The organism is Planktophila warneckei (SeqCode) (assembly GCF_965234675.1).
Taxonomy (GTDB): Bacteria; Actinomycetota; Actinomycetes; order Nanopelagicales; family Nanopelagicaceae; genus Planktophila; species Planktophila warneckei.
Map to the genome: position 1 here is coordinate 1,315,980 of NZ_OZ248350.1, position 94,005 is coordinate 1,409,984.

General features: G+C 44.5%; 89 protein-coding genes and 4 tRNA genes (1 of these 93 cut by a window edge). 25 read left to right on the plus strand and 68 right to left on the minus strand.

Going from position 1 to position 94,005, the window contains the following annotated elements; all coding sequences use genetic code 11:
- The 9 genes from AC8GFU_RS06815 to AC8GFU_RS06855 all read right to left on the minus strand — a co-directional run.
- Positions 1 to 255, minus strand: the 5' end (the start) of a protein-coding gene (locus AC8GFU_RS06815; RefSeq protein ID WP_506626389.1) for a beta strand repeat-containing protein. Its footprint begins 2,508 nt before the window's first position; 255 of the gene's 2,763 nt are visible here — the first part of the coding sequence; its start codon is at positions 253 to 255; its stop codon lies off the left edge, out of view.
- Between the two features lie 167 nt (positions 256 to 422).
- Positions 423 to 1,859 (minus strand): RNA polymerase sigma factor, encoded by a 1,437-nt coding sequence (locus AC8GFU_RS06820; RefSeq protein WP_506626390.1) that lies wholly within the window; start codon positions 1,857 to 1,859, stop codon positions 423 to 425.
- A 308-nt stretch (positions 1,860 to 2,167) separates the two neighbouring features.
- Complete coding sequence (locus AC8GFU_RS06825) at positions 2,168 to 2,863, minus strand: response regulator transcription factor (RefSeq protein ID WP_506626391.1); 696 nt, start codon at positions 2,861 to 2,863, stop codon at positions 2,168 to 2,170.
- A gap of 353 nt (positions 2,864 to 3,216) precedes the next feature.
- The gene (locus AC8GFU_RS06830) at positions 3,217 to 4,215 is read right to left on the minus strand and encodes a LacI family DNA-binding transcriptional regulator (protein ID WP_506626392.1); all 999 of its coding nucleotides are present in this window, start codon (positions 4,213 to 4,215) and stop codon (positions 3,217 to 3,219) included.
- 156 nt (positions 4,216 to 4,371) lie between these two features.
- Positions 4,372 to 6,144, minus strand: a complete 1,773-nt coding sequence (locus AC8GFU_RS06835; RefSeq protein WP_506626393.1) for a beta strand repeat-containing protein — start codon at positions 6,142 to 6,144, stop codon at positions 4,372 to 4,374.
- A 138-nt stretch (positions 6,145 to 6,282) separates the two neighbouring features.
- A complete protein-coding gene (locus AC8GFU_RS06840) occupies positions 6,283 to 7,629 on the minus strand; it encodes an RNA polymerase sigma factor (protein ID WP_506626394.1) in 1,347 nt (448 codons plus the stop codon).
- A gap of 273 nt (positions 7,630 to 7,902) precedes the next feature.
- Positions 7,903 to 7,975, minus strand: a tRNA-Lys gene (locus tag AC8GFU_RS06845).
- A gap of 109 nt (positions 7,976 to 8,084) precedes the next feature.
- Complete coding sequence (locus tag AC8GFU_RS06850) at positions 8,085 to 9,164, minus strand: glycosyltransferase family 4 protein (protein WP_506626395.1); 1,080 nt, start codon at positions 9,162 to 9,164, stop codon at positions 8,085 to 8,087.
- 17 nt (positions 9,165 to 9,181) lie between these two features.
- Positions 9,182 to 10,120, minus strand: coding sequence for an L-threonylcarbamoyladenylate synthase (locus AC8GFU_RS06855; RefSeq protein ID WP_506627179.1), 939 nt, complete (start codon positions 10,118 to 10,120; stop codon positions 9,182 to 9,184).
- A gap of 104 nt (positions 10,121 to 10,224) precedes the next feature.
- Between AC8GFU_RS06855 and AC8GFU_RS06860 the strand changes: the two genes are divergently transcribed.
- From AC8GFU_RS06860 to AC8GFU_RS06875, 4 genes are all read left to right on the plus strand, one after another.
- Positions 10,225 to 10,941: an SIMPL domain-containing protein gene (locus tag AC8GFU_RS06860; protein ID WP_506626396.1), complete on the plus strand. Its 717-nt coding sequence runs from the start codon at positions 10,225 to 10,227 to the stop codon at positions 10,939 to 10,941.
- 139 nt (positions 10,942 to 11,080) lie between these two features.
- Positions 11,081 to 11,153, plus strand: a tRNA-Glu gene (locus AC8GFU_RS06865).
- A gap of 74 nt (positions 11,154 to 11,227) precedes the next feature.
- Positions 11,228 to 11,301, plus strand: a tRNA-Asp gene (locus AC8GFU_RS06870).
- A gap of 50 nt (positions 11,302 to 11,351) precedes the next feature.
- Positions 11,352 to 11,425 (plus strand) — tRNA-Phe (locus tag AC8GFU_RS06875).
- Between the two features lie 9 nt (positions 11,426 to 11,434).
- Here AC8GFU_RS06875 and AC8GFU_RS06880 read toward each other — a convergent pair.
- From AC8GFU_RS06880 to rfbB, 5 genes are all read right to left on the minus strand, one after another.
- Positions 11,435 to 11,998 carry a dTDP-4-dehydrorhamnose 3,5-epimerase family protein gene (locus AC8GFU_RS06880; RefSeq protein WP_506626397.1) on the minus strand — a complete coding sequence of 188 codons (564 nt, stop codon included), beginning with the start codon at positions 11,996 to 11,998 and terminating at the stop codon, positions 11,435 to 11,437.
- The gene (locus AC8GFU_RS06885; RefSeq protein WP_506626398.1) at positions 11,995 to 12,723 is read right to left on the minus strand and encodes a hypothetical protein; all 729 of its coding nucleotides are present in this window, start codon (positions 12,721 to 12,723) and stop codon (positions 11,995 to 11,997) included. Before AC8GFU_RS06885 ends, AC8GFU_RS06880 begins: the two co-directional genes overlap by 4 nt.
- The gene (locus AC8GFU_RS06890; RefSeq protein WP_506626399.1) at positions 12,716 to 13,807 is read right to left on the minus strand and encodes a class I SAM-dependent methyltransferase; all 1,092 of its coding nucleotides are present in this window, start codon (positions 13,805 to 13,807) and stop codon (positions 12,716 to 12,718) included. The genes AC8GFU_RS06885 and AC8GFU_RS06890 overlap by 8 nt, the downstream gene beginning before the upstream one ends.
- A gap of 61 nt (positions 13,808 to 13,868) precedes the next feature.
- On the minus strand, positions 13,869 to 14,735 hold the full coding sequence (rfbD, locus tag AC8GFU_RS06895; protein WP_506626400.1) for a dTDP-4-dehydrorhamnose reductase: 867 nt from the start codon (positions 14,733 to 14,735) through the stop codon (positions 13,869 to 13,871).
- A gap of 7 nt (positions 14,736 to 14,742) precedes the next feature.
- Positions 14,743 to 15,714 carry a dTDP-glucose 4,6-dehydratase gene (gene rfbB, locus AC8GFU_RS06900; RefSeq protein WP_506626401.1) on the minus strand — a complete coding sequence of 324 codons (972 nt, stop codon included), beginning with the start codon at positions 15,712 to 15,714 and terminating at the stop codon, positions 14,743 to 14,745.
- A gap of 55 nt (positions 15,715 to 15,769) precedes the next feature.
- Here rfbB and rfbA point away from each other — a divergent pair, with 55 nt between their 5' ends.
- Positions 15,770 to 16,630, plus strand: a complete 861-nt coding sequence (gene rfbA / locus AC8GFU_RS06905; RefSeq protein WP_506626402.1) for a glucose-1-phosphate thymidylyltransferase RfbA — start codon at positions 15,770 to 15,772, stop codon at positions 16,628 to 16,630.
- A gap of 3 nt (positions 16,631 to 16,633) precedes the next feature.
- Here the strand turns inward: rfbA and AC8GFU_RS06910 are convergent, their stop codons facing one another.
- Genes AC8GFU_RS06910 through AC8GFU_RS06920 form a run of 3 tightly spaced genes read right to left on the minus strand, consistent with a single transcriptional unit; the run spans position 16,634 to position 20,769 of the window.
- Positions 16,634 to 17,515, minus strand: a complete 882-nt coding sequence (locus tag AC8GFU_RS06910) for a glycosyltransferase (protein ID WP_506626403.1) — start codon at positions 17,513 to 17,515, stop codon at positions 16,634 to 16,636.
- Between the two features lie 7 nt (positions 17,516 to 17,522).
- A complete protein-coding gene (locus AC8GFU_RS06915) occupies positions 17,523 to 19,760 on the minus strand; it encodes a glycosyltransferase (protein ID WP_506626404.1) in 2,238 nt (745 codons plus the stop codon).
- A 31-nt stretch (positions 19,761 to 19,791) separates the two neighbouring features.
- Positions 19,792 to 20,769, minus strand: coding sequence for a GDP-mannose 4,6-dehydratase (locus AC8GFU_RS06920; RefSeq protein ID WP_506626405.1), 978 nt, complete (start codon positions 20,767 to 20,769; stop codon positions 19,792 to 19,794).
- A 135-nt stretch (positions 20,770 to 20,904) separates the two neighbouring features.
- Here AC8GFU_RS06920 and AC8GFU_RS06925 point away from each other — a divergent pair, with 135 nt between their 5' ends.
- On the plus strand, positions 20,905 to 22,794 hold the full coding sequence (locus AC8GFU_RS06925; protein WP_506627180.1) for an acyltransferase family protein: 1,890 nt from the start codon (positions 20,905 to 20,907) through the stop codon (positions 22,792 to 22,794).
- On the opposite strand, the gene AC8GFU_RS06930 is transcribed toward AC8GFU_RS06925, so the two are convergent.
- Positions 22,791 to 24,491 (minus strand): hypothetical protein, encoded by a 1,701-nt coding sequence (locus AC8GFU_RS06930; protein WP_506626406.1) that lies wholly within the window; start codon positions 24,489 to 24,491, stop codon positions 22,791 to 22,793. The two genes, AC8GFU_RS06925 and AC8GFU_RS06930, sit on opposite strands and share 4 nt — an antisense overlap.
- 84 nt (positions 24,492 to 24,575) lie before the next feature.
- Here AC8GFU_RS06930 and AC8GFU_RS06935 point away from each other — a divergent pair, with 84 nt between their 5' ends.
- The 3 genes from AC8GFU_RS06935 to AC8GFU_RS06945 are packed head-to-tail and all read left to right on the plus strand — an operon-like array spanning position 24,576 to position 26,222.
- Complete coding sequence (locus AC8GFU_RS06935) at positions 24,576 to 25,145, plus strand: acyltransferase (RefSeq protein ID WP_506626407.1); 570 nt, start codon at positions 24,576 to 24,578, stop codon at positions 25,143 to 25,145.
- 2 nt (positions 25,146 to 25,147) lie between these two features.
- Positions 25,148 to 25,879: a glycosyltransferase family 2 protein gene (locus AC8GFU_RS06940; protein WP_506626408.1), complete on the plus strand. Its 732-nt coding sequence runs from the start codon at positions 25,148 to 25,150 to the stop codon at positions 25,877 to 25,879.
- Positions 25,872 to 26,222 (plus strand): DUF2304 domain-containing protein, encoded by a 351-nt coding sequence (locus AC8GFU_RS06945; protein WP_506626409.1) that lies wholly within the window; start codon positions 25,872 to 25,874, stop codon positions 26,220 to 26,222. Before AC8GFU_RS06940 ends, AC8GFU_RS06945 begins: the two co-directional genes overlap by 8 nt.
- Here the strand turns inward: AC8GFU_RS06945 and AC8GFU_RS06950 are convergent.
- From AC8GFU_RS06950 to AC8GFU_RS07070, 25 genes are all read right to left on the minus strand, one after another.
- Entirely contained in the window at positions 26,215 to 26,934 is a 720-nt protein-coding gene (locus AC8GFU_RS06950) for an NAD-dependent epimerase/dehydratase family protein (RefSeq protein ID WP_506626410.1), read from the minus strand. The two genes, AC8GFU_RS06945 and AC8GFU_RS06950, sit on opposite strands and share 8 nt — an antisense overlap.
- Positions 26,909 to 28,342, minus strand: a complete 1,434-nt coding sequence (locus AC8GFU_RS06955; RefSeq protein ID WP_506626411.1) for a 4Fe-4S binding protein — start codon at positions 28,340 to 28,342, stop codon at positions 26,909 to 26,911. Before AC8GFU_RS06955 ends, AC8GFU_RS06950 begins: the two co-directional genes overlap by 26 nt.
- 126 nt (positions 28,343 to 28,468) lie before the next feature.
- On the minus strand, positions 28,469 to 30,103 hold the full coding sequence (locus AC8GFU_RS06960) for a hypothetical protein (RefSeq protein ID WP_506626412.1): 1,635 nt from the start codon (positions 30,101 to 30,103) through the stop codon (positions 28,469 to 28,471).
- Between the two features lie 2 nt (positions 30,104 to 30,105).
- The gene (locus AC8GFU_RS06965; RefSeq protein ID WP_506626413.1) at positions 30,106 to 30,825 is read right to left on the minus strand and encodes a transaldolase; all 720 of its coding nucleotides are present in this window, start codon (positions 30,823 to 30,825) and stop codon (positions 30,106 to 30,108) included.
- Complete coding sequence (locus AC8GFU_RS06970; RefSeq protein WP_506626414.1) at positions 30,809 to 31,351, minus strand: D-glycero-alpha-D-manno-heptose-1,7-bisphosphate 7-phosphatase; 543 nt, start codon at positions 31,349 to 31,351, stop codon at positions 30,809 to 30,811. The genes AC8GFU_RS06965 and AC8GFU_RS06970 overlap by 17 nt, the downstream gene beginning before the upstream one ends.
- Positions 31,352 to 31,364: 13 nt before the next feature.
- Positions 31,365 to 31,949 (minus strand): SIS domain-containing protein, encoded by a 585-nt coding sequence (locus AC8GFU_RS06975; RefSeq protein WP_506626415.1) that lies wholly within the window; start codon positions 31,947 to 31,949, stop codon positions 31,365 to 31,367.
- Positions 31,939 to 32,637 (minus strand): sugar phosphate nucleotidyltransferase, encoded by a 699-nt coding sequence (locus AC8GFU_RS06980; RefSeq protein ID WP_506626416.1) that lies wholly within the window; start codon positions 32,635 to 32,637, stop codon positions 31,939 to 31,941. The genes AC8GFU_RS06975 and AC8GFU_RS06980 overlap by 11 nt, the downstream gene beginning before the upstream one ends.
- 11 nt (positions 32,638 to 32,648) lie before the next feature.
- Positions 32,649 to 33,626 carry a GHMP family kinase ATP-binding protein gene (locus tag AC8GFU_RS06985; protein ID WP_506626417.1) on the minus strand — a complete coding sequence of 326 codons (978 nt, stop codon included), beginning with the start codon at positions 33,624 to 33,626 and terminating at the stop codon, positions 32,649 to 32,651.
- Positions 33,623 to 34,600: a Gfo/Idh/MocA family protein gene (locus AC8GFU_RS06990; RefSeq protein ID WP_506626418.1), complete on the minus strand. Its 978-nt coding sequence runs from the start codon at positions 34,598 to 34,600 to the stop codon at positions 33,623 to 33,625. The genes AC8GFU_RS06985 and AC8GFU_RS06990 overlap by 4 nt, the downstream gene beginning before the upstream one ends.
- A complete protein-coding gene (locus tag AC8GFU_RS06995; protein WP_506626419.1) occupies positions 34,601 to 35,476 on the minus strand; it encodes an SDR family NAD(P)-dependent oxidoreductase in 876 nt (291 codons plus the stop codon).
- Positions 35,477 to 36,760: a nucleotide sugar dehydrogenase gene (locus tag AC8GFU_RS07000; RefSeq protein WP_506626420.1), complete on the minus strand. Its 1,284-nt coding sequence runs from the start codon at positions 36,758 to 36,760 to the stop codon at positions 35,477 to 35,479. It lies immediately after the preceding gene.
- Complete coding sequence (locus AC8GFU_RS07005) at positions 36,757 to 37,737, minus strand: NAD-dependent epimerase/dehydratase family protein (RefSeq protein WP_506626421.1); 981 nt, start codon at positions 37,735 to 37,737, stop codon at positions 36,757 to 36,759. The genes AC8GFU_RS07000 and AC8GFU_RS07005 overlap by 4 nt, the downstream gene beginning before the upstream one ends.
- Positions 37,730 to 38,638, minus strand: coding sequence for a glycosyltransferase family 2 protein (locus tag AC8GFU_RS07010; RefSeq protein WP_506626422.1), 909 nt, complete (start codon positions 38,636 to 38,638; stop codon positions 37,730 to 37,732). The genes AC8GFU_RS07005 and AC8GFU_RS07010 overlap by 8 nt, the downstream gene beginning before the upstream one ends.
- 189 nt (positions 38,639 to 38,827) lie before the next feature.
- On the minus strand, positions 38,828 to 39,595 hold the full coding sequence (locus tag AC8GFU_RS07015) for a class I SAM-dependent DNA methyltransferase (RefSeq protein WP_506626423.1): 768 nt from the start codon (positions 39,593 to 39,595) through the stop codon (positions 38,828 to 38,830).
- A 338-nt stretch (positions 39,596 to 39,933) separates the two neighbouring features.
- On the minus strand, positions 39,934 to 40,626 hold the full coding sequence (locus AC8GFU_RS07020) for a class I SAM-dependent methyltransferase (RefSeq protein ID WP_506626424.1): 693 nt from the start codon (positions 40,624 to 40,626) through the stop codon (positions 39,934 to 39,936).
- A 10-nt stretch (positions 40,627 to 40,636) separates the two neighbouring features.
- Entirely contained in the window at positions 40,637 to 41,281 is a 645-nt protein-coding gene (locus AC8GFU_RS07025) for a VOC family protein (protein WP_506626425.1), read from the minus strand.
- Between the two features lie 102 nt (positions 41,282 to 41,383).
- Entirely contained in the window at positions 41,384 to 42,535 is a 1,152-nt protein-coding gene (locus tag AC8GFU_RS07030) for a DNA polymerase III subunit delta' (protein WP_506626426.1), read from the minus strand.
- Positions 42,532 to 44,667, minus strand: coding sequence for a dTMP kinase (tmk, locus tag AC8GFU_RS07035; protein WP_506626427.1), 2,136 nt, complete (start codon positions 44,665 to 44,667; stop codon positions 42,532 to 42,534). The genes AC8GFU_RS07030 and tmk overlap by 4 nt, the downstream gene beginning before the upstream one ends.
- Positions 44,668 to 44,710: 43 nt before the next feature.
- The gene (gene topA, locus AC8GFU_RS07040) at positions 44,711 to 47,485 is read right to left on the minus strand and encodes a type I DNA topoisomerase (RefSeq protein ID WP_506626428.1); all 2,775 of its coding nucleotides are present in this window, start codon (positions 47,483 to 47,485) and stop codon (positions 44,711 to 44,713) included.
- 20 nt (positions 47,486 to 47,505) lie between these two features.
- Positions 47,506 to 49,788, minus strand: a complete 2,283-nt coding sequence (locus AC8GFU_RS07045; RefSeq protein ID WP_506626429.1) for a sodium-translocating pyrophosphatase — start codon at positions 49,786 to 49,788, stop codon at positions 47,506 to 47,508.
- 110 nt (positions 49,789 to 49,898) lie between these two features.
- Entirely contained in the window at positions 49,899 to 51,065 is a 1,167-nt protein-coding gene (locus AC8GFU_RS07050) for an MFS transporter (RefSeq protein WP_506626430.1), read from the minus strand.
- Between the two features lie 13 nt (positions 51,066 to 51,078).
- Positions 51,079 to 51,903, minus strand: a complete 825-nt coding sequence (locus AC8GFU_RS07055) for a carbohydrate ABC transporter permease (RefSeq protein WP_506626431.1) — start codon at positions 51,901 to 51,903, stop codon at positions 51,079 to 51,081.
- Positions 51,900 to 52,769, minus strand: coding sequence for a carbohydrate ABC transporter permease (locus tag AC8GFU_RS07060; RefSeq protein ID WP_506626432.1), 870 nt, complete (start codon positions 52,767 to 52,769; stop codon positions 51,900 to 51,902). Before AC8GFU_RS07060 ends, AC8GFU_RS07055 begins: the two co-directional genes overlap by 4 nt.
- Before the next feature lie 124 nt (positions 52,770 to 52,893).
- A complete protein-coding gene (locus AC8GFU_RS07065) occupies positions 52,894 to 54,231 on the minus strand; it encodes an ABC transporter substrate-binding protein (RefSeq protein ID WP_506626433.1) in 1,338 nt (445 codons plus the stop codon).
- Positions 54,232 to 54,409: 178 nt separating this feature from the next.
- On the minus strand, positions 54,410 to 55,597 hold the full coding sequence (locus AC8GFU_RS07070; RefSeq protein WP_506626434.1) for a glycoside hydrolase family 32 protein: 1,188 nt from the start codon (positions 55,595 to 55,597) through the stop codon (positions 54,410 to 54,412).
- Between the two features lie 28 nt (positions 55,598 to 55,625).
- Here AC8GFU_RS07070 and AC8GFU_RS07075 point away from each other — a divergent pair, with 28 nt between their 5' ends.
- Positions 55,626 to 56,264 (plus strand): DedA family protein, encoded by a 639-nt coding sequence (locus AC8GFU_RS07075; RefSeq protein WP_506626435.1) that lies wholly within the window; start codon positions 55,626 to 55,628, stop codon positions 56,262 to 56,264.
- Here the strand turns inward: AC8GFU_RS07075 and pyrE are convergent.
- Positions 56,261 to 56,794 carry an orotate phosphoribosyltransferase gene (pyrE, locus tag AC8GFU_RS07080; RefSeq protein WP_506626436.1) on the minus strand — a complete coding sequence of 178 codons (534 nt, stop codon included), beginning with the start codon at positions 56,792 to 56,794 and terminating at the stop codon, positions 56,261 to 56,263. The genes AC8GFU_RS07075 and pyrE overlap by 4 nt on opposite strands.
- Positions 56,795 to 56,838: 44 nt before the next feature.
- On the opposite strand from pyrE, the gene AC8GFU_RS07085 reads away from it, so the two are divergent.
- Together AC8GFU_RS07085 and AC8GFU_RS07090 are read left to right on the plus strand one after the other, a co-directional pair.
- Complete coding sequence (locus AC8GFU_RS07085; RefSeq protein ID WP_506626437.1) at positions 56,839 to 58,137, plus strand: DUF1800 domain-containing protein; 1,299 nt, start codon at positions 56,839 to 56,841, stop codon at positions 58,135 to 58,137.
- Between the two features lie 9 nt (positions 58,138 to 58,146).
- Positions 58,147 to 59,379: a DUF1501 domain-containing protein gene (locus tag AC8GFU_RS07090; RefSeq protein WP_506626438.1), complete on the plus strand. Its 1,233-nt coding sequence runs from the start codon at positions 58,147 to 58,149 to the stop codon at positions 59,377 to 59,379.
- Here AC8GFU_RS07090 and AC8GFU_RS07095 read toward each other — a convergent pair.
- Genes AC8GFU_RS07095 through dnaK form a run of 4 tightly spaced genes read right to left on the minus strand, consistent with a single transcriptional unit; the run spans position 59,376 to position 62,991 of the window.
- On the minus strand, positions 59,376 to 59,762 hold the full coding sequence (locus AC8GFU_RS07095; RefSeq protein ID WP_506626439.1) for a heat shock protein transcriptional repressor HspR: 387 nt from the start codon (positions 59,760 to 59,762) through the stop codon (positions 59,376 to 59,378). The genes AC8GFU_RS07090 and AC8GFU_RS07095 overlap by 4 nt on opposite strands.
- The gene (locus AC8GFU_RS07100) at positions 59,759 to 60,679 is read right to left on the minus strand and encodes a DnaJ C-terminal domain-containing protein (protein ID WP_506626440.1); all 921 of its coding nucleotides are present in this window, start codon (positions 60,677 to 60,679) and stop codon (positions 59,759 to 59,761) included. Before AC8GFU_RS07100 ends, AC8GFU_RS07095 begins: the two co-directional genes overlap by 4 nt.
- A 6-nt stretch (positions 60,680 to 60,685) precedes the next feature.
- Positions 60,686 to 61,162 (minus strand): nucleotide exchange factor GrpE, encoded by a 477-nt coding sequence (gene grpE / locus AC8GFU_RS07105; protein WP_506626441.1) that lies wholly within the window; start codon positions 61,160 to 61,162, stop codon positions 60,686 to 60,688.
- On the minus strand, positions 61,162 to 62,991 hold the full coding sequence (gene dnaK, locus AC8GFU_RS07110) for a molecular chaperone DnaK (RefSeq protein WP_506626442.1): 1,830 nt from the start codon (positions 62,989 to 62,991) through the stop codon (positions 61,162 to 61,164). The genes grpE and dnaK overlap by 1 nt, the downstream gene beginning before the upstream one ends.
- 163 nt (positions 62,992 to 63,154) lie before the next feature.
- Here dnaK and AC8GFU_RS07115 point away from each other — a divergent pair, with 163 nt between their 5' ends.
- Genes AC8GFU_RS07115 through AC8GFU_RS07125 form a run of 3 tightly spaced genes read left to right on the plus strand, consistent with a single transcriptional unit; the run spans position 63,155 to position 67,410 of the window.
- Positions 63,155 to 65,200, plus strand: coding sequence for a (Fe-S)-binding protein (locus AC8GFU_RS07115; RefSeq protein WP_506626443.1), 2,046 nt, complete (start codon positions 63,155 to 63,157; stop codon positions 65,198 to 65,200).
- A 56-nt stretch (positions 65,201 to 65,256) separates the two neighbouring features.
- Positions 65,257 to 65,970 carry a response regulator transcription factor gene (locus AC8GFU_RS07120; protein ID WP_506626444.1) on the plus strand — a complete coding sequence of 238 codons (714 nt, stop codon included), beginning with the start codon at positions 65,257 to 65,259 and terminating at the stop codon, positions 65,968 to 65,970.
- Positions 65,971 to 65,973: 3 nt separating this feature from the next.
- On the plus strand, positions 65,974 to 67,410 hold the full coding sequence (locus AC8GFU_RS07125; protein WP_506626445.1) for a sensor histidine kinase: 1,437 nt from the start codon (positions 65,974 to 65,976) through the stop codon (positions 67,408 to 67,410).
- Here the strand turns inward: AC8GFU_RS07125 and AC8GFU_RS07130 are convergent.
- The 3 genes from AC8GFU_RS07130 to dcd are packed head-to-tail and all read right to left on the minus strand — an operon-like array spanning position 67,407 to position 69,483.
- Complete coding sequence (locus tag AC8GFU_RS07130) at positions 67,407 to 68,306, minus strand: M48 family metalloprotease (protein WP_506626446.1); 900 nt, start codon at positions 68,304 to 68,306, stop codon at positions 67,407 to 67,409. The genes AC8GFU_RS07125 and AC8GFU_RS07130 overlap by 4 nt on opposite strands.
- A gap of 6 nt (positions 68,307 to 68,312) precedes the next feature.
- A complete protein-coding gene (locus tag AC8GFU_RS07135) occupies positions 68,313 to 68,864 on the minus strand; it encodes a LemA family protein (RefSeq protein ID WP_506626447.1) in 552 nt (183 codons plus the stop codon).
- Between the two features lie 40 nt (positions 68,865 to 68,904).
- Complete coding sequence (dcd, locus tag AC8GFU_RS07140; RefSeq protein ID WP_506626448.1) at positions 68,905 to 69,483, minus strand: dCTP deaminase; 579 nt, start codon at positions 69,481 to 69,483, stop codon at positions 68,905 to 68,907.
- Positions 69,484 to 69,576: 93 nt separating this feature from the next.
- On the opposite strand from dcd, the gene AC8GFU_RS07145 reads away from it, so the two are divergent.
- Together AC8GFU_RS07145 and AC8GFU_RS07150 are read left to right on the plus strand one after the other, a co-directional pair.
- Positions 69,577 to 71,400: an acyl-CoA dehydrogenase gene (locus AC8GFU_RS07145; RefSeq protein WP_506626449.1), complete on the plus strand. Its 1,824-nt coding sequence runs from the start codon at positions 69,577 to 69,579 to the stop codon at positions 71,398 to 71,400.
- Positions 71,401 to 71,417: 17 nt separating this feature from the next.
- Positions 71,418 to 72,338, plus strand: a complete 921-nt coding sequence (locus AC8GFU_RS07150; RefSeq protein ID WP_506626450.1) for a DMT family transporter — start codon at positions 71,418 to 71,420, stop codon at positions 72,336 to 72,338.
- On the opposite strand, the gene dnaB is transcribed toward AC8GFU_RS07150, so the two are convergent.
- The 8 genes from dnaB to AC8GFU_RS07190 form a co-directional block, all read right to left on the minus strand.
- Positions 72,335 to 73,786, minus strand: coding sequence for a replicative DNA helicase (gene dnaB / locus AC8GFU_RS07155; RefSeq protein ID WP_506626451.1), 1,452 nt, complete (start codon positions 73,784 to 73,786; stop codon positions 72,335 to 72,337). The two genes, AC8GFU_RS07150 and dnaB, sit on opposite strands and share 4 nt — an antisense overlap.
- A gap of 353 nt (positions 73,787 to 74,139) precedes the next feature.
- Entirely contained in the window at positions 74,140 to 74,589 is a 450-nt protein-coding gene (rplI, locus tag AC8GFU_RS07160) for a 50S ribosomal protein L9 (RefSeq protein WP_506626452.1), read from the minus strand.
- Between the two features lie 12 nt (positions 74,590 to 74,601).
- Complete coding sequence (gene rpsR / locus AC8GFU_RS07165; protein ID WP_445822043.1) at positions 74,602 to 74,889, minus strand: 30S ribosomal protein S18; 288 nt, start codon at positions 74,887 to 74,889, stop codon at positions 74,602 to 74,604.
- A gap of 82 nt (positions 74,890 to 74,971) precedes the next feature.
- Entirely contained in the window at positions 74,972 to 75,475 is a 504-nt protein-coding gene (locus tag AC8GFU_RS07170) for a single-stranded DNA-binding protein (RefSeq protein ID WP_506626453.1), read from the minus strand.
- Between the two features lie 55 nt (positions 75,476 to 75,530).
- Positions 75,531 to 75,818: a 30S ribosomal protein S6 gene (gene rpsF, locus AC8GFU_RS07175; RefSeq protein WP_445822045.1), complete on the minus strand. Its 288-nt coding sequence runs from the start codon at positions 75,816 to 75,818 to the stop codon at positions 75,531 to 75,533.
- A 101-nt stretch (positions 75,819 to 75,919) separates the two neighbouring features.
- Complete coding sequence (locus AC8GFU_RS07180) at positions 75,920 to 77,107, minus strand: glycosyltransferase family 87 protein (protein WP_506626454.1); 1,188 nt, start codon at positions 77,105 to 77,107, stop codon at positions 75,920 to 75,922.
- Entirely contained in the window at positions 77,107 to 79,011 is a 1,905-nt protein-coding gene (locus tag AC8GFU_RS07185; RefSeq protein WP_506626455.1) for a transglycosylase domain-containing protein, read from the minus strand. The genes AC8GFU_RS07180 and AC8GFU_RS07185 overlap by 1 nt, the downstream gene beginning before the upstream one ends.
- 9 nt (positions 79,012 to 79,020) lie before the next feature.
- Positions 79,021 to 79,434, minus strand: a complete 414-nt coding sequence (locus tag AC8GFU_RS07190) for a DUF5318 family protein (RefSeq protein ID WP_506626456.1) — start codon at positions 79,432 to 79,434, stop codon at positions 79,021 to 79,023.
- A 43-nt stretch (positions 79,435 to 79,477) separates the two neighbouring features.
- Between AC8GFU_RS07190 and AC8GFU_RS07195 the strand changes: the two genes are divergently transcribed.
- The gene (locus AC8GFU_RS07195) at positions 79,478 to 80,749 is read left to right on the plus strand and encodes an MFS transporter (RefSeq protein ID WP_506626457.1); all 1,272 of its coding nucleotides are present in this window, start codon (positions 79,478 to 79,480) and stop codon (positions 80,747 to 80,749) included.
- Here AC8GFU_RS07195 and AC8GFU_RS07200 read toward each other — a convergent pair.
- Positions 80,739 to 82,169, minus strand: coding sequence for a CCA tRNA nucleotidyltransferase (locus AC8GFU_RS07200; RefSeq protein ID WP_506626458.1), 1,431 nt, complete (start codon positions 82,167 to 82,169; stop codon positions 80,739 to 80,741). The genes AC8GFU_RS07195 and AC8GFU_RS07200 overlap by 11 nt on opposite strands.
- Before the next feature lie 32 nt (positions 82,170 to 82,201).
- Here AC8GFU_RS07200 and AC8GFU_RS07205 point away from each other — a divergent pair, with 32 nt between their 5' ends.
- Genes AC8GFU_RS07205 through AC8GFU_RS07235 form a run of 7 tightly spaced genes read left to right on the plus strand, consistent with a single transcriptional unit; the run spans position 82,202 to position 89,121 of the window.
- Positions 82,202 to 82,768 carry an NUDIX hydrolase gene (locus AC8GFU_RS07205; RefSeq protein ID WP_506626459.1) on the plus strand — a complete coding sequence of 189 codons (567 nt, stop codon included), beginning with the start codon at positions 82,202 to 82,204 and terminating at the stop codon, positions 82,766 to 82,768.
- Complete coding sequence (locus AC8GFU_RS07210) at positions 82,765 to 83,868, plus strand: DUF6049 family protein (RefSeq protein ID WP_506626460.1); 1,104 nt, start codon at positions 82,765 to 82,767, stop codon at positions 83,866 to 83,868. Before AC8GFU_RS07205 ends, AC8GFU_RS07210 begins: the two co-directional genes overlap by 4 nt.
- Positions 83,865 to 85,511, plus strand: coding sequence for a murein biosynthesis integral membrane protein MurJ (gene murJ / locus AC8GFU_RS07215; RefSeq protein WP_506626461.1), 1,647 nt, complete (start codon positions 83,865 to 83,867; stop codon positions 85,509 to 85,511). The genes AC8GFU_RS07210 and murJ overlap by 4 nt, the downstream gene beginning before the upstream one ends.
- A 22-nt stretch (positions 85,512 to 85,533) precedes the next feature.
- Positions 85,534 to 86,460 (plus strand): thioredoxin-disulfide reductase, encoded by a 927-nt coding sequence (gene trxB, locus AC8GFU_RS07220; RefSeq protein WP_506626462.1) that lies wholly within the window; start codon positions 85,534 to 85,536, stop codon positions 86,458 to 86,460.
- Between the two features lie 33 nt (positions 86,461 to 86,493).
- Positions 86,494 to 86,817: a thioredoxin gene (gene trxA / locus AC8GFU_RS07225; RefSeq protein ID WP_506626463.1), complete on the plus strand. Its 324-nt coding sequence runs from the start codon at positions 86,494 to 86,496 to the stop codon at positions 86,815 to 86,817.
- Between the two features lie 4 nt (positions 86,818 to 86,821).
- Positions 86,822 to 87,814 carry an N-acetylmuramoyl-L-alanine amidase gene (locus AC8GFU_RS07230; protein WP_506626464.1) on the plus strand — a complete coding sequence of 331 codons (993 nt, stop codon included), beginning with the start codon at positions 86,822 to 86,824 and terminating at the stop codon, positions 87,812 to 87,814.
- Between the two features lie 41 nt (positions 87,815 to 87,855).
- Positions 87,856 to 89,121 (plus strand): aminotransferase-like domain-containing protein, encoded by a 1,266-nt coding sequence (locus AC8GFU_RS07235; RefSeq protein ID WP_506626465.1) that lies wholly within the window; start codon positions 87,856 to 87,858, stop codon positions 89,119 to 89,121.
- On the opposite strand, the gene AC8GFU_RS07240 is transcribed toward AC8GFU_RS07235, so the two are convergent.
- Genes AC8GFU_RS07240 through rpmH form a run of 8 tightly spaced genes read right to left on the minus strand, consistent with a single transcriptional unit; the run spans position 89,118 to position 93,720 of the window.
- A complete protein-coding gene (locus tag AC8GFU_RS07240) occupies positions 89,118 to 89,981 on the minus strand; it encodes a ParB/RepB/Spo0J family partition protein (protein WP_506626466.1) in 864 nt (287 codons plus the stop codon). The genes AC8GFU_RS07235 and AC8GFU_RS07240 overlap by 4 nt on opposite strands.
- On the minus strand, positions 89,981 to 90,889 hold the full coding sequence (locus tag AC8GFU_RS07245; protein ID WP_506626467.1) for a ParA family protein: 909 nt from the start codon (positions 90,887 to 90,889) through the stop codon (positions 89,981 to 89,983). The genes AC8GFU_RS07240 and AC8GFU_RS07245 overlap by 1 nt, the downstream gene beginning before the upstream one ends.
- 8 nt (positions 90,890 to 90,897) lie before the next feature.
- Positions 90,898 to 91,476 carry a 16S rRNA (guanine(527)-N(7))-methyltransferase RsmG gene (rsmG, locus tag AC8GFU_RS07250; RefSeq protein ID WP_506626468.1) on the minus strand — a complete coding sequence of 193 codons (579 nt, stop codon included), beginning with the start codon at positions 91,474 to 91,476 and terminating at the stop codon, positions 90,898 to 90,900.
- A 17-nt stretch (positions 91,477 to 91,493) separates the two neighbouring features.
- Positions 91,494 to 92,024 (minus strand): Jag family protein, encoded by a 531-nt coding sequence (locus AC8GFU_RS07255; protein WP_506626469.1) that lies wholly within the window; start codon positions 92,022 to 92,024, stop codon positions 91,494 to 91,496.
- Between the two features lie 60 nt (positions 92,025 to 92,084).
- Positions 92,085 to 92,987, minus strand: coding sequence for a membrane protein insertase YidC (yidC, locus tag AC8GFU_RS07260; protein ID WP_506626470.1), 903 nt, complete (start codon positions 92,985 to 92,987; stop codon positions 92,085 to 92,087).
- On the minus strand, positions 92,980 to 93,213 hold the full coding sequence (gene yidD, locus AC8GFU_RS07265) for a membrane protein insertion efficiency factor YidD (protein ID WP_506626471.1): 234 nt from the start codon (positions 93,211 to 93,213) through the stop codon (positions 92,980 to 92,982). The genes yidC and yidD overlap by 8 nt, the downstream gene beginning before the upstream one ends.
- A complete protein-coding gene (gene rnpA / locus AC8GFU_RS07270) occupies positions 93,210 to 93,563 on the minus strand; it encodes a ribonuclease P protein component (RefSeq protein ID WP_506626472.1) in 354 nt (117 codons plus the stop codon). Before rnpA ends, yidD begins: the two co-directional genes overlap by 4 nt.
- Positions 93,564 to 93,582: 19 nt before the next feature.
- A complete protein-coding gene (rpmH, locus tag AC8GFU_RS07275) occupies positions 93,583 to 93,720 on the minus strand; it encodes a 50S ribosomal protein L34 (protein WP_445821280.1) in 138 nt (45 codons plus the stop codon).
- Positions 93,721 to 94,005: the final 285 nt, after the last annotated feature.

A 94,005-nucleotide genomic window follows, 5' to 3' on the forward strand; every position in this document is an offset into this window, starting at 1 on the left:
TGCAGAACCAGTAGGAGCTGAGGTGATCTTTACGTTCACTGTGAACGTGTCAACTGTGTCAGCGAATGGTGCTGCAACTGTGATTGGAGTGATGTTCGCTACGCCAACCTGAGCCACTGGAGTTGTACCCACAGTGATTGCAGTTGGAGTAATTGCACCAGTTGCACTTGCGGGCGCAACTGAAGTTAGAACACCAAATCCCAACGCAGCAACTGCTACAAGCGCTACGCGCTTGAAAGTTGTCTTTGTAGACATTTGTTTCCTTTCGATTAGTCGATCGAGGGAATTTCCCCCGGTCGGCTTTGGGTAATAAGTGCCTTCTCATATGTCATGAGAGGGTCTTTTTCACCCGATTCGATGAATCGCACGTGCTGATTCACCAAATTCCCCACCGTGTATCCGGACGCGGCGAGGAAACCTATTTATTTGTTTTTCACCTGCACTGCTTGCGCTAGTACCTGTGTCTTGCCAGAGTTCATAAGAACTCGAGTTGTGATTGAAGCTGGTGCATCGCCTAAGTCGTAGCCGCGTGAACCAGTTGGAACCACAAAATCTGATGTCTTGAGGTAACCGACATTTGATGTCGATGTAATCAAGTAGTTGCCATTTGCTAGGCGATCGATTGATGTATCAGTTGACTTGATTTCAACTGAACGCCAGTTACCACCGAAGCCAACGTTGATGTTGTTAACGGTGTAATTAGTACCTGTTCCATCAACTGTGATTAGCTGATCGATTAGAACGTTTGGACCAACTGAACCTGTGATGAACTGGTTGTTGATTAGAAGTCCTGATGTACCAACAGTTGTGATGCCCTTTGTTACGCGGCCAACACCAGCGATTGAGTTTTCATCAGTAACGCTGAATCCTGTTGGGATTCCGTCTTTATCAAGACCCAAGAATGAAAGTGCCGCGATCTTCGCGTACACAGCTGCTTGCTGAGCCTTCTTCGCAGCAGCTGTTGCTGCAGCTTGTGCCTTAGCAGTTGCTGTTGCAGAAGCTGTTGGAGTTGATGCAGCAGGTGCATCTGTTTCTACCTGGGCTACAACTGGAAGCATTGGAGATTCATTTCCAGTCATTGAGTTAAAGCCAAGGAAAGCTGTAATAACTAAAAGTAGTGAAAGCGCAGCCTTTGATGATTTCTGTGCGATTTCAACTGACTTCTTGAATGTTGTTGAAAGAGCATCAAGTGCTGTTAGGCCAGTCTTTTCATCAACGATCCATTCGCCAAGAACGCGAACCATTGACTTGCGAGCGCGCACAAGAATGTGGCGAACATTTGCTGGAGTTGTATTAAGAGCGGTTGCGATCTCTTCTGTTGTGCGGCCTTCCATTTCCCACATAACAAGCGCTGTGCGCTGATCTGGAGTTAGGCGTGAAAGAGCTTCGCGGATAATCGCGGCATCTTCTGCAGCAGTAATAGTTATATCAAGATCAATGTGGTTTTCAGATGCGATCTCGTTCAGGCGCTCCTGAGTTGTATCTGCATCGATTGCTACCAAGTTAGGGCGTGCACCACGTGCGCGGATTACGTTTAGCGCAAGGTTGTTAACTGATGTACGTAGGTATGCAATTGCACGATCAGCTGTGTCTAGGTCAGGGGCTGCAAGCATGAACTTCAAGAATGCTTCCTGTACGACCTCATTTGCTTCTGCCTCATCGCGGGTGATGCGGCGTGCTTGTGAGACTAGCTGTGTGCGGTGCTCGGTGTAGATCGCTGACAGTTGTGCGATAGACCAATCAGCGGTTGAGCCTGGAGTTGTTGTTGCTTCTAGAGCGTCTGCGGGATTTGCGCTCAGTAGGCGGGCGGCATCGGTCGCTGCAGCTGCTTTCGCCGCTTTCGACTTCAATAGTGCCATGTGTGTAACTCCCGCGAGTTTCATAATGAAGGCAACGTCTTGCCCTCTAATAGTTAAGACACCGCTGGGGGCCAAATGTTGTGCCCAAATGAAATATTTCTTTAGAAAGATTTCTAGCGGTATGGATTGAGCGTGTATTGGGAATAGAACGCAGGGCTTTCGCCGGTGGGCACGCTTAAATCAGCGTACAAATGGGGGAAGTGCAGGTAGATAGGGTCGCAAAATAAGGCCCTTGATTTACGGTCATAAGCGGTCACTGTCAGTCACCCTTTAAAGGGTTAGATCACACCGCGGGTCCAGCCTGATCGTTAGATCAGAGAAAGCATCAACGCTTTCTTGGCAGCTTCCTTACGATCGCTAACGGCCAACGCCTGGTAGATGCGCATGGTCTCGTGGCGGATCGTGGAAACTGAAAAGCCCATTTCAGTGGCTAATTCGTGGTTGGTCTTGCCCTCGACCATGCCGCGCAGGATCGATAGCTGGCGGGCAGAAAGCTGGCCAGCACCTGAATCACGGCTGTCATTGATCGCAGCGATTCCAGGAATATTGACTGAGGCTCCACGGCTTTGGAATGACAGGTACAAAGCGATTGGAACACACAGATCATCAATCGCATCTGCAATTTTTTGTTTTTCGGAATCACTTACGGGATTGGCAAATTCGACAATTAAATAACCTTGAATTACGCCGTGATCGCGCAGGCTATTTACATGCATCAAAGAGTTTGGAGTCCACTTTTCTTTTGATGCGCTCGCAATTAGTTTCACATCGGGTGAATCAACTGCGCGCCATTCAGCACTTGGGATTACACGATTGCGCCAAGCATCAGCGTCGGGATATCCGTACTGCCCTAAAACATGTATGGAATCATCACTATTGATACGTCCAAAGCGAATACCTTGGACTGAATAATCAGATAGGTAATCAGTTGCAAGAGCGCGTGCGATCTCTTCTGTTGATGGATGGAAACTCATCCACTCAATAAATTTTCTAATCTGACTCATGTCGATGTCGCTATTTGTTCATTGAACTGTTCAAATTCAATTCCAAATAACTTAGTAACCTTCCTGTCCAAAGGTTGCTACCGATCCCGCAGCTGTTCGGAGCGCGCGATCTTTTTGAATTGGGGATTCCCCCGCACAAAAAAGATCCGCCGGTTAGCGCCCCCCCCCCCTGATCTTCAGGAATTGAGGGACGAGATAAATCTCCAGCTGAACTTCTTACGCAGAAGGGTAAGAGGTAAGGGTGAGGTTTTGGAAGTGGTTTGTATAAATGACTGGTCACGGTTTAGATGGTCAGTTGCAGCGTATTTGCAGAAATGAACTCACAAAGTTGCAGAAGAAATGGGTACTGGTGGTCAGCGAGCTTTAGTTGAAGATCGCTCCACAATCTGTGGTTGGAAGACCACATGCTGGTGAAGATGGTTTTCATCAGCTGAAAGCTCGGCCAACATCTGCTCGCCCATCGTGTACCCCAGTTGATACGGGGTTTGAGAAACCGTAGACAGGGGCACAAGGGCAGATTCAGCGTACGCGACGTTGTCGTAGCCCAACACAGACACCTGATCAGGGACCTTAATTCCCTCCTTGAGCAAGAAGTTGATGATTCCCAAGGCCAAGGCGTCATTTCCCGCAAAGATCGCATCAGGCAGCTTGGGCAGGGCCAGGATCGATGGGGCAATTTGTTCGCCTGAAATGAAGTCCAGCGAAGGTGAGTTCATGACCTGCAGATTCACATCAAACTCTTGGGATGCCAAGGTGATGCCTACAAAGCGTTGATTGCTTTGGTGGTGGTGAGACGGGCCTGAAATCCACAAAATATCTTTATGCCCCAACTTATGTAAATACTCAAGGCCGATATAACCGCCACGAACTTGATCAATAGAAACTGAACATTGTTCTGGCTCTTCATCTGATTGAGAAATGTATCCAACGCGGATATTTTGATCGATGTACTTCTCAAACACCTGATTGCGTGGACCCACTGGGGTAACGATTACACCTTTAAAACCAGCGTCCACCATTGATGTTAAAAGGTGAAGTTCTATCGCTTCATCTTCGCGGCTGTAGCCCGTCAATACTCTTAAACCACCTTTAGCAACCGAGTCTTCAACCCCTTGTGCAAGTTCGGTGTAAAAAGGATTATCGCTTAGAGGCAAAATCAAGCCAATAACTTTTGGTTCGCGATTACTATTTTTCATTTGCGCATTTGGAACAAAGCCCAGCATGTCGATCGCTTCGCGAACACGTTGACGTGTTTCTTCAGAAACATGCGCAGGGCGGTTAAGAACATTTGAAACTGTTCCAACTGAAACCTTTGCTTGTTTCGCAACATCACGGACATTTGGCTTGTTCACTCTCACAATCTACTCTCGCTTTTTTCTTCTTTTTACCAATTTGATTTCGGATTAATAACAATTCTGAAGTTGATAATGAACTGAGAATTAGTAAAGCGGTGCACCCTCGTTATGAGAGTGCACCGCCCGTTAGAACCTGTTAAAGGTCGAGGCTAATTAAGCCTTTACCTTCTTCTGGATCTTGATTACTAGGTTAGTTAGAGCTGTGATCTGCTTCTTTAGAGCATCGATCATCGCTGCAACTGATACTGAAAGTGCTGCTACTGCATCAGCTGCATCCTGTGCTGCTGCTGTTGCTGCATCTGCTGCCTCTGCTGCAGCGTTTGCTGCATCAGTTGCTGCGTTTGCTGCATCGGTTGCTTCCGCTGCTGCATCTGCTGCTGCCTGAGCTGTATCTACAGCCTGACCGCCTTCAACTGCAACAGTCGCTGATGTTCCGGCGATCTGTGCTGCTACTGGAAGTCCTGTTCCACCTGTGTACTTCAACTGAAGTGAAGTTGCATATGAAGGAACGAATACTGTGTATGTAGCTGAACCTGTTGAAGTTGCTGCTACTACATCTGTACCTGAGATTGTTGCTGACGCTGAACCCAATGCGTAAGTAGGTGTTAATCCACCTGCTGCAAAGATATTTGCGTATGTAGCGTTTGGAACTGCAAGTCCTGATGCATCCAAAACAGTTACCTTAACAGTTGCAACTTCACCTGGAACGTATGAAGACTTGTCCCATGTAACAGAAACTGATGCAGGTGTTGATGAACCAACACGAACTGTTACAGGAGCTGAAGCAACGTTTGTTGTTGCAGTAGCTGATGATCCAGTTCCAACTGTAATTGTTGTTGTTCCAGCTGCTACTCCAACAAGTGTGAATGTTGCCTTACCTGAAGTGATTGCTGCTGATGTGTATGAGTTTGAAGCAACTGTTGCTACTGATGAAGTTGCGTATAGGTTACCTGCGCCTACAACTACGCCTGCTGCATCGTATGCAACTGCAGTAACTGCACCAACTGATGCACCTGTGTTTGACGCAGGAATTACTGAGTTAACAACTGTTGCTACAACTGAAGCTACATCACCGTAGAAAGTTACTGTCTCTGTTGCAAGTACTGTTGTACCAGCTGAGATAGTTACAGTTGCGACACCTGAAGTACCGTCTGAGAAAACACCAATTGTGTTCTGACCAGCTGTACCGGTGATTCCACGACCTGTTGAAACGATTGAAGCTACGTTCGCAGCTGTATCGATTCCAAGTGTTCCTGGACCCGTGATTGTTGCAGTCAAGATTGTTGAAGATGTTAGGTCAGTTGTTGCAGCGTTCTTTGAAGTTACAACAATTGAAGCCTTCTGCGCTGATGTATCAGTAGCGCGTGTAACTGAGACTGCTACATCTGCTGTTGCAGTTGTTGTCTCACCTAGGTTGATGAATGATGTTGAGTTAGCTGCTGTAACTGCACCAACTGCTGAAGCTGTAACTGTCCATAGAAGAGCAGGAGAGTTAGCTCCTGTAGCAGGAGTTACCTTTACAACGTAAGTTCCCGCAACATCTGCGTTGAGAGAAATTGTTCCGAAACCAGTTGAACGACCTGCGGCAGCTGAAGTAACAGTAACTGTTAGTCCTGATGCAGCTGAAGTTGCGTTAACAAGTGTTCCGCCAGCAGCAGTGACTGTTGGAAGAGCTGAGCTTGTTGCTGGTGAGCTCTGTAGTGACACTGTGAATGATGTTGTGTCGCCTGAAGCTGCAGCTACAGATGAGCTAGTAACAATGTTTGTTACTGCCGTTCCAACTGTTGCTGTTGACGTTGCTGATGCAGCAGTCAGAGTATCTGCCTGACCTGCTGCTGCTGAAGCTGAAACAGCTGAGAATGAACCCAGTGTCAAAGCAACAACTGCAACAAGCGCGATGCGCTTGAAAGTTGTCTTTGTAGACATTTGTTTCCTTTCGATAGTCGATCTAGAGAATTTCCCTAGTTCGGCTTGAATCAGATATCTCTGATTCGTTTCGATGAATCGCACGTGCTGATTCACCAAATCCTTCGTTCCATTCCGGTGGAAACGAAGGAATTCTTTTTACTTCTCCAATACCTGCGCTGCCTGCGCGATGATTTGGGTTTTTCCTGAGTTCAATAAAATTCGAGTTGTGATGCTCTTTGGTGCATCCGATATGTCATATCCACGAGCACCTGTAGCGATGCTGAAAGTCGTTGGATTTAGGTAACCAATATGGATAGTTGCTGTTACTAGGTATTGGCCATTAGCAAGTCGCTCTACAACTGAATCAATACTGTTGATTTCAACTGAGTTCCAGTTACCTGCAAAGCCCACATTCACAGTATTTGCTGTGTAGTTAGTGCCTGTTCCGTCAACTGTGATTTGCTGATCGATCAAGACATTTGGACCAACTGAACCGGTAATGAATTGATTTGCAACAATTAATCCGTTTGCATTAACAGTTGAGTAACCCTTTGTTACGCGTGCTTTACCAAATACATTGTTTGCATCTGTAACTGTGAAACCAGTTGGCACTCCTTGGTTATCTAGCCCAAAGAATGAAAGTGCTGCAGCTTTGATATTGATTGCGGCTTGCTGGGCTTTCTTTGCAGCAGCTTGTGCAGCCGCAGCCTTAGTGGCAGCAAGCGCTGCTGGTGTTTGCTTAGAAATAGATGACGGGGATGTTTCCGGTGTCGTAGATACGTCGACTACACCTGGAACCCGAACCCCCTCGTTCCCCGTCAAAGATGTGAATCCCAGGAATGCAGTGATTACCAAAAGTAATGACAGTGCCGCCTTAGATGATTTTTGTGCAAGCTCTGCAGCTTTCTTGTATGTAGTCGAAAGTGCATCGAGCGCAGTAAGACCGGTTTCTTCATTAATAACAAGTGTTGAAAGAACCTTGCGCAACGAAGCGCGAGCGCGTGAAACTGTGTGACGCACGGCAGATTCTTTGATTCCAAGTTCGGCCGCAATCTCCCCCGTTGAGCGGCCTTCCATTTCCCACATCACAAGTGCTGCGCGCTCTGCAGGAGAAAGAAGAGCGAGTGCCTGGCGAATAATTGCGGCATCTTCTGCAGCTGACATCGCAGCTGAGTGATCGCCATTGTTTTGCCAAGCAGCTTCAACTTCAGCTGTTGCATCATCGATTACAACCAAATTTGGGCGACGGCCTTCGGCACGGAAAAGATCAATGCAAAGATTTTCGATGGTCCGGTGCAGATAGGAGAGTGCGTGATCCTCTGATTCAAGCTCGGGGGCCGCGAGCATGAACTTGATCAAGGCATCCTGAGTGATTTCCTCAGCCTTGATTGAATCCTTGAGAACACGAGATGCATGGGCCATGAGCTCAGCGCGGTGCTGGGTGTAAAAAGCCCCCAGGTCGCCGACAGTCCACGCGTGTGGAGTCGAGCTCGTTGTTGCCATGAATAAATCCCCGTTCGTAGAAGCGTCCTTCTATCTGCTTCTACGCATTGACCGGTCATTTGTAGCGGAGAACGGACAAAACGGACATATCTCTAAGGTATTACGCTTAAATCAATGCTGCGAGCGTGGGGAAGGGGTTTACCAGTCGCGAAGATTACCCGAGTCAATGACCATAAATGACCATTTACACCTCTTTATTACATACATATTTGCAGGCAAGTCCCCTGCGCAACAAAAAACCCCGCACATAGGCGGGGTATCGAGAAAGAATTGTGGGCCCAGACGGGCTCGAACCGTCGACCCACGGATTAAAAGTCCGTTGCTCTACCGACTGAGCTATAGGCCCCACTGCACGCAGTTTCTACGGGTTTTACGCGTAAATCACTGCTGCGGGCGCAATCGTATCGGAGATTTAGAGCCTTGGCGCCATGCCCAAAATCAAAGCAGAGATGGATTTAGTCGTGAGATGGGGTGCGCAAAAACAGCACCAAAGCCAGCAACCAGCCAGCGCCGAATACACCTATTAATAAGGAACCCCAAGAATCTGGATACATATAAACCCCAACTGCAATTACCGCGCACACACCTGCAGATGCCCACAATGAAATAGCAGCCACAGGTCGGGTTAATCCACCGCGCACTAAACGATGAGACAGATGATCCTTGCCACCAGTCAGCGGTGACAATCCACGAGACAAACGCGAGAAAACAGCAACACATGTATCAAGCAATGGCACCGCTAACAACATCACCGGAATCGCCAAAGATTTCCACGTTGGAACAATCCCTGGATTTAATCGAATAGTTGCCACAGAAATAATGATTCCCAAAAACAGCGCGCCTGCATCGCCCATATAAATCTTTGCGGGGGATTTGTTCCACATTAAAAATCCGATAGTTGCACCAGCTGTAACAATTGAAAGCGCGCTTACCAATTCCTGCCCGCGATCAAACGCAATAACAAATACACCCAGCGCAGCGATGGCTACCGCACCCGATGCCGCCCCATCTAAATTGTCAAAGAAGTTAATACTGTTACAAATTCCAACGATCCACAAAATCGTGACCAATGTATTGATCCACGATCCAGAATCTGCCGAACTTCCAGAACCAAACGGTGTTCCTATCGTTCCGTTTTGAACAATTACAAACGCAACCGTTGTTCCAACAACTGTTTGTGCAATCAATCGTGGCCACGGTGATAGCGAGCGCAGATCATCAAACAAACCTATTGCACCAAGCACCAACGCCGGTAGCAAAACAGTAAAAGCTAAATCCTTAAGCTGGTCGCTGTTATCAGATGCATAATCACTTCCTCCAACAAAGACCGCAGCAAATGTCACAATCGAAATACCAAATGCAATCGCTACGCCACCCAAGTAAGGCACAGGTTCTGCCTGTGTTTTACGGGCTAAATTCGGCGCATCCATTGCACCTAAACGAATCGCTAAAGCCCTTACAGGCCAGGTTAATAAACCAGTTAACGCAAAAGCTGCTACACCTAAAATCGCAAACTGGCTAGCGCTAATGCTCATTGGAAAATCCTAATCACTTAATTCTGTGAACCAGAATGTGCGGCTCGCTTTAACCGGTCACGAATTGCAATCGCAATTCCATCGCCCTGTGGCTGTGCAACAACAACTGTCTCCAAACCTTTTTCATCGGCGGCGCGAAGTGCTGCATATAAAACCCGCGCAAACTCATCATGCGTTTTCGGCGCAGCCAATCGCACAACCCCTTCGGGTGTCACCACATCTGCCATGGCAATAAATCCTTGACCTACAACGGGGGAATGATCCAATACAACTGTTGCCACCGGCGCGTAGTGACTCTCTAATGAACCACTGACACGGATCTCTGCGCTTTCCACAGCCCCAACAACTTCTAGCCCTGTGGACTCTTCAATCATTGCAATAGTGACAGCCCCCGGACGCAAAATTCTTGGAACATCCCCAGTGCAATCAATAATCGTTGACTCAACACCCACATCGCACGCACCGCCATCAAGAATCTGATCCGCATCTGCCAAATACTCACCCAATTCATCTGCCACCGCTTGCGCCGTTGTTGGTGAAACGTTTCCAAATCGATTGGCACTTGGTGCAGCAACGCCCTTGCCACCCACCCGCGCAAAAGCTTCTAACAATCCCAATGCCACAGGATGCGCCGGCACACGAACCCCAACCGTCTCCTGCCCACCTGTTACAAAATCTCCGGCCAACTCACTTCGCTTCATAATCAAAGTCATCGGCCCTGGCCAAAAATCACGCGCCAACGCAATCGCATATCCAGACACTTCCGCCGCCCATTCACCCATCGCATCCATCGATGCAACATGCACAATTAATGGGTGATCTGCAGGCCTGCCTTTTACTGCATAAATCCGCGCAACCGCATCAGCATTTGTCGCATCGGCACCTAATCCATAAACAGTCTCTGTAGGAAATGCGACAAGGTTTCCAGCCAATAAGTTTTCAGCAGCACCCGACATCACATCTGCGCTGCACTTTGACATGAACTGGCTCACCCGCCGATTCTCTCACTATTCCCAGCATTAATTAACGCCCACCACAGAAAATAGGAGATACTTAGAACATGAAATCCAAAAAACTTCGCATCATCGCCATCCTTTCCGTAGCCATCGCCCTAATCGGAGGTGTCGGATTGTCGATGCCTGCAAATGCAGCTGAGGCAACTCGCTACATCACTGTTAGCGCAACAGGAACAACTACCGTTGTGCCTGACGCAGTACGCGTAAGCGCAACAGTTTCTGTTCTTGGCAAGACATCAAAGGAAGCGCTTGCAACAGCTGGAACAACTTCAACTGAAGTTCGTAAAGCACTTGTTGCAAACAAAATCTCAACTAAAGATGTTTCATCACAATCAATTTCTGTAAACCCTGAGTACACCTACCCAAACAATGGTGGTGCTGTACTAAGCGGATACCGCGCTACACAAACATTTAGTATCACTGTTCGCGCAGCTGCAACAGCTGGCGCAGTAGTAGATGCAATTGTTGCCGCAGGTGGCGACAATGTTCAGATCAACAACGCTTCACCATTTGTTTTGGATTCAGATAAGGCAACTGAGATCGCTCGCGAGTTCGCAGTAAAGCGCGCGAAGGCAAAGGCAACTTCATACGCGAAGTTGTTAGGCGTAAAGCTTGGCAAGGTTGTTTTCCTGAATGAAGATTCATCACCATCTGTTTACCCTGTCTACGTTGCTTCAGCTAAGGCAGAGGATGCATCAACTCAGATCGATCTTGGCGAGCAGAAGATCACAGTTTCAGTAACCGTTCGCTGGTCTCTATAAAAGTAATTCCCAAAAAGGTTGTCGGCCAAGGAAACTTGGCTGGCAACCTTTTTGTATGCTCGAAATTACCCCTTTCTGCGCTTAATAATCGGGTTTGGTCGCACGCTTAATCACGGGTAAGATTGCCAAGCCTTAGAACGTCCCCATCGTCTAGGGGCCTAGGACATCGCCCTTTCACGGCGGTAACACGGGTTCGAATCCCGTTGGGGGCACGCATTACCTGCAGTAAAAGTAGTAAAGGCTTTGAGAGTGACATAAGAGCCACTTATGTTTATCAATCACTTAAGGCCCGGTAGCGCAGTTGGTTAGCGCGCCGCCCTGTCACGGCGGAGGTCGCGGGTTCAAGTCCCGTCCGGGTCGCAAAGGTTTTGATGTCGTACTTATTTAAGGCCGATATCAGAACCTTGTTTGGCTTGGTAGCTCAGTTGGTACGAGCGAACGACTGAAAATCGTTAGGTCGCCGGTTCGATCCCGGCCCAAGCCACATTGCAAATTACTTCGGAAGTTTTCCTTCAGCTAATCGCTCAGCAAGAGTTGGCGCAATCTTGTCTTTTACTGAAATCTTTAGTGAACTCAAATCCATACCCCACTTGATTGCGATTTTTTCATCAAGTGGATTGATTTCGAATTCATCTGTTGGTGAAAAGGGAGTCGAGACCAAGTAAGCAACTGTGGTGTTATCTTCGAGTGCCAGGAAGCCGTGGCCCAAGCCCTCGCTAATCAAAACTGCTTTTCCCGAATCACCCTTTAACTCAACATCAATCCACTTGCCAAATGTTATGGATTCTGGGCGAATATCCACAATCACGTCTTGTATTGAACCCGATATGCATGTAATCCACTTTGCCTGCCCTCGTTGCGCGATGCTGTAGTGGATCCCTCGCAGAGTCCCCGCCGATGAAAGTGAAATATTTGATTGCTCAACCCTGAAGTCCATTCCCGTTGCTTTTTGCAATTCACCGAACTTAAACCACTCACGAAAATAGCCACGATCATCAGTTAAAATCGGCGAAGTGGCTATCCAAGTCCCTACGATTGCCAGGGGTTCAATAATCACAACGCGCTTCCTTTGAACTCAAATACCAACATTATTCTGTGTGGATGTCTTCCTCCAACATCATATTGAAAGCTTGACAGTTTAGAATATCTTTGCAGAGCTCGATCAAAACGACGAATCATCAGGTCTTGATATTCTGAAATAGATTCTAGGACAAAGTAGCGGGGTTGATATTTCTCCAACAAATATTCAAGCGAATCATCTTGGGTTTCACTTTCAACAAACGCCCCCCCTGTGCTCCATCCAAAAATACACAGCACGTCAACTTCCTCAATTGACTTAACGAAGATTTCGTCCGTTAACCTTTCTACATGCCGCGCTTGGGGATAGATGTCATTCCCACGATACCGAGTATTTTTTGGTAGATAAAAAATTAGATTCCCATGTCCGGCATTAACATCAACTATACTGAGTCCATCCACGTCAATCAGATTGACGAGATCTTCGTATCTTTGGTTCAAATTTTTCAAATACGGGTAAAGGTAAGTGGTTTGACCCCTTTTTCTCAAATAAGAGCTTGGAGTTCCATGTCTCAGAAAACTATATCTTGGATTTTCCTCTACAAATCTAGGCATATAAAAAACTCTTGAACATTCAAAAGTGTGCCAAGACTTCCTAAGTAAGTAAACTATATACAAAAGATGTGTGGGAATAAGAGATAAACCTCTTATTCCTGAACTCTGAATCAGAATTGACTTATCAAAGATTTTCTCTATTTTAGCCACGTGACACCTTTTTTGAACAAACATACAAAACAAGGGTTCCGTTTTCGACGATTAGCAGATTCTTCTCAAAATATACATTGAAGACATTTTCTAGGTTAAACCTGAAATCTGTTTTTGAAAAATACGTCTGCAAATTTACTTGATCGACAAGGTACTGGTCGCTAGTCCAGACGACTATAACAATCAGTGGATCAGAACTTGATACTCGTTCATATTCTCTTAGAGCTAATTTCGACTCTTCTAAACTTAAATGATCGATCGTGGAAAAATCTAAAATGCAATCAAACTCACCCCTACTAAAAGGCATTTGTGTAATCGTACTTTGCGTTATCTCGGTATTTTGAGGAGTTTTTGTATGCAACCTTGCTTCTGCAATAACATCGGCGTCTATCTCAATACAGTCAACTTTTTCGGCGAACTGAGAAATAATTGGGGTCAATGGGATACTAATCGAATATCGACCAGATTCATTGTGAGCATCAGTTTTCAATACTCTTCCCAAGGGACCTGAGTTTCCAATTGCAGAACAAATTCGCGAATAGTTTTCATAAGCACTTCGATAAGTTTTTCCCGGTGTGACGCATAAATCAATTTTAAATACTGTCTTTCTTCTTTGAGCAGAATCATGACGAGTTTTCCAAATAATTTTACAAATTGATTTAATTGTTAGAAACTTCTGATGTAAACTTTTTTCTAACCATTCATAAAGTTTACTTGTCGTTTTTTCTTGTAATACTTCAACTGGTGAATAGATGGAACCGAACCGAAGAGTTCGCACTTCTTCTAAACTAATCAATTCATTTGGAAGCCTATTTTCTTTGAAACCGGTATCGAGATAAGTTAAATACGGATGCTCAGTTGACTGACGTACTTCAGGATTTTGCATTAGGTACCATGAAGTGTTGAAATGCCTATTTGGAGAAATCTCTAAACGAGGATTTTGAATAAAGAAAGAAAAGTAATTTGATCGACTCAATCGATAAATCCCAATGCTTCGAAGTTGTTTCTTAAAAAAGTGGTAGTCGAGTGAGTTTTCAGCACGACTCTCTAAATCAGAACAATCATTAAAGTCTGCAGAATTCATGATACAGATTCTACTTGATAATCATTTAAGTTTTGCTTTTCTCAGTACTCTAATCGCCGATTCACTTTTCATTTTCTACGGCGAGTAGAATCTGATCAAAGCTTTCTACTAGCGCAATTCGCCAATCTCGCATTGGTGGTAAATCTATCCATGAATCATGTCCTAGTACAGAATATGAAGGCCGCCTTGCCATTTGGGTGTGAGTTGATGTCGAGACTGGAACTACCCTTGAAACAGAGATACCACTTAACTGAAAAATTTCTTTAGCTAAATCAAACCATGAACACTCACCACTATTTGTTGCATGATAAATTCCAAACGGTATTTCACTCAAGATTGAGTCAACAATCTGATTAGCTAAATCAATAGCAGAAGTTGGCTGTCCAAACTGGTCATCTACAACAGATATCTTGTCTTCTTCTAATGCTGTTTTAATGATAGTCTTCACAAAATTTCTACCCCACGGGCTGTATAGCCATGCGGTACGGAAAACGTACGTTCTATCAGAATACTCATTTAGTACAGCCACTTCGCCTGCAGCTTTGCTCTCGCCATACACAGAAATTGGCGCGCGCAAGTCATCTTCTTGCCAAGGTTGAGTTCGAATGCCTGAAAACACATAGTCTGTTGAGATGTGTGCAAAAACAGCCCCAAGTAACTTCGCAGCTCTTGCGAGATTCGCAGCTCCTTGTGCGTTTACTGCATGTGCACCAGCTGGGTCTAACTCTGCTCCATCCACATTAGTCCAAGCTGCGGCATTTATGATCACACTAGGTATGATTGAACACATCTTTGCAACCACATCATTTGAAATCGTTATGTCCAAATCTTTAGATCCCAAGCAAATATTGTTTATGCCTCGTTCATTAAGCACAAGTGACAGGGCTCGACCTAGCTGCCCATTTGCACCAGTGATCAACCAAGACATTTGTCCATCAACGATTCTTGAGTGGCTTCCACCACTCTTCATTGTCTCGGTACCACTGAATTGTTTCCCTTAAACCATCTTCAAACTTAACATGTGGCTCATATCCAAGTTCTCGGTTTATCTTAGTCCAATCAACACTGTAACGAAGATCGTGACCTTTCCGATCCTCAACATATTCAATTGAAGATTTATCAGCACCCATGGCTTCAAGGATCAGACCAGTAATCTCAATATTTGTTAACTCACGTCCACCACCGATGTTATAAACCTCACCGGAGCCACCATTCATTAAAACTGAATAAATTCCTCGGCAGTGGTCGTCGACATGAAGCCAATCCCGCACATTTTTACCACTACCGTAAACAGGAACTTTTTTTCCTTCTATTAAATTTGTTATAAACAGAGGTATCAATTTCTCTGGAAAATGATGTGTTCCGTAATTATTACTGCAACGAGTAATCACTACATCCATCCCGTGCGTTCTGTTATAGGAACGCGCCAATAGTTCACCACTTGCCTTACTGGCTGAATAGGGTGAGTTTGGTAGTAACGGGAATTCTTCACTCCATGAACCTGACTCGATAGAGCCATAAACTTCATCTGTGGATACCTGCAGAAACCTTATCTTTCGTTTTGAAGCTTTTATCGAATCTAATAAGACCTGAATGCCAACTATGTTTGTTTGTACGAAATCGGCTGCCCCTGAAATAGATCGATCTACATGAGATTCTGCGGCGAAGTTAACGACGGCGTCGACTTGATCCAAAAGACTCGCCACCAAATTGGAGTCACAAATATCACCTTCAAAAAACGAGTATTTTGCGAAGCTTTCGGCCTTCGTTAAATTCGCTTTGATCCCTGCATAGGTTAGTTTGTCCAAAACCACGACACTTGAGATGCCCTCGATTCGGCCATGAGCGATCATTCGCACGAAATTTGACCCGATGAACCCTGCGGCGCCAGTTACTAATAAACGCATTTCACCTCATTCGGAACGGATTCAATATATCCACTTTACCCGCTAGGCTTAATATATGAAAGGAATTGTCCTTGCAGGAGGTACCGGGTCGCGACTCTGGCCAATCACAAAAGGTGTGAGCAAACAACTTCTTCCTGTATACGACAAACCTCTCATTCACTACCCTCTCGGAACTCTTTTTCTCGCTGGAATCAGAGAAGTTCTGATTATTACTACTCCCGAAGACTTAGCCTCATTTCAAAGACTTTTGGGGGATGGATCGCAATATGGAGCGTCTTTTGAGTATGCAACACAAGATAAACCAAATGGTTTGGCTGAAGCATTCCTAATTGGCGAAGAATTCATCGGCGGCAAGAGTATTTCACTTATTTTGGGTGACAACATCTTTCATGGAGTTGGTCTTGGTCGTCAATTGGAGACCATAAACACAAATGAAGGTGCAACTATTTTTGCGTACAAAGTAGCCGATCCGGAAAGATACGGCGTTGTTGAGTTTGCAGAAACCGGCAAAGTTTTATCTATCGAAGAAAAACCCCTAGCTCCAAAGTCCAACTTTGCAGTTCCAGGACTCTATTTTTATGACTCTCAAGTAGTGGAGATCGCTAAAAATATTGAGCCGAGCAAACGTAGCGAGCTAGAGATTACTTCAATTAATGAGTTTTACTTAAATATGAACCAACTTAATACAATGATCCTTGAACGAGGGACTACCTGGCTAGACACCGGAACTATTCAAACTCTCCATGCTGCTTCCTCCTATGTACAGATTATTGAAGAACGACAAGGAAGCAAAATCTCCTGCCTTGAAGAAATTGCATGGTCCAATGGTTGGATCTCAGACTCAGATCTAGAAACTTTAGCTCAAGGGTACGGAACAAATCCATATGGCAGTTATCTGCTTGCATTAATCAAGTAATTTCTAGAATCTGGAACTCAAAACCAATACTAGAAGTGTCAACTTGATCCCGACCTGATCAATTCTGCGCTGGCGCTCTAAGGGGTACTTTAGAATTGAGATTACCTTCTTTATTTTACCTTTACACTCACTTATTAATCTCAATTCGGTAAGAGCGGAATTTTGGCCTTGCTTGAGATCTCTTTCGTTAATCTCGTTCAAAAACCTTATTTGGCTCAAATAGCTTTCAGCTGAATCTATAAACCGACCGACGTTGTACTTCCGTAGACCAACAAGATTTGTTTCGTGAATTCGATATCTTATCAACGGCTGATGAATGTATTCGACTTTTCCAACAAAAGTGAGTAGCAGATAAATCCAGGAGTCGTAATACTTTATGGGAGCGTCCTGATATCTGTTAATCGCATTTATAGCCTGATTGTTCAAGAGCAAGGTATTTCCTGGCGCAATATTTTCAAACATTGCATTTTCAAAACTTGGGCTTCTCCTCAATTTCTTTGAGACACCAATTATCCTGTTAGAGTTATCAATGAAAAGTCTCTGCGATGTGACACAGGCGGGCATACAGTTCGTAATCTTTAGTAACTGCATCGCTAATTTTTTTGGTTCCCAGATATCATCCTGATCGCAAAAGGCAACATACTCTGAATCTGAATGTTCTGAGAGCAATCTCAGGAAGGCTCCAGTACTGCCAACACCTTGAGACTTAGATATATCCTTTATTAATCCCTTTCTTTGCCATTTTTTCAAAATAGCTAATGTTTCATCGGTTGAACCATCATCATTAGCCCAGACCCTAACGGTCACACCTTCCTGACAAACTAAGGATTCTAGTTGCTCCTCTAAATACTTACCTCCATTGAATGTTGCCAGAAGGACATCCACGAAGGGTTTATTGGAAGATTTGTGCAATTTTCTTCACTTTCACAGAAAAGGAATTGCGAGAAAGTTTGGAATAGGCATAATTCAAAGCCGCTTGTGACATTTCCTTTCTCAATTCTTCGTCATGTAAAACCCTGTTTACTTGATGTGCGAAATCATCGGCATTATCAGCAAGAAGATATTCAACGCCATCCGTTAAGCTAAGCCCTTCTACGCCAAATGTCGTGGAGACAACAACCGATGAATGACTTAGTGCCTCGCAGGTCTTGCCTTTGATTCCTGCACCATATTGCAAAGGAATAACAACTACTTTGGCTGACTCATAAGCTGGTCCTAAGTCATCTACAAAACCAAGAAAGTTAACACCTTCGAAACTTAGGTTAGCGATTTCATTTGGACTTAATCCAGTTCCGATCACATTTAATATAAAATCATGGTTTATCGCACGTACTCTTGGAAGCACCTCTTTAATAAACCAAGTTACAGAAACTTTGTTTGGTGTGTGTCGAAAATTTCCCACAAATAAGCCAATATTTTCCAAGTTGTCTTTATACGTTGAATCTTTAACTGTTTCATATGACATCCATAAATTTTCGATCTTCGCTGAAGGGACTCGCGATTGTAATTGTCTTTTCTCTTCCTCAGAGACTGTCAACGTTATTGATGCATGGGATGTAAACTTATCTTCTAATCTAGTTGCCTCGCTCAATGTCATCTCTGATTGAATGCCTTCTAGATTTTCTTGCCGAACTCGACTTGACACTAAATCGATCGTGTCGAATATGATGGGAGCGTTTGGAAATTTCTTACGGATCAAATCAAAAAAAGAACTCGCGATGCTTATTCGCTGAATCCAGAATCCTCGGATACGATTCTCACGATTTGCTAGACTTGCAATTAACAAATCGTGATTTGTATGAATTTCAATTCCTTCATCACGAAACTGCAAAACATCAATTATAGATACCGATTGATCGGGTGAGAAATAAATTACATGAAATCCTTCATCTGACAGCTCCTTGGCAATTTGCACGGCACGCTGAGAACCGGCATCACGTAAGCCCTGTGGGATTTGAGAGTCGTAAATCAAGACAATACCTTTTGAATTCCGCTTAGATTCTAACCTCGGCCCAATATTAGAATCCCAATGTTGGACTAATTCATCCCTCCATTTCTCGATGAATTTTGACTTATTTACTACTTGGAATTGCTTAACTCCTTGATTTGTACTCGAGCCATGGCTCCCGCCTTCGATGTGAATCACAAAAGAGTCATGTACGGCGACAACTTTCAAGCCATTCTTGCGGGCTTGCATTGCTAAATCAACATCTTCATAGTACGCGGGAATATAGAGCTCATCAAAACCATTTGTCTTAGCGAGAAGATCTGATCGCACAAGTATGGCCGCGGCACTTACATAATCAACTTCTCTCGTGAATGAATGCTCCGGCGAAAAGTGGTCTGCGTACTTCCCTAAGTTCCATCCTGAACCGTCACTAAATATCTGACTACCCAATTCTTGCACTTGCATGTTTGGATAAAGGAGTTTCGCGCCGACGATTCCAATCTTTGAATTACTCTCGAGTTCGTTCACTAGACGATCAAGCCAACCACTAATTGGAATGGTGTCATTGTTTAGTAACGCTACATATTTTCCTCGTGTCGCCGAAATCCCTAGGTTAGTTGCACGAAGGTAACCAAGATTCTCCTGAACACTAAAGACTCGTATTCCTCTAATGTTTGAGAGTGCCGACGCTGTCCAATCACTTGAAGCATCATCAACTACAATGATTTCAAAAGGAGTAATGTCTGAATTACTCTGTAAAGCACGTAGACATTGGAGTGTTAGATGGTATTTGTTATGCACCGGAATAACCACCGATACCAATGGTGCATCCGATGTTCTAATTCCAAAACCGCGATCAATATTAAAGGAGGAAGAAATTGCAAATCTTTCTCGGGTATCAGATAACCAACCATTCTTCGCCAAGATTGTCAGTTTGAATGAGTTTGGGACGAATCTCCAGAACCTTCTTAAGAACTCACGCCGGCTGCTATTTCGTGGAGCAAATTTTAGTATCTCAGAAACAATGAAGTTTCTAATCTTCTTATTCTTTTGAGGCGTCCCAGTTGTGGGTCGCAAAAAATTAATGGCCATACTCTCCGTTTGGTGGACGGCCCTAATACGAGAGATTTCTACTAGATCAATGGGAAGCAATGGCTTGGCTTCGAAAATTTCAAAGGTCATTTTTTACTAGTGACTTCTCGGAGAAATAGCACTAAGACCTCTGACTTTCTAATTTCAGATCATTTTGAACCATAATGTCCACCAACTCGTCAAAGCTTGTAGATGGCTCCCATCCAAGAATGGTTTTTGCTTTAGTAGCATCTCCGATCAATAAATCTACTTCTGAAGGTCGCTTCATATTTTGGTCATAGTCGACGTACTGTTCAACATCACCCTTTAGATCAGCAGACGCTAAAGCCGCTTCAACAAAATCACGCACAGAATGCATTTTGCCAGTAGCAATTACGAAATCATCTGCGGTTGGATTTTGCAACATCCTCCACATTGACTCCACGTAGTCTCCCGCATAACCCCAGTCTCTTTGGGGATTCAAATCACCTAAAGAAAAACGAGACTGTTTGCCAAGCTTGATCCGAGCAATATTGGAGGTAATCTTCCTTGTCACAAATTCATAACCTCGGTGCTCACCTTCGTGATTAAAAAGAATTCCAGTCGCAATAAACATTGAATATGCTTCTCGATAATTAACGCTTGTGTAATGCGCAAATGTCTTTGCTACGCCGTATGGTGAGCGCGGGTGGAAAGGTGTCAATTCTGTCTGAGGAACTTCCCTAACTTTGCCGAACATTTCAGAAGAAGATGCTTGATAAAATTTTATAGAATTTTCCATATGTAACTGTCGGATGCTTTCAAGAAGTCTTAAACATCCAAGTCCCGTTACATCCGCAGTGAGCTCAGGCTGCAAAAAGCTAAGCCCGACGAAACTTATTGCACCTAAGTTATAAATCTCAACCGGACGGACTTTATCTAAGACGCGAATAAGGCTTGAGAGATCAGTTAGGTCGGCATGGTGGAGAATTACATCTGGAAACAGAGTTTGAAATGCAATATGCGGCGCATTCTTCTGCCCATTTATTACTCCATGGACAACATAACCCTTACTTAGCAATAATTTAGTCAGATGAGTACCATCTTGGCCAGTGATACCGGTAATAAGTGCAATGCTCAATTTATGACTCCTCTCTTTCACCCCTCTCATCATAACTAACTTGGATGTGAATAGGGTCGGTTATAGAAATATTGCTTGGGACATCTCTGGGATGACGCCTTGCAACACCGCGAGATGGATCTATTCTTGGAGATTATGGATGGTCAGAAAATAGCGTTTACCTACATTCCACATTTAGATGGATTGAGAGCGATTTCAGTTCTCGCAATTCTGGCTTTCCATTTACGCCCGGATTTGCTACCAGGGGGATTCCTCGGTGTAGATGTTTTCTTTATCGTCAGTGGCTTCCTGATTACGAGTTTGCTAATTGATGAGATTCAGAACGGTGGCCGCATAAATTTTTCGCATTTCTACCTCAGGAGATTTAAAAGGTTATTCCCTTCATTTATCCTGGTAATTCTCCTGACCATTATTTCTGCATATTTATTGTTCGATCAACAAAAATTTATTTCAGTGGCAAAAACCGCTTTAGTCAGTATTCTTGGTATTTCAAATCTATACTTTTACAAGACGTCAAGCTACTTCGACTTGAGCTCGATCGAAAAGCCTCTGCTACATATTTGGTCACTAAGTGTCGAGGAACAGTTCTATTTCATCTGGCCACTCCTGCTATTCACTACTTATAAATTTTTTCTTCGGAATTCAAAAACCTTTTTTATCATACTAGGTTTTCTATTTTTTTCATCAATTTATTTCAATTTGAATCACCCAGTAGCTACTTTCTATCTGCCATTATTTCGTTTCTATGAATTTCTAATCGGAGTAGGTTTGGCTCTATTTCCATGGAGGCAGGGGTTTTCTCTCAAACATTCACGAACCTACTTTTTTGCATCAATAATTGCCCTCCTAGGTGTTTTTCTAACCCTCGACGCTTCTTCATTGTTACCAGGTCCGATATCTCTTCTATTCATTCTTCCAATTGCCTACTTAATTTCTAATGGTGGAATGAAATCTAGATTAAACATTCTTGAAATGAGATTCTTTAAGTACATTGGAAAAAGAAGCTACACAATTTACCTAGTTCACTGGCCGATAATTGTATTCTATTTAGAAAGTAATAATAGACAACAGTTGAGTGCTTTTGAATGTATTATCTTGACGATGTTTATCTTTTTAACATCACATATTCTTCACCGATTTTACGAGCTTCCATTAAGGAATTCTCGTAGTGGTTCCAAATCACTTTGGACTTCGATGCTCACAATGTCACTAATTGTAGTAGCAGTTTGTGTACCAACTTTAATAATGAATAAGAAGCCCCTCACTAACCAAAGGAGTCTGATCTACACGCAATCTGACATTGATTCCGGTAAACAGTTGCGCTTTAGTACGCGTATTAAAATATGCGAAAGCAAAGGTTGGGAAAAGTGCGATATCCCACTAAGCGAGAAATTCAATGTCCTGATAATGGGAGACAGCCACGCTGTTGATGCCTTAAACGCCATGTATGCGGTCTATCCTGATTTTGATTACTCCATGTCAGAGCTTGGCGGTTGCCCCCCAACTAAACGTATGAACGAGCTCGTTCCGCGCACATTCCCAAACCTGGATAAGTGTGTGGATTTAAATAAAACGCGCTTCAACATTGAGTATTTGAAACAGTTCGATGCAATTGTTCTAAACGTTCTCTTTGGCTGGTATCCACCAGCGGAATTGAGTAGCTATGCGGCTTTTCTAAAGGAGTCAGGAATCAGCAAGGTAATCGTTTTTGGTGGATACATTGAAACTAATTCAGAATTACCGCTTTTGATTAATGAGTTTGGATTCGATAGAAGCGAGATTTTGAGGAGAATTGTTCCTGGCAGTGACTCTGATTCGATGCTTGAGAATCCTACGAGTAGTCTTGGCTATTTCTACATCAGCAAAATAAGGGCACTATGTAGCCTTTCAAATTGCACACTTTGGCATTCAAACATTCCGTTTACTTGGGACAGCCATCACCTGAGCTTTGAATTTGCAGAAAACCTCTTAGTGAAACAAAAGAATGAGGTGGATGCCTATTTACTCAATGGAAACGCTTACTAATAGGAGCATGCGCTTGTTTTTAACAGTTTAACTGGCAGTACCTCTACATCTGGATATTTCGCCTTAAAATTCGCAATAATTTCAGAGTGTATATTATTTGAACCCAATGGAATAGTTAGTTCAAGAACTAAGTCATCAATTCTTCCCTCAAGAGAATTCGACCACCTCGAAAGCAAATCGGCTTGCCATCCTGTTCCAGGAACGTAGTTCAGTCTCTTCTTGTCTTTATATCCGAAGTGGTTCGAACTGTTCGCACTCTGAAAAACTTGATCTAAGCAATTATTTCCGAATGGAGAAAAGTCGCCATTTTGGACTAGGCGCCATTCCCGCAGGATGTTTGAGGAATTCCCACCAAATGCAAACTTGTAGGTTTGACCCTGAATTAGATCGATAGACAAAATTACTATTAGTGCTAGTGCGCCAATTTTGGATGTGGTGAATTTGAATGACGTCCGTTGTGTTCCGTTAGTAACCAAGTAGATAATGAAACACAACATTAAAGTTAGGAATAAATAGAGCACCTTGACAGGGTAATACGCACCACGATCCGAAACTTTTCCGTAAATAACTAGTACCCCTCCAAAGAGTAGAACTGAATAGAGCAACAGCGACTCTCTAAAATGGAGTACTTTTGAAGTTTTGCGATTTAAGACCAAAAATACTAGAAGTGAAAGTAATCCGAAAAATAAAGTAGGTGAAGGAAATTGAATACCGCCAAGTGCGAACATATAGCTTTTAATTTTTATAGTTTGAAATAGAAAGACACTTGCAAGCGAAATCAAAAAAACTACTGCAATAAGATTTTCGCCGTAACGGCCTAGCGTGAACTTTTTGCGATCGCTTAAATGTAAAATTGCGGGTAAGATCAAAAATGGAAAAAAGAATATCTGGTAGGAATACAGTAAGACTACTAACCCAAGGCAAACAAATAGGAATCGACGGTTGGCGCTTACATCCTCCAGTAAAAAATACCTAAAAATGAAGGCAGAAACGACTATCCCCCAAATTGTTGGAGGAAATCCAGACCAGACAATTGATGAAAAAGTTCCCCCGATAAGGAAAATTATTACAGCAATCGAAGTGAGGATTTGAGTGCGTAAGTTTAAAATTCTAGCGAAAGAGGAAATAGCTAAGGCTAATATGATGATTGTCGTGAATAGCAACAAGATAAAAGAACCGACTAGTTCACCAGTTGATCCAATATTGAAACCTGCCAATTTGTTTATCGACGCCCAGGTTTCCATTTGCAAAGAAGGATAAGCATTAAATAAATTAGAGTAGGGAATCAAGTAGCCATCAGTGTCGCCAAGTCCATATTCAAATTTTCCGCTCACCCATGTTCTATATAAGAAAGCCAGGTGAGAGCTATTGTCATATCCGAGTGCAAGAACAAAAAAGAATTTCTTTACGTGAGCAAGAATTAACCAACCTAGAAGTGAAAAGGAAATTACAGTTGATATAAGACTAAAAACTTTAGTTCTTTTCCAAGAAACTTTTCTTATCAATTGAATGACAAGTATTAGGAAGATTACCCTCAAAATAGGAATGAGGTAAAAGTTATTAAAACCAATCCATCCAACAAAAATCATGGCCAACTGAAAACATAGAAACAATTCAATCTGTTTGCTTCTGGGCAACCCGTGACTAGCAAGCCAAATTAAAGTTCCCAATAGACCTGCGAGTAGGATCAAGTTCACCGGGTCCCCGCCATTTCTGTGCTTTTGTAGTAACTTACGTCCGTGAGAAACTATAGAGTTTTGATTGGGCGGTTTGGGGGATAAGTGGGACTTCTTCGTAATAAATTCCCAAAGGGTATTATCCGCGTAGCACTACGACAGGAAATCGAATCCTGGGTAATGTGGGTTCTGCGATGGATACCCGGCGGTATTGGATTCCTTTTGCGAACTGTCGCTTACAAAGTCTTATTCGCAAAACTTCGCGGATTATCATTTATTCAACATAATGTCACAATTATATATGCGAGTCGCATAAGAACCGGTATAAATTTTTCATGCAATTCTGGGACCTACATTAATGCTGTCGGTGATGTTGTAATAGGCGATAATGTTTTGGTAGGTGCAAATGTTGTAATCTCAACAGGTAAACATTATCTAGGAGCTGATTTTGGAAGCATTCTAGAGACGCCAGTACTAGAACTCCCAGTTACAATTGGATCTGGTGTTTGGATTGGTGCAAACGTAACAATATTGCCTGGCGTCATCATTGGTCCGGGATGCATCATTGGGGCAAATTCAGTTTTGCTAAAAAATACGGGGCCAGATGAAATATGGGCTGGGGTACCTGCTAAGTTCGTAAAAAAAGTCGAGTCTATTGACAGAGAAATAAATTAGTTATGGCCAAGAGAATTCTGATTGTTCTACCGATGTATAACGAGGAAAATTCAATTGTCTCAACTTTAAGGGGACTAATTCCGATTTGCGTAGATAATTCATACGATATCTTGATTGTAGATGATGGATCTAATGATGAATCATATAAGGTATCAAAAGATTTTATATCAACTAACAAACTCGCTAACATCTCGCTGATGCGATTGCCTTTCAATTGCGGAGTTGGTGGGGCTATGAGGTCTGGTTTCACTTGGGCACATAATGGCGGCTACTCCTCAGTAGTTCAATTTGATTCTGACGGTCAGCACGATCCGTTCTGGATTTCGAAATTGATTGAAGTATCAGAAGGTTTCGACATAGTAGTTGGATCACGATTTCAGTTATCGGAAAAATTCACGAGTGGGTTTCGACGATTTACCATGCACATATTGTCTGGAGCAATTAGGTTGAGAACTGGATTTAGGATTTCTGATCCAACTTCTGGATTTCGATTAACAAATTCGCGCGCTATCGAAGTATTTGCACATCAATACCCCACTGAGTACCTGGGCGATACTTTAAATTCTCTAGTTGTAGCTCATTCACACAAATTTAGGGTCGCCGAAACCCCAGTTAAAATGAATAAACGACGCGCGGGGGAACCTTCAACGGGTCTCGTTAAATCCGCTCTTTATTTGATTCGTTCAATTTCTTCTATTGTTATGTACCAAAGCCCAAGGAAAAAGAATGAATAGATTACAAATATCGCTGGTCCTGCTTTGCCTATTACTCTCATTTGTGTTTATTAGGCTTGTTAGTAAGCAAAAATTACGTGAAAAGTACATTGTGATTTGGGCTTTATCTCTTTGTTTTGCATTTTTTTGCACTATAAATACCGGCTTGCTGTCTGATATTTCCAACTTTCTCGGATTTGCATTACCTTCAAATTTTGTTTTGGTTTTACTCATCATTTTTACATTGATTCAAGATCTCCACCATAGTATGGAGCTAACAAAATCTGAAAAACGACTTGAAGCAGCAGCAATCAAGATAGCGCAACTAGAATTGAGGATAGAACTACTTGAGGATCCTAATTAAAGTCTTTTCTGGTTGCGATGGTTTTAAAACCGTCATAAATATCTGAAATACGATAGTCGAGTTTGCTCAAGAATCTCAGTGACAATCCAACAATTTTTTCAGAGATGGAGACCTTAAATTTGGAGTCAATTAAATTACTAAGGGCACAATAATCGTCAACTAATGTCACAGTGGCCTTATCGTTCATGCCCAAACCAGGACGGCTATTTATCCACTCAAGCAAAAATTTTGTAAATGAGTCAAATTCAGTAATTGGAATCAAATTCTTGAACCGTGGGTAGACGGTAAAGAACTTCTTTTTAGACCCTAGATAACGATTAGTTGTTCGCATAAGTCCCAGCCGTACGACTTGACCACCAACCTCAATGACACCATTTTCTGCTAAGAATTTTGACTCACCGTAGAGAGATTCACTATTCACGCCTATCGAGGAAATGAACAAAAATGGACATCCTAAATCCCTAGCTAGGCTGGCCAACTGAATTGTGCCACCAACGTTAGTATGAAAATTCATTTTTCGATCAGTTGTCCCCCAAGCAAGGTGCACAATTGCATCGATATCAACGAGTTGCGATGGATCTGGAAGAATCCCCAACTTCCAATAAGTGTCAGAATCACTTCGTCCTAACTTTATGAACTCGATATCAGAGGGCATCCTGGACAATAACTGGGCGCCGATATGCCCACTATGCCCCGTGATTGCTATTTTCATATTCACTCTTGATTATGGAACTAACAAGGGCCATTGATGTGAAAGTGTGGGCCCCGGCGGGAATTGACCTAAGAATTGAGACGTCACTGATTCGAATCCGAACATCACTCCTAAGTCGACCAAAATCATCTACGTGAGTTGATCCTAACGGTAATCCACCTCCACTATGAAACCCTAATCCTGGAAGAGGTTTAATAAAGATTCCTGGAATGACATGAAATCCCTTGACTGAAAGGTATTTACGTATCTGTTGTAAGGCAACCTTAACCCGCTTCCTCCCAGCTATGATAGGTCGGACGAAGATTTCTTTATCAATCTTTCTCACTTCAATTATTCCACTATTTCCTGAATCAAGAAACCCAATACCCAAGAATAACACTCGGTCGATGCAACTTGGAATAGGGATATCGAATTTCAACTTACTTTTCAATAGCTGTGAAATTCTTAGACGTGTCTCAATGTTGGATCGATAAAGCGAAGCCTTAAAATCTATCTTGTTAGTGTCAGTCGAGGAAAGCGTGACTTGTGATAAAGCAAACGATGGAGAATTTGTTTTCCTAAAAAACTTAAGACCAATAAAGTAGAAAGCTTGACTATCCAAGACTGTGATTTGTTGATCGCTAATCAAATTGGATTTCATTAGAATTAAAGGTGTCCCAATCGCGCCAGCACACAAATGAATTTCATCAAATAATTCATTGAACGATTCGCCATTTCTCAAATGGCCCCACACCATTAGGCCTTCTTGGTTTGAGGATATTCTCTCCACATAAACTTGCTTTCTACGCGACTTATGAGCAGAAAAATACTTATCAAAAGCATTCCCCGAATCAAAAATAGCTCCATAAGGACATCCAGTAAGACAGTTTCCACATCCAACGCACTTTAGGTTCGTGACAACATCAAGTGCTAGCGCCGTTTCGAATGAACAAACATTTTTAGAAACTGAGCCCACTATTTCACGGAAATCATTTGAATTGGGTGGCCGTGGAGTTTCTTTAACCATAAATTTCTCAGGGATATTTATGGTCCCTGAGTTTCCTGAATAAGGTAAATTGTCTAGTAGTTCCTTTGCCGCATCATAGATGTCATCGATATGACAATATTTCTCAAGCACTTTTGAATCCCAAAGCCTAATTCCAGCACCCCAAACAGTAGAAAAACCACCGTTTGCTAAAGAAAAATTACTTGGGTTAGAAAAGGTTATCCCTCCGCTGTTTCCAGCATACATATGTGAAGATCCCAGCTTTTTCTTTGACGCCAATGTTGGTGAGATGCTCGATGTCGATTCTCTGACTGCTGCATCTAATATTATGATCGTGCAACAACCTACGTGAAGTGATTCTAAAGTCTTGAACGCAGACCAAGCTGAGGGGCCACTTCCTACTACAGCTATCCTGCGAGTCATAGCGACATTGTAACGATAATCTGAACTTAACATGGATCGGAAAGCAGAGAAAAGGCATTTGGAAGCTAAATAACGGGCGAAACGGACCGTCCTACCTTTGCAAGTATTTTCGGCTAAATATTTGGATTACTCCTTCTTTAACTTATAGATAATCACTTTTGAACCCTGAGCCATGCCTTCTGACAAAAGATCATATTTAGTATTCAAAACCTTCTGTAACTCCCGCCCCCAAGGAATTCTGTGTGACTCCGGAGTAAGACCATAAATTGCGACGTCAGGGTAATCATTGCTTGTCGGAGTATATGGAGCGACTACATACTGGCTTATACCTACATCGACAGGAAAATAAGAGACTTTAGAAAACCCTAACGAAACAGCGGTTGGAAAAAGATACTCCGGCATACTGATTAATGCGTCCTTCGAGGTTATTCCTGTCAACAGATTCTGAAGATCTTTGGCCGTCTGTTCTCGTGTCAATCTTATATCGTTCGGCAATATCCCCAAGGCGTCAAATGACTTCGCAGCAATTTGATTTGATACAAATGAATTTAGAGATGTAAAAGGGCTCGAAAATTGCCAATAACTTAGAATCCAAATAGAAACGAAAGAGACAATGAAAGCATCAAACATGCGCTTAGATCCTGCCTTGAAAATAGTGGAGCATGACAAATTCACATAACCAAAAGCTGCGAGTGTAAAAATCAGCGGCGAATACCCAGTATGGTAATGAGTATAGAATCCAACAAGTTCCGCACCACCGATATTAAAAAAAATATTCGGCAAAATCAATGCTGCTGATAAAATTGACAAATAAATGTTCGTAGAAATTAATATCAAGAATGGTAAAAGAACAAGGAGTAACTCCGCAAGCAAAGGACTTCGGTTTCCAAACATGGCTGAGTTAAAATTTGAAATAATTCCCTCTAAACTTATGGCAGAGTAGTAATCACTTGTTGCAAAATGGATGTTCCAAAAAAGGAACCAGCAAAACCCGGACAGTCCTACAATAGCCAGTACTTGAACCTTGCGATCTGACTTTAGCTCACTAAATCTAAAGAAAACCAAAGATAAAATTATTGTAATTCCCAAATATAGAGCAGTTCTCTCTGAAATCAAGATAGTGATGAATGCAATCAGGGAATCTACTAATGTTAATCTCTTTTGGTCAAATATTCGTATTAAGATGTAAATAGCAGGACCGAAGAATAACCGGTCTATATAGGTTTGACCAAGAATGCTCTGAAAGAAGATGGGGTTCGTTATCAAGATGCCTACAAAAATGCAAGCTTGCGGGAAGCTCAGTTTAGAGGCCAAGTACTGAAAAATCAGTTTCAAACCCACCACAAAAGAGATGGACATCAAAACTACTGGGAAAAAAATCAAGCTTGGGAAGAATGAAAAATTGGAAACACCAAGTAAAGATAACAAGCCCGTTAAAACATACGCATGCCATGCAAAGTTACTTGTTCCTGCATTTGTGTTCGTCAAGAGTTGTTGAAAATCCTGACTCCCAGACTGTATAAACTGAAGCAGCGGCCAAACTGAAAGCGTCATATCACTTCGAAGAAAGTCATTAGGTTGTTTGAATGAAAAAAAATCTACATATGAGGCACTGTCACCATTCTGTAAAGGCCAGCGAGAAAGTATGCCCCCGGTTATCGAAATACAAAAAAATATGGGGATTAGAAGCGATGATGATTTTCTAAAACTATTTCCAATCGATAAGTCTTTCATGTTTAGGTATCGTGAAATTGAATTCATGACTAGATTTTAAAATTTGATAATCTTGCGTCTCGCTCAAACATTTGAACCGTTTCCAAGGAATAATCACTTAGGTCTTTGCCGAGCAGCGGTAACTTTGACAGGATGTCATTGGTCGCTGTAATTATCTGACAGCCAATCTCATCAGCTTGTATTATGTTCAATAATTCTCGTGGGCTAGCCCAAATTAACTCAGTCGATGCCGTATCACTTAAAATTTTAAGGCATTCGGTCATGATCGGGACTGGGTCACGCCCGGTGTCCGCAATACGTCCGGCAAAAACTGATACAAAGCTTGGATTCTCCGAATTCAAGGCACCAGCTACTTCCTTTACTTGCTCTACCGTCATTAAAGCTGTGACATTCAATTTAACATTCTGCTCATTCAAATGCTTGATCGTCGATAGGGTTGACTCACCTCGAGCGTTAGTAATGGGTATCTTTACAAAAACATTCTCCCCCCAAGAGGCTATCTTTTCACCTTGAATTTTCATCTCCTCAACATCATCGCTAAAGACTTCAAATGAAATTGGCTTATCCTTGATTTCCTTAAGCACGGATTTTGCAAAAGTGGCATAGTCATTGATACCTGCCTTTCGCATCAATGTCGGATTCGTAGTGAAACCTGAAATGAAAGGCTTAGTTGCCATCTCGAGCATTCCCGGTAAATCAGCCCCATCTGCAAACAATTTAACCTTAAGTCCACTAATTATTGAATCCATTACTGACTCCTAATCTGATGTAGACTGCTTCGAGTAGAGAGTTTACTCTTGTAAAAGGCAGTTTTGGCTGAGATTCGGGGTATGAATAGTCAATGAAAAATGAAGGCAACTTTACCGCTTGTCCGGCTTGAATATCTCTCCATCGATCGCCAACTAGGAAACTTTTTGAAAGGTCGATTCCTAATTCTTTTTCAGCTAACTGTATGAGCCCTGGCATTGGTTTTCTGCATTTGCATCCGTCTTCGTCGTCATGGGGACAAATATAGAAGTTTGAAAGACCAACTTCTGTTCCGATGTGTTCATTTATTTGTTTGATTTCGGAAATGGATTTACTCCCTCTGGCTATATCGGGTTGGTTTGTAATTACGATCGGCAAATAACCATTATGAATCAACAGCTCAACAGCGCTCCGCACCCCTGGGAGAATCTCAACTTCTGAAATGCTTCTGGGTGGGCAAGGTACACCTTCCAACATTATGCTGGCGTTAAGGACACCATCACGGTCCAGAAAAGCTGCTGCTTTCATGCGTAAAATTTACTTACCATTTTGTTGGATTGCTTTTAAGTTTAGGATGCGAGACCATCAAATGCCACACGACAGCTTGAAAGGATTCTGAGTGAGGCGTCACTGTATTAGCGTTGACTGTTGGAATTACTAGACAGACATCTGCTTTTTGCGCCGTATAACCTCCGTCACGACCAACAATCCCTGTTACTCGTGCACCAACTTCTTTTGCTAGATCAATGGCTTCAATCAAATTAGGGCTCACATTCTTCTCTTTATTACCACCACCTACGGATAAAATAAACAGACAGTCCTTGGAACCTAACTTACTAACTCGCAGCCACCCTGAAAAAACAGTTTGCCATCCTTCATCGTTGGTTCGTGCAGTTAATTCTGCAACATTATCTGTTGGAGCATAAGTTTCAATGCCTGCTAATTTTCTAAAATCATTAACGGCATGCCCAGCGTTTGCAGCGCTACCTCCAACACCTAATACGAACAATCGTCCGCCCGACGACTTAACGTCACAAAGTAAATCAACAATCTTTTCGATGATTTCTGGGTCGATTGCATTTGTAATCTCAACCGACTCATTGAGATGTTCTTTGCTATAGCTCATTGGAGACCTTTCCTAGATACTGGGCAATCTCTTCAATTCCCAAAATAGATCCTATTTCATAAAACCTGTCATGAACCTCAAATCCATCTAATTGCTTGTCCTTTGCCAGCTGGTGACAAACTTTTGAAAGATCGAAAGATGACTGGTTTGCCCATGGTTGAAACGCAGCCTCCCTAAAAAAGGTAAGGCCGTAGTCAATATGGTGCAAGTTCTGGTTATCTGTGTCTTTTTCGTAATTCAACAACTTGCCATCAACGAATTCAACATTGCTCTTATCAAATTGATTTTGATTTTTGTAAACTGTCATAAGTGCATAGGATTGATTGGCCAAAAAAAGCTGCTCTGCCTGCTGATAATTCATTGGTAAGTAAGAATCTCCGTAGAGAACACCAAATGCCGGCCCAAGCATTGAAAGTGCTTTTTTAATCGCGCCTCCAGTGCCTAATTGTGTTTCCCCATCTAATGAATACTGGATTCTTACGCCTCTCTCACTACCGTCACCTAAGTGGTTTTGGATCAAGTTCGATTTATAAGATAGACAAAAAATGAAATCCGAATAACCCTTGTCTATCAGTAAATCTAATTGCCAGTCAACGAATGGTCGCCCATTGATTTCAATCAAGCATTTTGGGGTGTCCCTTGTCAGAGGGCCTAAACGGGTTGCGTAACCTCCCGCAAGAATGGCCATTGGTAACATTATTAAAGAATTACCTTTGTCCCTTCGAAGTCAAACTGAAATCTCACTTCTTCCAATCCAAGTTCGAGCATTGTATTTCGAAGCTTCTCTTTATCGTTTGCGTAGAACATCAAAAATCCACCACCGCCTGCACCTACGAGCTTTCCACCCACAGCACCAGATTGAATAGCCTGTGTATATGCATTGTCGATAAAGTCACTCGTCATGCCACTGGATCTTGATTTCTTGTGTTCCCAATGTTCATGCATTAATTCACCAAACTCTTTGGTATTACCTTGTAAGAGTGCCTTTTTGCTTCTAAGCCCCAAGTCTTTTGTAAAATGTAAATTCTCTACCATTTTGGCATCACTCCTTTTTGACTTGTCAACCTGATCTTTGAGAATAGATCCTGCGGAACGCGATATTCCAGTAAAGAAAAGAAGTAAATTGTCTTCAAGATCGTGAACAGTAGGTACACTCAGATTTAGCGGTGAGGAAGAAACTGAACCATCTTTATGAAAGTTAAACTCTGTGATTCCGCCATAAGCCGCAATATATTGATCTTGCTTACCAATAGGCTCGCCTAGTTTCTCGATTTCAATCCGGCAAGCCAAATCCGCCAATTGCTCTGGGTGGATATTCTTTCTGTAATGAGCAAATAGTGCTTTGATTAAGGCGGTGGTAAAACTACCACTAGAGCCTAATCCGGTCCCAGACGGGATGTCAGCTAGCGTCGTAATCTCAATTTGTGGCGTTTTTAGATTAAGTTCCGCCAAAACTTCACGAATGATCGGATGCTTCACCTCTGTCACCTTGTTTATATGTTCAATTTCTGAGTATTTCAGAAAAATACCTTCAGTAAAGGGCCGCATCACAGTTACATACACGTATCTATCAATTGCGGCTGCTAACAAGAATCCCTCGTGCTCTTCATAGTACGAAGGGACATCAGTTCCGCCACCTCCGAGAGAAATCCGCAATGGGCTTCGTGCAATTATCATCTGCCTGTCCTCGAATAGATTTCACTTATCACTCGAAGAACTTCAAGTGATGAATCAAGGTTATCTGACCTACTTGCTCCAGTCTGGAGGTCGTTAAGAAACTCACCCATTTCTATCACCCAGGATTCGTCTGGCTCTGGAAAACTCCACGTTTCTGAAAGAGGTGGGCCCATTTCTGGGAGCATTTTATGAAAAGTCAAAGCTTCAACCCCGTAACTGCGTCCAAGACCAGAAATCTCAATTTTTCCTATTTTTCCATAAATTTCTAACGAGAACATATTTTTCCATTCGGTACATGAAGCTTGAAGAAAGGCAATACCGCCAGTTCTGTTTTTAAGTGACATAAACACATTATCTTCGACCGCCGTATCCCAAAAGTAATTAGGGGTGGCTGCATAGTCGACCTGGAGTACACCTAAGAACCCAATAGAAAGATCTATGAGGTGGGTGCCTTGATCAATGAGTTCACCCCCGCCTGATTTTGATTTATCCGCTCTCCACTCCCTTTCATATCCAAGTCTTCCTCCGTGACCATACCGGCCACGTAAAAACATAATTTCGCCAATCATTCCTTCGCCCGATAACTCAAATGCTTTCCTTAGAGCAGGGTGGTGGCGATGGTTATAGCCAACGTGAACCTTTAAATCTTTTTTGCGGGCTAATTCGCAGACTTTCTTAAACTCAAAATAATTGATTGCTCCAGGTTTTTCAATAAAAACATGTTTACCAGCATTTAAAGCTGCGATTGCCAAGGAATGCAATGAATCATGCCTGGTGGCAATAATGACAAAATTTAGATCTCGAATCTTAAGCAGTTCTCCAAGTGACGTGAAGTTAGTAGTCTTGAATTCTGTTGCAAAACTTTCTCCGACCAATGTATCTTCGTCAAAACAGCCCACTAATTCAACATACTCCGGAAATGCCTTTGCTCTTTTTCTGCCGATTAGCCCGCATCCAATAACTGCTGCTTTCACCTAGATATCCCCCCACTCTTGCCCACGATCTCGCCCTGTAATACGGCGGAGCGTGTAAACATCCGAATCTACAATTTCCTCAAGTTGGCTTGGCCACTTTATCCAGTTGTCCCACTCGGCACTAATTAACTTACCCGTGATACCGACGCTGTCTTCACTAGCCAGAAAATCAATCAATTTAATAGCTTGTGGCGATGTGTCGATAGAACCTTCTGCTTTTGCCAAAGATTTTGAAAAGAGGTTAGCACCTACTCGATCTGGTCCGGCATCCAACATCTGATCCAATAATTTAGTTTTTAGCATACCGGGTGCGACTGAATTGAATGAGACCCCTGAATCCTGATACTCCAATGCAAGAGTTTCAATAAATCTTACTGCAGCAGCCTTCGAAGCAGCATAACTAGACATTCCAAACAATGGTGCAGTAGCTCCTCCACCAGAAATATGGATGATCTTTCCCTTCTTTCGAGAAATCATTGAGGGTAGTACTTCCAGTACCAAATTCAAGGTGCCATAGAGATTAATGTTGAATGCATCTTCCCAATCTTTCTGATCATTATCTAGAAATTTATCTATAGGGCCAATCACTCCCGCGTTGCAAATTAAAACATCAATACAGATTTCTAATTCGTGTAATTTCGATATCATTTCTATTGTTGAACCACGATTAGAAACGTCGTTGCAAATTCCGGAGATCAATTGCTCTCTTGATGAAATATTCTTTAGAAGTTCGGTCGTAAACTTCACTGCTTCTTCACTGCGTCCACAGAAAATAACTGACTTACCAGAATTTACAAAGTGTTGAGCTATTTGAAGCCCTAAGCCAGAGGTGCCACCGCTTATGAAGACTACTTCTTTGGAATTATTCGACATCATTTACTTGCCTTTTCCGACAGTTAAATACTTTGGACTCTTCGCAATATCTTTGTTTAAGTCAATTAGAATTCGCGAAGGATCTAGTACCCAGATATTTTCTTGTTGTAATAGCGGTAAAACATCTGCGCCATTTCCAAGGTGCCTTAGCTTCTTGGACACAACAAGAATATCAGTATCTTTTAATGATCCCTCGATGCTATCTACACAAACTATTCTCGAATCCATCTCTTCTTTAATTATCAAATTTTCAACATAACTTACTTTTGCATTCTGCATAGCTAAATCTTTCATCAATTCATATATTACGGATCGACGCAAGGTATCTGTATTGTCAGTGTATGAAACACCCCAAAAGCAAATTTTTACCCCCTCCATTCTTGCAGAGATTGTCGCAAGACATCTAGAAATCCAATCGTTGTTGTGACGGTTCGAAATTAACAGAGAAGTAAAAATCGCTGGCTCGCTTCGAATACCGTTTTGTAGATTCGAGAGTTTACGTACATCCCTTGCAAGTGTTCCACCTGCGAAACCTAAGCCGGGACTTAAATATGCGCGGGTTCCAATTCTCGGGTCTGACTTAAGGCCAATTTCCACCTCCTTGGCGTCGGCTCCAACTAATTCGCATATCTCTGAGAGTTCTCCCATGAAGGTGACACTTGTTGCCAAGAAAGCATTTAATGCATGCTTCGTCACTTCTGCAGATCTTCTGTGCATCCAAATAATGGGGGCATCAATCCCACTAAATACAGCGATAACAGTTTGATCTGGTTTTCCGTCGATCGTTCCAGCTACAATTCTTTCTGGGCTAAAGAACGATTCCATTGCCTTTCCAAGGCGCAAATTCTCGGGTTGTACTGTCACGTTTGCTTTATGACCAGATTTTTCCACAATTTTCTCGATTAGATCACTCGACCCGACAGGAAGTTGTGAACTTACTAAGATATGTCCGACTGTGTTTAATTTACCTACAATGCGCGTGAATTCAGACAACACAAAGTCAACATCTGCGTTGTCCTCCATGTCTACTGGAGTGTCGTAAGCTAGGACTAGTACATCAGTGTTTTCTAAATCAACTTCTTGATTCGTAAACTTTAGATTTCCCGTTTTAACATTTCCAAGGAGCATCTCTCGCAGTTGAGGCTCAAAAACTAACAGTTCACCTTGATTCAGGTCTGAAATAGATTCAGGGTTAGGGTCATAGGCGACTACATCATGCCCAAGTTCTGCAAAACCTACTGCATACATAACGCCAAGATGCCAAAGACCGGCAATGCCAATCTTCATTTTTTGGTGCTACCTTCAAATATCCAATGATTTTCATCCATAAACGAAACAGTTTCTCGAACAGCCTCTTCAATTGAATACTGGGGGGTCCACCCAAGACTTTGAATCTTTCGAGTATCTAAATGTATAAGCGGATTATCTCCAATCCAACCTTTGGATTCTGTTCCAAAGGTTAGTTCTGGATCTAAACCCATTTCACTTGTGATCCAACCAATTGAATCTCGAACTTCACAGTATCCGTCGACACCTAAATTAAAGATATTTACACCGTTCGAAGACTTTCCAAGTGATGTGTGGATTGCTTCAATACAATCCGAAACGTGCAAATAAGATTTCTTTTGGTGGCCGTTTCCTAAGACAGTCAACTTGTCTGGATGTTGGATCAGCTGTTGATAAAAATCATAGACATGCCCATGGGTGTATCTAGGGCCTAGTATGGACACAAATCTAAAAATCCATGTTTGCATTCCAAATGATTCTGCATATGCAGCAATCAGCCCTTCGCAAGCAAGTTTTGATGCGCCGTATAACGACGTCTGAATTGGAAATGGTGCATCCTCTGGAGTTGGAACTACCTCGGCCTCACCATAGACAGATCCGGTTGAAGAAAATATGAATTTGTTTACTCCTGCTTGCCGTGCAGCCTCCAAAACTTTATGGGTAACTATTGTGTTCTGTTCTAAATCTCTCCTTGGATTATCCGCCCCAAATCTAACGTCTGCATTTGCTGCCAAGTGAAAAATTGCATCAGCACCATTAAACTCATCAACCAGTGAGGCTCCCAAATATAGGTCGCGCTTTATTAATTTGAATCCAGGGTTAATAAGTGCACCTTCGAGGAATTCAATTCTTCCGGTGCTTAAATTGTCGATTCCCACAACTTCTATGCCTTGTTTTAGAAATGAATCGACAAGGTTGCTCCCAATAAAGCCTGCAGCCCCTGTAATGACAACACGTTTAATCGGACTATTACTCATTAAAACCCGTAGTCTTTTCGATAATGTACATTGGGCGATTTTTCACTTCATCATAAATTCTCGAAACGTACTCACCCAATAAACCAAGAGAAAGTAATTGAATCCCAGCAAAAAAACTGATAAGGATCACGCTTGTCGACAACCCTGGGGTTAGATTTACGCCAAATATCTTTTGAATTGCGTACCATCCACCCAGAAGAAAACTAAATCCGGCTATCACGCCACCAAAGACTGACATAAAATTTAGGGGCTTAGCTGAAAAACCTACTAGCCCATTAATGCCTATTCGAAGCGATCCCAAGTAGCGATTGTAATTTCCGTTTCCTGAATAGCGAGAATCGCGGTCATAATAAACTCCTGTTTGGTTGAAACCCACATAAGCAACAAGACCACGCAAGAATCCATGTTTTTCATTCAAGGCACAAATTTGGTCAACGACTCTACGTGACATAATTCTGAAATCACCCGTATTTTTAGGTATTTGAACCTCGCTAAGACTATTAATTACCCTATAACCAAATTTTGCTAATATTTTTTTGACATATGTTTCGCCCTCGCGAGTTCGGCGAGTTGCGTAAACAACGTCAAAGCCTTCATCCATTTTGTAATTAAGTTCAAGAATGACTTCAGGGGGATCTTGAAGGTCAACATCAATCACAACCACGCGCTTTCCTGTCGAGTAGACAAGACCCGCCATGGTTGCCGCTGGTTGCCCGAAGCGGCGCGACATTTTAATAAGCTTAATGCCTGAGTTGGTTTTTGAACTCTCGATGATCACCTGTTCTGTGTTATCAGGACTAGGATCAAGAATAAAAATGACTTCAGAAGTTTTTGAAATTTTCTCTAATACCGGGATTAATCGATTCAAAAAGGGAAAGATGTTGGACTCTTCTTTAAACACCGGGATTACGATAGATAAGTCGACTTCCGTTGGCGAGGTCCTTGTCATTATTTAAGCCTACCAAAGGGTTTCGTATAATTATAGAAATGGCCTACAAAGGCTTTAACCCCTTCATTGCTAAGATCGGCCATTTGATGACTAAGCCAATAAAGCCCGAAGCTTAGAAATTTTGCTTTCGCTGTGATTCGATCATGGACTTGGCTTCACTGCAATTAAAATTAAGTTCTTCCCGATGATGTGTCTAAAGCCGATGAAATCTAATCTACGGCTAATTGGATATACAACTTTATCGTAAATTACAAGACTCTTCTTTGACCCTAAATTCGCACCATTTTTGTATCCAACGATTTTTACAAACAAGGACGCAAAAAACCCTATAAATTCATCATAAGTTAATGTCTGAATAACAAAACCTGCAGATTGCACTTTAATTTTAAGTTCAGAGCGTGTGTACCGACGAACATGACCAATTTCTTTGTCCATTGTCGAATACAAAATTGGGTGAGCAGGTACATATATGCCGATTACGCCACCAGGCTCCAATGCATGAAAAAGTTCCCTAAGGACTGAAGTGTCATCTTCAATATGTTCAAGTACGTTTGATGTGTAAATCGCAGAATAATCACGAGTGGTTTCACTTAGAAATTGAAAACAGTGAAATTTCTTTTCTCTTATCAGAGCAACAAGATTTGGATCCAGCTCCACGCAATCGGGAGTTATCTCAAATCGATTTCTAAATATTTCAGCAAGAAAGCCTGTTCCTGCTCCAAATTCAAGAAGGTTGCTGTTCTTTGTAACAATTCGATCTTGTAAATCCATCTTGGAGAAAAACTTATTGACTATTTCCGTGCTATACCCAATTAATCCGATCTCAGAATCTAGCAACTCTTGAGTGCCTGTATACCCTTGAGATTCTGAGTTTTGAATCGAGACTTTTGAGTTATTTTTCTTTCTCATGGGGTTCAATTTATACCAAGTTGCTTGACAAGACTAAGAAGTATGGCAATTTCCTCTAAGTTTTTAGTTTCTATGACTAATCATTCTAAAAACTTCGCCCAGCCTAACCGCATAACACCACTCGGGGTCATCAGATGCAACACAACAATCCCTGACTTGCCATCAACTTCACTAAGTTGAAACTATGCAACTTCAACCGCACTGCTAGTTACCTTCGGAGTCCCTATCAAATATAAGTTGATTCCTTCGCAATCTTAACTTTGACGGCCTTCGCAATTATTTTTCAATCAACTGTCTAGTGGACAAATAAGCGAACAGATCCGGAATGGCAGTTAGATTTAAGGGTGCTTAGGAAGAATTTTTCCAACTGTAAGTATTGCGTAGCCATTTAGATTCCAGCTTTCTAAGCCAAACGGATAATACTTCACTTCAAATTCTCGGTCCTGAAATACAAATTTCGCGATTTCCAGTAATGACGCAAAGTGATTTCTATGTTCTCGAGCAATCATCAGGTTGTAACCCTTAAACCCTTTTCTCTTTGCACTTCGAGCAGTGGAAATTTTTCTCAAAGTTCTAACTGCTAAACCAGGATCACAACTCAAGAAGATTGTACATACGCCAGTAGGTGAAAGCACTCTGCTGATCTCATTCAAGACTTTCTCTGGGTTATCAACATGATGCAATAAACATGTTGACACAACGCGATCAAATTCACCTGTGTTGAAGGGGATTGACTCTGCGTTCGCTTCTAATGCTTTAATTCGGCCATCCGAACTCCATTTTGCATTCAAAACAGTCTTCACCAAATCAAGCATCACATACTCATCAAAACCATGCTTTATAAAGTCTAGGTGCTCACCATTTCCCGAACCTATCTCCAGGACTTTCTTGAAATGTCCCCCCCATTGCCTTTCCATCGTCAAGTGAGTACGCCTAACTGCATTTGCACCGAAACCCTTGCCAAAAATTACTGAACCGTAAAAGCACTCATAGAAAATCTTGCGCGAACCATATTCGTTCTCTTTCGCCATTTTCTCCACTTTAGTCCAGTCTTACAACGCCACCCGGCGTCGTTAAATGCACCGCGACAATTCCGTACTCGCCATCATTTGCTGATGGATCGACAAACTCAACATCTGCACCGTTTAATCCACCAAGGATCTCTGTCTTAAACCAAGAGTCCGAAAGATGATCAGTATCAGCGATCGTAATCTTCTCAATTGAAGCAACAGCTTTTCCATCTTGTGAAGGGTGATCTGCAGTTAACCATTGAATAAAGAATGGAAGTTCGCGCGAGTCGGTGATTTCATTAACTCCGATTTGCTTCCACTTAAGATCGCTTCCATCTGGACGTGTGCGGTGACCCTCGATTGCGCTGCGTCCGAACTTCTCTTCAACCTTTGAAATATCTTCAGTTGCAAAAACCCAAGTGAGCCAGCCTCCGCCTTCTTGTGCTTTCTTGCTAACAGCTTTGCCCCAAGGGGTTTGCTCTGTTGCTGGGTGATCTAGTGGGCAGACAACTTCGATGTACTGGCCGTTTTGAAGAGGCAGTGTGAAGTTGCGAGTGCCAAAGCGTGGGTGGACTCCGCCATCTACGAAGGTGCTGCCAAGGCGTGAGCCAAGGCGTTGGACGGTGTCGGCTAGTTGATCATGGGAAGTTACATATGAGACATGGTCTAAGCGCATGGGGAAATCTTGCCCTATGAAAGGGGGTGGTGATTACCAAGTTTGGGGTGGGTGGCGGTCAGATTTGTGCGGGAAAAGGGGCGTGAAATGGGGTTTTGCGGGCTATCGGGCGAGGACGCACATAAGTGCTTCAACGGTCAGCAAAGGTGCTGCGTTATGGCCCAGGTTGGTGCGGGCTTCCATGATTGCGTTGATCTTTTTGATAGTGTTTTGCGGCTTGGTCTTGGCGGCCACGGCGTTGATTTCAGTTTCTAATTCTTTGTTGATCAATGCGTCGCTGCTACCGGCTTGAACCATCATGACATCGCGGTAATAGGTAGCGATATCAAGAAGTGCTGCATCTAAACCATCGCGGATCATGCGGGTTTGGCGGGTCTTTTGTTCTTTCTCTAACTCTTTAATTGCTTTGCTTCCGCCAGTTGCCATTCCGCGACCGGTTGCACCCTTGCCGTAGGCGAGAGCGAGGCCATCTGTTTCTTTTTCATTTCTTAATTCGGCTGCGTTAGTTGCTTGCTCTGTTGCAAGATCAACCAGTGTTTGTGCGGCAGCAAATGCGGATGAGATTCCTTGAAGGGTTAATGGCAACTTCATGATTGTGTTGCGGGTGTTTCGTACTGATTCATTGGTTGCTAAGTAACGTGCGCGACCAATGTGGCCCTGTGAAACTCGGGCTGCGAAATCCGCCATCACTGGTGAGATTCCATCTTTGTTTTGAAGCACTTGTGCAACGGCCTCTGTTGAAGGTGTGACGAGTTGCAGGTGGCGACAACGTGAGCGAATAGTTGGAAGAACATCATGCAGAGTTGGTGCGCAGAGAAGCCAGACTGTGCGGTTGCCGGGTTCTTCAATTGCTTTCAATAATGCGTTAGCTGCAGATTCAGTTAAGCGATCTGCATCTTCCATCACAACTACGCGCCAACCTCCCATGGATGGTGCCCAGGAAACACGTGTAAGAAGTTCGCGGACTTCATCAATCTTGATTGAAAGACCTTCGGTACGAATGATTTCAACATCGGGGTGTGCGCCGTTTGCTGCGGATCTGCATTCGTTGCATGTTCCGCAACCATCGTGTGAGCAGACAAGAGCTTGTGCGAATGCGATTGCAGCAGATGATCGACCTGATCCTGGTGGACCGGTAAATACCCAGGCGTGGGTCATTTCTTGTGATTCTTCGCCTGTGCGGGTGGCCTGTACTGCTTTTTGAAGAACTTCAACGACGTGGGCTTGGCCAACAAGGTCGGTGTAAACGCTCACTTTTTAGCTGGCTTCTTTGTTGTTGTCTTCGCCTTTGCTTTCACAGCTGTTGCGCTTTTCTTAACAGATTTATTAACTGCGCGGATTGGGCGAAGTAAAAGGTTGCCCTTGTCTTCAGTTGCGTTGCGCTTAAGGGCAGGGATTTCGCTAACGCGAGAAATGATTGAGGTGTGGATCGCTTCGATCGGTTGGTTGCCATCGACGATGTAGTAACGCTCAGGGTCAAGCAGTGCAAGCTGTAGGAACTCTTGGCGCACACGCTCGTGGAAATCAATTGGTTGTGATTCAAGACGGTCTTTGCTCTTGATGCGGCCAAGTCCGATTTCGGCAGGAAGATCGATGATGATTGTTAGCGTTGGGAATAGTGATTCAGTTGCCCAACGTGAAATTCGTGCAACTTCACCGGGTTCCAGAACGCGGCCTGCGCCTTGGTATGCAATGGATGAATCAAAGTAGCGATCTGAAATTACAACATCACCATTTGCAAGCGCGGGGCGAATAACAGAGAAAACATGGTGCGCACGATCTGCGGCGTACAGCAGAGCTTCTGCGCGAGGTGAGATTTCACCGGTGGAATGGGAAAGAAGAATTCGGCGGATTTCAATTCCGAGATCTGTTCCACCGGGTTCGCGAGAAAGAACTACTGTTTCACCTTCTTGTTCCAGCCATTGCTTTAGGAGTTGCGACTGAGTTGATTTTCCAATTCCTTCGCCGCCTTCAAAGGCGATGAAAATTCCTTTAGTTGGTGCGCCGGTAATTCCACCGAGTTCACCTTTGAATGCGTTAACAATGTCAGACCACAGTGAAACATTGGGGCGGTCCTTCATTTGTTTGTATGAGATAAATCCGATCAGTGATGCGAATAGGCCGGCGAGAAGAATTGTTACTGCGGCGCCGTTGTAGCTTAGTTGTGTGTTTTGGAAGTTGAAGGTGTGCTGGCCAACGGCTGCGGCGATCAGTGGGGCGACGGCTAGAACGCCGACTAAAACCACCCGGATCAGGCTTTGCACGAAGGCGAAGGTACGGCCGCGGACATCATCCTGGACCTCCATGCCCAGCATGGTGAAGCCGGTGACCCAGGTGATTCCGCTGAATGCACCAAGGATTACAACGATAAAGACGGCAAGGACAAGGTTTGGAATTGCGGCAAGGGCCACAAGGAATGCGCCGCTGATTGTGAGCGATGCACCGAAAAGTCGGCGGCGAGAAAATTGTGCGAAGACCTTTGGGCCCAATGCGATTCCAGACGCAAGGCCGGTGAAGACTGCGCCGAACAGCACGCCGTATGCGGCTTCTCCGCCGCCTAAGTCGCCAACAAATGTTCGGGCTAAGCCAATGACTGCGCCGGCTGCAACAAATGCGCCGACCATTCCAACGATTAGTCCGCGAATTAATTTGCTGGTTGAAACAGCTTTCCAACCTTCATGCAGGGATTTAAGAATTCCGGTTTCGGCGGCGTGCTTTGCGGCTGCGCCTTTAGGGATTTCGCGCAATCCCCAAATTGTGTATGCAGCGAAGGCAAATGACAGTGCATTTACATACAGTGCTAAATCAACTGCGGTTGAGGTAATTCCGAATGCTGCGTTGATCGCTGATGTGAAAAGTGAAAGGAAGGTAAACAACAGCGCTGCGATTGGTGCGGTGCCGTATGCGGCCAGTAATGAAACTTGGTTTGCGTTCTCTAACTTTTCGCGGGGAACAAGGTTGGGGACTGATGCCTCTTTTGCGGGGGACCAGAAGAGCGTTATGCACTCAACCAAAATTGTTGCGGTGTAGAGCCACAGGTAGTTGTGAAAGATTGGAATAGAGATGTACAGCGCGGTGCGCAAGATGTCGCAGGTAACCATTAACTTTCGGCGATCTAATTTGTCGGCGATTACTCCTGCGATTGGGCCGAGGAAAACTGCGGGTAGCAAACGAGCGATGAACACACCTGCGATTGCGTAGTTAGCTTTTGCGTAATCTCCGCCAGATAGTTGTTGCGCCATCGCGGTTGTGGCTAGAAGTCCGAGCCAATCACCAAGGGAGGAGAAGAGCATCGAGTTCCACAGTTTGCGGAAAGGTCGGATCGCCAGAACTCCGCGGGTTACTTCCTGCGCCGGGGCGGCAGGGGTAGGGAGCGTCTTAGCCATGGCGGCAGTCTATCGGTGAGCGTGAATAGGCCTAAAAGAGGCTTTATTCAGCCTTCTTCTTCGCTTTGCCGGTTGCTGCTTTCTTCGCAGCCTTTTTAGTGGCAGCCTTTTTAACTACATTCTTGGTCAAAGTTGGTGCGGTGTCGCCCTTTTTAGGTTTGGCTGCAGCCTTCTTACGTGACTTCTTTGGTGATGGTCCGTTTTCAGCTTCCCAGGCACGACGTCCTGCAAGCAGCTCTAATCCGCGCTCAAGTGTCATTCCTTCAGCGGTATCACCACGACGCAAAGTTGCATTTGTTTCGCCATCGGTAACGTACATACCGAAGCGGCCGTCCTTGATGATCAAAGGTTTTTGTGTTTCTGGATCCATGCCGAGTTCTTTAACAGGTGGCTTTGCTACTCCGCGACGGCGTTCCTTTGGCTTTGAGTAAATTTCTAGTGCTTCATCTAAAGTCATTGTGAACAATTGTTCTTCAGATGTAAGTGTGCGTGAATCTGCACCAGCCTTTAGGTATGGACCGTAGCGACCATTTTGCACAGTGATGTCATCGCCTGCGCTGTTTGTACCAAGTGTGCGAGGTAGTGAAAGAAGTTTTAACGCATCTTCATATGTAACGGTATCTAAGGTCATTGTTGAAAGAAGTGAAGCGGTCTTTGCCTTTGGAGCATCAGCCTTCTTCTTTTTCTTCTTTCCAGATGCGGTTAGCTCAACTGGCTCTTCTGGCAAAACTTCCGTGATGTAAGGACCAAAGCGTCCTGATTTTGCAATGATCGGCAGGTTAGTTGCTGGATCAATTCCAAGTTCGCGTTCACCTGAAGGTGCTTCTAATAGTTCAATTGCCTTCGCAAGTGTTAACTCATCAGGTGCAAGTGATTCAGGAATGTTTGCAAGCTTGCGATCTTCGCCTTCGATGTTTTGTTGCAGGTATGCACCGTAACGACCAACGCGAATTTCGATCTCAGGGGATAGGTTCATGGTGTTGGTGGCACGAGCGTCGATAACGCCTAAATCCGCTGATAATTCATTAAGTCCAGGCTGGCCATCTACGCCATAGAAGAAGTCCGTTAGCCAATCAACGCGGCCCGCTTCTCCCGCTGCGATCTTGTCGAGATCCTCTTCCATTGATGCGGTGAACTCGTAATCAACTAACTTTGTGAAATGTGTTTCTAGCAAACCTGTTACAGAAAATGCCAAGAAGGTCGGAACAAGTGCGCGGCCGCGCTTGTACACATATCCGCGATCTTGAATTGTTTGAATAATTGATGCAAATGTAGATGGACGACCAATACCTAATTCTTCTAACTTCTTAACAAGTGTTGGTTCTGTGTAACGGGCAGGAGGCTTTGTCTCGTGGCCTTCGCAGGTGTATTCATCAACCTTAACGGTTTGTCCAACGGACATCGCAGGTAAACGCTTATCTGCTGACTCTTCATCCTTGTTATCTTCGGTAACGATGTCATCGTATGCAGCAAGAAAGCCAGGGAAGGTAATAACAGAACCGTTTGCACGGAAGATTGTTTTCTTGTTGTCATTTGTTGTTGCATCAAAGTCAACGCGCATCTGCATCTTCTTGGCATCTGCCATTTGTGAAGCAACGGTGCGCTTCCAAATTAAGTCATACAGTGCGAATTCGTCACGTGAAAGTTCTGGTGCTAACTCGCCAGGAGTCTTAAAGGTGTCTCCTGCTGGTCGAATCGCTTCGTGCGCTTCTTGTGCGTTCTTAGATTTACCTTGGTACACACGTGGTGCATCGGCAACATGGTCTGCGCCGTATAGAGCTTTAGCTGCGTTGCGTGCTGCGGTGATCGCTTGTTGTGACAGGTTGATGCTGTCGGTACGCATGTAGGTGATGTAACCGTTTTCGTACAGACGTTGTGCAACGCGCATCGTGATCTGTGCGCCCCAACCAAGTCGGCTACCTGCATCTTGCTGCATAGTTGAAGTTGTAAATGGTGGCTTTGGACGTTCAGTACGTGGAGATTCCTCCATCGACTTAACTGTTAAATCACTTGATTTAAGGCTATCTACAAGGCCTTTGGCCCCTGCTTCATCTAGCAAGAGAATGTTTGCAAGAGACTTTTCTTTAACCGCGCCATCTGCACCAAAATCTGATGTTGCTGCAACTTTCTTACCATCTACTTCTAGTAAACGTGCATTAAATCCAAGTGCGGTTACTGCGGCTAGATCCCACCATGCGCTTGAGATAAATGCCATGCGTTCACGTTCTTTTTCAACAATAAGTCTGGTTGCAACAGATTGCACACGTCCTGCTGAAATACGAGGCATAACTTTCTTCCACAACACAGGTGAAAGACGGTATCCATACAGGCGATCTAATACACGACGAGTTTCTTGCGCATCGATTAAGTGGTAATCCAAATCGCGAGTGTCTTCTACAGCAGCTTGAATTGCTTCCTTTGTAATTTCATTGAAAACCATTCGCTTAATAGGAATCTTTGGTTCAAGAACCTCTACTAAGTGCCACGCGATAGCTTCGCCTTCGCGGTCCTCGTCCGTTGCCAGAATTAATTCTTCGGCGTTTTTCATCAAGGCTTTAAGTTCAGCAACCTTGGCTTTTTTATCTGGGTTAATTACATACAACGGTGCGAAATCATTTTCGATATCTACGCCCTCTTTAGCCCACGCAATCTTTTTATATTCCTTAGGAATATCAGCTGCGCGCTGAGGTAGATCGCGGATATGACCGACAGATGCCTCGACGACGTATCCGTCGCCGAGGTATCCACCAATTTTTCTGGCCTTCGCTGGTGATTCAACGATCACCAGCTTGATCAGGTCGGTCTTTGCTTTCGCCATAAGGGGGAAGTTCCTATGGATTAAACAGTAATTGAGGTTGCTTGACGACGGTTACGGATTAACGCACCGATGATCACTGCAACTGCAAGTAATGAGATCAATGTGCTCTTGCCTGAGTTTCCACCAAGTGCAAGAGAAACAATTGCAGGTGTAATCAACAAACCAACAAGGTTCATAACCTTGATAAGTGGGTTAATTGCAGGGCCTGCAGTGTCCTTAAATGGATCTCCAACAGTGTCACCCACGATTGTTGCTGCGTGAGCTTCTGAGTTCTTTCCACCGTGATGGCCATCTTCAACCATCTTCTTAGCGTTATCCCAAGCACCGCCTGAGTTAGAAAGGAATACAGCCATAAGTGTTCCGGTACCAATCGCACCAGCGAGGTATGCACCAAGTGCACCAACACCAAGACCGAAACCAACAGCGATTGGTGCCATAACAGCAAGCAATCCTGGAGTTACAAGTTCACGAAGTGAATCGCGAGTACAGATATCAACAACGCGTGCGTAATCTGGCTTCTCTGTTCCCTTCATGATTCCTGGGTGTAGGCGGAACTGTTCGCGAACTTCAACAACAACTGCACCCGCTGCGCGAGATACAGCGTTAACTGCAAGTCCTGAGAACAAGAACACAACCGCTGCACCGATGATCAGACCAACCAAGTTACGTGGATCTGCAACATCGAGAACACCTTGGAACTGAAGTGCAACATCTGCTGATGCCTTACCTGCCTTGATGACAGCTTCCTTGATTGCATCTGTGAATGCACCAAACAATGCTGTTGCTGCAAGTACTGCAGTAGCGATTGCAATTCCCTTAGTGATCGCCTTAGTTGTGTTACCAACGGCATCAAGACTTGTAAGGATTGCTGCACCATCACCAGTTACATCGCCTGACATTTCAGCAACGCCTTGTGCGTTATCTGAGATCGGACCGAATGTATCCATCGCAACGATTACACCAACAGTTGTTAGCAAACCTGTTCCAGCAAGTGCGATTGCTAGAAGTGAAAGAACAATGCTTCCACCACCAAGCAAGAATGCACCGAATACCGCTGCTGCGATTAGTAGTGCTGAGTAAACAGCTGACTCGAAACCAACTGAGATACCAGCCAAGATAACTGTTGCTGCACCTGTTTCAGATGAAGCTGCTACATCGTTTACTGGACGCTTTCCTGTCTCAGTGAAATAGCCTGTTAATAGCTGAATTGCTGCTGCAAGTGCGATACCGATTAATACTGCGCCAATAGCTAGTACGCGTGGGTTTGTGTTTCCTGCTGCTGCAACCGCTTCTGGTGACAAGCCTGTTAGTAGCTTGAAATCAGATGGCAGGTAAGTAAATGTTGCGAGCGCAGTTAGACCTGCAGAAATAATTGCTGACAAGAAGAATGAGCGGTTAATCGCTGTCATTGCTGACTTATCTGTGCTGCGAAGCTTTGTTAGGAAGATTCCGATAACTGCAGTGATTGTTCCGATTGCTGGAACGATCAATGGGTAGATCAGACCTGCATCACCAAATGCAGCCTTTCCAAGAATTAGCGCTGCAACAAGTGTTACTGCGTATGACTCGAACAAGTCTGCAGCCATTCCGGCACAGTCACCAACGTTGTCACCAACGTTGTCAGCGATTGTTGCTGCGTTACGTGGGTCATCTTCTGGAATGTGCTTTTCAACCTTACCTACAAGGTCAGCACCAACATCTGCTGCCTTAGTAAAGATTCCGCCACCAACGCGCATGAACATCGCGAGCATCGCTGCACCGAAGCCGAAGCCTTCAAGCACTGCAGGTGCGTTTTCGCGGTAGATGATCACAACAAGTGATGCACCAATTAGTCCAAGACCAACAGTTGTCATACCAACGACGCCACCTGTACGGAATGCGATCTGTACAGCCTTTTCGCCATCCTTGTTACGAGCAGCATCTGCAACGCGAACATTTGCGCGCACTGCAAGCCACATACCGTTGTATCCAACTAGTGCAGAAAATGCTGCGCCTAGTAAGAAGAAGATTGAACGGCCGATGCGGATTTCAGCATCGCCGGGAAGTGCAAACAAAAGGAAAAATACGATTACAACAAAGTATGAAAGTGTGCGGAACTGGCGAGCTAAGAATGCAGCTGCACCTTCCTGAATCGCTTCTGCGATTTCACGCATCTTTGCTGTGCCATCACTTGCTGCCAACACCTGTGCGCGTAATCCGTACGCGATGGCGAGGGCGGCTAGGGAAATTCCTAGAACGATGTAGGCATATGTCAGATTGGATCCAGTTACTTGGACCAGGGATACGGTGCTCTCAGCACTCATAGGTTCTCCTCCGTTGGAGTTTGTGGCGCCTTATTCGAGAGTCGGGCGCGAGACTGGTGAAGTGTAAGCGAGGGAGCCCCCGAACGGGCAAATTACACCTATCTATTACGTTACTTAGAGCCAAGGATTGGGCGTGAGCCCAGCGCCATGATGAGGGCTAATCCGGCTGGAACCAGCATGGCCCAGCGAAGGCCGATGGTGTCTCCAAGGAAGCCCAGGGTTGGGGGGCCGACCAAGAAGCCGAAGTAGGCGATGCCGGAAACCATGGCCACCCCTTCAGATGCTGCGAATTGGCCGGCGAACTTTGTCTTAGCGATCTCACCAGCTTGGCTAAACAACATTGGAATCACAGTTGCAAGGCCCATGCCCAGAGTTAACCAACCAAAGATCACTCCGCCGATTCCACCAACTAATAATCCTGAGCCAAGCCCGATACCTGCGATTAATCCGCCGCCCACGATTAACTTCATTGGACCGTACTTTGATGCAAGGCGATCTCCAAATAGTCGACCGATCACCATTGTTGCTGAGAAACAGATAAATGGAAGTGTTGAAACAAATGGTGTGGCATCAAAAGTGTCACGAGCAAGGATTGCTCCCCAGTCACCAGCTGAGCCTTCACCGATTGCAGCACAGGTTCCAAGTAAACCAACTATTAGAAAGAGCATTGGCCGCTTAATCTTCTTTTTGTTTTCAGCTGCGTGCTTGTCTAGCTCCGCCGGTAGGAACCAGTTACGAACAAAAAAGTTGGCTAAGAAAATTAGCATCGCAACAAATGCACATTGCCACATGATCGATTTGTTCTGTTGAGCGATGAAGCCACCAATCGCACCACCACTGAGTGCACCTAATGAAAACATCGCATGGAATGTGCTCATATATCGCTTATCTGCTTCATGCTCTAAAACAATTGCGTGTGAATTCATCGCCACATCCTGTGTTGATAAACAAAATCCAAAAACAATAAAGGACAAACACAGTGTTAGATAATTAATTACAGGTCCGACTACAAGTAAGGCTACGCCAAGTGCGTATGTTGCGTAATGAACTATCGGTGCACTTCCGTACTGTGCTGCCTTCTTTCCCGAAAACCCAAGTCCAAGCAAAACTCCAATAGCAACACACAAAAGAGCGGTACCTAGTGCGCTGTTTGAAACATTGAGTGTCTTTTTGAAATCAGGGACTCGCGCATAGAAAGCACCAACGGTAAAGCCGTTGATAATAAATGCGGTAGTTACTGCTATCCGGGCACGGGAAAAGCGTTGTAAATCGCTCACTTTTGCAGGCTAGTTACTTAACAGCGCCTTGTGAAATGCCTGAAATAAACTGCTTTTGTAGGATCAGGTAGAAGATCACAATAGGAATAACGGCAAGAACAAGTCCGGCCATCACTTGACCGTACTCAACTGTGTACTGACCGTAGAACAGGTAGGTAGACAGTGGCAAAGTTTGAGTTTCATTTGTTAGCACTAGGCGTGGCAACAAGAAGTCATTCCAAATCCACAAAGCATTAATAATCGCAACTGTTGCGGTAATTGGTCGCATCATTGGGAAGATAATTCGCCAAAATGCAACCATGTCAGATGCGCCATCAATTGAGGCCGCTTCATCGATCTCGGTTGGAATATTTGAAATAAAGCCGTGATACAGGAATGTCGAAAGCGCTGTACCGAAACCAATATAGAAAAAGATCAATGCGCCGCGGTTGTTCCAGGAAACAAACTGGGCGAAGCGAGCCATAAATGGAATCATCAACGCTTGGAATGGAACAATCATTGAAGTTACCAGAATCAAAAAGATGTACTTAGAAAGTTTGTTCTTTGTACGAGCTAAGTAGTACGCAAGCATTGATGAGAAAACAATCAACATCGAAACGCTTAATACCGTAATAATGATTGAGTTAGTCAGAGATCTGAAGAAGTTCATCTTCGTCAACGCCTGACTGAAGTTGTCCCAGGTAATGTGCGAAGGCAGTGCAAGCGGGTTCGCAAGAATATCTGGCTTTAACTTCAATGAGTTAACAAATACTAAGAAAAATGGAAATATGTAGGCAAAGGCCAAAATCACGCCAACGATAAAGGTGACTTTTTTTCCTACGCTGCGCTTAACACTCATCGTTGGACCTCATATCTCTTCGAGATAGTGACTTGGGCTAAAGCTGCGAGAGCAACAATTAAGAACATCACAACCGCCTTTGATTGGCCGGTTCCAAAGTTTCCATTGGCAAAGGCATCCTGAAAGATATGCAGTGAGATCAATTCTGTGGTGCGGAATGGCCCACCGCCGGTTAGCGCCACGTTTACGTCGTAGGCCATAAAGCCTCCGCGAAGCGTCAAAAAGAGCGCGATAGTAAAGGCTTGTGCCATCAATGGAATTTTGATTGTTAATAAGGTACGAAGCGGTGAAGCACCATCGATTTGAGAGGCTTCAAGCACATCTTGTTCGATAGAGATAAGTCCGGTGATATAAACAATCATCATGTAACCAGATGATTGCCATACCGTAACGATAATTAATGCCCAAAAAGCTTTATTTGTGTCCTGCAGCCATGACTGTTTAAAAATTTCCCAGTTATATTTATTTGCAAGAGCGACAATTGCGCTGTTAAAGATGAACTGCCAAATAACACCAAGAACTACACCACCAATGAGGTTTGGGACGAAAAAGAAGGTGCGCAGAATATTTTTACTGCGAAGACTAGAGGTAACGATAAGCGCCAATCCAAAGGCGACAACGTTGACGATAACAAGTGAGACGATTACAAAAAGTGTGGTGAAACGAAGTGTGCTCCAAAAGGTTGGATCTTTGAAAGATTTTATGTAATTATCAAATCCAACAAGCTTTGTAGATTCAAATCCATCCCAATCGGTAAAGGTGTAATAAAAACCTGTCGCGAATGGAACAACAAGAACCAAGCTGAAAATTGCCAAGGGCGTAAAAGCGAGCTTCATAAATCTCTTGGTCGCTCTAGCTGACGCCATTTGTGACTCCTTCAATATCTGTTACTTAGTTAAATCTCTTTTAAGAAGAATCATCCTGAGGCGAATTGCTCCGCCTCAGGATGATTCTATTACTTATTGTTAACTTGAAAAAGTTTCGAAGAAATTACTTCTTCGCTCCTCGCCAAGTCTTTACTGAGCCCTTCCATGCATCCTGAATCGCCTTAGCAAGATCTGCTGAACTGATCTTGTCGGTGAAGTACTGCTGCATAGAGACCTTACCTACTGTCTCTTGGAGACCAGCTGGGTAGTAAGTGTTGATCCACTCAAGTGTCTTACCTGCTGCAACAAACTTTGCGATATCGCGAGCCATGTTTGTAGCTGGTTGAACCTTGAAGCCGTTGTACACGGGGATGAATCCCATGCCGCCCTTAGTTACTGGGTCAGCAACAAAGTGCTGTCCCTTATCTGATGTGTATAGCCATGTAAGGAAGTCAATTGCGCCATCGCGCTCTGCCTTAGTTGACTGCTTTGCATCGATCATGAAGTAACCAGGTACACCAACTGGAATTGAATCATTTCCATATGTTGTTGCTGTTGTGCTGATTGGAAGAGGCATGATTCCGAAATCAGTTCCTGGAGCAGCGGTCATCAAGTTTGGCTCTGTCCAGTTACCCTGGAACAAGAATCCGTAGTTTCCGCTTGAAAGATCTGCAATTGAAGCATCGTATTCAGTATCAGTTAGGTTAACTGTTGAACCGTTGTACTTCTTTAGTAGATCAAATGTTGATAGCCAGTTCTGGAAAGTAGCATCCTTTGAAAGATCCTTTGTTCCATCTGATAGTGAATCAAGAACTGCTAGACGAGCTTCGTGTGTCTTTCCTGCGTTTGCATGGAAGATGTTTGTGAAGTGTGCACCAAGTGACCACCAGATAGCTGAGAAGTGAATTGCCTTCTTACCCTTACCCTGAAGTACCTTGAATGCAGCTTCTAGATCGCCACGTGTCTTGATCTTTGCTGGATCGATACCTGCATCTGCAAGTACCTTCTTGTTGTAAAGAAGACCGAAAGCTTCAGCAGTTGATGGAACACCAACTTGCTTTCCACCAACATTAGCTGCAGCAAGTAGTCCTGGTGATACAAGCTTTACAAGCTTTGTACCCTTCCAGTCCATAACCTTGTCAGCCATGTCAGGAATCTCTTGAAGTGTGTACATGATTGTTGGAGCATTCTTCGCAGCGTACATTGGAGTTACGTTCTGGAGGAATGTGAGCTTTGCGTCGCCAGGAATTGACTTAAGTGTGTAGCACTTCTGGCTAGCGTTGTAAGCCTTTACTGCTGCAAGGAACTGATCCTTGATTTCTGTCTTGATTGTTCCAAGCATTTCTACAGTTGTCTTCTTTGAACATGTTGCAGCTGAAGCAGTTGGAACTGCAGCTACTGTCAAAGAAATTGCAACTGTCGATGCAGCAAGAACTGCACCTAACTTTGCGAACTTCTTCATGTGTTTCCTTTCGAAAGGGGTTACTAGACGCACGAGAGCACGCCTTGTGTGGGTCAAAAATTACCCCTGGGGTGGGCTTTGGTGAAGAGGTACGCGGTAACGCTTTGCGAAAGATTTGCAGGTTTTTTGCAGTTTTTTGCAGTGGGACCTGAGCGTGAAATTGGGTTAATGCACCTAGTTAAAGGCCAAACGGGCTGAGTTCACGGCTAGTTCTGGGTGTTGGGAAGGTAGCCAGGGAGATACTGCAGATTCCATCCCCTGTAAAGAGCTCCACGGATGATCGATCCACCAGCACCTTCAGGTTGAGCAGTTGCCCAGATGGCTCATAGGGTGCCTCGTAATCATTAACAAAAACTACCTTTTTGTCAGCGTCATATCCAACCCGAACAAAACCTTCTAATCCAATTGACCCTTTTTCCGGAACTAGAGTTTTGATTTCATATGTTGGCTTGCCAAGTGGTTGTTGTGTTAAAACTATTTCACCTTTTACCTTTGCTAATCCAAGTTCACGCGGAATTGTCATCTGCGTTGTCCAAGTTGTTTCTGGGTGGTCTTTTACATCACTCCAATTAGACATCCAGCCTATAAAAATTCTTTTTCCGTTTGGTTCATTGTTAAATGTAATTCCTGCGTAATTATCTTTTCCGTAATCGATCCAACGGGGTTCCTCAGTTGAATAACGCGCAATGAAATTAGTTCCATCAAAATCGCCAATGAAGTATTGAGTTCCCGATCCATATAACCCACCTGGGTTTAACGAGACGATTAACACCCAAACCTCTTCACCATCAAACGTTAATGAAAATAAATCTGGGCACTCCCAAACTCCATCAACTGCTGCTGCGGGGCCAAAATCACTTAAGTGCTTCCAGCAAATTAGATCTTTGGATTCATAAAAAGAGATCTGGTGATCTTGTGGTTGTGCTGCACACATAATCCAATAATCTTGATAACGAAATACCTTTGGGTCTCTAAAGTCTTTTTTGTTCTCATCGAGTACCGGATTGTTTTCATACTTAACAAAAGTACGTCCATTGTCAGTACTACGCGCTATGCATTGTGATTGATGTGTCTCTGTGTGACGCGTGTAAATAGCAACAATGTCATCGCCATCGCTTACTGCGCTTCCAGAAAAAATCATTCCATCTTCTTCTTCAGCGATTGCTACCGGTAAGTGTTCCCAATTTAATAAATCTTTAGAAACTGCATGACCCCATGACATATGTCCCCACTTAGTTCCATAGGGATTATGTTGATAAAAGAGGTGGTATTCACCTTTGTGCCAGACCAATCCATTTGGATCATTCATCCAATTTTGAGCAGGAGTGAAATGTGATGCAGGCCTGTACTCGCGATCTAGTGACACGCGGGAATCATAGGCTAGCCTCGTCCGCATGAACCTCTTCGATGCCCACTCGATCGTCTCGGAATTAGGCCTGGCTGGGGTCTTGGCGATTATTTTTGCCGAGACTGGCTTGCTGATTGGCCTCGCATTTCCTGGAGATTCTCTTCTATTTATTGCAGGTGTTGCAGCATCAGGTTCAGGTGCAGCGATTCTTGGCGATGCGCATTTACCCGCTGCGTTGTTGTTTGCGTTGGCACCGATTGCAGCAATTGCTGGTGGAGAAACCGGTTATTGGATCGGAAAAAAGTATGGCCGTGGATTATTTGATCGTCCCGATGGTCGCGTCTTTAATCATCAAAAGGTTTTAGCAACAGAAAAATGGTTACGTAAATATGGAACAGGCAAAGCGTTAGTACTTGCACGCTTTGTTCCATTTGTTCGCACACTTATTAATCCGATGTGCGGTGTTATTGGTTTAGATAAAAAGCAGTTCCGCACGTGGAATATCGTCGGCGGAATTCTGTGGACTGAATTAGTTATCGGCCTTGGTTACATTCTTGGTGATGTTTTAAAGGGTTCGGTAGATAAATACCTATTGCCAGTCATTGGTTTAATCATTGCAATTAGCTTGATTCCAGTTGTGATTGAACTCTTTAAAGAGTGGCAATCAAAGCGTTTTAAAAACTAAAGACCAAGATCTGCTAACTGATAAGCGGCGCGGTATTCATACCCTGCCTCTTTAATCTTTGGTTCTGCTCCGCGTTCAACAATTACTGCAACGCCTACAACAATTGCACCGGCTTCGATTAACGCTTCGACAGCAGTAAGAACAGAACCGCCTGTTGTCGAAGTATCTTCAACAGCTAGAACACGCTTGCCCTTTACATCTGGGCCTTCAATGCGGCGCTGCAGTCCGTGTGCTTTTTCAGCTTTGCGAACTACAAATGAATCAATCTTCTTTCCTTGCGCGGCAGCTACGTGCATCATTGCTGTTGCAACAGGATCTGCACCAAGTGTTAGACCACCAACCGCTTCGTAATCAAGATCTTTTGTTAGATCCAGCATGACCTGACCAACAAGTGGAGCGGCCTCGGAATCCAATGTCACGCGACGTAGATCTACGTAGTAATCAGCCTCTTTTCCGCTGGAAAGAATGACCTTTCCGTGCACAACGGCCTTCGTAAGAATCTGTTCCCTGAGAGTTTCGCGTGAGTTCATGCGAGAACCTTACCTTGTTGATGAATCCGTTCTATGGTCAGGACATGAACGCACAAAGGCTTGAAACATCGCGATTATTTCATCGCTTCGCCTTTGGGCCACGTCCCGGGGAGTACGCACAAGCGATTAAAGATGGGGTTGGTGCAACCCGAACAAAGATGCTTGCAGTTCCAGCTGTTGATGCAGGTGCTGCAAAGGTGGTGGTTCCAACAATTACAAATTTAGGGCCACGACCTGCACCGAACAGTAAAGAGATTGTTCCCTTTGCAATTGAAATGCGTTTCCAAGTTCAGCAAATGGTTATGTGGTGGCTAGATCGCATGGCGCTAAGCGATCATGGTTTAACAGAACGTATGACCTGGTTTTGGCATGGACATTGGGCAACTTCGGTTCAAAAACTTAATTACGCAATGCCGATGTTTAATCAAAACAACACCTTGCGCACACATTGTTTAGGAAACTTTAAAGCGATGTCCCGCGCAATGATTAATGATGGTGCGTTGCAATTTTGGTTAGATGGTCAGGACAGCACATTAGTTCAGCCCAATGAAAATCTTGGTCGCGAGTTAATGGAGCTTTTTGTTTTAGGTGTTGACCGTTATAGCGAAGATGATGTTAAAGCTGCGGCTCGTGCATTAACTGGATATCAAGTAACGCGCAGCAGCGGAGCGGTTACCTTTAATGCAAAACGACATGATCCAAATCCAATTACTATTTTGGGAACAACGCAGGCATTCACCGGCGAAACCTTGTCTGATTTCTTAGTTGCTCGAAATGACAATGCAACATTTATCGCAGAACGTTTGTGGTACCGATTTATTTCAAGTACTGAAACGATGCCTGCAACATTTTCTGCACAATCAGCTTTTGCTAACCGCGAAATATCAGCAGCTGTTAATGCGATGGCAAATGATGTTGCTATGCGGGATGAAACATATGCGATGGTGAAATCTCCTGTTGAGTGGTTTATCTCTGCTTGCCGCGCTTTAGGATTAACTCCATCCGCGCTTAAGACTCCAGCGCAGCTACTGAACTACCTGGACAAGCTTGGCCAGGTGCCATTTAGCCCGCCAAATGTGGGTGGTTGGCCCGCTGCTGAAGCCTGGTTGTCATCTGCAACAGCGCAGTATCGAATCGCTTTTGCGGGTTGGTTAATTAAGCAAAGTGATTTATCAGCTTTAACTTCAATTCCGGTTGGTTCACGAGTGTTAAAGAGTGCGGATTGGTTAGGTGTTCCTGAATGGAGCAGCCGCACACAATCTGCATTGCGTGAATCTATAAATGATCCTGCGCAGTTTGCCTTGTTAGCGTTGTGCAGCCCTGAATACATAGTGAGTGCATAGGAGATATCAATGGATACAGTCACTCGCAGAAAATTCTTACAAATGACATCTGGCGCTGTTGCAGTTGGTGCTGCAGCTCCGTTGCTGAGTATTGATCAGATTGCACAAGCAGCAATTGATCGACCATTGCCAGCTAATACTCCAATTCTTGTTGTTGTAACTTTGTACGGCGGTAACGATGGGTTAAACACAGTCATTCCATTTACCGATCCGATTTATTACTCATCACGTCCAGATATTTCATATAAGGCTGCAGATGTTTTGCCACTTGATGCAGAGCTTGCTTTGAATCCTGCGATGAAGGGTTTGAAAGAGTTATGGGATCAAAAGAAGGTTGCGATCATTCGTGGAGTTGGTTATCCAAACTCTGATCATTCGCACTTTTCTTCAATGGCTAAGTGGCAAACAGCATCTCCTGCAAAACATATTTCCACTGGATGGCTTGGTCGTTGGGTGGATACACAAACCGAAGATCCAATGCTGGCAATCTCATTAGGTTCTGTTTTGCCTCCGCTGCTTGCAGGTGCAAAGCGAAGTGGTTCGGCTCTTCCATTAGGTGGATTAGTTATTCCAAAGGGAACCTTGGCTTCGCAGTGTGCGCAGCTATCAAAGCCTGCCAAGAAGGATTCAAAGTTGATGGCAGCTGCGGCAACCTCGATGCGAAACCTATTTAGTATTTCCGGAAATGTTCAGCCAGTGCTTAAAGCACCTGCTCCTGTTTCACCTGATCTACCTACAACTAATGGCGGAAACGCTGGCGGAGATAGCAATTTAGCCCAGCAGTTAGATGTGGTTGCCAAGCTCATTGCCGCCGGATCGCCGACAAAGGTGTGGTCTGTTTCATTAGGTGGTTTTGATACCCACGCTAACGAGGCAAATGCGCAAGCAGAATTATTGGGTGTTGTTTCAGATTCGTTGTCCCGTTTCATGGGTCAGTTAAAGGCAACTACTCGCAGCAATGATGTAACGATCATGGTCTATAGCGAGTTCGGGCGTCGTGTTGCAGGTAATGGATCACAAGGAACAGATCACGGAACATCGGGACCAATGTTTGTTATTGGAAACAATGTGAAGGGTGGCTTCTACGGAGAACAACCATCGTTAAAGAATTTATACAAGGGTGATCTAGCGGTAACTACAGATTTCCGTGATGTCTATGCAACGGTTATTGAAAAAGTCTTGAAATCACCAACTGGTCCAACACTTGGAACCTGGACCGGCCGAGTTAACTGTTTAAATTAATTCTCTTCTTTGTAAACAATAACTTCAGATTTACGTCGAGCAGCTAAACCTTTTGGTGGATTTTGTTTTAACAACGCATCTACTTCGATGCGCAACTGTGCGACCTCAACAGCCATATTTGCTATTGCAGATTCCAATTCGATAATGCGCTTGATACCTGCGTGGTTGATTCCTTCTCCGACAAGTTTTTGAACTGCGCGAAGCAGGGCGATATCGCGAAGTGAGTAACGACGGTTACGACCTTCGGTGCGTGAAGGTGAAACCAAACCTAACTTGTCATATTGACGCAAAGTTTGTGGGTGCATCCCTGAAATTTCAGCGGCAACTGAAATTACATAAACGCCAGCATCATCATCTGGCAAAGCGTTTTTCTCGTCGCTCATATCTTCGCCTTATTCGCAAAATCTGAACGCACATCTTCACTTGCAGTCTCTTCTGCAAACTTCTTCAATGCATCTAGCGCTTTTCCATCAACGCGCTGTGGCACCTGTACTTCTACGGTGACTAATAAGTCGCCTGTAGTACTGCCTTTTGTGACCCCTCGGCCCTTAACGCGCAATGTTCGACCGTTAGGGGTTCCGGGAGCAATACGAACTGTTACATCATCACCAGACAAAGTTGGAACCTTGATATCTGCACCAAGTGCAGCTTCGGTAAATGTAACTGGCAAGGTAATTGTTAAGTTTTCGCCTTTGCGAGCAAAGATTGGGTGAGGTTTTACATGCAATTGAATAAACAGATCGCCAGGACCTGCTTCTCCTTGTGCACCCTTACCTTTAACACGAATCTTTGCACCGTCATGAACACCTGTTGGAACTCGTGCAGAAATGTTTTGCGATCCGCCACGTTCCATTCCTAAACGAAGGTCAAGTGTTGTTCCGAAAACAGATTCGCGAAAGGTAATCGTTGCTTCAGTTTGAAGATCTTGTCCTTTGCGTGGACCGCGACGTCCACCACCACCAAAGAGGTTGGAAAAGATATCTTGCGGATTTCCGCTTCCGAAAATATCTCCGAAATCTCCACCTTGGAATCCGCCACCTTGTGGTGCACGGAATCCGCCCTTTTCAAAGAGTGAACGTGCTTCATCATATTCAGCGCGCTTTTTAGCATCAGATAAAATTTCGTAGGCTTCCGATACAGCTTTGAACTGTTCTTCCTTTGCTACATCGCCCTTTGTTTTATCTGGGTGTAGATCGCGAGCAAGAGATCGGTACTTCTTTTTAATCTCATCGGCAGGCGCTTTTTTATCTACGCCAAGGACCTTATAAAAGTCCTTCTCGTATAAATCCTTCGCTGCCATGTGAAATTACGCTCCCGCTGGATCTGTTACAGCTACACGTGCAGGACGCAGTACGCGCTCCTTGTACTTGTAACCTGGTTGCAAAATCTTTGATGCAGTAGGTACTGCAACATCTGCTGATTCATCATGCATTAGTGCTTCGTGAATCTGTGGATCGAAGGCTTCACCTTCGGTACCGTACTTTTCAAGCCCGATGCGTGAAACTATTGAATTTAGCTGGTCTGCAACGGCTTTAAAGCCACCGGTTAGCTCGCCATGTTGTTCTGCGCGATCGACATCATCAAGCAGTGCAAGTAGCTCTGTAAGAACAGCACCCACTGCGCTTTCATGTGCAACTGCGCGATCGCGTTCTACACGCTTGCGGTAGTTTGCATACTCTGCTTGAAGTCGTTGCAAGTCAGCTGTCAGCGTTGCAACCGGGTCAGTTTCCTGACCCGGCTCAACAACCTCTTCAACTACTTGTTCAGTAGTCTCTTCAGTCATTACTTAGTGTCTTCTTCAACTACTTCAGCATCTTCAACACCATCTTCAGATGGAGTTGCTTCGCCTTCAGTTGCTGCACCAGCTGCGTACAACGCTGCACCTAATGCTTGGCTAACAGTTGCAACCTTTTCAGTTGCTGACTTAATCATTTCGTAGTTTGAACCACCAAGTGCGGTCTTAAGTTCTGCAAGAGCCTCTTCAGTCTCTGTCTTCTTCTCAAGTGCTTCACCTTGTGACAACTTCTCTTCATTGTCCTTAATGAACTTTTCAGTTGAGTACAGAAGTGAATCTCCTGCGTTGCGGATCTCTGCCTCTTCCTTGCGCTGACGATCTTCTTCAGCGTGTGATTCAGCATCGGCCATCATGCGCTCGATCTCTTCCTTAGACAGTGCAGATCCACCAGTGATGGTCATGCTCTGCTCTTTACCTGTTCCCAGATCCTTTGCAGAAACATGAACAATTCCGTTTGCATCGATGTCGAAGGTAACTTCGATCTGTGGAATTCCACGTGGTGCTGGTGGCAAACCTGTTAGCTCGAACATTCCTAGCTTCTTGTTGTAAGCAGCCATTTCACGTTCACCTTGGTATGCCTGAATCTGTACAGCTGGCTGATTGTCATCAGCTGTTGTAAATACTTCGCTGCGCTTTGTAGGAATTGTTGTATTTCGCTCGATCAACTTTGTCATCACGCCACCCTTGGTTTCGATACCAAGTGACAGCGGAGTAACGTCTAGGAGCAATACATCCTTAACTTCACCCTTCAAAACACCAGCTTGTAGTGATGCACCAACTGCAACAACCTCATCAGGGTTTACGCCCTTATTTGGCTCCTTGCCGCCAGTTAATTCCTTTACTAGCTCTACAACTGCTGGCATACGAGTTGATCCACCAACAAGTACAACTGAATGAATGTTTGCAATTGGAATTCCAGCATCCTTTAGAACAGCTTGGAATGGCTTCTTGCAACGCTCTAGTAATCCTGCAGTTAACTGCTGGAACTGTGCACGTGTAATTGTTTCATCCATGAACAGTGGATTCTTTTCAGCATCAACTGTGATGTATGGAAGATTAACTGAAGCAGATTGTGATGATGACAGTTCGATCTTTGCCTTTTCGGCAGCTTCACGAACACGTTGCATCGCCATCTTGTCTTTTGTTAAATCAATTCCATTTGCAGAACCAAATGTTTGTACTAGGTGATCAACAAGTGCTTGATCCCAGTCATCTCCACCAAGGTTGTTATCGCCATTAGTTGCCTTAACTTCAACAACACCATCGCCGATTTCCAACAGTGAAACGTCAAATGTTCCACCACCAAGGTCGAATACAAGAATTGTTTGTTCCTTATCAGCCTTATCTAATCCGTATGCGAGCGCTGCAGCAGTTGGCTCGTTGATAATACGAAGAACGTTAAGACCTGCAATTTCGCCAGCTTCCTTTGTTGCCTGACGTTGCGCATCATTGAAGTAAGCAGGAACAGTGATAACTGCATCAGTTACTGTCTCACCCAAATACGCTTCAGCATCGCGCTTTAACTTTTGTAGTACGCGTGCAGAAATTTCTTGTGATGTGTACTTCTTGCCATCGATATCGATAGTCCAGTTAGTACCCATGTGACGCTTAACGGAACGGATTGTGCGTTCGACGTTAGTCACTGATTGACGCTTTGCGACCTCACCAACAAGGACCTCGCCATTTTTTGCGAATGCCACGATCGATGGGGTTGTGCGTGCACCTTCTGCGTTGGCGATAACTGTTGGCTCGCCACCTTCAAGAACGGATACGCAGCTGTTAGTTGTACCGAGGTCGATTCCGACTGCTCTAGCCATTGTGTGTGCTCCTTTTGTCCCTCTCGAGCCTGATTTAGGGTCGAGGCCTGCTGAACCTGAGTCGATCTTACCTAAAAGGTTGAGTCGTCGCGACTCAGGTTTCTATCTAGTGGAACACAGGAGGGTGGGTGAATATTCCCCGGTACGGCCATAACCTGAGCCCATGAACCTCGCACTCGCAGGCCTTTCCTATGGCATCACAGTTGTAGCTCTAGTCCTTCTCGCCGTTCGCACCAAAGCGCTGATCGGTATCTATAAGAAAGGACAACCAGATCCAACGCGTCGCAACGATAAGTCGCAGCGTTTGCGCATGGCAGCTGGCGAAATCTTTGGACACACAAAGATGTTCAACTTCACCGTCGTTGGATTAGCGCACTGGTTTGTGATGGTCGGCTTTGTAGTTTTATTCGGAACTCTTGTAACCGCATATGGGCAGTTAATTAATCCAAAGTTTGCGCTGCCAATCATTGGACACCTTTGGATTTATGAATACATCACCGAATTAATTGCCTGGGCAACCGGTATCGGAATTGTCACCCTAATTGGAATTCGCCAAGTTACGCGTCTGCGCAACAAGCGTTCACGTTTTGCAGGATCAGGAATGGGTAAGGCGTACTACGTCGAGTTCACAATTCTTCTAATTGTTTTCTGTGTAATCGCATTGCGCGGTCTTGAAGGTGCATTGTCAGATGAAACAAAGTGGAACCGCCACTACATCACCACTTGGTTCATCGCTTCGATGTTTAAGTCGATGACACTGTCACAACTTGGTTCATGGATTCAGATCATTGCAACAATCAAGATTGTTGGATCAATGGCCTGGTTCATTGTTATTGCGTCAAATCTAACAATGGGTGTTGCCTGGCACCGCTTCTTGGCTCCATTCAATATTTACTTCCGTCGCAACGCTGATGGAAAATCTTCACTAGGTGCATTGCCACCAATGTTGTCTCATGGCGAGGAAATTAACTTTGAAGATCCTAAGGAAGATGATGTCTTTGGTTTAGGTACACGTGCTGACATAACCTGGAAGGGTTTGTTGGATATGACATCGTGTACTGAATGTGGTCGTTGCCAATCACAATGTCCTGCTTGGCACACTGAAAAACCATTGTCACCAAAGCTTTTAATCATGGCCATGCGCGATCACGCCTTTGCTAAAACCGTTGAAAATGAAGCGTTAGTTGGCGAAAATTCACCAATCAGTTTGGATGTTTTGTGGTCATGTACAACATGCGGTGCCTGTGTAAATGAGTGCCCAGTTGATATCGAACACGTAGATCACATCGTCAACATGCGTCGCTTCCAAGTATTAGTTGAATCAGAGTTTCCATCAGAGCTTGGTGGAACCTTTAGAAATCTTGAAAAAGCTGGAAACCCTTGGGGAGCTAACCGCACAGATCGTGAAGCATGGATCGCTGAATGTGATTTCCCAATCAATGTAATTGATGGCCAACTTCCTGATGAGGTCGAGTACTTGTTCTGGGTTGGCTGTGCTGGTGCATATGAAGAACGTGCAAAGAAAACTACAAAGGCTGTTGCAGAACTTCTGTACATGGCTGGCGTTAACTTTGCGGTGTTGGGCAAGAAAGAAACATGTACCGGAGATCCTGCACGTCGTGCCGGAAATGAATTCCTGTATCAAATTCTTTCTCGCGAGAACATTGAAACCTTTAAAGAAGCGTTCGGTGATCGACCAAAGGGTAAGAAGAAAGTTGTTGTTACCTGCCCTCATTGCTTTACAACAATCGGTCGCGATTATGGACAACAAGGTTTTGAACTAGAAATGGTTCACCATACTCAGTTGCTCAATCAACTGCTTCGTGAAAAGAAGTTATTACCAATCAAGATGTCTCACACTGCAATGACCTATCACGATCCTTGCTACCTAGGTCGTCACAACGAGATCTACCAACCACCACGAGAATTACTTGAAGCAACTGGTGCACAGCTAACCGAAATGCCACGCAACAAGGAACGCTCATTTTGTTGTGGTGCAGGTGGTGGACGTATGTGGATGGAAGAAAAGATTGGTACTCGTATCAACATCAATCGTGTTGAAGAGGCGATCGCTACTGGTGCAACAGAGCTTGCAGTTGCCTGCCCCTTCTGCCGCGTGATGACTAGCGATGGAATGAATGCAAAGGAATCTACGGTTGAAGTCTTAGATGTTGCGCAGGTTTTGCTGCGCTCCGTCAAAGAAGTTTAGGCGTAAATACCACCCATTCTCAGGAAACTTTCAGGCTGTGAGAGCATTCTCTAGCTATGACAACAACCGCAGAAAAGACATTACAGCGCATCTTGGTCGTTGATGATGAATCAAGCATCAGCGAATTGATTTCTACAAGCCTTCGTTTTGTGGGCTTTGATGTTCGCACCGCAGCAAATGGTGCTGAAGCACTTCGTGTAGCTGAAGAGTTCAAACCACATGCAATGGTTCTCGATGTCATGTTGCCTGATCTTGATGGCTTTGAAGTGTGTAAGAAGATTCGTAATGAAGGTGTTGAAACAGGAGTTTTATTCCTGACAGCTAAAGATGGCATGGATGACAAGGTCAAGGGTTTAACACTTGGCGGCGATGATTACATGACTAAGCCATTTTCATTAGAAGAGCTTGTTGCACGCTTGCGCGCACTTCTCCGTCGCACAGGTGTTGATGCAATTGCAATTGATGATGAAAAGATGCGTTTTGCCGATCTTGAATTAGATGAAGCAACACACGAAGTTCGTCGTGCAGGTGAACTACTAGATCTTTCACCAACCGAGTTCGCACTATTGCGATATTTAATTATTAACGCTGACCGTGTTGTATCAAAGGCACAGATCCTTGATCACGTGTGGCAATACGACTTCCGTGGTGACATGGGAATCGTTGAAACCTATATTTCATACCTTCGCAAAAAGGTTGATGCTTTTGAACCACCACTGATTCACACAGTTCGTGGAGTCGGCTACCGCTTGAGAATGCCGCCTAAATAGAAGATGAAGAGTCCGTTTGCGAATTCAAGTTTACGTAATCGTTTAACGATTGGCGTACTTGTACTTTCTGCAATCGGATTTATCGGCGCTGGTGTTGGTGCGCAAGCTCTACTTCGTGATTACTTAATTCATCAAGTAGATGAGCAGTTACTCAGTGTTGTTGGCGGAACAGCGCAACGGCTTGATCAAGCTGGAATTGCCCATGACGATGATGACACCTCAGCTACCTCTGCACGCGCTGTCACACCACTTAATCGCGTACCAACAACGATCTCGGTAACTGTTTTAGATCCATTTGGAAATCTAATTGGTGGCATCGGAGGAGACCTAAACTCCAATCAAATCACTGATTATGTGAAGGGTTTACTACCTGGGCAGGTCGCTGCCTTTGGATCGAAACCTTTCACTGTTCAAGCACCGGGTGCAGATTTCCGGGTTGCAACAACTGTTTTGCCATCCTCACTAGGTTCAGTAATCGTCGCGCAATCACTTCGTGACTTTGATCGAACTACTCATCAAATTGGTGTTGTCTTTTTAATTATCGGTGGAATTGTTTTGCTCTTCATTGCATTTGCTTCACGCCAAGTTATTAAGCTCAGCATGAAGCCATTGAAGAAGATTGAAGAAACCGCTGAACAGATTGCAGCGGGCGATCTTTCTGCACGTCTTGAAAACTTTGAACCAGATACTGAAGTAGGTCGTTTAAGTACATCACTCAACACAATGCTTTCGCGCATTGAAGAGTCCTTTGCTGCGCGCACCGAATCAGAAGATAAGTTGCGCCGTTTTGTTGCAGATGCCAGCCATGAATTACGAACACCACTTACATCGATCCGTGGTTTTGCCGAGCTTCATCGCCAAGGCGCTGTTCCTGAAGGTGAAAAGACTCGTGAACTCATTGGTCGCATTGAAAAGGAATCAATGCGCATGGGGTACTTAGTTGAAGATTTATTGATGCTTGCTCGTATGGATCAATCACGTGAGTTAGTTATGACAGATGTTGATCTTTCTAATTTAGTCACTGAAGCTGTTACATCCGCCTTAGCGGCAGGACCTGATCACCCAATCACTATGGACATCGCACACGATGTTCACACACACGGTGATGCAGACAAGATTTATCAGGTTGTCACCAATTTGCTTGCAAATGCACGTGCGCACACACCTGATGGCACACAGATTCATGTTGCAACCTATTCAAATGAAGATGGTTCTTTTGTAACCGTTGCAGATAACGGTCCTGGCCTTTCTCTTGAGGATCAAGAGCGAATCTTTGAACGTTTCTATCGTGTGGATACTTCACGCCAACGCAATAGCCGCGAAGGCAGCGGACTTGGCCTATCGATCGTTGATGAGGTCATGAAAGCCCACGGCGGAACTGTTTCGGTAGCCTCAGAACCAGGTAATGGCGCTACTTTCACGCTGCATTTCAAGATTTAGTTCAGGGACTCCATAGATTTTAGAACCGCAATACGTTCTTCAATCGGTGGGTGGGTAGAAAACAACTTTGAAACGGATTTCGCATCCAGTGGAGATTCAATCCAAATATGTGCAACAGCTGTTGAACGTTGATGCACAACAGTTGAATCAGATGCTAAAACTTCCAAAGCAGAACGCAGACCAGCGGGGTTTCGGGTAAAGGAAACCGCTGTCGCATCAGCAAGTGATTCACGCTTACGTGAAATAGCCGATTTAAGCATCATCGCAGCAAGCGGTGCCAAAATTAAAATTACAAGTGAGATAACAAGTGCAATCGGATTGCCATTTCCTTCACGGTTGCGATCTCTTCCGCCGCCAAACCACATCATGCGGGTCAACATGTCACTCAAGATCGCAATCGCCCCCGCGGTGGTTGCCGCGACCGCGCTCACTAAGGTATCTCGGTTAGCAACATGTGCCATCTCGTGTGCGATTACACCTTGCAGTTGATCGCGATCCATTACATCCAAAATACCTGTAGTAAATGCGATCAATGCATGCTCAGGATTACGTCCCGTTGCAAATGCGTTAGGCGCACTATCAACAACGATTGCAACCTTTGGCATTGGCAAACCAGATGCAATTGTGACTTCCTGAATCAAATTAAATAACTTTGGATTATCTGATTCCTGAATTAACTTCGCACCAGTCATTGTTAATACAAGTTTGTCTGATCCGTAGTACGAACCCCACACTGAAATTAGCGCGATACCAACTGCGATTGGAACAATGCCCGCAGTACCTTGACCGAAGTAGGTAAGTGCTGCATACACAACAACCCACACAAGTGCGCCCATACCAACGAGCAAGCCAATTGTTTTGCGGCGATTAGCCGCTTGCATCGTTCTAAAGTTCATTGGTAATTAGAAAGTAACTTTTGGTGCGTTGCGATCTTGAGGATCTTCCACCTCGTAGAACTCGCGCTCAGTTACCTTTGCAAGACCAGCAAAAAGGCTGCTAGGTATTGTTTTTACAGCTGTATTGAGCGAGCGCACATTGTCATTGTAGAACTGACGTGAGAAGGCAACCTTGTTTTCAGTTGTTGAAAGCTCTTCTTGTAATGACAAAAAGTTTGATGATGCCTTTAGATCTGGGTACGCCTCGGCGACTGCAAGTAATCCACGCAACGCTTGTGTAACCATTCCATCAGCTGCTGCTGTGTCTGCAACAGATGAAGCCGATGTTGCCTTTGCACGTGCTGCTACAACGGCATCAAATGTTGATTGCTCATGCTTTGCATATCCCTTAACTGTTTCAACCAAGTTAGGAATCAAATCTGCACGACGCTTTAACTGAACCTCGATCTGCGCCCATGCTTCATCTACTGTGATGTTCAAGCGAACCAAACGGTTGTATTGAGCGATGATAAAGACAGCGATAAGAGCAATGACGCCAAGAACGATAATTGTTTTCATATCTAATTAAACCGCGCTTTCCGTCGGTTTATTCCGACGACTAGTTGATCTTCGACTTATGGAAGTTAAGGAATGAACGGCTAGGGGTTGGGCCACGTTGACCTTGGTACCTAGAACCGTACTTTTCTGAGCCGTAAGGATGCTCAGCAGGAGATGAGAGTTTGATGAGACATAGTTGGCCGATCTTCATTCCAGCGAACAACTTCACTGGAAGGTTGGCAACATTGGAAAGCTCAAGGGTGATGTGACCGCTAAACCCTGGATCGATAAATCCGGCGGTTGAGTGTGTCAGCAAGCCAAGGCGACCTAGTGATGATTTTCCTTCTAGGCGTCCTGCGATGTCATCAGGCAAGGTGATCACTTCGTAGGTGCTTGCAAGAACAAACTCACCTGGGTGCAAGATAAATGGTTCATCGCCTTCAGCAACAACCTCGCGTGTTAGCTCTGGTTGTTCAATTGATGGATCGATGACGCTGTACTTATGGTTTTCAAATACGCGGAAAAACTTATCCAGGCGCACATCAACTGATGATGGCTGGATCATCGCTTCATGGAATGGCTCGCAGCCGACTCGGCCTGCCTCTATCTCTGCGCGGATATCGCGATCGCTAAGTAACACGGCGCGAGCCTATACGCAGAAAGGGGCTGGGTTGGGCAACGAAATACGCTCATAGATCTTGCGTAAGTTACTGGTGGGTAGCACTATTGCCCCATGAGCCATTACATCGCAAACCTCCGTGACATTGAATTCTGCCTCTTCGACCTATTGGGTCGCGAAAAAGTTATGGGCACCGATCCTTATGGTGAGGTCGATCGCGATACTGCGATGGGAATGCTGGAAGAGATGAAACGTTTATGCGAAAACGATCTTGCTGCATCCTTTGTAGAAGGCGATCGCATCGGAACAGATTTCAATAAGGCAACTGGCGATGTAAAGCTGCCTGAAAGTTTTAAGAAGTCATACAAAGCATATGTTGATGGTGAATGGTGGCGTCTTGATGCACCGGTTGAGCTTGGTGGAATGAAGGTTCCTCCATCAGTTCGTTGGGCGATGGCGGAAATGGTGTTGGGTTCAAACCCTGCAATTCACATCTACGCATCTGGTTATGCATTTGCACAGGTTGCATATGTGCTTGGAACAGATGAGCAAAAGAAGATTGCAAAGTTAATGGTTGATAAGCACTGGGGTGCAACGATGCAACTAACAGAACCAGATGCTGGTTCAGATGTTGGTGCAGGTCGCAGCAAGGCTGTTCAACAGCCAGATGGAACATGGCACATCACAGGTACAAAGCGTTTCATTACATCTGGTGATGCAGATCTATACGACAACATTGTTCACTTCACACTTGCACGTCGCGAAGGTGGCGGACCAGGAACAAAGGGTCTTTCACTATTTTTAATTCCTAAGTTCATGTTTGATTTTGAAACTGGCGAAATGGGTAAGCGCAACGGTGTGTATGTAACAAATGTTGAACACAAGATGGGACTTAACGTTTCATCAACCTGTGAAATGAATTTGGGAGAGCATGAGCCAGCTGTCGGTTACCTGCTTGGTGATGTTCACGAAGGTATTGCGCAGATGTTCAAGGTTATTGAATTCGCGCGCATGATGGTTGGAACAAAGGCGATTGCAACACTTTCTGCTGGATATCAGCAAGCACTTTCATACGCGAAGCAGCGTGTGCAGGGCGGCGATATGAAGGTAATGAATGACAAGGCTTCTCCTCGTGTAACCATTATTAAGCACCCAGATGTGCGTCGTTCGCTGATGGTTCAGAAGTCATATAGCGAAGGTATGCGCGCACTAGTGCTGTACACCGCTTCTATTCAAGATGAGATTGAACTTGCTGAAAAGGCAGGGGATAAGGATCGCGTAGCTGACATGGTTGCATTGAATGATCTTCTGCTTCCAGTTGTTAAGGGTTACGGTTCAGAAAAGTCTTGGACACTTCTTGGAACTGAATCACTACAAACATTTGGTGGTTCTGGTTTCACACAAGATTGGCCACTAGAACAGTATGTTCGCGATGCAAAGATCGATACCTTGTATGAAGGCACAACAGCTATTCAAGGTTTGGATTTCTTCTTCCGTAAGGTTGTCAAAGATGGTGGACGCGCACTTGGTCTACTTGGAAAAGAGATTCAGAAGTTTGCAGAAGCCGGTGGCGCAAACGCTGAAGAGAAGCAAGCTTTGCTTAAGGCACTTGGTGATCTCAATGGAATCGTTGGCGTGCTTGTTGGACATGCAATGGAGTCACAATCAGATCCGGTAAAGATTTATCAGGTTGGACTTAATACTTCACGTTGCTTAATGGCCGTTGGTGACATCATCACCGCATGGTTGTTGCTACGCCAAGCAGATATCGCAGTTGATAAACTGCCTAACGCTGGTAAGGACACTGATTTCTACACAGGAAAGATTGCATCAGCGAAGTTCTTCGTTCACAACTTTCTGCCACATATCACCGCAGATCGTAAGATCGTTGAAGGTACCGATGGATCAATCATGGATCTCCCCGAAAGCGCCTTCTAATAAGTTACTCTTGTTAGATGCTTAAGCACCGCCGCAATGAATTACTGCTGATTCTTTCGGCGTTGATGTTTGCCAGCAATGGTGTTTCATCAAAGTTGCTGCTTACCGGTCATATCAGCGCTTGGCGTTTAGCGCAGGTGCGTGCAATTGGCGCAACAACCATTCTCTTTCTCTATTTATTAGTGAAGGCGCGCACCAAGCTGCGCTTAACTAAGGCTGAAATCCCACGGTTAGCTGCGATGGGCGCATTGGGTATCGCAGCGGTCAATGGCACCTACTTTTTAGCGATTTCCCGCATGCATGTAAGCATTGCCCTGCTTATCGAATTCACCGCCCCTGTCTGGATCGTGCTTTATTTGCGGTTTATTAAACGTAAGTACGTGCCAAGCCAGATGTGGATCGCACTGGTCTTGGCGCTAACAGGTTTAGCTTTTGTCGCACAGGTTTGGGATGGATTAACCCTTGATGGCATCGGCGTGATCGCAGCCTTTGCATCTGCATTCGCTGTTGCCTTCTACTTTGTTATCGGCGAAGGAGTTTCACATTCACGTGATGGAGTTTCGCTAACGATGTGGGGATTTTTCTTCGCAGCCCTTACCTGGTGTTTAGTGATGCCGATCTGGAAATTCCCAACGGATGTTTTCACCGTTTCAATTCCGCTTGGCGGGCCGTTTGATTCAACCAATGTTCCTGGGTGGGTTTTAATCCTTTATGTCATTTGTATCGGAACAATCGGGCCTTACCTATGCACCATCGCTGCCTTAAAAAATCTAAGCGCATCTACAACAAGTGCCTTTGGAATGTTGGAGCCGATCTTTGTTGGCGGAATCGCCTGGTTCTGGTTTAGCGAATCTTGGACAATCATCCAATTAATTGGTGGAGTAATTGTTATCGCTGGTATTTATATGGCTGATCAAGCCCGCAGTAAAACTGTTTAAGCTCCGAAATTATCGTCAGGTGCGGTATTTGTAGCTTCACGTTGTTGCGTCCAGTCTTGTCCGCCACCTGGGTTCTGTGGCATGTCATAGAAGCGTGCATAGTGAAGCTGCGCAGAAACTGTAATTGTTCGAGTTGGACCGTTACGGTGTTTAGCAACAATTAGATCTGCTTCGCCAGTACGGTTTTGTGAATCGTACATATCATCACGGTGCAACAAGATAACTACGTCAGCATCTTGTTCGATAGAACCAGATTCACGAAGATCGGAAAGCATTGGCTTCTTATCTGTACGTTGTTCAGGTCCACGGTTTAGCTGTGAGATTGCAATAACCGGAATGTTTAACTCTTTTGCCATCAGCTTAAGGTGACGAGAGAACTCAGAAACTTCTTGTTGACGGTTTTCAACACGCTTACCGCTACTCATCAGCTGTAAGTAGTCAATAACAATGAGTTTAAGGTCGTGACGCTGCTTTAGGCGACGTGCCTTTGCGCGGATCTCCATCATTGAAAGGTTTGGTGAATCATCGATAAACAAAGGTGCTTCAGAGATTTCACCCATACGACGTGCAAGACGAGACCATTCATCATCAGATAAAGATCCTGAACGAATATTGTTGAGACCAACACGTGCTTCAGCGGACAACATACGCATTGTGATTTCACTCTTTGACATTTCAAGAGAGAAGATAACTGATGTCTGTCCATCATGAATTGATGCGTGACGTGCAATATCTAAACCAAGTGTTGACTTACCCATCGCAGGACGTGCAGCCAAGATAATCATGTTTCCTGGGTGCAGACCATGAGTCAACGCATCAAGATCTTTAAATCCAGTCTTAACACCTTCAACACCAATTCCCTTTGAGATCGCTTCAATCTCATCAAGTGCTTGTGGCAACAGCGTTGATAGTTGAACATAATCTTCTGATGAACGTCGTTCAGTAACTGCGTACACCTCTGCTTGTGCCATGTCGACCATATCGTCGACTTCACCCTCAGTTGTGTAACCGTATTGAACAATCTTTGTACCAGCTTCAACTAAACGACGCATGATCGCGTGTTCACGAACAATCTTTGCGTAGTACCCAGCGTTAGCTGCTGTTGGAACTGATGAGATCAATGTGTGCAGATATGGAGCACCACCTGCGCGTGCAATATCTCCGCGCTTTGAAAGTTCGGCGGAAACAGTTACAGCATCTGCGGGTTCTCCGCGGCCGTACAAATCAATAATTGCATCGTAAATTAATTCATGTGCAGGGCGATAGAAATCGCGATCGCGAATAATTTCGATGACATCTGCGATTGCATCCTTGGATAACAACATTCCACCGAGAACAGATTGCTCTGCGATTAAATCTTGTGGTGGTGTGCGCTCAAACTCGGCGCCAACAGAGTTGATATTGGGATCGCGAGGAGGGCGGTTGTTAGGAAGTTCGGCGATGCTCACGCGTAAAACCTCCCATAGGACACTGACAAGTGAGTTACCTGCGTGCGTAACTTAGGGCTTTGCCCCTATCTCAAGCGAGAAAGCTGCGGTGAGCCTGGGGACAAGGGTGTGGATAAGTAGGTGGATAAGGGTGTTTTCCTGTGTAAACACCGGTGGATGAATTGTGCATAACTGTGGATAGTTGGGTATTCAACTACTGAATACGCAGGTCAGAACCGTATTCCAATCACACAGGGGTGTGGAACAAAGTAATTATTCAGATTTCATATCGTGAGATTTAACGATAGAAATAAAAAAGCCCGCCACATAAGTGACGGGCCCCTAGCTTCATTTAGAAGCCGGAATTTATTGAATTACTTGTCAGCAACTACTGACACTGAAACCTTTGCAATCACGTTGTGACCTAGTGAGATCTTTACATCGTGGTTACCAAGCTTCTTGATGTGGCCCTTAGTAGCGATCGAGTGACGATCGATATCTAGACCAGTTGCTGCCTTGATTGCCTGTGCAACATCTTTGTCAGTTACTGAACCAAAGAGTGCGCCCTTAGCGCCAACCTTTGCCTTAGCAACTACTGATGCGCCTTCAAGCTTTGCCTTGATCTCCTTAGCGTGATCGATATCGCGAACTTCGCGTGCTGAACGCGCGCGACGAATGCTTTCGATCTGCTTTTCTCCGCCTTGTGACCATGCGATTGCATTTCCACGTGGCATTAAGAAGTTACGGGCGAATCCATCTTTAACAGTTACAACATCTCCTGCAGCGCCTAGGCCTGCAACTTCACGGGTAAGGATTAGTTTCATAGTCAGATCCCCTTATCGTGCTGATGATGTGTAAGGAAGTAGTGCTACTTCACGGCTGTTCTTTACCGCTGTTGCGATTGAACGCTGGTGCTGTGTGCATGCACCTGTAACGCGGCGAGCGCGGATCTTGCCGCGATCTGAAATGTACTTGCGAAGTGTCGCAATATCTTTGTAATCGATAAATGTGACCTTCTGCTGGCAGAAGCTGCAAGGCTTCTTCTTAAACTTCTTGTTTAAGGCTGCAGCTTTTGCATTCTTATTCTTAGGCTCGCGTAGAGCCTTGTTATTTCTTGCTCCCATTATGGTGCTCCTTTTCGGGCCCTAATTTCTTGTTAAAAACCTTTAACTTAAATTAGGAATGGATGGACGGTTGATTTAGTTTTTAGAACGGTGGTTCGTCGGTAGTAGATGTTCCCCATCCACCACCAGCTGGAGTTGACGATGATGCTGCTGCCCATGGGTCTTCGTTAAATGAATCCGCTGCAGCTGGTGCAGAGTATCCGCCAGCTCCGCCTGCACGCTGGGCCTTTGTGACCTTCGCTGTTGCATTGCGTAGTGATGGACCAACTTCATCTACTTCTACCTCAAAGACGGTGCGCTTTTCGCCCTCTTTAGTTTCATATGAACGCTGCTTAAGACGACCCGAAAGGATGACGCGCATTCCTTTTGTCAGTGACTCTGCAACATTTTCAGCTGCTTGACGCCAAATCTGACACTGAAGGAAAAGGCTCTCGCCATCTTTCCATTCATTAGTTTGCTTATCTAAATAGCGTGGTGTTGATGCAACACGAAACTTTGCAACGGCCGCACCTGATGGTGTGAAACGTAGCTCTGGATCGTCAACTAAGTTGCCGATCATCGTGATTGTTGTATCGCCTGCTGCCATTTTATTTCCTCATCTCTACTCGTGGAGTCCGTGCATTGTCGTGCACACAAAAAGATTATGCGTCTAGACGCATTGCCTTTGTGCGTAACACTGATTCGTTCAAATTAAGCTGGCGATCTAATTCCTTAATCGCTGCTGGTTCGCAGTTCATATCGATAACTGCGTAGATACCTTCGCCTTTTTTCTGAATTTCAAAAGACATACGGCGACGGCCCCACAAGTCGAGCTTGTTGACTGTTCCACCTGAGTCTTTAATGATCTTCAAGTATGTTTCTAGGCTTGGTGTGACTGTGCGTTCTTCTAGTTCTGGATCAAGAATGACCATAAGTTCATAATGACGCATGTGTTAACCCGACCTCCTCTGGACTAAGACGGCCACGGTATTTCCGTGACAGGAGGGTTAAATTCCTTATTTCCTAAGGAAAACCTTAGGCAATAAGAGGGCTAAGGGTAAGCCTTAGAGCCCTCAAACAGTAAATCCAGCAGCTGGCTATGCGTATTTCGAGCCTGCAGCGCCCTGCGGGCCAGGACCGCCATCAGGTAGATCGTGCCGGCGATCCGCAGCAGGGTCAGGATGGCAAAGGGGGTGGATGCCAGGCCAAAGTGGGCATCGGTCACCAATGCGATGTGTTGCCAAATTGCTACGTGATAAATCGTTTCCACTGCCTGCCACAACCAAAATGCGTGCAAATCTTTTTTGTTTGTTAATGCAATTGCGGCCAATGGTGTTAACCATAAAACATATTGCGGTGAATACACCTTGCTTGCGACCATGACAGATGCCAACACTAAAAATGCGACCGATGCCAAGGTTGGTGTGTACTTCAATTCAAATAACAAAATTGCAATTGATGTAAGTGCGATCAGTAATAACAAGATCGAAAGGTAATTAAGGTTTGTAAAGTTAATTCCAAGTTGCTGTAACGCTAACCAAATCGAACCCCAGTCTGCGCCGCGTTCCAAATTTAGTTTGTAGAAGCGCCACCAACCAGTTGGGGCTGTTAATGCAAACGGTGCGTTGATTGCAATCCATGATCCGGCAACTACCGCGCCATACTTAATCAGCTCTTTAACCTTTGAATCGCGCCATAAAATAAATCCGATTGGGATTAACAAAAAGATCGGTAAAAACTTTGTTGAAATCGAAATCGCCATTAGCAATGCGCTGTTTGTGTAGTGCTTCCGATCAAACCAATAGATAGCAAGCATCATTGTTGCAATCGCCCATAAATCCCAATTGATGTACAGCGAAGCGATCATCGCTGGTGCAACTGGAACTATATAGGCAAACTCTGGTCGAATCTTTCGTACAACAAGAACAGTTGCAAGAAATAACAGAGCTAAAAAGAAAATATTGACATTGAAGTAAGAAACAGGGGAGTTAGCAATAAAACTAGTTGCGTACATAACCATTCCAGTTAGTACTGGATACTCGACACTGTTCTCGTCGCTTGCATATGGCCACACGCTGTTATCTAAACCGCGAGTTCCAAATAAGGCGGGAAGATCGCTATAACAGGCGTGAATATATTGATCTGGCGTTGCCCAGCCGCTGTTTTCGCAGTGGCTGAACTTGGCAAAGGAGATCAGAGAAGCAAAGAGTGCAAGTGCAATGAGCGCTCTTGTTTTCATCAAGGTTTCGGCTTTTGCTTTCCGCCCGAAGTTATTGTGACCGGATCAAGCCCACCGATATTTGCTGGTGCTGGGAAATCCATAACTGGTTCGCCTTTTAGTGCGCCCTTCATGAACTGAGTCCAGATACGCGCAGGGAATGATCCACCAGTTACAGATGTCATTCCACCAATTCCGTTTAGAGATTGGGTTGCGTTGTCACGGAAGAAGGCGACAGAGGCTGCAATCTGTGGTGTGTATGCGCTGAACCAGGCAGATGCATTTGATTGGGATGTTCCAGTTTTACCTGCAGCTGGACGACCTAGTGCAAGAGCTGCAGCACCAGTACCGCCGGTGACAACACCCTTAAGTGCATATGTCAGATCAGCCATTACATCTTTATTAAATACCTCTTGGGTTTCAGGTTTAGCTTCAAAGAGCACGCCCTTGTTGCTGCCCAGTACCTGCGTTACTAGGTATGGCTTTGACTTAATGCCTTGAGCAGCAAAGGTTGCATAAGCGTTAGCGACATCGATTACATGGGGGCTTGAAGTTCCCAGTACAACTGATGGTGTTGGCATCATTGCAACACTTTCAGGAATTCCTGCGCGGCGTGCAACATCTACAACCTTGTCTGGACCAACCTTGATTCCAAGTGGAACGAAGATTGTGTTAACAGAGTGCTTTGTTGCAAATAACAAATCAATTTGGCCCCAACCCTCGTTGCCATAGTTGAAAACTTCATATGGCTTTCCGGCATCATCAAATGTTTGTGGTGAATCACCGTTCCACATTGATGTCAGTGGGATTCCTTGTTCTAAACCAGCAACAAGTGCGAATGGTTTAAATGTTGAACCAGCTTGTGCGATTGATTGAGTTGCATCATTTAATTGACGCTCTAGGTAATCGCGACCACCGTAAAGTGCAAGTATTTCGCCGGTTCCAGGACGAATTGCAACTAAACCAATTCGAAGATCAGCTGGCGCTTTGGATGGATAGAACTTGTTAACCGCATCAACGGCAGATTGTTGGGCCTTTTGATCAAGGGTTGTCTTAATTACAAGACCACCAACAAGTAATTGATCCTGGCTAAAGCCAAGTTTTGCTAACTCTTTTTGTACAGCTTCAATGATGTGACCCTTTGGACCGCTGAGCTGACCAGATGTTGAACGTGGCGCAACCGTTGGAACCTTCATCTTTGCGGCATCAGCCTTAGTTAACCAACCAGCTTCGATCATGTTGTTCTTTACATACTCAAAGCGGTTAGCAAGACGTTCTGCATTTCCCTTTTGATAGACAGGATCGTACAAACCAGGTGAGCGCAAGATTGATGCGATAACAGCTGCTTGTGAGTTAGTAAGTTGATCTACGTTGCGGTTGAAGTACTGCTGTGATGCTGTCATCACGCCATAAGACCCGCGACCAAAGTAAATAGTATTTAAGTAGTTTTCAAAGATCTGATCTTTAGATAGCTGGTTCTCTAATTTAATAGAGATAACAAGCTCTTTAATCTTGCGTTGAATCGAACGTTCTGAGGTTAAGAAGGCGGTCTTTGCATACTGCTGTGTGATTGTTGAACCACCACGGCCTTTACCTAACTTCAAAATATTATCAATTACCGCTTGTGCAATTCCTTTAATAGAAAATGCTTTATTTGAATAAAAGTTTTGATCCTCTGCAGCCAATACTGCGTGACGAACATTCAGTGGAATCTTTGCAAGGGGAACGATCTGGCGGTTTTGTGTTCCAACGCGACCGATCTCTTCACCATTTGAGTACTGAATGATTGTTGATTGGCTATTTACATATGCGTTGGGATCTGGAATATCAACGGTGAAATAGGCCAGGGCGAATAAGACAGAGCCGGCAACAAATCCAAAGCCACCAAGGAAGACAGCTGCTCTAATCAGTAATTTACGCGCCATGTGGCAATGCTAACCCTTTGCGTAATCCTCATCCTCCAGGGTGCGTACCTTGCGCGGTGCTTTTCGTTCGACGCCATCGCCCAAGATGTATGAGGCACACAGGTGATTCCATGAACAGTTCTTACAGACTTCAACGATGTAGACGGTGAACTCACCGAACTCTCGCTCCATTTCAATTAATTCTCGAGGAGTCTTAATGCGGCCTGAGTACTGACCAAGTTGTTCGCCAAAGGTATAGCGAAGTTCAACCAGCTCCTCCTTTTTACATACTGGGCAGTTACGTGCAACTTTGTCACCATGCCATTTGGCAGCTCGCATTAAATATGGGTCAGCATCGCAAGCATCAACGACTCCACGAAAGAGCGCCATCAAGGTTGCGCGCTTATCGAGTGAATAATCGATGAATGATCGTTGCGATTTCATTAAGGAGAAGAATAATCCTAAATTCAGGTCTACGCTCTTTCTTATGAGTTTTGTTGGGTTGATACGCCACCCCCGACTATCTCGCCTGCTTGCTGTGCGTTGGACGGGGCAGATGACCGATGGCGTATTTCAAAGCGCACTTGCCTCTTTTGTTTTGTTTTCTCCCGAACGCCAAGCAAATGCATTAAGTGCGGCGATTGGTTTTGCAGTTGTCTTGTTGCCGTATTCAATCGTTGGACCATTTGTCGGAACCATCTTGGATCGTGTTTCACGTCAACGTGCACTGTTTTACGCAAACCTTGCTCGCAGTATTAATTTATTTTTAGTTGCACTTCTGGTTTTCAGTGGAACAACAGGTGTTGAGTTAACAATAGTTGTGCTGATTGCATTTGGAATTAACCGTTTAATCCTTGCTGCGCTATCTGCAGGTCTTCCTTTATTAATTGATGCTAAATCTTTAATTACAGCAAATGCGATCGCAGTAACTGGTGGATCAGTGCTTGTTGTTGTAGGTGGAGGAATTGGCGTAGGGGTTCGCGCCTTAGTAGATGGCGCCGCCCTTGCAGATCACGCTGATGCACTACTTATATTGCTTGCTGCAGCTGGCTATTTTGCAGCAGCGCTTTTTACTAGCCGATTACGTAAGTATGAAATTGGTCCTCAGAAACATGAAAAGGCGGCGGCATCCTTTGCTCAAGGATTTACAGATATGCGCGAAGGTCTTGCCTTCTTACGTCGCCATGTTGATGCGGGCAGGGGTATCGTCGCAACAGCTGTTCATCGCGGTGGTTTAACAGCGTTAACACTGACCGCATTATTGCTAGAACGAAACTCGTTTAATGATCCATCCCGTCCTGAAGATGGCTTGCAAGGTTTCGGAATTGCATTAAGCGTTGCAGGTATTGGTGTATTTCTTGGAGCTTTCTTAGCACCGTACGGTGTCGCACGTTTTGGGCGTCATCGCTGGATTAAGTTTGCAATGTTTGCCAGTGCAGCAGCACCATTAATTTTGGCGGCATCTCAAACAAAAATAACATTGTCACTGACGGCATTTCTTGCATCTTTCTTTGGTCAAAACATCAAGGTGACAAATGATGCGCTTGTGCAATCAAAGATCGATGATTACTACCGCGGTAGAGTTTTTGCTGTTTACGATGTTGTTGTTAATGGTGCAATTGTTAGCGGTGGGTTAATTGCGGCGTTGTTACTTCCAACATCTGGATTAACAGCAAGTGTTCCATTGTGTGTCTCTGGTGCCTATTTACTGGTTGCAGTAGTTGTACTGCGTTCAGCAAAATTTAAAGCTATCTATTAACCCACCATTTTAATAAAGCTTCCTTAGCTGCTTCCTCACCAATTGAACCTTGATCAAGACGTAACTCCATTAAGAAATCCATCGCTTGTCCTACTTCGCGAGATGGCTTTAAGTTAAGAATTTCCATTACCTGCTGACCGTCTAAATCTGGACGGATCTTTGATAACTCTTCTTGTTCCATCAACACTTCGATACGTGCTTCTAAAGAATCGTAAGTTGCAGATAAGCGTGCAGCCTTTGCCTTGTTGCGGGTAGTGCAATCTGCACGTGTTAAAACATGTAAATGTGTCAGGTATTCGCCTGCATCACGGACATAACGGCGTACCGCTGAATCAGTCCATTCGCCTTCGCCATATCCATGGAAACGAAGGTGCAAAGTTGTTAATAGTTCAACAGCATCGATCGTCTCATTATCAAAGCGCAGCGCTTGTAAACGCTTCTTTGAAAGTCGAGCACCGACAACTTCGTGGTGGTGGAAAGAGACACCTCCGCCTTCAATAAATGCGCGAGTCTTTGGTTTGCCGATGTCATGCAACAAAGCGGCAAGACGAATTACCAGGTTTGGACCGCCTAAACGATCTTCATGTGCGATCGCTTGTTCCAACACAGTAATTGAATGCTCATATACATCTTTATGGTGATGGTGCTCATCAACTTCAAGACGTAGCTTAGGAATTTCAGGTAACACTAAATCTGCAAGACCTGTGTCAACCAAAATAGTAATTCCGGTGCGCGGATTCTTAGACATCAACATCTTTGTGAACTCATCACGTACGCGTTCTGCAGAAATAATGCTGATGCGGTGTGCTAAATCCTTAATCGATGCGGTTACTTCGGGATCGATTTCAAAATCTAATTGGCTTGCAAAACGGGCAGCGCGCATCATTCGCAATGGATCATCATTAAATGAATCACCGGGGCGACCTGGTGTTCGCAAAACGCGTGCAGCTAAATCTTGTAAGCCATTAAAAGGATCGATGAACTCTGGTGCATCACCAGTTAATTCAAGTGCCATGGAATTAACGGTGAAATCACGACGAGATAAATCTCCGTGAATAGATGTTCCATACTCAACTTCTGGTTTACGTGAATCTGGATCGTAACTTTCGGTGCGATATGTTGTTACTTCAACAGTTGTATCGCCACGCTTTCCTGCAACTGTTCCGAATTCAATTCCGGTATCCCAAACATTTTCCGCCCACACCTGCAAAATCTTTTTTGTTTCAAGTGGATGCGCATTTGTTGTGAAATCTAAATCATTTCCAAGTCGACCTAATATTGCATCGCGCACAGGACCGCCGACCAATGCCAAGGTAAAGCCCTTGGCTTTAAAAGCCTGGGCAAGGGAGCTTGCTAACGGTGCGCGTTCAATTAATGAACGGATCGCTAACTCTCCTGCGGCGCCTAATGCATTACTCACAATAAGTAAGGTTAAAGCACTACCCTTGCTCCATGATCCCTGCACCTGGTGCGGGCAGCGAAGGTACGAAGAAAAAGCGGAAGCGTAAGCGTTCCGGCAAACCCCGCGGTCCACAACCACAGACTCAAGCGGCTGCACAGAAGAGCCCACAAGCAAAGCGTCCGTATGCCAAACGCGTTGATGAGGTTAGTGCTGGCGGTTTAGTCATCGATACAACCGGAACAATGGGGCTATTAATTGGTCGTTACGACCATAAAGATGCAACCGGCAAACGTGTGTTGTGGTCTTTACCAAAGGGACATATTGAAGAGGGCGAAACCCCTGAGCAAGCTGCGATCCGCGAAGTTGCAGAGGAAACTGGAATTACCTCTGCTATTACAAAATCTTTAGGTGTGATCGATTTTTGGTTTATGGCCGGTGGTAAGCGAATTCATAAAACTGTTCACCACTTTCAATTTACAGAAGTTGGTGGAACTTTGGCCGCGCAGGAAAGTGAAGTTGATGAGGTCTCCTGGTTTCCGCTTAATGAAATCGTAGATCGTTTGGCGTATCCCGATGAAAAGAAGTTAATCGCCCGAACTGCAGAGTTGTCAGAATGAAAAGGTTTATTGGGTTTCTTGTTGCCTTATTAGTTGTGCTTCCACTTTCACCAGCACACGCTGCTGATCGAATTGTGCGAATTACATCAGCTGCTCACCAAACATTTAATGGCGAATTCCGTAATGATGATTTAGCTCAAGAGTTAACGCCATCTGGTCGTTTAGGAACTTTGGTGTTTACACCGCGGGTTGCAAACACAACCTGGGTAATTGATGCTGCACTGCTTGATGAAGTTATTGCAATGACCGGCGACTATAAGTTGGCAAGCAAAACCTCAACTATCGGAAAGGAGATCGCTGCAGCTTGGTTAAAGCAGTTACGACAAATTACATATGGACAACAGGTGGTTGCACTTGCCTATGGAAATCCAGATGTGACACTTGCTAAGCGATTAGCACCAAGTGAGTTGAAAAATTATTACGCGTACGGAAAAACTCAGTTGCAACTTGCACTTGGTCGCACAGTTAGAAGTGAACCTAGCGGTGGTTGGAGTACCGGAAAATCCCGTTTAAGCAATGAATTACGCAAGGGGTATAGCGATAACCGTAAGGCGTTAACCCGTCTATCAAAGGTTGTAAATGACCCGCAATTGATAGCTACCAGAGCTCAACTTTCTAAGTTGTTATCACCGCAATTAGATAAGGATTCTCGCGAATACTTTTCGTACAGCGCACGAGCTGCAGTGGATTCATTGGTTCATAAACTTCGCATTAATAGCGGTAAGTATCAAATTACAACCTCTAGCGTGAAGTTGCCTGTCACTGTTATCAATGATTTTGAATCAGATGTAACTGTGGACATTGCGATGCTTCCCATTAACTCACGTGTAATCGTGGATAGTTTTGAAGCGGTAACAATCCCTGCACAATCCAAAAAACAACTTGAAATGCAGGTAGAGGTTGTTGCGCCCGGTCAGACCGCGGTTGGCGTGTACATCACCGATAGCAAGGGCAACGATGTAGTACCTGAAGCGACATTAACTTTAAATTCAACGGTAATTGACTCACGTGTTACCTGGTTTACAACTGGAGCGGCCATACTTCTTCTATTGGCAGCGGTTGCTCAAAGCGTTCGTCGAGTAAGAAAGAGGTCTAAGTGAAAAGCAACGATCTCTTCCGTGCTTCAGGAATTATGGCGCTTGGAACAATAATTTCCAGAATTACCGGATTTATCCGCGGAATTTTAATTGTTGCTGTTCTTGGAACAACATTGCTTGCAGATACGTACAACGTTGCAAACACAATGCCAAATATTTTGTACAACTTGCTTGTTGGTGGAGCGCTTACCGCGATTTTTATTCCTCAGCTTGTACGTTCCTTTGAACATGATGATGGCGGCGATGATTTTGCATCTCGTTTAATTACAACAATCTCTTTAATTTTATTGGTGTTAGTAACTCTGGGAATGGTCTTTGCGCCTGCATTGGTTCGACTGTATGCGCCAGAGTTTTTTACAACTGGATTTGAAGCTGAACAAGAGATTGCGATTGCATTTACTCGTTATTGCTTGCCACAAATCTTCTTCTTAGGTTTATTTACAATGTTGGGCCAGGTAGCTAACGCTCGTGGCTCATTTGGGCCTCTTATGTGGGCACCGATCGCCAACAACCTCGTTGGAATCGCTTTATTTGGTGGCTTTTTAGCCTTCTCGCCCAATGTAGATATCTCATCCATTACCTCTACTCAGGTTCAAATTCTGGGCTGGGGAACCACTTTTAGCGTTGTTGTTCAAGCCCTGGTTTTAGTCCCTGTTGTTAAGCGACTTGGAATCACGATTAAACCGAAGTTTGGTCTGCGTGGTTTAGGTAAATCATTTAATTTGGCTGGTTGGACCTTGGTTTACGTTTTGATCTCACAACTTGGTTACTTAGTAACTGTCAATGTTGCGACATCTGCAGCTGTGCGTAGTGCGCAAGAGGGAATTAAAACTGGTGTTGGTTACACACCATACACATACGCATACTTTGTCATGTTGCTTCCATATTCAATTGTGACAATTTCTATTATCACCGCGATCTTGCCGCACATTTCGAAGTTGGCACTTGATGGAAAGCGTGATGAGGTTAAAGCGCAGTTGGTGCGTGCAATTCGTTTAGTTGGAGTAATTACAGTTCCAAGTGCTGTTGCATTTTTATTGTTTGGTCCGCTAATTACACAAAGTATTTTTATTGGAATTCCAACTGAGGATTCACGGTATATCGGCTATGTTTTATCAGCGCTGAGCTTTGGTTTAGTTGCCTTTTCGATTAACTTAATTTTAATTCGTGGCTTTAATGCCTTTGAAGATACAAAGACTCAAGTTGTTTCAATCTTTGTTATTAACATCATCGCAGTTGCTATGTCTTACTTCTTCTTGTACTTCTTGAAGAATCAATGGGTGACTGTTGGTCTTGGTGTTGCATTCTCTGTTAGTTATCTCGTTGGGTTGTTTGTCACCCTTGGCTTACTCAAAAAGCATGTAGGAAAGTTAGCGATCTCAGAATTTTTGGCTCAACACATTCGCTTGCTTTCTGCATCACTTCTTGCAATGTTGCCACTGTATGCGTTAACTAAGTACATCTCGTGGGTTGCGCCAGATATGACTCGTGCCGGCCGTGCTGGTGAGTTATTGCTTGTGATGGTCATCGCATTTTTCGGCTACTTATTAACTGCAAAGGCGGTGGGTGTAGAGGAGATCTCTATGGTGCGCCACCTTGGTTCATCAATTACCCGACGTTCGGCAAAACCGTCGGAAAACGAATAGATTTCGGGGTCTAGGGGGCACCATGAGTGATGTTAGAAATGTAGTAATTGTTGGATCTGGTCCAGCTGGATACACCGCTGCGATTTATGCAGCACGTGCACAGTTAGATCCAATCATCTACGAAGGTTCTGTTACAGCCGGTGGTGCGCTGATGAATACAACAGAGGTTGAAAACTTTCCTGGTTTCACCGATGGTGTGATGGGTCCTGATTTGATGGACAACATGCGCAAGCAGGCGAAGCGTTTTGGCGCCGAACTAATTACAGATGACATTGTTGAAATGGATCTATCTGGCGACATTAAAGTTTTGAAGGATGGTTCTGGAAATACAGTTAAAGCAAAGGCTGTCATTCTTGCAACCGGTAGTGCCTACCGCGAAATTGGTTTAGAAAACGAAAAGCGTTTATCTGGCCATGGTGTTTCATGGTGTGCAACTTGTGATGGTTTCTTTTTCCGTGGACAAACAATTGCAGTTGTCGGTGGTGGAGATAGCGCAGTAGAAGAAGCAACATTCTTAACTCGTTTTGCAGAAAAGGTTGTCCTGATTCACCGACGTGATTCATTGCGTGCATCAAAGATCATGGCAGATCGTGCAAAAGCAAATCCAAAGATTGAGTTCTTATGGAACACAGAAGTAATTGATGTTCTTGGTGCAGATAAGGTTGAAGCGTTGAAGCTTCGCAACACTGTTGATGGAACAGAGTCAGAGCGCGCCTTTACAGGTTTGTTTGTTGCGATCGGACATATTCCTCGCAGCGAACTATTAACCGGACAAATTGATTTGGATAATGAGGGTTACGTGATCTGCGAAGGTCGTTCAACCCGAACAAACCAAAAAGGTGTCTTTGCATGTGGCGATTTAGTGGATCACACCTATCGTCAAGCGATCACCGCTGCAGGATCAGGTTGTGCGGCAGCGCTAGATGCTGAAAAGTTTTTAGCTCACTAGTAATCTTCAACAAACACAAACAAGGAGTACATGATGGCAACGAGCAAGGTAACGACAGCAACATTTGATGCAGAGGTTCTCAAGAGCAGCACCCCTGTTTTGGTTGATTTTTGGGCTGAATGGTGTGGTCCATGCCGTGCGGTTGGCCCAATCCTTGAAGATATTTCAGATGAGTACGGCTCAAAGATCAAGATCGTAAAGCTGAACACAGATGAAGAGTCAGCGATTGCGATTAAGTATGGAATTACATCTATTCCAACAATGAATGTGTATGTCAACGGTGAGGTTGTAAAGACAATCGTTGGTGCAAAGCCAAAGCCTGCGCTACTGAAGGAACTTGAAAGCTTCCTAGCGTAAGTTCATGTCAGATTTAACTGAGTCGGAGATCCGCTCATTTCAACAAGCCCGTGGCCTTGATGTCACGGGTTTTGTTGATGCGGTGACCGCTCGCGCACTAGAAGAAGCGCGTTGGAAGCTCGGTGATCGTTCGCTGTATCTGCAAGAGCCACCATTGATGCGTGGCGATGATGTCGCTGCACTGCAATCTCGTTTAACTGAAATGGGTTTTGATTGCGGTCGCGTCGATGGAATTTATGGTCCCCGCACCGAAAGCGCGGTTAAAGAGTTTCAGAAATCTGTTGGTGCAACGGTTGATGGAAAGTGTGGACCGGCAACAATTATTGCGTTGATTCGTTTAACAAAGATTGTTTCTGGGGGAGTTCCTTCAACTCTTCGTCAAAATGCAACACAACAAAGTCGCGGACCTGCACTTGCCAATAAAGTTATTGTTTTAAACCCTGATGGCGATAATGAACTTGTTTACGATGTTGCGGTTCGTACTGAAGGACGTTTATTAGCACTTGGTGCTTCTGTCTTTTTAACACGCGGTGCACATAACAATCCATCAGAGCATGATCGAATTGAATTTAGTAATAAGAGCAACGCTGATTTAATGATTTCTTTAAATGTTGATTCATATGTAAATGAAAAAGCACATGGCGCCGCAACATATTTTTATGGCAGTGATGCACATGGTGTTCATTCAATTGTTGGTGAAAGATTTGCATCATTAGTACAACGAGAAATTTGTGCCCGTACCGATTTAACAAACTGTCGTATCCATGCAAAAACATGGGATTTACTGCGCTTAACAATGGCCCCGACGGTTCGCATCGATTTGGGGTATCTCAGTAATCCTGGTGATGCCGCTCGTCTTTCACGTCCCGATTTTCGCGATGTAATTGCCGAGGCGCTTGTAATTGCTATTCAACGGTTGTATTTAGCCGCTGAAGATGATGCAAAAACAGGAACTTTGCGCATCTCTGATCTTCGTAAAGCTGGCATTCGCCGCTAAATAACACTCAAGCAATCGCTTGGGTATGGGAGACTTACGCCATGTCCGATATCACGCAACGCTTCTCGACAGGTGCTCCACAAAATCTTGAAGAAAGATTTGCCTCTCGAGCCGCGCACATGAAGCCAAGTGAGATTCGTTCTCTCTTTGCTGTTGCGTCACGTCCTGAAATTGTTTCACTTGCAGGTGGAATGCCAAATCTTTCAGCACTTCCAATGGGAATGATGGCTGATGTTGTTAATAACTTAGTTCGCGACAATGGCCAAGAGGCTTTGCAGTATGGAAATGGCCAAGGTCATCCAAAGCTGCGCGAACAAATCTGTGAGGTTATGGCGCTTGAAGGAATTCGCGCTAATCCAGATGATGTTTTAGTTACAACCGGTTCACAACAAGCTTTAGACCTTATTTCACGCATCTTTTTAGATCCACAAGATGTAGTTCTTGCAGAAGCACCTTCATACGTTGGTGCGCTTGGAACATTCCATCAATATGAAGCATCTGTTGTGCACGTAGAAACAGATGAAAATGGTTTAGTTCCATCAGCTTTGCAGGAAGCGATTAAAACTGTGCGTGCTGCTGGTCGCAAAATTAAGTTTTTGTACACGATTCCTAATTACCAAAACCCAAGTGGTGTTTTATTGCCAGCTTCTCGCCGCACAGAGATTTTAAATATCTGTCGCGAGGCTGGCATCTTTGTTGTTGAAGACAATCCATATGGTTTGTTGGGCTTTGATAAGCCATCACCAAATGCGATGCGTGCTGAGGATTCAGAGAATGTGATCTATTTAGGCTCCTTTTCAAAGACAATCGCGCCTGGATTGCGTGTGGGCTGGGCGTTAGTGCCGCCTTCATTGAAGGAAAAGCTTGTTATCGCCAGCGAATCATCGATTTTGTGTCCATCTAACTTCACGCAATTAACAATCTCTAACTACTTGGCGGATCAGCCTTGGCGCGATCAGATCGCATCATTTTGCGAGCTATACAAGGTTCGTCGCGATGCGATGTTGGAATCACTTGATGAGCATTTTCCAGCAACTGCAAAGTGGACAAAGCCTGGCGGAGGTTTTTATGTCTGGGTTACCTTGCCACCTGAAATTGATACAACAGCGATGATGCCAAAGGCAATTGTTGCAAAGGTTGCATATGTTCCCGGAACCGCGTTTTATGCAGATGGTTTTGGTTCCTGGTCACTGCGTTTGTCATATTGCTACCCAACACCTGAACGTATTCGCGAAGGTGTTAAGGCGCTTGGTGGAGTTATTAAGCAGGAGATGGCAAGCAGAAAAGGTTTTGAGTTAAAGGGTTAGTTTTCAATCGCCTTTGTAATTCGCTGTAAATCTTGTGCCCCTGCAAACTCAATAACAATTGTTCCTTTTTTAGCGCTGCCCTGAATAGTTACACGGGTATCTAAAGCATCACCAATTCGATCGGCGATCTCTTGTAATTCTGGGCTCGCTGATTTTGCACCCTTTGGCTTCTTTGCAGCTTGTCCCTTTGGTGCACCAGATGAAATTATTTCCTCAGTTGCACGGACAGATAAACCTTCAGCAACAATTCGTGCAGCTAGCTTTTCAATTGAAGCTGCATCACTTAAACCCAATAATGCGCGGGCATGACCTGCCGATAAAACTCCAGATGCAACCTTTTGCTGAACAGATGTTGGCAGGTTCATCAAACGGATTGTGTTTGAAATTAATGGACGTGAACGTCCAAGTTTTTGTGCAAGCTCATCATGGGTGCAGTTGAAATCTGTTAACAGTTGTGAATATGCGGCAGCTTCTTCAAGTGCATTGAGTTGGCTGCGATGAATGTTTTCAATGAGCGCTTCACGAAGTAATTCATTATCTGGAGTCTGACGAATAATGACAGGAATGCTTGTTAACCCAGCGGCCTTTGCTGCGCGGAAACGGCGCTCTCCCATGATTAATTCATACTTACCAGGCTTTGTTTGACGCACTACAGGTGGCTGCAAGATGCCGATCTCTTTGATCGATGCAATTAACTCTTCGAGTGCAACTGGATCAAAGTGTGTGCGTGGTTGACGTGGGTTTGGCGAGATTGAAGAGATAGCAACTTCATTTTGTTGACCGACTTCTTTATTTCCAACTGTTAATGATGTTGGAATTAATGCATCAAGGTTTGTACCCAATCCACCGCGACGTGCCATTAAGCAATCTCGCCTTCACGTTTGTAATTAATTGAAACAACATTTGAATCAAAAGGTTTTCCACGCTCTGCTAATTCGCGGGCAACTGACATGTATGCAACCGCACCAGGTGATACAGGATCGTAAGTCATTACTGTTTGTTTAAATCCTGGTGCCTCTGATACGCGAACTGTGCGGGGGATAGGAATATCAATTAACTCATTTGGATAATGTTTTCTGATTTCATTAGCAACATCATTAGCAAGGTTTGTATTGTTAAACATTGTTAATACAAGTGTTGAAAGTTTTAATCCAGGATTTAAACGCTTCTTCACTAACTCAAATGTTTTTAATAGTTGTGACAAACCTTCAAGTGAGTAGTACTCACATTGAATTGGAATTAAAACTTCCTTTGCAGATGTAAATGCATTGATAGTTAATAAACCAAGTGATGGTGGGCAATCAATAAAGATGTAATCAATTGATTCACCTGTTGCTGCGCGATCTGCAACTAACTCTTCAATCGCTTCCTTTAATCGCATTTCACGTGCAACCATTGGGACTAATTCAATCTCAGCTTGCGCTAATGATGTATTTGATGAAACACATTCAAGTGATGGAAAGCCTGCAACTTTTTGAATTACTTGTGACATTGTTGATTGACCCATCAACACTTCATAAATTCCTGCATTATCAAGATGTTCAACACCTAATGCGGTTGATGCATTTCCTTGTGGATCAAGATCGATAACAACAACCTTCAACCCACCCATAGAAAGGGCTGCTGCCAGGTTAACTGTGGTGGTTGTCTTGCCGACCCCACCCTTTTGATTGGCCACGGTGAGGATACGAAGGGAGGCGGGTTTAGGCATCGCCTCTTTGAGGCGGCGGGTGCCTACGACCTTCTTGGTTTCACGTGAATCATTCACGTGGGTAGTTAAGCACCTTTTTTCACTTCAACTATACGTCCGAGCTCAATTCCCTCCAGATTTACCTCATGGAGGATCGCTTTAGGCACAGATTTCATCTCTTCTTGGGCTTTTTCGCCCTTCATCGCTAGTAATGAGCCATTGGTCTTTAAAAGGTGCCAGCTGATCTTCTTCAACTTCTCTAGGGGAGCCACAGCGCGGGCGGTTACATAGTGGGCTGTTGCCTTCACATCCTGGGAACGACCACGGATAACCTCAATATCAAGCCCAACAACCGCCTCCTGTAGAAACTCCACGCGGCGTTCTAGGGGTTCAATCAGGGTAACTTTGAGATCTGGACGGGCTAAAGCGATCACAATTCCAGGAAGTCCTGCGCCTGAGCCGATATCAAAGACGGTGGCTCCTTCAGTAAAAAGGGTGGTGACAGGCAGGCAGTTAAAGATATGGCGCTCCCAGATGCGATCCGCCTCGCGGGGACCGATCAATCCACGCTCAATTCCCGCTGTTTCTAGGAATTTTGCGTAGGCGTGAACCCGCTCAACATCTGGAAAGTGTCGAGCGATAAGGGTTTCACGTGAAACCTCCATGGCTTTACCCAGACCTTTTACGCGGGGTAGATAACTACGAAGCGGTTTGGATCTTCTCCATCAGACTCGCTGCTTAGACCTAGATCCTGAATTGTGTCGTGGATGATCTTGCGCTCAAAGGCGTTCATTGGCTTCAACTTAATTGAGTTGCCGGTGGTCTTTGCCTCTTCAGCCATATCCTGTGCGAGCTTCTTCAGCTCCTTTTTACGGCCTGCGCGGAAGCCATCGATATCTAGCATTAGACGGCTGCGGTCACCTGTTGAGGTCTGTACCGCTAGGCGGGTGAGCTCCTGGATCGCATCCAAAACCTCGCCATCGCGGCCTACGAGGTGGTTGAGCTTGCCTCCCACGATCGCTAGCGCGGCGCGGTCATTTTCCACATCGATATCGATATCACCATCTAGATCTGCGATATCCAGCAGCGCCTCAAGGTAATCCGCGGCGATATCGCCCTCTTCCTCAAGCTTTGCTACGCCCTTTGGCGCCTTCGCTACCTTTTCTTCAACAGCTTCCACTGTCTCAACAACCGCTTCTTTAGCCTTTGCCATGATGCCCCCTTTGTCGGGTTTGTAGTGAATTAAACCTTATTGTCCTATATGTCCGTTTATCTACTTCTTCTTTTTCTTCTTTTTTGGCTGTTGGCGCTGACCTTTTTCTTCAATGGTGTCGCCTTCAGAGTTCTCAGTCGTTCCCTCTACAACGCCGTCGTTCTTTGCGCGCTTTCGCTGTAGCTCTTCATATGCAGGAGATCCCGGTGTTGGGTTTCTCTTAATGACATAGAACTGTTGTCCCCAAGTCCAAATATTTGTTGTCGACCAGTAAATCAAAACACCAATTGGAAAGTTAACGCCAGAGATAGCGAAAATAACTGGGAATGCGTACAACATAATTTTTTGCTGTTGCAACATCATGTTGTTTGAAGCATCCATCTTTGGCATTCCCTTTGTCATCAACTGACGCTGGGTTGTAAATGTTGTTAATGACATTAATGCGATCAAAAGAATTGTTACAAGTTTTACAGTGGTGATATCTGTTCCAAGGAAGGTATCTGAAATTGGAGCACCAAAGAACTTTGCTTGTGCTGCGCTAACAACATCTTCTTGAGATAGAACACCGTGCTTAACTGGCGGGTTCTTTCCAATTCCGTTTAGAACTGTAAAGAGTGCGAAGAAGATTGGTGCTTGTGCCAAAATTGGAAAACATGATGCAAGAGGGTTTGTCTTGTGCTCTTTGTAGAGCTTCATCATCTCTTCTGATTGTTTTTGGCGATCATCCTTGTACTTCTTTTGAATCTCCTTCATGTGTGGTTGAAGTGCGGTTAATGCGCGCTGAGATTTAATCTGCTTAACAAAAAGCGGAACCAAAATAATACGGATGATGATTACAAGACCGATAATTGCAAGTGACCATGAGACACCGCTATCTGTTCCAAAGAATGGGGACAGTAAATCGTGGATTGTGACGATAACCCAAGAAACAGCGATATATAAGGGTTTTAGGATGCTATCCATTAACAACTACCTTCTCTTTCGGAACTGCGTAATCAACACCACCGTGTGACCACGGATTGCAACGCAATAAACGCCAGGCGCTCATTGCAACTCCTTTTAATCCATATGCTTCGATTGCAGAGACTGCATACGATGAACATGATGGGTAGTACTTACAGCGTGGCCCAAACATTGGGGAGATCCATTTTTGATACACCTTGATTGGTGCAACAAGGATCGATCTCACTTCTGCTCTGCCTTCTCGGAAAACTTTTTTAGAAGTTGTCCGACAATCTTTGTTACCTCTTGTGATGCATCTGCATCGTGCGCACTATTCAAAGCTCGGATCACCAACAGACCGCCGGTTGGAAGTTGTGGGTAGATATCGCGCAATGTGTGACGAACCTTGCGAGCAATTCGGTGACGGGTTACAGATCCACCAACATTCTTACTGATGATCAATCCCGCGCGAGCAGGTTGATCTAGATTGGTTGGGTAGAGATATCCGACAAAGTTTGGGGTTGAGAATCTCAATCCACTCTTTGTTGCGCGCGCGAAATCGGCGCTCTCTGTAAGACGTGCGCTCTTTGCAAGCACGGGTATCGGTTATAGACCCTTATGCAGAAAGCTTTGCGCGACCCTTGCCGCGGCGAGCAGAAAGAACTGCACGGCCTGCGCGAGTAGCCATACGAGCGCGGAAGCCATGCTTCTTGGCGCGACGGCGTGTGTTTGGTTGGAAGGTGCGCTTTGTCATTGAAAACTCCTAATAATGAAAATCAACTGCGGGCCAGAAATACGGGGGAAGCAAGGAGGTAACGGTACGGGTCTGGGGATAAGCGGGTCAAACTGGCCCCCAATACCGGAAGGGCTGGTCAGAGTTGTGGATAACCAGTTGCTTTTTCCGCCAATCCCCTCTACTTTTCACTCCCATCCACAGGCAAACCGCTTTTGATGGGAATTAGCAGGGCTCAACCTGGGGTTTAGACCACAGGGTGTGGATAACCCTGTGGATGAATATCTACCCCGAAATGAGGCCTTG

Coding starts and splice junctions, on each gene's coding strand:
- AC8GFU_RS06985 (WP_506626417.1), bottom strand. CDS start 33,626: ATGATAATTGCACGAAGCCCATTGCGGATTTCTCTCGGAGGTGGCGGA.
- AC8GFU_RS07135 (WP_506626447.1), bottom strand. CDS start 68,864: ATGAAAACAATTATCGTTCTTGGCGTCATTGCTCTTATCGCTGTCTTT.
- AC8GFU_RS06860 (WP_506626396.1), top strand. CDS start 10,225: ATGAAATCCAAAAAACTTCGCATCATCGCCATCCTTTCCGTAGCCATC.
- AC8GFU_RS07115 (WP_506626443.1), top strand. CDS start 63,155: ATGAACCTCGCACTCGCAGGCCTTTCCTATGGCATCACAGTTGTAGCT.
- AC8GFU_RS07145 (WP_506626449.1), top strand. CDS start 69,577: ATGAGCCATTACATCGCAAACCTCCGTGACATTGAATTCTGCCTCTTC.
- yidC (WP_506626470.1), bottom strand. CDS start 92,987: ATGGATAGCATCCTAAAACCCTTATATATCGCTGTTTCTTGGGTTATC.
- AC8GFU_RS07045 (WP_506626429.1), bottom strand. CDS start 49,788: ATGAGTGCTGAGAGCACCGTATCCCTGGTCCAAGTAACTGGATCCAAT.
- AC8GFU_RS06850 (WP_506626395.1), bottom strand. CDS start 9,164: ATGAGCATTAGCGCTAGCCAGTTTGCGATTTTAGGTGTAGCAGCTTTT.
- AC8GFU_RS06890 (WP_506626399.1), bottom strand. CDS start 13,807: ATGAATTCTGCAGACTTTAATGATTGTTCTGATTTAGAGAGTCGTGCT.
- AC8GFU_RS07255 (WP_506626469.1), bottom strand. CDS start 92,024: ATGGCAAAGGCTAAAGAAGCGGTTGTTGAGACAGTGGAAGCTGTTGAA.
- AC8GFU_RS06980 (WP_506626416.1), bottom strand. CDS start 32,637: ATGGCCATTCTTGCGGGAGGTTACGCAACCCGTTTAGGCCCTCTGACA.
- AC8GFU_RS07065 (WP_506626433.1), bottom strand. CDS start 54,231: ATGAAGAAGTTCGCAAAGTTAGGTGCAGTTCTTGCTGCATCGACAGTT.
- AC8GFU_RS07060 (WP_506626432.1), bottom strand. CDS start 52,769: ATGGCGTCAGCTAGAGCGACCAAGAGATTTATGAAGCTCGCTTTTACG.
- topA (WP_506626428.1), bottom strand. CDS start 47,485: ATGGCGAAAGCAAAGACCGACCTGATCAAGCTGGTGATCGTTGAATCA.
- rplI (WP_506626452.1), bottom strand. CDS start 74,589: ATGAAACTAATCCTTACCCGTGAAGTTGCAGGCCTAGGCGCTGCAGGA.
- AC8GFU_RS07055 (WP_506626431.1), bottom strand. CDS start 51,903: ATGAGTGTTAAGCGCAGCGTAGGAAAAAAAGTCACCTTTATCGTTGGC.
- trxA (WP_506626463.1), top strand. CDS start 86,494: ATGGCAACGAGCAAGGTAACGACAGCAACATTTGATGCAGAGGTTCTC.
- AC8GFU_RS07075 (WP_506626435.1), top strand. CDS start 55,626: ATGAACCTCTTCGATGCCCACTCGATCGTCTCGGAATTAGGCCTGGCT.
- pyrE (WP_506626436.1), bottom strand. CDS start 56,794: ATGAACTCACGCGAAACTCTCAGGGAACAGATTCTTACGAAGGCCGTT.
- AC8GFU_RS07230 (WP_506626464.1), top strand. CDS start 86,822: ATGTCAGATTTAACTGAGTCGGAGATCCGCTCATTTCAACAAGCCCGT.
- AC8GFU_RS07130 (WP_506626446.1), bottom strand. CDS start 68,306: ATGAACTTTAGAACGATGCAAGCGGCTAATCGCCGCAAAACAATTGGC.
- AC8GFU_RS07085 (WP_506626437.1), top strand. CDS start 56,839: ATGAACGCACAAAGGCTTGAAACATCGCGATTATTTCATCGCTTCGCC.
- AC8GFU_RS07020 (WP_506626424.1), bottom strand. CDS start 40,626: ATGGCGAAAGAGAACGAATATGGTTCGCGCAAGATTTTCTATGAGTGC.
- AC8GFU_RS07125 (WP_506626445.1), top strand. CDS start 65,974: ATGAAGAGTCCGTTTGCGAATTCAAGTTTACGTAATCGTTTAACGATT.
- AC8GFU_RS07095 (WP_506626439.1), bottom strand. CDS start 59,762: ATGAGCGACGAGAAAAACGCTTTGCCAGATGATGATGCTGGCGTTTAT.
- AC8GFU_RS07180 (WP_506626454.1), bottom strand. CDS start 77,107: ATGAAAACAAGAGCGCTCATTGCACTTGCACTCTTTGCTTCTCTGATC.
- AC8GFU_RS07185 (WP_506626455.1), bottom strand. CDS start 79,011: ATGGCGCGTAAATTACTGATTAGAGCAGCTGTCTTCCTTGGTGGCTTT.
- AC8GFU_RS07240 (WP_506626466.1), bottom strand. CDS start 89,981: ATGGCACGTCGCGGTGGATTGGGTACAAACCTTGATGCATTAATTCCA.
- AC8GFU_RS06975 (WP_506626415.1), bottom strand. CDS start 31,949: ATGAGCTATAGCAAAGAACATCTCAATGAGTCGGTTGAGATTACAAAT.
- AC8GFU_RS06855 (WP_506627179.1), bottom strand. CDS start 10,120: ATGTCGGGTGCTGCTGAAAACTTATTGGCTGGAAACCTTGTCGCATTT.
- rfbB (WP_506626401.1), bottom strand. CDS start 15,714: ATGCGTTTATTAGTAACTGGCGCCGCAGGGTTCATCGGGTCAAATTTC.
- AC8GFU_RS06835 (WP_506626393.1), bottom strand. CDS start 6,144: ATGTCTACAAAGACAACTTTCAAGCGCATCGCGCTTGTTGCAGTTGTT.
- trxB (WP_506626462.1), top strand. CDS start 85,534: ATGAGTGATGTTAGAAATGTAGTAATTGTTGGATCTGGTCCAGCTGGA.
- AC8GFU_RS06820 (WP_506626390.1), bottom strand. CDS start 1,859: ATGGCACTATTGAAGTCGAAAGCGGCGAAAGCAGCTGCAGCGACCGAT.
- rpsR (WP_445822043.1), bottom strand. CDS start 74,889: ATGGGAGCAAGAAATAACAAGGCTCTACGCGAGCCTAAGAATAAGAAT.
- AC8GFU_RS07195 (WP_506626457.1), top strand. CDS start 79,478: ATGAGTTTTGTTGGGTTGATACGCCACCCCCGACTATCTCGCCTGCTT.
- AC8GFU_RS06825 (WP_506626391.1), bottom strand. CDS start 2,863: ATGAGTCAGATTAGAAAATTTATTGAGTGGATGAGTTTCCATCCATCA.
- tmk (WP_506626427.1), bottom strand. CDS start 44,667: ATGGCTAAGACGCTCCCTACCCCTGCCGCCCCGGCGCAGGAAGTAACC.
- AC8GFU_RS07210 (WP_506626460.1), top strand. CDS start 82,765: ATGAAAAGGTTTATTGGGTTTCTTGTTGCCTTATTAGTTGTGCTTCCA.
- AC8GFU_RS07090 (WP_506626438.1), top strand. CDS start 58,147: ATGGATACAGTCACTCGCAGAAAATTCTTACAAATGACATCTGGCGCT.
- AC8GFU_RS06840 (WP_506626394.1), bottom strand. CDS start 7,629: ATGGCAACAACGAGCTCGACTCCACACGCGTGGACTGTCGGCGACCTG.
- AC8GFU_RS06995 (WP_506626419.1), bottom strand. CDS start 35,476: ATGATGTCGAATAATTCCAAAGAAGTAGTCTTCATAAGCGGTGGCACC.
- AC8GFU_RS07000 (WP_506626420.1), bottom strand. CDS start 36,760: ATGAAGATTGGCATTGCCGGTCTTTGGCATCTTGGCGTTATGTATGCA.
- rpmH (WP_445821280.1), bottom strand. CDS start 93,720: ATGACAAAGCGCACCTTCCAACCAAACACACGCCGTCGCGCCAAGAAG.
- AC8GFU_RS07205 (WP_506626459.1), top strand. CDS start 82,202: ATGATCCCTGCACCTGGTGCGGGCAGCGAAGGTACGAAGAAAAAGCGG.
- rfbD (WP_506626400.1), bottom strand. CDS start 14,735: ATGTCTTGGTTGATCACTGGTGCAAATGGGCAGCTAGGTCGAGCCCTG.
- AC8GFU_RS07235 (WP_506626465.1), top strand. CDS start 87,856: ATGTCCGATATCACGCAACGCTTCTCGACAGGTGCTCCACAAAATCTT.
- AC8GFU_RS07120 (WP_506626444.1), top strand. CDS start 65,257: ATGACAACAACCGCAGAAAAGACATTACAGCGCATCTTGGTCGTTGAT.
- AC8GFU_RS07025 (WP_506626425.1), bottom strand. CDS start 41,281: ATGCGCTTAGACCATGTCTCATATGTAACTTCCCATGATCAACTAGCC.
- AC8GFU_RS06915 (WP_506626404.1), bottom strand. CDS start 19,760: ATGACCTTTGAAATTTTCGAAGCCAAGCCATTGCTTCCCATTGATCTA.
- rsmG (WP_506626468.1), bottom strand. CDS start 91,476: ATGGAGGTTTCACGTGAAACCCTTATCGCTCGACACTTTCCAGATGTT.
- AC8GFU_RS06950 (WP_506626410.1), bottom strand. CDS start 26,934: ATGAAAATAGCAATCACGGGGCATAGTGGGCATATCGGCGCCCAGTTA.
- AC8GFU_RS06940 (WP_506626408.1), top strand. CDS start 25,148: ATGGCCAAGAGAATTCTGATTGTTCTACCGATGTATAACGAGGAAAAT.
- AC8GFU_RS07100 (WP_506626440.1), bottom strand. CDS start 60,679: ATGGCAGCGAAGGATTTATACGAGAAGGACTTTTATAAGGTCCTTGGC.
- grpE (WP_506626441.1), bottom strand. CDS start 61,162: ATGACTGAAGAGACTACTGAACAAGTAGTTGAAGAGGTTGTTGAGCCG.
- AC8GFU_RS06925 (WP_506627180.1), top strand. CDS start 20,905: ATGGATGGTCAGAAAATAGCGTTTACCTACATTCCACATTTAGATGGA.
- rpsF (WP_445822045.1), bottom strand. CDS start 75,818: ATGCGTCATTATGAACTTATGGTCATTCTTGATCCAGAACTAGAAGAA.
- rfbA (WP_506626402.1), top strand. CDS start 15,770: ATGAAAGGAATTGTCCTTGCAGGAGGTACCGGGTCGCGACTCTGGCCA.
- AC8GFU_RS06965 (WP_506626413.1), bottom strand. CDS start 30,825: ATGGATTCAATAATTAGTGGACTTAAGGTTAAATTGTTTGCAGATGGG.
- AC8GFU_RS07150 (WP_506626450.1), top strand. CDS start 71,418: ATGCTTAAGCACCGCCGCAATGAATTACTGCTGATTCTTTCGGCGTTG.
- dnaK (WP_506626442.1), bottom strand. CDS start 62,991: ATGGCTAGAGCAGTCGGAATCGACCTCGGTACAACTAACAGCTGCGTA.
- AC8GFU_RS07005 (WP_506626421.1), bottom strand. CDS start 37,737: ATGAGTAATAGTCCGATTAAACGTGTTGTCATTACAGGGGCTGCAGGC.
- AC8GFU_RS07170 (WP_506626453.1), bottom strand. CDS start 75,475: ATGGCAGCAGGCGATACAACAATCACGATGATCGGCAACTTAGTTGAC.
- AC8GFU_RS06955 (WP_506626411.1), bottom strand. CDS start 28,342: ATGACTCGCAGGATAGCTGTAGTAGGAAGTGGCCCCTCAGCTTGGTCT.
- AC8GFU_RS06945 (WP_506626409.1), top strand. CDS start 25,872: ATGAATAGATTACAAATATCGCTGGTCCTGCTTTGCCTATTACTCTCA.
- AC8GFU_RS07015 (WP_506626423.1), bottom strand. CDS start 39,595: ATGAGAAAGAAAAATAACTCAAAAGTCTCGATTCAAAACTCAGAATCT.
- AC8GFU_RS06970 (WP_506626414.1), bottom strand. CDS start 31,351: ATGAAAGCAGCAGCTTTTCTGGACCGTGATGGTGTCCTTAACGCCAGC.
- AC8GFU_RS06960 (WP_506626412.1), bottom strand. CDS start 30,103: ATGAATTCAATTTCACGATACCTAAACATGAAAGACTTATCGATTGGA.
- AC8GFU_RS07190 (WP_506626456.1), bottom strand. CDS start 79,434: ATGAAATCGCAACGATCATTCATCGATTATTCACTCGATAAGCGCGCA.